Origin of the sequence: Acidisoma silvae (assembly GCF_020618775.1) — a bacterium.
In the GTDB taxonomy this organism is placed as follows: domain Bacteria; phylum Pseudomonadota; class Alphaproteobacteria; order Acetobacterales; family Acetobacteraceae; genus Acidisoma; species Acidisoma silvae.
In genome coordinates this window covers 230,687-343,082 of the sequence record NZ_JAESVB010000002.1, presented here as the reverse complement: position 1 = coordinate 343,082, position 112,396 = coordinate 230,687, and the positions used below count along the sequence as shown (strand labels likewise).

The 112,396-nt window shown below is 64.0% G+C and carries 101 protein-coding genes, 3 tRNA genes, 1 pseudogene and 1 riboswitch (1 of these 106 only partly in view); of the genes and pseudogenes, 58 read left to right on the top strand and 47 right to left on the bottom strand.

Annotated elements, in window-relative coordinates; translation table 11 throughout:
* Window positions 1-9 precede the first annotated feature (9 nt).
* Window positions 10-1,023, top strand: a complete 1,014-nt coding sequence (gene pstC / locus ASILVAE211_RS06140) for a phosphate ABC transporter permease subunit PstC (RefSeq protein ID WP_227320415.1) — start codon at window positions 10-12, stop codon at window positions 1,021-1,023.
* 68 nt (window positions 1,024-1,091) lie between these two features.
* On the top strand, window positions 1,092-1,976 hold the full coding sequence (gene pstA, locus ASILVAE211_RS06135) for a phosphate ABC transporter permease PstA (protein ID WP_227320414.1): 885 nt from the start codon (window positions 1,092-1,094) through the stop codon (window positions 1,974-1,976).
* Window positions 1,977-2,049: 73 nt separating this feature from the next.
* On the opposite strand, the gene ASILVAE211_RS06130 is transcribed toward pstA, so the two are convergent.
* Both ASILVAE211_RS06130 and ASILVAE211_RS06125 read right to left on the bottom strand, forming a co-directional pair.
* On the bottom strand, window positions 2,050-3,207 hold the full coding sequence (locus ASILVAE211_RS06130; RefSeq protein WP_227320413.1) for a pyridoxal phosphate-dependent aminotransferase: 1,158 nt from the start codon (window positions 3,205-3,207) through the stop codon (window positions 2,050-2,052).
* An 18-nt stretch (window positions 3,208-3,225) separates the two neighbouring features.
* Window positions 3,226-4,722 (bottom strand): gamma-glutamyltransferase, encoded by a 1,497-nt coding sequence (locus tag ASILVAE211_RS06125; RefSeq protein ID WP_227320412.1) that lies wholly within the window; start codon window positions 4,720-4,722, stop codon window positions 3,226-3,228.
* Between the two features lie 158 nt (window positions 4,723-4,880).
* Between ASILVAE211_RS06125 and ASILVAE211_RS06120 the strand changes: the two genes are divergently transcribed.
* Window positions 4,881-5,648, top strand: a complete 768-nt coding sequence (locus tag ASILVAE211_RS06120; RefSeq protein WP_227320411.1) for a DsbA family protein — start codon at window positions 4,881-4,883, stop codon at window positions 5,646-5,648.
* On the opposite strand, the gene ASILVAE211_RS06115 is transcribed toward ASILVAE211_RS06120, so the two are convergent.
* Entirely contained in the window at window positions 5,649-6,338 is a 690-nt protein-coding gene (locus tag ASILVAE211_RS06115) for a DUF1045 domain-containing protein (RefSeq protein WP_227320410.1), read from the bottom strand.
* Window positions 6,335-7,474, bottom strand: coding sequence for an alpha-D-ribose 1-methylphosphonate 5-triphosphate diphosphatase (locus ASILVAE211_RS06110; protein ID WP_227320409.1), 1,140 nt, complete (start codon window positions 7,472-7,474; stop codon window positions 6,335-6,337). Before ASILVAE211_RS06110 ends, ASILVAE211_RS06115 begins: the two co-directional genes overlap by 4 nt.
* Window positions 7,475-7,874: 400 nt before the next feature.
* On the opposite strand from ASILVAE211_RS06110, the pseudogene ASILVAE211_RS26450 reads away from it, so the two are divergent.
* Together ASILVAE211_RS26450 and ASILVAE211_RS06100 are read left to right on the top strand one after the other, a co-directional pair.
* Window positions 7,875-8,057: pseudogene (locus ASILVAE211_RS26450) on the top strand (hypothetical protein); the annotation flags it as partial.
* A gap of 78 nt (window positions 8,058-8,135) precedes the next feature.
* Window positions 8,136-8,294: a hypothetical protein gene (locus ASILVAE211_RS06100; protein WP_227320408.1), complete on the top strand. Its 159-nt coding sequence runs from the start codon at window positions 8,136-8,138 to the stop codon at window positions 8,292-8,294.
* Window position 8,295: 1 nt separating this feature from the next.
* Here ASILVAE211_RS06100 and ASILVAE211_RS06095 read toward each other — a convergent pair whose 3' ends face one another.
* Complete coding sequence (locus ASILVAE211_RS06095; protein ID WP_227320407.1) at window positions 8,296-8,982, bottom strand: lipid-binding SYLF domain-containing protein; 687 nt, start codon at window positions 8,980-8,982, stop codon at window positions 8,296-8,298.
* Window positions 8,983-9,226: 244 nt separating this feature from the next.
* Between ASILVAE211_RS06095 and ASILVAE211_RS06090 the strand changes: the two genes are divergently transcribed.
* Window positions 9,227-10,087, top strand: a complete 861-nt coding sequence (locus ASILVAE211_RS06090; RefSeq protein WP_227320756.1) for a lysophospholipid acyltransferase family protein — start codon at window positions 9,227-9,229, stop codon at window positions 10,085-10,087.
* A gap of 11 nt (window positions 10,088-10,098) precedes the next feature.
* Here the strand turns inward: ASILVAE211_RS06090 and ASILVAE211_RS06085 are convergent, their stop codons facing one another.
* The 3 genes from ASILVAE211_RS06085 to ASILVAE211_RS06075 all read right to left on the bottom strand — a co-directional run bounded on the left by ASILVAE211_RS06085 (window position 10,099) and on the right by ASILVAE211_RS06075 (window position 11,963).
* The gene (locus ASILVAE211_RS06085) at window positions 10,099-10,248 is read right to left on the bottom strand and encodes a hypothetical protein (RefSeq protein WP_227320406.1); all 150 of its coding nucleotides are present in this window, start codon (window positions 10,246-10,248) and stop codon (window positions 10,099-10,101) included.
* Between the two features lie 83 nt (window positions 10,249-10,331).
* Window positions 10,332-11,702 carry a phosphatase PAP2 family protein gene (locus ASILVAE211_RS06080; protein WP_227320405.1) on the bottom strand — a complete coding sequence of 457 codons (1,371 nt, stop codon included), beginning with the start codon at window positions 11,700-11,702 and terminating at the stop codon, window positions 10,332-10,334.
* A 185-nt stretch (window positions 11,703-11,887) separates the two neighbouring features.
* Window positions 11,888-11,963: transfer RNA gene (locus ASILVAE211_RS06075), tRNA-Asn, on the bottom strand.
* 144 nt (window positions 11,964-12,107) lie between these two features.
* On the opposite strand from ASILVAE211_RS06075, the gene ASILVAE211_RS06070 reads away from it, so the two are divergent.
* Window positions 12,108-12,191: transfer RNA gene (locus ASILVAE211_RS06070), tRNA-Leu, on the top strand.
* 122 nt (window positions 12,192-12,313) lie between these two features.
* Window positions 12,314-13,387 carry a zinc-binding metallopeptidase family protein gene (locus tag ASILVAE211_RS06065; protein ID WP_227320755.1) on the top strand — a complete coding sequence of 358 codons (1,074 nt, stop codon included), beginning with the start codon at window positions 12,314-12,316 and terminating at the stop codon, window positions 13,385-13,387.
* 63 nt (window positions 13,388-13,450) lie between these two features.
* Here the strand turns inward: ASILVAE211_RS06065 and ASILVAE211_RS06060 are convergent, their stop codons facing one another.
* The 4 genes from ASILVAE211_RS06060 to ASILVAE211_RS06045 form a co-directional block, all read right to left on the bottom strand.
* Window positions 13,451-13,636, bottom strand: a complete 186-nt coding sequence (locus ASILVAE211_RS06060) for a CsbD family protein (RefSeq protein ID WP_227320404.1) — start codon at window positions 13,634-13,636, stop codon at window positions 13,451-13,453.
* Window positions 13,637-13,829: 193 nt separating this feature from the next.
* A complete protein-coding gene (locus tag ASILVAE211_RS06055) occupies window positions 13,830-14,087 on the bottom strand; it encodes a GlsB/YeaQ/YmgE family stress response membrane protein (RefSeq protein ID WP_227320403.1) in 258 nt (85 codons plus the stop codon).
* A gap of 146 nt (window positions 14,088-14,233) precedes the next feature.
* Entirely contained in the window at window positions 14,234-15,700 is a 1,467-nt protein-coding gene (gene xylB, locus ASILVAE211_RS06050; RefSeq protein WP_227320402.1) for a xylulokinase, read from the bottom strand.
* 432 nt (window positions 15,701-16,132) lie between these two features.
* Window positions 16,133-16,396: a hypothetical protein gene (locus ASILVAE211_RS06045; RefSeq protein WP_227320401.1), complete on the bottom strand. Its 264-nt coding sequence runs from the start codon at window positions 16,394-16,396 to the stop codon at window positions 16,133-16,135.
* On the opposite strand from ASILVAE211_RS06045, the gene ASILVAE211_RS06040 reads away from it, so the two are divergent.
* From ASILVAE211_RS06040 to nagA, 3 genes are all read left to right on the top strand, one after another.
* Complete coding sequence (locus ASILVAE211_RS06040; RefSeq protein WP_227320400.1) at window positions 16,395-16,916, top strand: hypothetical protein; 522 nt, start codon at window positions 16,395-16,397, stop codon at window positions 16,914-16,916. The two genes, ASILVAE211_RS06045 and ASILVAE211_RS06040, sit on opposite strands and share 2 nt — an antisense overlap.
* 206 nt (window positions 16,917-17,122) lie before the next feature.
* Window positions 17,123-18,418 (top strand): NAD(P)/FAD-dependent oxidoreductase, encoded by a 1,296-nt coding sequence (locus tag ASILVAE211_RS06035; RefSeq protein ID WP_227320399.1) that lies wholly within the window; start codon window positions 17,123-17,125, stop codon window positions 18,416-18,418.
* Window positions 18,415-19,560, top strand: a complete 1,146-nt coding sequence (nagA, locus tag ASILVAE211_RS06030) for an N-acetylglucosamine-6-phosphate deacetylase (RefSeq protein ID WP_227320398.1) — start codon at window positions 18,415-18,417, stop codon at window positions 19,558-19,560. The genes ASILVAE211_RS06035 and nagA overlap by 4 nt, the downstream gene beginning before the upstream one ends.
* Before the next feature lie 16 nt (window positions 19,561-19,576).
* Here the strand turns inward: nagA and ASILVAE211_RS06025 are convergent, their stop codons facing one another.
* Both ASILVAE211_RS06025 and arfB read right to left on the bottom strand, forming a co-directional pair.
* Window positions 19,577-20,920: a GntT/GntP/DsdX family permease gene (locus tag ASILVAE211_RS06025; RefSeq protein WP_227320397.1), complete on the bottom strand. Its 1,344-nt coding sequence runs from the start codon at window positions 20,918-20,920 to the stop codon at window positions 19,577-19,579.
* Between the two features lie 71 nt (window positions 20,921-20,991).
* Window positions 20,992-21,417, bottom strand: a complete 426-nt coding sequence (gene arfB / locus ASILVAE211_RS06020) for an alternative ribosome rescue aminoacyl-tRNA hydrolase ArfB (RefSeq protein WP_227320396.1) — start codon at window positions 21,415-21,417, stop codon at window positions 20,992-20,994.
* A gap of 30 nt (window positions 21,418-21,447) precedes the next feature.
* Between arfB and ASILVAE211_RS06015 the strand changes: the two genes are divergently transcribed.
* Window positions 21,448-21,636 (top strand): hypothetical protein, encoded by a 189-nt coding sequence (locus tag ASILVAE211_RS06015; protein ID WP_227320395.1) that lies wholly within the window; start codon window positions 21,448-21,450, stop codon window positions 21,634-21,636.
* A gap of 246 nt (window positions 21,637-21,882) precedes the next feature.
* Here the strand turns inward: ASILVAE211_RS06015 and ASILVAE211_RS06010 are convergent, their stop codons facing one another.
* Complete coding sequence (locus ASILVAE211_RS06010; RefSeq protein WP_227320394.1) at window positions 21,883-22,935, bottom strand: glycosyltransferase family 4 protein; 1,053 nt, start codon at window positions 22,933-22,935, stop codon at window positions 21,883-21,885.
* 353 nt (window positions 22,936-23,288) lie between these two features.
* Here ASILVAE211_RS06010 and ASILVAE211_RS06005 point away from each other — a divergent pair, with 353 nt between their 5' ends.
* From ASILVAE211_RS06005 to ASILVAE211_RS05995, 3 genes are all read left to right on the top strand, one after another.
* The gene (locus ASILVAE211_RS06005) at window positions 23,289-25,154 is read left to right on the top strand and encodes an ABC transporter ATP-binding protein (RefSeq protein ID WP_227320393.1); all 1,866 of its coding nucleotides are present in this window, start codon (window positions 23,289-23,291) and stop codon (window positions 25,152-25,154) included.
* A 52-nt stretch (window positions 25,155-25,206) separates the two neighbouring features.
* Entirely contained in the window at window positions 25,207-26,655 is a 1,449-nt protein-coding gene (locus ASILVAE211_RS06000; protein ID WP_227320392.1) for an alpha,alpha-trehalose-phosphate synthase (UDP-forming), read from the top strand.
* 112 nt (window positions 26,656-26,767) lie between these two features.
* Window positions 26,768-28,471, top strand: a complete 1,704-nt coding sequence (locus ASILVAE211_RS05995; RefSeq protein ID WP_227320391.1) for a glycosyltransferase family 39 protein — start codon at window positions 26,768-26,770, stop codon at window positions 28,469-28,471.
* Between the two features lie 75 nt (window positions 28,472-28,546).
* On the opposite strand, the gene ASILVAE211_RS05990 is transcribed toward ASILVAE211_RS05995, so the two are convergent.
* The 4 genes from ASILVAE211_RS05990 to ASILVAE211_RS05975 all read right to left on the bottom strand — a co-directional run bounded on the left by ASILVAE211_RS05990 (window position 28,547) and on the right by ASILVAE211_RS05975 (window position 32,332).
* On the bottom strand, window positions 28,547-29,107 hold the full coding sequence (locus ASILVAE211_RS05990; protein WP_227320390.1) for a NifU family protein: 561 nt from the start codon (window positions 29,105-29,107) through the stop codon (window positions 28,547-28,549).
* Between the two features lie 211 nt (window positions 29,108-29,318).
* Window positions 29,319-30,131 (bottom strand): ATP-binding cassette domain-containing protein, encoded by an 813-nt coding sequence (locus ASILVAE211_RS05985; protein ID WP_227320389.1) that lies wholly within the window; start codon window positions 30,129-30,131, stop codon window positions 29,319-29,321.
* Window positions 30,128-31,147 (bottom strand): ABC transporter permease, encoded by a 1,020-nt coding sequence (locus ASILVAE211_RS05980; RefSeq protein WP_227320388.1) that lies wholly within the window; start codon window positions 31,145-31,147, stop codon window positions 30,128-30,130. The genes ASILVAE211_RS05985 and ASILVAE211_RS05980 overlap by 4 nt, the downstream gene beginning before the upstream one ends.
* 81 nt (window positions 31,148-31,228) lie before the next feature.
* On the bottom strand, window positions 31,229-32,332 hold the full coding sequence (locus tag ASILVAE211_RS05975; RefSeq protein ID WP_227320387.1) for a sugar ABC transporter substrate-binding protein: 1,104 nt from the start codon (window positions 32,330-32,332) through the stop codon (window positions 31,229-31,231).
* Window positions 32,333-32,569: 237 nt separating this feature from the next.
* Here ASILVAE211_RS05975 and uraD point away from each other — a divergent pair, with 237 nt between their 5' ends.
* From uraD to ASILVAE211_RS05945, 6 genes are all read left to right on the top strand, one after another.
* On the top strand, window positions 32,570-33,469 hold the full coding sequence (gene uraD / locus ASILVAE211_RS05970; RefSeq protein WP_227320386.1) for a 2-oxo-4-hydroxy-4-carboxy-5-ureidoimidazoline decarboxylase: 900 nt from the start codon (window positions 32,570-32,572) through the stop codon (window positions 33,467-33,469).
* Between the two features lie 172 nt (window positions 33,470-33,641).
* Window positions 33,642-33,947 (top strand): AtpZ/AtpI family protein, encoded by a 306-nt coding sequence (locus ASILVAE211_RS05965; RefSeq protein ID WP_227320385.1) that lies wholly within the window; start codon window positions 33,642-33,644, stop codon window positions 33,945-33,947.
* Window positions 33,948-33,968: 21 nt separating this feature from the next.
* Complete coding sequence (locus tag ASILVAE211_RS05960) at window positions 33,969-34,721, top strand: F0F1 ATP synthase subunit A (RefSeq protein ID WP_227320384.1); 753 nt, start codon at window positions 33,969-33,971, stop codon at window positions 34,719-34,721.
* A 27-nt stretch (window positions 34,722-34,748) separates the two neighbouring features.
* Window positions 34,749-34,982 carry an ATP synthase subunit C family protein gene (locus tag ASILVAE211_RS05955; protein ID WP_227307008.1) on the top strand — a complete coding sequence of 78 codons (234 nt, stop codon included), beginning with the start codon at window positions 34,749-34,751 and terminating at the stop codon, window positions 34,980-34,982.
* 22 nt (window positions 34,983-35,004) lie between these two features.
* Entirely contained in the window at window positions 35,005-35,598 is a 594-nt protein-coding gene (locus ASILVAE211_RS05950) for a F0F1 ATP synthase subunit B family protein (protein ID WP_227320383.1), read from the top strand.
* Between the two features lie 15 nt (window positions 35,599-35,613).
* Window positions 35,614-36,135 carry a F0F1 ATP synthase subunit B family protein gene (locus tag ASILVAE211_RS05945; RefSeq protein ID WP_227320382.1) on the top strand — a complete coding sequence of 174 codons (522 nt, stop codon included), beginning with the start codon at window positions 35,614-35,616 and terminating at the stop codon, window positions 36,133-36,135.
* Window positions 36,136-36,213: 78 nt separating this feature from the next.
* On the opposite strand, the gene cls is transcribed toward ASILVAE211_RS05945, so the two are convergent.
* Both cls and ASILVAE211_RS05935 read right to left on the bottom strand, forming a co-directional pair.
* The gene (gene cls / locus ASILVAE211_RS05940) at window positions 36,214-37,644 is read right to left on the bottom strand and encodes a cardiolipin synthase (RefSeq protein ID WP_227320381.1); all 1,431 of its coding nucleotides are present in this window, start codon (window positions 37,642-37,644) and stop codon (window positions 36,214-36,216) included.
* A gap of 43 nt (window positions 37,645-37,687) precedes the next feature.
* Window positions 37,688-38,428 (bottom strand): DUF4410 domain-containing protein, encoded by a 741-nt coding sequence (locus ASILVAE211_RS05935; RefSeq protein WP_227320380.1) that lies wholly within the window; start codon window positions 38,426-38,428, stop codon window positions 37,688-37,690.
* 178 nt (window positions 38,429-38,606) lie between these two features.
* Between ASILVAE211_RS05935 and ASILVAE211_RS05930 the strand changes: the two genes are divergently transcribed.
* Window positions 38,607-40,079 carry an AMP nucleosidase gene (locus ASILVAE211_RS05930; protein WP_227320379.1) on the top strand — a complete coding sequence of 491 codons (1,473 nt, stop codon included), beginning with the start codon at window positions 38,607-38,609 and terminating at the stop codon, window positions 40,077-40,079.
* A 136-nt stretch (window positions 40,080-40,215) separates the two neighbouring features.
* Here ASILVAE211_RS05930 and ASILVAE211_RS05925 read toward each other — a convergent pair whose 3' ends face one another.
* The 3 genes from ASILVAE211_RS05925 to ASILVAE211_RS05915 form a co-directional block, all read right to left on the bottom strand.
* Entirely contained in the window at window positions 40,216-40,365 is a 150-nt protein-coding gene (locus tag ASILVAE211_RS05925; RefSeq protein WP_227320378.1) for a hypothetical protein, read from the bottom strand.
* An 87-nt stretch (window positions 40,366-40,452) separates the two neighbouring features.
* Window positions 40,453-41,391, bottom strand: a complete 939-nt coding sequence (locus tag ASILVAE211_RS05920) for a bifunctional riboflavin kinase/FAD synthetase (RefSeq protein WP_227320377.1) — start codon at window positions 41,389-41,391, stop codon at window positions 40,453-40,455.
* A 51-nt stretch (window positions 41,392-41,442) separates the two neighbouring features.
* Window positions 41,443-42,354, bottom strand: a complete 912-nt coding sequence (locus tag ASILVAE211_RS05915) for a tyrosine recombinase XerC (protein WP_227320376.1) — start codon at window positions 42,352-42,354, stop codon at window positions 41,443-41,445.
* A 72-nt stretch (window positions 42,355-42,426) separates the two neighbouring features.
* On the opposite strand from ASILVAE211_RS05915, the gene ASILVAE211_RS05910 reads away from it, so the two are divergent.
* From ASILVAE211_RS05910 to atpC, 6 genes are all read left to right on the top strand, one after another.
* Complete coding sequence (locus ASILVAE211_RS05910; protein ID WP_227320375.1) at window positions 42,427-44,652, top strand: primosomal protein N'; 2,226 nt, start codon at window positions 42,427-42,429, stop codon at window positions 44,650-44,652.
* A gap of 196 nt (window positions 44,653-44,848) precedes the next feature.
* Window positions 44,849-45,418, top strand: a complete 570-nt coding sequence (locus tag ASILVAE211_RS05905) for a F0F1 ATP synthase subunit delta (protein WP_227320374.1) — start codon at window positions 44,849-44,851, stop codon at window positions 45,416-45,418.
* A gap of 1 nt (window position 45,419) precedes the next feature.
* The gene (gene atpA / locus ASILVAE211_RS05900; protein WP_227320373.1) at window positions 45,420-46,955 is read left to right on the top strand and encodes a F0F1 ATP synthase subunit alpha; all 1,536 of its coding nucleotides are present in this window, start codon (window positions 45,420-45,422) and stop codon (window positions 46,953-46,955) included.
* 21 nt (window positions 46,956-46,976) lie between these two features.
* Window positions 46,977-47,867 carry a F0F1 ATP synthase subunit gamma gene (locus ASILVAE211_RS05895; protein WP_227320372.1) on the top strand — a complete coding sequence of 297 codons (891 nt, stop codon included), beginning with the start codon at window positions 46,977-46,979 and terminating at the stop codon, window positions 47,865-47,867.
* Window positions 47,868-47,892: 25 nt separating this feature from the next.
* Complete coding sequence (gene atpD, locus ASILVAE211_RS05890; protein WP_227320371.1) at window positions 47,893-49,314, top strand: F0F1 ATP synthase subunit beta; 1,422 nt, start codon at window positions 47,893-47,895, stop codon at window positions 49,312-49,314.
* Window positions 49,315-49,340: 26 nt separating this feature from the next.
* Complete coding sequence (atpC, locus tag ASILVAE211_RS05885; RefSeq protein WP_227320370.1) at window positions 49,341-49,754, top strand: ATP synthase F1 subunit epsilon; 414 nt, start codon at window positions 49,341-49,343, stop codon at window positions 49,752-49,754.
* A gap of 76 nt (window positions 49,755-49,830) precedes the next feature.
* Here the strand turns inward: atpC and ASILVAE211_RS05880 are convergent, their stop codons facing one another.
* The 3 genes from ASILVAE211_RS05880 to ASILVAE211_RS05870 are packed head-to-tail and all read right to left on the bottom strand — an operon-like array spanning window position 49,831 to window position 53,073.
* A complete protein-coding gene (locus ASILVAE211_RS05880; RefSeq protein ID WP_227320369.1) occupies window positions 49,831-50,943 on the bottom strand; it encodes a glycosyltransferase in 1,113 nt (370 codons plus the stop codon).
* Window positions 50,944-50,947: 4 nt separating this feature from the next.
* On the bottom strand, window positions 50,948-52,351 hold the full coding sequence (locus ASILVAE211_RS05875) for an ATP-binding protein (protein WP_227320368.1): 1,404 nt from the start codon (window positions 52,349-52,351) through the stop codon (window positions 50,948-50,950).
* Window positions 52,348-53,073, bottom strand: coding sequence for a response regulator (locus tag ASILVAE211_RS05870; protein ID WP_227320367.1), 726 nt, complete (start codon window positions 53,071-53,073; stop codon window positions 52,348-52,350). The genes ASILVAE211_RS05875 and ASILVAE211_RS05870 overlap by 4 nt, the downstream gene beginning before the upstream one ends.
* Before the next feature lie 133 nt (window positions 53,074-53,206).
* On the opposite strand from ASILVAE211_RS05870, the gene ASILVAE211_RS05865 reads away from it, so the two are divergent.
* Both ASILVAE211_RS05865 and ASILVAE211_RS05860 read left to right on the top strand, forming a co-directional pair.
* Window positions 53,207-53,758, top strand: coding sequence for a hypothetical protein (locus tag ASILVAE211_RS05865; protein WP_227320366.1), 552 nt, complete (start codon window positions 53,207-53,209; stop codon window positions 53,756-53,758).
* A gap of 149 nt (window positions 53,759-53,907) precedes the next feature.
* Complete coding sequence (locus ASILVAE211_RS05860; RefSeq protein ID WP_227320365.1) at window positions 53,908-56,913, top strand: glycosyltransferase; 3,006 nt, start codon at window positions 53,908-53,910, stop codon at window positions 56,911-56,913.
* Here the strand turns inward: ASILVAE211_RS05860 and ASILVAE211_RS05855 are convergent.
* From ASILVAE211_RS05855 to ASILVAE211_RS05845, 3 genes are all read right to left on the bottom strand, one after another.
* On the bottom strand, window positions 56,881-57,882 hold the full coding sequence (locus ASILVAE211_RS05855; protein ID WP_227320364.1) for a YihY/virulence factor BrkB family protein: 1,002 nt from the start codon (window positions 57,880-57,882) through the stop codon (window positions 56,881-56,883). The genes ASILVAE211_RS05860 and ASILVAE211_RS05855 overlap by 33 nt on opposite strands.
* A gap of 108 nt (window positions 57,883-57,990) precedes the next feature.
* Window positions 57,991-60,516: a sensor histidine kinase gene (locus ASILVAE211_RS05850; RefSeq protein WP_227320363.1), complete on the bottom strand. Its 2,526-nt coding sequence runs from the start codon at window positions 60,514-60,516 to the stop codon at window positions 57,991-57,993.
* A 152-nt stretch (window positions 60,517-60,668) separates the two neighbouring features.
* Window positions 60,669-62,804: an EAL domain-containing response regulator gene (locus ASILVAE211_RS05845; protein ID WP_227320362.1), complete on the bottom strand. Its 2,136-nt coding sequence runs from the start codon at window positions 62,802-62,804 to the stop codon at window positions 60,669-60,671.
* Between the two features lie 253 nt (window positions 62,805-63,057).
* On the opposite strand from ASILVAE211_RS05845, the gene ASILVAE211_RS05840 reads away from it, so the two are divergent.
* From ASILVAE211_RS05840 to mctP, 5 genes are all read left to right on the top strand, one after another.
* Window positions 63,058-63,993, top strand: a complete 936-nt coding sequence (locus tag ASILVAE211_RS05840; protein WP_227320361.1) for a crotonase/enoyl-CoA hydratase family protein — start codon at window positions 63,058-63,060, stop codon at window positions 63,991-63,993.
* 131 nt (window positions 63,994-64,124) lie between these two features.
* Window positions 64,125-65,954 (top strand): M3 family oligoendopeptidase, encoded by a 1,830-nt coding sequence (locus ASILVAE211_RS05835; RefSeq protein ID WP_227320360.1) that lies wholly within the window; start codon window positions 64,125-64,127, stop codon window positions 65,952-65,954.
* 5 nt (window positions 65,955-65,959) lie between these two features.
* A complete protein-coding gene (locus ASILVAE211_RS05830; protein ID WP_227320359.1) occupies window positions 65,960-67,318 on the top strand; it encodes an ABC1 kinase family protein in 1,359 nt (452 codons plus the stop codon).
* Between the two features lie 87 nt (window positions 67,319-67,405).
* The gene (locus ASILVAE211_RS05825) at window positions 67,406-67,630 is read left to right on the top strand and encodes a DUF3311 domain-containing protein (RefSeq protein WP_227320358.1); all 225 of its coding nucleotides are present in this window, start codon (window positions 67,406-67,408) and stop codon (window positions 67,628-67,630) included.
* Window positions 67,630-69,186 carry a monocarboxylate uptake permease MctP gene (gene mctP / locus ASILVAE211_RS05820; protein WP_227320357.1) on the top strand — a complete coding sequence of 519 codons (1,557 nt, stop codon included), beginning with the start codon at window positions 67,630-67,632 and terminating at the stop codon, window positions 69,184-69,186. The genes ASILVAE211_RS05825 and mctP overlap by 1 nt, the downstream gene beginning before the upstream one ends.
* A gap of 6 nt (window positions 69,187-69,192) precedes the next feature.
* Here the strand turns inward: mctP and ASILVAE211_RS05815 are convergent, their stop codons facing one another.
* Entirely contained in the window at window positions 69,193-69,417 is a 225-nt protein-coding gene (locus tag ASILVAE211_RS05815) for a YajG family lipoprotein (RefSeq protein WP_227320356.1), read from the bottom strand.
* Window positions 69,418-69,559: 142 nt separating this feature from the next.
* On the opposite strand from ASILVAE211_RS05815, the gene ASILVAE211_RS05810 reads away from it, so the two are divergent.
* Window positions 69,560-70,420 carry a TIGR01459 family HAD-type hydrolase gene (locus ASILVAE211_RS05810; protein WP_227320355.1) on the top strand — a complete coding sequence of 287 codons (861 nt, stop codon included), beginning with the start codon at window positions 69,560-69,562 and terminating at the stop codon, window positions 70,418-70,420.
* Between the two features lie 6 nt (window positions 70,421-70,426).
* On the opposite strand, the gene ASILVAE211_RS05805 is transcribed toward ASILVAE211_RS05810, so the two are convergent.
* The 6 genes from ASILVAE211_RS05805 to miaA all read right to left on the bottom strand — a co-directional run bounded on the left by ASILVAE211_RS05805 (window position 70,427) and on the right by miaA (window position 77,452).
* A complete protein-coding gene (locus ASILVAE211_RS05805; RefSeq protein WP_227320354.1) occupies window positions 70,427-71,752 on the bottom strand; it encodes a hypothetical protein in 1,326 nt (441 codons plus the stop codon).
* 174 nt (window positions 71,753-71,926) lie between these two features.
* Window positions 71,927-72,850, bottom strand: a complete 924-nt coding sequence (gene ppk2 / locus ASILVAE211_RS05800; RefSeq protein ID WP_227320353.1) for a polyphosphate kinase 2 — start codon at window positions 72,848-72,850, stop codon at window positions 71,927-71,929.
* Between the two features lie 148 nt (window positions 72,851-72,998).
* Window positions 72,999-74,018: a ketol-acid reductoisomerase gene (gene ilvC / locus ASILVAE211_RS05795; protein ID WP_227320352.1), complete on the bottom strand. Its 1,020-nt coding sequence runs from the start codon at window positions 74,016-74,018 to the stop codon at window positions 72,999-73,001.
* A gap of 60 nt (window positions 74,019-74,078) precedes the next feature.
* Entirely contained in the window at window positions 74,079-74,597 is a 519-nt protein-coding gene (ilvN, locus tag ASILVAE211_RS05790; protein WP_227320351.1) for an acetolactate synthase small subunit, read from the bottom strand.
* Entirely contained in the window at window positions 74,597-76,393 is a 1,797-nt protein-coding gene (locus ASILVAE211_RS05785; protein ID WP_227320350.1) for an acetolactate synthase 3 large subunit, read from the bottom strand. The genes ilvN and ASILVAE211_RS05785 overlap by 1 nt, the downstream gene beginning before the upstream one ends.
* A gap of 63 nt (window positions 76,394-76,456) precedes the next feature.
* Complete coding sequence (gene miaA, locus ASILVAE211_RS05780) at window positions 76,457-77,452, bottom strand: tRNA (adenosine(37)-N6)-dimethylallyltransferase MiaA (protein WP_227320349.1); 996 nt, start codon at window positions 77,450-77,452, stop codon at window positions 76,457-76,459.
* A 92-nt stretch (window positions 77,453-77,544) separates the two neighbouring features.
* On the opposite strand from miaA, the gene serB reads away from it, so the two are divergent.
* From serB to ASILVAE211_RS05765, 3 genes are read left to right on the top strand one after another with little or no spacing between them, the layout of a single operon-like run.
* Window positions 77,545-78,420 carry a phosphoserine phosphatase SerB gene (serB, locus tag ASILVAE211_RS05775; RefSeq protein ID WP_227320348.1) on the top strand — a complete coding sequence of 292 codons (876 nt, stop codon included), beginning with the start codon at window positions 77,545-77,547 and terminating at the stop codon, window positions 78,418-78,420.
* Between the two features lie 23 nt (window positions 78,421-78,443).
* The gene (locus tag ASILVAE211_RS05770) at window positions 78,444-78,719 is read left to right on the top strand and encodes a hypothetical protein (RefSeq protein WP_227320347.1); all 276 of its coding nucleotides are present in this window, start codon (window positions 78,444-78,446) and stop codon (window positions 78,717-78,719) included.
* Between the two features lie 32 nt (window positions 78,720-78,751).
* Window positions 78,752-79,870, top strand: a complete 1,119-nt coding sequence (locus ASILVAE211_RS05765) for a transporter substrate-binding domain-containing protein (RefSeq protein WP_227320346.1) — start codon at window positions 78,752-78,754, stop codon at window positions 79,868-79,870.
* A gap of 19 nt (window positions 79,871-79,889) precedes the next feature.
* Here the strand turns inward: ASILVAE211_RS05765 and truA are convergent, their stop codons facing one another.
* From truA to def, 3 genes are read right to left on the bottom strand one after another with little or no spacing between them, the layout of a single operon-like run.
* On the bottom strand, window positions 79,890-80,645 hold the full coding sequence (gene truA, locus ASILVAE211_RS05760; RefSeq protein ID WP_227320345.1) for a tRNA pseudouridine(38-40) synthase TruA: 756 nt from the start codon (window positions 80,643-80,645) through the stop codon (window positions 79,890-79,892).
* Window positions 80,642-81,550: a methionyl-tRNA formyltransferase gene (gene fmt / locus ASILVAE211_RS05755; RefSeq protein ID WP_227320344.1), complete on the bottom strand. Its 909-nt coding sequence runs from the start codon at window positions 81,548-81,550 to the stop codon at window positions 80,642-80,644. The genes truA and fmt overlap by 4 nt, the downstream gene beginning before the upstream one ends.
* 13 nt (window positions 81,551-81,563) lie before the next feature.
* Window positions 81,564-82,106, bottom strand: a complete 543-nt coding sequence (def, locus tag ASILVAE211_RS05750) for a peptide deformylase (protein WP_227320343.1) — start codon at window positions 82,104-82,106, stop codon at window positions 81,564-81,566.
* 154 nt (window positions 82,107-82,260) lie between these two features.
* On the opposite strand from def, the gene ASILVAE211_RS05745 reads away from it, so the two are divergent.
* The 9 genes from ASILVAE211_RS05745 (at window position 82,261) to ASILVAE211_RS05705 (ending at window position 93,159) form a co-directional block, all read left to right on the top strand.
* Window positions 82,261-82,782 (top strand): Hsp20 family protein, encoded by a 522-nt coding sequence (locus tag ASILVAE211_RS05745; RefSeq protein WP_227320342.1) that lies wholly within the window; start codon window positions 82,261-82,263, stop codon window positions 82,780-82,782.
* A gap of 54 nt (window positions 82,783-82,836) precedes the next feature.
* Complete coding sequence (locus ASILVAE211_RS05740) at window positions 82,837-83,091, top strand: DUF1150 family protein (RefSeq protein ID WP_227320341.1); 255 nt, start codon at window positions 82,837-82,839, stop codon at window positions 83,089-83,091.
* A gap of 476 nt (window positions 83,092-83,567) precedes the next feature.
* A complete protein-coding gene (radA, locus tag ASILVAE211_RS05735; protein WP_227320340.1) occupies window positions 83,568-85,028 on the top strand; it encodes a DNA repair protein RadA in 1,461 nt (486 codons plus the stop codon).
* The gene (locus ASILVAE211_RS05730; protein ID WP_227320339.1) at window positions 85,025-85,618 is read left to right on the top strand and encodes a CvpA family protein; all 594 of its coding nucleotides are present in this window, start codon (window positions 85,025-85,027) and stop codon (window positions 85,616-85,618) included. Before radA ends, ASILVAE211_RS05730 begins: the two co-directional genes overlap by 4 nt.
* Before the next feature lie 45 nt (window positions 85,619-85,663).
* Window positions 85,664-87,142 carry an amidophosphoribosyltransferase gene (purF, locus tag ASILVAE211_RS05725; protein WP_227320338.1) on the top strand — a complete coding sequence of 493 codons (1,479 nt, stop codon included), beginning with the start codon at window positions 85,664-85,666 and terminating at the stop codon, window positions 87,140-87,142.
* Window positions 87,143-87,335: 193 nt separating this feature from the next.
* Window positions 87,336-88,265: a GGDEF domain-containing protein gene (locus ASILVAE211_RS05720; protein ID WP_227320337.1), complete on the top strand. Its 930-nt coding sequence runs from the start codon at window positions 87,336-87,338 to the stop codon at window positions 88,263-88,265.
* A gap of 276 nt (window positions 88,266-88,541) precedes the next feature.
* The gene (locus ASILVAE211_RS05715) at window positions 88,542-89,372 is read left to right on the top strand and encodes a CHAP domain-containing protein (protein WP_227320336.1); all 831 of its coding nucleotides are present in this window, start codon (window positions 88,542-88,544) and stop codon (window positions 89,370-89,372) included.
* 206 nt (window positions 89,373-89,578) lie between these two features.
* Window positions 89,579-91,606, top strand: a complete 2,028-nt coding sequence (locus ASILVAE211_RS05710; protein ID WP_227320335.1) for an FUSC family protein — start codon at window positions 89,579-89,581, stop codon at window positions 91,604-91,606.
* A 68-nt stretch (window positions 91,607-91,674) separates the two neighbouring features.
* Window positions 91,675-93,159, top strand: coding sequence for a multicopper oxidase family protein (locus tag ASILVAE211_RS05705; protein WP_227320334.1), 1,485 nt, complete (start codon window positions 91,675-91,677; stop codon window positions 93,157-93,159).
* 174 nt (window positions 93,160-93,333) lie between these two features.
* Here the strand turns inward: ASILVAE211_RS05705 and ASILVAE211_RS05700 are convergent, their stop codons facing one another.
* Window positions 93,334-95,139 (bottom strand): ATP-binding cassette domain-containing protein, encoded by a 1,806-nt coding sequence (locus tag ASILVAE211_RS05700; protein ID WP_227320333.1) that lies wholly within the window; start codon window positions 95,137-95,139, stop codon window positions 93,334-93,336.
* 186 nt (window positions 95,140-95,325) lie between these two features.
* On the opposite strand from ASILVAE211_RS05700, the gene lepB reads away from it, so the two are divergent.
* The 7 genes from lepB (at window position 95,326) to ASILVAE211_RS05665 (ending at window position 101,149) form a co-directional block, all read left to right on the top strand.
* Window positions 95,326-96,069 carry a signal peptidase I gene (gene lepB / locus ASILVAE211_RS05695; protein WP_227320332.1) on the top strand — a complete coding sequence of 248 codons (744 nt, stop codon included), beginning with the start codon at window positions 95,326-95,328 and terminating at the stop codon, window positions 96,067-96,069.
* Window positions 96,070-96,116: 47 nt separating this feature from the next.
* Window positions 96,117-96,830: a ribonuclease III gene (gene rnc, locus ASILVAE211_RS05690; RefSeq protein ID WP_227320754.1), complete on the top strand. Its 714-nt coding sequence runs from the start codon at window positions 96,117-96,119 to the stop codon at window positions 96,828-96,830.
* Window positions 96,827-97,732, top strand: coding sequence for a GTPase Era (era, locus tag ASILVAE211_RS05685; RefSeq protein WP_227320331.1), 906 nt, complete (start codon window positions 96,827-96,829; stop codon window positions 97,730-97,732). The genes rnc and era overlap by 4 nt, the downstream gene beginning before the upstream one ends.
* 210 nt (window positions 97,733-97,942) lie before the next feature.
* Window positions 97,943-98,815, top strand: coding sequence for a D-amino-acid transaminase (locus ASILVAE211_RS05680; RefSeq protein WP_227320330.1), 873 nt, complete (start codon window positions 97,943-97,945; stop codon window positions 98,813-98,815).
* An 84-nt stretch (window positions 98,816-98,899) separates the two neighbouring features.
* Window positions 98,900-99,919 carry an NADP-dependent oxidoreductase gene (locus ASILVAE211_RS05675; protein WP_227320329.1) on the top strand — a complete coding sequence of 340 codons (1,020 nt, stop codon included), beginning with the start codon at window positions 98,900-98,902 and terminating at the stop codon, window positions 99,917-99,919.
* 3 nt (window positions 99,920-99,922) lie between these two features.
* Window positions 99,923-100,657 (top strand): ribose-5-phosphate isomerase RpiA, encoded by a 735-nt coding sequence (rpiA, locus tag ASILVAE211_RS05670; RefSeq protein ID WP_227320328.1) that lies wholly within the window; start codon window positions 99,923-99,925, stop codon window positions 100,655-100,657.
* Between the two features lie 57 nt (window positions 100,658-100,714).
* Window positions 100,715-101,149, top strand: coding sequence for a DUF1810 domain-containing protein (locus tag ASILVAE211_RS05665; protein ID WP_227320327.1), 435 nt, complete (start codon window positions 100,715-100,717; stop codon window positions 101,147-101,149).
* Window positions 101,150-101,292: 143 nt separating this feature from the next.
* Here ASILVAE211_RS05665 and ASILVAE211_RS05660 read toward each other — a convergent pair whose 3' ends face one another.
* Together ASILVAE211_RS05660 and hrpB are read right to left on the bottom strand one after the other, a co-directional pair.
* The gene (locus ASILVAE211_RS05660) at window positions 101,293-101,682 is read right to left on the bottom strand and encodes a RidA family protein (protein ID WP_227320326.1); all 390 of its coding nucleotides are present in this window, start codon (window positions 101,680-101,682) and stop codon (window positions 101,293-101,295) included.
* Between the two features lie 37 nt (window positions 101,683-101,719).
* Window positions 101,720-104,161, bottom strand: a complete 2,442-nt coding sequence (gene hrpB, locus ASILVAE211_RS05655; RefSeq protein ID WP_227320325.1) for an ATP-dependent helicase HrpB — start codon at window positions 104,159-104,161, stop codon at window positions 101,720-101,722.
* A gap of 119 nt (window positions 104,162-104,280) precedes the next feature.
* On the opposite strand from hrpB, the gene ASILVAE211_RS05650 reads away from it, so the two are divergent.
* On the top strand, window positions 104,281-106,368 hold the full coding sequence (locus ASILVAE211_RS05650; RefSeq protein WP_227320324.1) for a protein-disulfide reductase DsbD family protein: 2,088 nt from the start codon (window positions 104,281-104,283) through the stop codon (window positions 106,366-106,368).
* Between the two features lie 37 nt (window positions 106,369-106,405).
* Here ASILVAE211_RS05650 and ASILVAE211_RS05645 read toward each other — a convergent pair whose 3' ends face one another.
* From ASILVAE211_RS05645 to ASILVAE211_RS05635, 3 genes are all read right to left on the bottom strand, one after another.
* Window positions 106,406-106,870 carry a DUF2147 domain-containing protein gene (locus tag ASILVAE211_RS05645; RefSeq protein ID WP_227320323.1) on the bottom strand — a complete coding sequence of 155 codons (465 nt, stop codon included), beginning with the start codon at window positions 106,868-106,870 and terminating at the stop codon, window positions 106,406-106,408.
* Between the two features lie 108 nt (window positions 106,871-106,978).
* The gene (glpD, locus tag ASILVAE211_RS05640) at window positions 106,979-108,523 is read right to left on the bottom strand and encodes a glycerol-3-phosphate dehydrogenase (RefSeq protein WP_227320322.1); all 1,545 of its coding nucleotides are present in this window, start codon (window positions 108,521-108,523) and stop codon (window positions 106,979-106,981) included.
* Window positions 108,524-108,682: 159 nt separating this feature from the next.
* Entirely contained in the window at window positions 108,683-109,585 is a 903-nt protein-coding gene (locus tag ASILVAE211_RS05635) for a hypothetical protein (protein ID WP_227320321.1), read from the bottom strand.
* Between the two features lie 173 nt (window positions 109,586-109,758).
* Here ASILVAE211_RS05635 and ASILVAE211_RS05630 point away from each other — a divergent pair, with 173 nt between their 5' ends.
* The gene (locus ASILVAE211_RS05630) at window positions 109,759-111,348 is read left to right on the top strand and encodes a glycosyltransferase family 39 protein (RefSeq protein ID WP_227320320.1); all 1,590 of its coding nucleotides are present in this window, start codon (window positions 109,759-109,761) and stop codon (window positions 111,346-111,348) included.
* A 26-nt stretch (window positions 111,349-111,374) separates the two neighbouring features.
* On the opposite strand, the gene ASILVAE211_RS05625 is transcribed toward ASILVAE211_RS05630, so the two are convergent.
* Window positions 111,375-111,448 (bottom strand) — tRNA-Gly (locus ASILVAE211_RS05625).
* 115 nt (window positions 111,449-111,563) lie between these two features.
* A riboswitch (SAM riboswitch) is annotated at window positions 111,564-111,643 on the top strand.
* Window positions 111,644-111,690: 47 nt separating this feature from the next.
* On the opposite strand from ASILVAE211_RS05625, the gene metZ reads away from it, so the two are divergent.
* Window positions 111,691-112,396, top strand: the 5' portion of a protein-coding gene (gene metZ / locus ASILVAE211_RS05620) for an O-succinylhomoserine sulfhydrylase (RefSeq protein ID WP_227320319.1). 497 nt of this gene lie beyond the right edge of the window; 706 of the gene's 1,203 nt are visible here — the first part of the coding sequence; it begins with the start codon at window positions 111,691-111,693; its stop codon lies beyond the right edge, outside the window.

The following is a 112,396-nucleotide window of genomic DNA, read 5'->3' as shown; positions in this document are numbered from 1 at the left end:
CAGGCTCAGATGGATTCCACGTCGGCCGGGCTTGCCCGGTCGGCCGTGAAGGCAAAAGGTCGGCGGGGGCCCACAAACCCCTTCCGCATGGCTTTGATCGGTCTGGCCGGGGTTATCCCGGTCGTCATCGCTGCCGTTCTCCTTTTCCTTGTCGTCTATGCCTGGCCGGCGATCCGGTTCAACGGCATCGACTTCCTGCTCACCAAGACATGGGATCTCGGCAATCTCTATGCCGATCCGGTTCCGCGTCATGGTGTGCTGGCCCCGATCGGTGCGACTTACGGTTGCCTTGTCTTCGTGGCCGGGACACTCGCCAGCTCCTTCCTTGCCTTGCTGGTGGCGGTTCCGGTCAGCCTCGGGATCGCGGTCTTCCTGGCGGAAGGTGTAAAGCGCCAGCTGCGCACCCCCTTCGCCATCGTGGTGGAATTGCTGGCCGTGGTGCCGAGCGTCGTCTACGGCCTCTGGGGCATCATCGTCCTGGTGCCGATCGCGGCCCATATCATCGCGCCGGTCCTTGCCGCGGTTTTCCCCTTCATCCCCTTTCTGGCGCAGGCCGGCGGCAGCGGCTTCGGCCTGCTCTCCTCCTCCCTCGTGCTCGCTTTGATGGTCATTCCGGTCATCACCATCACGGTCTTCGACGCGCTCACCCGCATCCCCAAGGAAGCGAAGGAAGCTGCCTACGCGCTTGGCACGACCAAGTTCGAGATGGTCTTCTTCACTATGCTGCCGATGATCCGCCCAGCCGTCATCGGTGCGGTCATCCTGGGCCTGGGCCGTGCGCTGGGTGAGACCATGGCCGTTCTCATGGTCTCCGGCGGTGCGCTGAACTATATGCCGACGACGCTGATGAGCCCGATCAGCACCATGGCCTCCTTCATTCTGTCGCAGCTCGACAGCGCCGAGCAGGACGAATCGGGTCTTGCCGTGCAGTCGCTGGCCGAAATTGCCATCGTGTTGTTCGTCATCACCGTTGTCGTCAATATCGTGGCCCGTCTCCTGGTCCGCAAAGGCGCCAGTCGCTAACCTTTTTGATCAGGGCAGGCGGCAATCCGCCGCCGGCCCTCTCGCTTCTCGATTTTGGGATAGAGACAATGACTGAGGCGGCCTTTGCCCCCAGCTTCAACCGCGCCGCCACGAAGCCGCGCGCGGTTGCCGGCCGCAAGCTGCGCAGCAGCATCGGCTGGGCCTTCTGCGCCTTCAGCTTTCTGCTGGTCGCAGCGCCGCTGATCGACATTATTCTTCTGGTCCTGGTCCGCGGCTTTTCCGCCTTGTCTGTGCAGCTTTTGACGCAGGTGACGCAGGGCGTCAGCGGCGGTCTGCTCAATGCCATCGAAGGCACGGTCGTGCTGTCCATCGGCGCGTTGCTGTTCGGCGTGCCCATCGGGGTTGGCGCCGGCATCTATCTGGCGGAATTCGGCAACGGCCGCTTCGGTCAGATCGTCCGCTTCATGGCCGATGTGCTGACGGGCGTGCCGTCCATCGTGCTCGGCTATTTCTCCTACGTGACAATGGTGAACTGGCTGGGCTGGAAGTTTTCGGTTCTGGCCGCCTCCATCACTCTCGCGATCATGGTCCTGCCCTATATGGCCAAGATGACGGAACTGGTGCTGCGCCAGATCCCCATCCCCATGCGCGAAGCGGCCTATGCGCTCGGTGCCGGGGACAGCAAGGTCGTCATGCGCGTGCTGCTGCCCGTTGCTTTGCCGGGCATCCTGACCGCCATTCTGCTGTCGCTGGCCATTTCGGTCGGTGAGACGGCGCCGCTGATCTACACCGCCGGCTGGTCCAACTATCTCTGGAACGGCCAGGTCGTGCATCAGCCGATCGGCTATCTGACCTATGTCATCTGGAGCTTCATCAACCAGCCCTTCGCCTCGGCCCATGCGCTGGCCTTCGCCGCCGCCCTGCTGGTGATGATGACAGTTCTGGCCATCAACCTCGCCGCCCGCGCCATCCTGCGCGTCCGTGGTGCCTGACAGGGTCTGACAGCAGAAACAAAAACGGCGGCCCTCGCAGGGGCCGCCGTTTTTGTTTGGGTCAGGGTGACGGCTACCAGCGCAGAAGGCGCTCGGCCGCTTCCGCCATCTCGGCCTCGCCGCCGCAATAGCTGAAGCGGACGAAATGCGCGCCATGCCGGTGGTCGAAATCGACTCCTGGTGTCGCGGCGATGCTCAGTTCCCGCAGCATGCGTGCGCAGAAATCCGTGCTTGCCTCGCCACGGTCACTGATATCGGCATAGAGGTAGAACGCGCCTTCGGCAGCGCTCAGCCGCGTGAAACCGGCGCGCGGCAGAGCCTCCAGCAGCAGGTCGCGCGACCGCCGGTAGCCCTCCCGCCGCGCGTCGAGTTCCGCTCCGCAGTCGAAAGCGGCCTCGGCCGTCACTTGCGCGATATGCGGCGCGCTGATGAACATATTCTGCGCCAGCCGTTCCACCGCGCGGCAGAGATCTTCCGGCAGCACCATCCAGCCGACGCGCCAGCCGGTCATGGAAAAGTATTTCGAGAAACTGTTGATCACGATGGCGGACGGGCTGAAGGCGGCGGCGGTCGCGATCGGGCTGTCGTAATGTAGCCCGTGATAGATTTCGTCGCTGACCAGCCGCACGCCATTGGCGTCGCACCATTGCGCGATGGCGGCGAGTTCGTCCCGGTGCAGCATGGTTCCGGCCGGGTTGCAGGGGCTGGCCAAAATCAGCCCTGCCGGGCGTGGCTCCAGCCGCTCCAGCATCGCGACGGTCGGCTGAAAGCGGGTCTCGGCATCCGTTTCCAGAATGACGGGCTTCATGCCGAGCGCGGTCAGGATATTCACGTAAGGCGGATAATAGGGGGCGGCCAGGGCGATGCTGTCGCCCGGGTCGAAGGCCGACAGGAAAGCGAGCGGAAAGGCGCCCGAAGCGCCCGTCGTGACCGCGATGCGGGCCGGGTCGAGGCTCGTCCCATACCAGTCCTGGTAATGCCGGGCGATGCGATGGCGCAGGCTTGTCAGCCCGAAGGCCTCCGTATAGCCCAGTGGATGGCCGCGCCCGAGCGCGGCCATTGCGGCCTCAACGGCCTGAAGCGGCGCACCCAGCGCGGGCTGGCCGACTTCCATGCGAATGACGCGCGGGTCATGCGGCCCCGCTTTCGCGGCATGGGCATTGGCGGCGGCGATGACATCCATCACCCGAAAGGGCGGGATATCGGCGCCCCGCCCGATTTTCAGGGCCATGCCGCGACGCCCTGCCGGTTAGTTCGACTTCTTGCCGATATGGCCGATGGCGATGCCGGTACCGCGCGGATCGGTCACCCAGACGCAGCTCTTGAAGTCGCCCGGCACGCGATCCGGGCAGTTCACGCCATTGATACGGCCCGGCTCGGGCACCGTCATGCCGAAGGCGCGGCCACGGTCATGCAAGGCGTTATAGGCGGCAATGCCGGCTGCCAGCGGCGCGCCTTCCTGGCCTGTGGCACCAATGGCGGCCCGGAAGGAATTCGTAGGCTTGTTCCAGATCAGCACAGGGGCGAGCAGCGGCGCGCGGCCATGGTCGGGCGCGGCGGCCAGCAGAATGCCGGTGCCGGGCGCGATGCGGCCGGTGCCGAACAGATTGTTCATGGTGAGTGAGCAGGCGACGGCCGCACCCGACCCGTCCAGCGTCACGAAGCTGGTCGAGGCCGCCAGCGGCGGCAGACTGCCGGCCGGCAGATTGGCGTCCTTCAGCAAAGCCTGCGGATCGGCCTGATCGGTGCCGTTGCGATAGGCGGTGGCGACGGCCAGCGCCGCATTATTGGCGCCGGCGGGGTTGGTCGGGTCCTTGCGCATCTGCTGGTAAGCGGCGGCAGCCGCGACACCGCCGTCGGTCGGCAGGAAGTTCAGCACATTGCGGTCGTCATGCAGCGTAAGGGGTGTTTCTTCCAGCGGCACGGCATGGTCCAGATCGGCCTGGCTGATCGGACCGCCGGCCTGGGCCGATGCCTGGGAGAAGCTTTGCGCGAACGGGCCCTGATAAAGATTGGCGACGCCCTGGGCGCGCAAGACATCCAGCGTGTTGGCCAGATCCGGCTGCACCATCGTCTCGCCGGCCTGCAAGGGCTGGCCGGCGGCATTGGCGAAGACGGCGCGGGCCGAAGGGTCCGCCAGAAGCGGGCCGGCCACGACGGACAGGTCATTCGCCAGCGTCTTGGATACCGGCACGCCGAGAGCGGCCATGCGCTGGGCCGGCGCTATCAGCTGCTGGATCGGCGTATAGCCGTAGATCGCCTGCATCAGCAGCAGGCCGCGTGCCGTCATCGGCACGGCTGCCGGACGGCTGCCGGCGGTCGCGGCGGATGGCGATGTGAAGACGAAGGCCTCGGGCTGGGCGACGCCATTCGTCTTCACGAAGGGTGAGTAGGCGACGCAGCCGCCGCCACCGCCCAGCGAGGCGCGGGAAGGCAGGGTGACCATCAGCGCGAAGGCGACGGCCGTTGCCGCATCGGCGGCCGTGCCGCCATTGGCCAGGATGGTGCGGCCGGCTTCGGCGGCCAGGGGCTCGTCGGCAATGACGACGCCGGACCAATCGGCCTTCGTCACACCCGGAACCGGCGCGTCATTCGGGTTCGGCCCGGCGCCCGGCAGGCGACGATGGGCCAGGTTGCCCAAGCCGCAGGCACTGAGACCGACGGCAAGCGCCGCCATGGCCGCCGTGGACCGGAAGAGGGATTTCGTCTTCGAAAACCGAATGGGCGAGGCCGGAAAAATTGCCATCATCATCTTCGCGCGAAAAGCGCGCCACTCCAGTTGGGGTCGGGGGCCGGATTGGCCCAAGCTATGGAAGGGTGCCATAAACGGCTTCATATGCGGCGGCAACCGCATGGGTGCGCTTCCGGCGCGCTTATTGAGTGTTCCTGGGGAAAGTGACCGCCATGTCCTATCGCTCTGTTTTCCTGGCCGCCGGCCTGATTTTCACGTCAGTGGCTGGTGTCGGCCCGGTTTTCGCCCAGCAAAGCACGTCGGCGGCGGACGGCTCGGCGCTGACACCGGCGCAGCGCGCGGCCGTCAACGCCCTCATCCGGCAGGAACTGGTGGAAGACCCGTCCATCCTGCGCGCCGCCATCGGCGCATTGCAGGCACAGGATCAGGCGTCCCAGGCGAACGCCCAGGGCAAGGCCATTGCTGCGGCGCAGCCCGAACTGGTGAGCAATGCGGCCGATCCCTCGATAGGCAATCCCCATGCGCCGATTACGGTTGTGGAATTCTACGACACGCGCTGCCCTTATTGCCGGGTCATGCGGCCGGAATTTTCGGCGCTGGTGAAACAGAATCCCAATGTCCGCGTCGTCTTCAAAGATATCCCGATTCTGGGCGATAACAGCGTCGTGGAAGCCCATGCCCTGCTCGCGGCGCAGCGCCAGGGCGGCTACGAAAAGATGCAGGCGGCCTTGATGACCGAGCCGGCGCCGCCAACCGAAAGCCATCTGCGCAATCTGGCCGATCAGCTTGGCCTGAACGGCAATCAGCTCATCCATGACATGAGTGACCCGGCCATCACCCAGCGCCTGACCGCCAATACGACGCTCGCGCAGCAACTCGGCATCACTGGCACACCGGGCATCATCGTCGGCACCCAACTAGTGCCGGGTGCCATCAGCCTCGATGATCTCCAGAAGCTTGTTGCCGCCCAGGCGAGCTAACTAACCACCCAGCGGGACGCGCGCCGTCAAGGTGAAGGGCGCGCCGCTTTCGGCCTGGGTATAGACCGCGAGACTGTCGCAAACGCGCGGCTGAGTCAGGCTCGACGCGAAAAAAGCCTCGGCGGCCGGCAGCAGTCTGGCCATCTCGGCCGCGTCCAGCCGGCGGGTCAGCGTCAGGTGAAAGCGCCATAGCTGGAAGACGTAAGGGTAGCCCCAGCGCGCCAGCATGGCCTCTTCGGGGGCAGAAAGGCCGGCTTTTCGCCGCCGTGCCAATTCCGCCTCGCTCGGTCGCGCCCGGCAATCGTCGAGGCTGGCGACCGTCACATCGGCCAAGGCCTGCAGATCGGGGCTGGGCTCGGCTTCCCGCACCGCCAGAAAGCCGTGCAGGTTCTGTACGGAAAGACGGGGCATCGCGAAAGGCCGCAGCCCCTGCGCCAAAGCCTGTACCGCTTCAAGGAAAGCTTCGTAGCTGACGCCATCGGCAAGGCGCATCGGCGGTTTCAGCGTGCCGTGAAAGCCATAGCCGGACGGGTCGCGGGTCAGGTCAGGGTCGGTCACGGCTTCGGACGGCTGAAATTCCTCGCCACTTTCCGGATCGCGGCCGAGCCATTGGCAGCCGGCCGTCCAGAGCGGATCATCCTTGGCCGGCGCGTAATAGACGGCGACACGAAACCCTGCTGCGCTGCTCATGCCACGCGCTCCCCCTGCCGCCAGACGCCGCGCACGATCGGCACGCCGTCATAGAGGCGCACGCGCACCAGATCGGCCTGCAATCCGGGTGCGATCCGGCCGCGATCGGCGAGATTCGCCATCCGCGCGGGATGATCGGTGACCAGCGCAATCGCCTGCGGCAGCGACAAGCCCGCCACCGTCGTTGCCATGATCGCGGCTTCCAGCATGGCCGCCGGCACATAGTCGGAGGCGAAGGCATCCACCGCGCCGGCCCGCAGCAGGTCGGCTGCCGCCACATTGCCGGAATGGGATCCGCCGCGCACCACATTGGGCGCGCCGGCAATGGTCGTCATCCCGTAGCTTTGGGCGGCTTGGGCGGCTAGCATCGTCACAGGGAATTCGGCGATGCGGATGCCGTCCGCCACATTCTCGGCAACGTCTTCCAGCGTGCGGTCGTCATGGCTGGCCAATGCGATGGCGCGGCCCTGCATTTTATCCAGCACGACCTTCCGGTTATGCGCCCGCCATTGGGCGCGGGACGCGCGCTGCTGGGCGAGTTTGGTTTCGACTTCCTCTTCCGTCAGCCCGTCGCGGCGCAAAAGGTCGCGGTATTTTTCGACATCGCCCCATTGGCCGACGCCGGGGGAGTGGTCCATCAGACTGACCAGCGCCAGCCGCGCGTGATCGGCATAGGGCAGAAACAGCGCTTCCATGTCGGGCGCCGGCAATTCGCAACGCAAATGCAGCAGATGCTCGGATTTGAGCAGACCGGCGGCGCTCAACTCATCCATATCGGCCACGCCATCGACGAAGGTGCGGGTCCGCTCCTCCTGAAAGCCCAGGTCGCCGACGCAGAAACTGTCGAAGACGGTGGTGACGCCGGCGACCGCACATTGTGCGTCATGCGCGATCATGGCTGAGCGCGAAGGCCAGCGCGCGGTCGCCCGTGGCAGCACCTGGCGTTCCAGATTGTCGGTATGGAGATCGATCAGGCCGGGGATCAGCAGATCGCCGTCGAGGTCGATGGCGGCGGAAAGGGCGCTGGCGCCGGCATCGATCGCTGCAATCCGCGTGCCCGCGACCGCCAGGCTGCCGTTCAGGACGTCATCGTCAAGGACGATGCGGCCGCCGGTGAAGACGGTTTCAACGCCCATGGGTCGGGCCGGCGGACGAAGGCAGAGCGAAAGGCAAGGTCATGATCGCTTCACGGAAAATGCGGGTTTCCGAGGTTAGCCGGTCTCGCAAGGCAGGGTAACCCCGGCTTCGCTCGGCGAATATCGCTGGCAAATTGCCACGCAGTTTGTTAGTTTTACTAACGTAACGATGCGAAAGCCCAGGCACCATGCTGAGCAACGCCATCCTGAATGCGCTCTGGCCGCAGGGAGACAGAAAAATCCCCGGCCTTAGGGCTGCGCTCGTCGCCGCGGCCCCCGGCGTTTTCATAAAATACGGTCTGACGCGCGATCTGCTGGTGGCCCATGCCATGGCGCAGTTCAGCCATGAATGCGGTGGCGGGACGGAGATTGAGGAAAATCTGAACTATTCGGCGGCAGGATTGGTCGCGACCTGGCCAAACCGGTTACGGCTGCGACGGCTGGCGCTTTTGCCTATTCGCCTGAGAAAATTGCGAATGCGGTCTATGACGGCCGGCTCGGCAATCTGCCCGGCAGCGATGACGGCTGGACTTTCCGCGGTCGCGGTGGATCGCAGATCACTGGCCGCGCGAACTACCAGAAACTCAGCACGACGATAGGCCTGGACCTGATCGCCGACCCTGATCTGGTCAATAGCCCGGCCCACTTTCTGGAATGCGCGGTGGCGGATTTCGTTCAATGCGGCTGCCTGCCCTTCGCGGCGGCAGACGATAGTCCCCATGTCACGCTGCGCCTGAACGGTGGCCTGATCGGACTGGCTCAGCGCCGGGCCTGGCTCGTTCGATGGAAAGCGGCCTTGCGGCCGCCTTCCATCGCATAGGTCAAAGCCGGTCGATGCTATGCACCAAAGGCAGGGCGCCCGGGTTGTGGCCCATGCGGCCGAGGACGATTTCGCGGCTCGTCAGCGGCCGGCCGTAATAGGTGAGGTCGGCATCGCTCTGCGGCTGCACCAGGGTGCCGTCCAGGCTGATGCCGGCATAAGCGCCGGACGACGACGCCCAGACCACGATATCGGGCCCGGCATTGGTGGTAGTGGCACCCGCAACCGTGGAGCCCAGGGTTGCCACCGCAAGCCCGGCATTGGCACCGAACTGAAATTTGTTGCGCATCAGGGCGTCCAGGGCGCGGCCGCTCATGACGAACATGATCATCTCGGATTCCTGAGCGCCGATCTGTAAGCCGAAGCTTGCCGAGGCAATCGTGTAGAAGGCTGGGTGGCTCCAGCTGCCGTCTACGCCCCGCGCCATCATCACCGCGCGTCCGCCCTCGCCGCCGACGAAGAAGCCGGCTTTGAAGATGCGCGGGGCGATCAGCACGGCGCGCGCGCGGTGCATCAGTTGCAGCGCATTGCCGAATTCCTTGTCGCCGCGCAGATCCTGTAGAGTCCCGAGGGCGTGGTTGACGGTGTCCTGCGGTCCGCTATCGGCATGCGCTGCCGTGCTGATGCCGGCTGTCGCCAGCAATCCGGCCGCCGCCGCTGTCGGGAAAAGCATTCTGCGTGTCAGCATCGCAATGGCTCCTGATGGTCTTCTGTTGACGCGCAGATATGGCCGCTTCGCTCCGTTGCAAGCGAAAGGGCCCCATGCGTTGAGCTCCTATCCTGGCTGGCTTGACGTTTGCCGGACTTGTTCCAGCGTCACCGAATTCACACATTCGACGTTGAAAAATGGCAGGTCAGAGAAGGCGGATTTGGCTCAAGCGCGACGTTTCGAAGGTTTTACTCGCACGCTGGAACGCGGCGCTTTCCTTGGCATGTGCTCCGTATTGCGGAGCCTGTCACCCGCCCGTGCGTCCAATATCGGCGGTGCGATCGCCAGGGCGATTGGCACTAGGCTTCCGGTGGTCAAGGTGGCGGACGCCAATCTGCGCTACGCCATGCCGGAACTGGATGCGGCCGAGCGCAAGCAGGTGATACGCGGCGTTTGGGAGAATATCGGCCGCACCACGGGTGAACTGCCGCATATGCGCGCTCTCGCGCGTACGGCGTCAGGCCCGGGTTGGGACATCAGCGGGGAAGAGATCCTGCAAGCCCAGATCAGCAAGGGTGGGCCGGCAATTTTCTTCTCCGGGCATATCGGCAACTGGGAAATGCTGCCGCCAATTCTGGCCCATATCGGCATTCCGATGGCGAGTTTCTATCGGGCGCTCGCCAATCCGGCAGTGGACGCCGCCGTCAATGGCCTGCGTCATCAGGCGGCAGGTATGGCGCTGCCAATGTTCCCGAAAGGTGCCATGGGCGCGCGCGGGGCTTTTGCGCATCTCCGCCAGGGCGGCTATCTCGGCATGCTGGTCGATCAGAAGATGAATGACGGCATCGCCGTCGATCTGTTCGGACGTCCGGCGATGACCGCGCCGGCTCTGGCTGCGCTGGCACTCCGCTTTCGTTGTCCTGTCATCCCAGGCCGCATCCGCCGTCTAGGCCCGGCGCGGTTGCGGCTGGAGGTTGAAGCACCGCTGGCGCTGCCGGATTCGGGGGATCGGCACGCCGATATCGCTGCTCTTATGCGGCAGGTGAACGACGTGCTGGAGCGATGGATCAGGGACGATCCCGGATCCTGGCTTTGGCTGCATCGGCGCTGGCCGAAGCAGGACGTTCGCGCGGCACTCGCCTGACGCGCGTCGCCTCAATGACTGCTGCCGACACCCGCGAAGAAATCGGCGGAACCGTCGATATGGGCGGTCGCGGTGCCCGGCGTGCCGGGCGCACCTTCGGCGCAGGCCGAGAGCAGCAGGACGGCCAAGAGCCAGATCGGGAGCGTGGCGAGATGCTTCATATGCCTAAAATATGTGGGAAAATTTCCCACGTCAATCGACCTGGAGGCTGAGCCGGCCGAAGCCGGCTCAGCCTGCGAGGCGCTCAGGGTTTCGCGGCGGCTTTCGTCGCGGCCAAAGCAGCGGCCTGGCCGCCGGCTGCATAGAGGTTGAGGCGCGAATAGACGCCGAAGGCGGATCCGTTATCCAGAAACCCGCCGCCAGGGCCTTCCGTCACGGTCAGGATCTGATCGGCTTCGGCCAGGGTCAGGCTGGGGAAAGCCGTGGTCAGCAGATAGCCCGCTTCCGGCGCCAGCGTGGCGACGTCTTCCAGCTTGCCGGCGTTTTTCGGGAAGACCACCGGCAGGCCGTAAGTTTGGGTCGAGGCATAGAAGGCGGCATCATTGGCGGCATCGCTGAAGCGGCCGGTATCTTCCGCCGCGCAGACCGCGACCGTATCGCCGCAGCCGGCTTCCAGGGCCTTGACCATATCGGCGCGGGCCGTCTTCACGGCGGCCTGATAGTCGGAAATGACCGTGGCATGCTTCACCGTCTGCCCGACATAGGCAGCGTCATTGGCCAGCAGATGCGCCATGTCATAGGTCGCCAGCGTGCGGCCGCCCAGCACGTCCATGGCATAATGCGCACCGACGATGATGCGGTCGTTACCGTATTCCGCACCGCGCACGATCATCTGCTGAAAGCGCTCGGGCACAAGCTCGGCCAGCAGGATGGAGCCGGTATAGCCGTAGGTCGTATGGCCGCTGGGAAAGGACGGGCTGTTCGTCAGGTTCATCATCGGCCCGCGATTATAGACGGTATTGTCGGCGGGCGCGTTGAAGTAGTCGGGACCGACAATCGGGCGCATCGGCTTGATGGTCTGGAAGGGGCGCGAATCGCCGTATTTGTCGCCGTCCGGACTGCCGGCCGGAAGGTTATAGGCCTTGCCGAAAATATCGGTCGTGCCGTCGATATCCTTGAAGATCGCGGCGGCATCGGCCGAAACGGCTGTCTTTCCATCCGTCGTGCCATTGGCGAAGAAGAACTTGCCTGACCCGGCGTCGGATGAGGTGAGGCCGCCGCTATAGGCGATCAGCTGTTCCACGGCGGGCGACAGGCTGGTGAAGGTCTTACGGTCGATATAATGCGCGCGCGCCAGATAGGCGCTGCCGAGCGTCGTACCCAGCCCGTCGGACAGTTCGGCCAGATCGCCGTCGGTGATGAAGACGTCCCGCAGCGCCTGCTGCGACTGCATGCCGAAGGGCAGCAGCGTTGGTTGGCGGATGGCGCCGCTCTGGATGCCGGCCGTCACCGTATAGTCGGAGGCGAGGGCCGCTAGCCCGGCAGGCTTGTTCATCAGGGCAGATACGGGGGCCAGTCCCTTGAGGACGGCGAGATTATCAGCTGTCTGCGCTTCCGCCGTCAGCGGAGCCAGCAGGCCGAAGGCGGCGGCGCCCAGAAGCAATGTGCGTTTCACGGTCTCTTCCTTCAGTACAACTTGACCGCTTGGGCTTAACACCATGGCGGGCTGACTTGGAGACCAGCGCCGTCCGGGGCAGCGATTGCAACAAAAAGGTCGCAAATGCGCGGCGGTAGTCCGCGCTCGCCCGCCAGCGATGGCTGCCTAGGAAGACTTTGTCATGTATGGAGGAAAAGGGCCCGTGGCTCCCGAAGTAGGACTCGAACCTACGACCGAGCGATTAACAGTCGCTTGCTCTACCAACTGAGCTATTCGGGAACAGCGGGCGGGGCACCCTATAGCGGAGGTGTCACGGCAGTGCAACGCCACCAGGGGCAGGTTTTTCTGTGCAAAAAGCAGACCTCCCTCCCGCATCTGTGCGGCCTTCACCTCTGACGGGGAGCATGCTAGAGCGCTTGCATCGCGAGAGTGGCGGAACGGTAGACGCAGTCGACTCAAAATCGACCGACGAAAGTCATGGGGGTTCGAATCCCCCCTCTCGCACCAATCCGCAAGGCGGATTCCCCACAAATTAATCCAAAATTGTCTGCGGCCACGGCCTTTTATGCGCCGGTCCCAGGCCCAAGTCTTGGCCGTTTCGGTCGACGCATGATTTGGGGATGGACGCGGTGCAGCTCTTTCAATGTCAGGTTTGCAGCCAGCTACTCTTTTTCGAGAATACGCTTTGCGAAAGCTGCGGCTCGCGGTTGGGCTACGACGCTCTGGCCTCTCAGCTTGAGGCGGTAAGCCAGGACGGTGACCTCTGGCGGCCTGCGGCGGGTGGCGAGGCGCAATATCGGTTTTGCGACAATGCCCAGCATAATGCCTGCAACTGGCTGCTGCCGGCCGAATCCGAGGATATTTTTTGCATCGCCTGCCGGCACAATCGCACCATTCCGGCGCTCGGCGAAGCCGATCATCTTGGCCAGTGGCAGAGGCTGGAAATGGCGAAGCACCGTCTTTTCTACCAGCTCATCAAGCTCAATCTGCCGCTGCCGACATTGGCGGACGACCCGGACCACGGGCTTGCCTTCGATTTTCTGGCCGATCCGCCGGGCGTCGGCGCCCCGCGCGTGCTGACCGGCCATGACGACGGGCTGATCACGCTCAATCTGGCGGAAGCGGACGACGCGGCGCGGGAAAAGCTGCGCACCGAAATGGGCGAGCCCTACCGCACCCTGCTTGGGCATTTTCGCCACGAGATCGGGCATTTCTACTGGGATGTCCTGGTCCGCGACGGTCATAAGCTTGAGCAGTGCCGGGCGGTTTTCGGGGATGACAGCCAGGATTACGGCCAGGCCCTACAGCGCCATTATCAGGATGGCCCGCCGCCGGGCTGGCAGAACGACTTTATTTCCCATTACGCGACATCCCACCCCTGGGAGGATTTCGCGGAAACCTGGGCGCATTACCTGCACATCGTCGATACGCTGGAAACGGCCAAGGCTTTCGGCGTGCGCATTCACCCCATGAACGCGGTCGATCTGCAGGCCGATATCACGCTCAATCCCTATGGGGCGGGAGCGGTGGAAGGACTGATCGAGGCCTGGCTGCCGCTGACCTTCGCGGTCAATAGCCTCAACCGCAGCATGGGGGTGGGTGATCTGTACCCCTTCATCCTCACGCCTGCCGTCATTCACAAAATGGATTTCATCCACCAACTGGTGCAGCGAACGCTGCCGGATGATCAGCCAGCTGCATGAACCGTAAAAAGCCGGCCGGGGTTTCCCCCGGCCGGCGCGTACCTGTCGCCAGGTAAAATCAGATCAGTGCTTGCGTGCGGCGTCGCGGACGCTGTCCTTGGCGCTGCCATAGGCGTTCTGTACCTTGCCGCCGGCCTTTTCGAGCTTGCCTTCGGCTTCGAGCTTGTGATCGCCGGTCACTTTGCCGGCTGCTTCCTTGACGCTGCCCTTGATCTGGTGGCCGATACCAGCCGAACGATCCTTGTCCATTGTCATTTTCCTTTCCGGTTAAGAACGCCCGATTGAACGTCCCTATGCATCCGGAAATGGGATCGAGGCGCGTCGGGTTGAAGCCCTTTTAAGACGCCGCAGCGTCACGTCCCCGTGTGGGCCAAGGCATGCAAACAGGCATAAAAAAGCCGCCCATCCCAAGCGGGAGGGCGGCTTTTCTGAAGCGCTTGCTTCAGTAGCTGCGGCGGTTGAACAGCGCGTGATACAGAACCAGCAACACGATGGAACCGATGACGGCGACGATCAGGCTATAAAGATTGAAGCCGGTGACGCCGTGGGCGCCGAAAGCGTTGAAGATAAAGCCGCCGACCAGCGCACCGACGACCCCGAGCACGATATCCATGAAGAAGCCTTCACCGGAGCGATTGACGATCTTGCTCGCGATGAAGCCGGCGATGAGGCCGAGAATGATCCAGCCGATAATTGACATAATGGTCCCCTGTTCAAGGCCAAGTCACCGTTCGCCGGGCTTGGCTGTCTGAGGGTGAAGAAGGGAGCGACCGGCGCAGCTTCAAGAGACAGGACCGGTCAGGGAAGAAAACCAAGGGCAGCGGGCGCGCTACTGTGGCGCAGATGTCACAGTTTTGCGCGCTGCGCCTGCTTGATGGCGGGATAGAGCGCCCGATACAGCGGCAGCCTTGCTTCATAGGCCGCTTGCAAAGCCGGGTCCGGCATGATCGCGGCCAGCCGCCGTGGTGGCGTGCAAAGTCCCACCGGGTCTTCCCCGGTCGCGGCCAGCCGGCCGAGCCGCGCCGCGCCAAAAGCGCCGCCATGTTCGCCGTCGGCCAGCCGATGCAGCGTGATGCCCAGAACGGAGGCCAGGATCTTGATCCAGGTCGTGCTGCGGGATCCGCCGCCGATGACATCGGCTTCCGTCACCACGGTGCCGGCGGCGCGCAATGCGTCCAGACAATCCCGGAAGGAAAAGGCGACGCCTTCCAACACGGCCTGGGTGAGGGCGGCGCGGCTGGTATCCGCGGACAGGCCGACGAAAGCTCCGCGAATGCTGCCGTCATTATGCGGTGTCCGCTCGCCGGACAGATAGGGAAGAAAGGTGACGTCGGACGGCGCTGTCGGCGTCTCGGGCAAGGCCTGCAATAGCGCCGCTTCTTTTTCGCCGGCGACGCCGCTCCACCACGCAAGGCAGGCGGCGGCCGACAAGGTGACGCCCATCTGGTGCCACAGGCCGGGAAGGGCATGGCAGAAGGCATGGACGGTGGCTTCCGGGTTGGGCCGGAACCGGTCGGTGGTGGCCCAAAGCACGCCGGAAGTGCCGAGCGACACGAAGGCGCTGCCGGGGCGAATGGCGCCGAGACCGACGGCACCAGCCGCATTGTCTCCGGCACCGCCGGCCAGAACCGGCGCTGTTTCCATGCCCCAGCGCGCGCGCAGCTCTTCGGTCAGTTGTCCGGCGGGAGCGCTGCCTTCGACCAGGCGCGGCATGGCGGAGAGCGGCAATCCGGTGGCGGCGAGGGCGGCTTCCGACCAGGCGCGAGCCCCGGTATCCAGCCACAAAGTGCCGGCGGCGTCGGACATTTCCTCGATCATCTCGCCTGTCAGGCGATAGCGGAGATAGGCTTTCGGCAGCAATACGGTGTGCAGCCGGGCGAAGATCGCGGGCTCATGCTTGCGCACCCATAGCAGTTTCGGCGCCGTGAAACCCGGCATCGCCGGATTGCCGGTAACCTGTCTCAGCGCGGGAAAGGATTGTTCGAGCTCGGCACATTCCGCCTCGCAGCGCGTGTCGTTCCACAGGATAGCGGGCCGTAAAGGCTCTCCCGCCGCATCCAGCAGGACCGCACCATGCATCTGGCCCGAGAGGCCGATTCCGCGGACAGCGGCCATATCTGCCGCATGGCTTCGTGCCAGGACGTCGAGGGCCCGCAAGGTCGCTTGCCACCAGTCTTCGGGGTTCTGCTCGCTCCATCCCGGGTGCGGTCGCGAGACATCAAGCTGTTCGGTATGGCTTGCGCGGACGGTTTCGGTCTCATCGACCAGAACCACCTTGATGCCGGACGTGCCGAGGTCGATCCCAAGATACATGCCGTTCCCTCTTTAATCTTATATTTAGCTGTTCTGCCGATAACAGAAGAGCGCCAAGCGGGGGAGGCGAATTCTCTGTACTGTTCGGTTTTTCGGAATTGCCTTGCTGAATTGTTAAATTTCGATGCGATGCAGCAAAGTTTCAGATTTGCGTCTAGTCCACGGCACAGATGTGTGGCACGTCGATCACAGATATGAGAGCCTGCGACTTCGTTAAAAAAATCTTCAAAGTGTTGTTGCTGCGCAGCATGCGAGGCTTTAAAGATTTCAGCCGGTTAATGTCCAGTTTAGAGTTCTACGGCACTGTGTGTGCAACCCGGTTCAGGTCGGGTCATTTATTGCGGGGGTGACGACTATGAGCGGCTCTACATCAACAGTGAACGGCGGAACAGTTCCGAATAACTATACGAATTCGGCTGCTGCTTTCGCGAACTACTTCAATTCGACGACCAGCATTACGGTTCTTCCCGACACGACGTCCGGCGCGGCGACCGTGAGCGGCTCGGCAGTTCTGACGAGCACGAATTCGGCGATGACGATCTCAGGCGCTGACGCCGTGGCCGATACCACGACGGGCAGCAACGCCATCACCACCACCAGCAGCACGGCCATCTTCACGGCCCCGAACGACACGGTCACGGCTGCTGGCAACTCCAGCACGGTCGTTGGCGCCGATTCCGGCACGACCACGTTCATGTCGACCGGCTCGAACTCGTCCGTCGTCGGCGGCGCTGGCTCGATCTCGGGCGCCGTTTCCGGCAGCAACACCACCCTGATCGGTGGCACGTCCAGCAGCGCCTTCTCGGTCGCTGGTGCGGGCAACCTCGCTGTCGCCGGTTCCACCGGTTCGACCACCATCAACCTGACGCAGACGGGCACGGCTGGTAACATCATTGCCACCAACCCGAATGGCGGCAATGCAACCCTGCAAGCGACGCTCAGCGCGAACGGTGCCGACTCGGTCATCGGTGGCGGCGGCGCTTCCACCATTACGGCTGGCGCCGGCCATGACGTCTTCGGCTTCGTGAACGGTCACGCTGGCGGCAGTGAAGTCATCATCGGCTTCAACTCCAGCGATAACCTGGCGTTTGGTGGCTACGGCTATTCGATCACCAACACGCCGAGCGAGACCCTGACCGCCGCTGGCGATGTCATTAAGCTCAGCGACGGCACGACGATCACGCTGCAGGGCTACGACCACAAGCTCTGGTCGTAATTCGGCCTTCTGCCGGCGCCGTCTATCGCGCCGGCTTCCTAGCTTGCTACCCGAAATGCCCGCGACGTTGTCGCGGGCATTTTGCTTTGAAGCATCAGGGATGGCGGATTTACGGCCGAAACCGCCAGAAGATGGGATCGCGGCCCTATCGCGGGTGCGGAGCCGGGCGTTAGGGTGGCGCTTCAATCGCTGATCCGATAGGCCCGATGTCTGCACATTCCGAAAAGCCTCTCCCGCCCAGTCTTTATGCGGAGACGGCCATTCCGCCGCTCGATCTGCCCCGGCTCGAAGTGCAGGCACGGGCATCAGTCACCGTTATCGGCGGCGGCATTACAGGATTGTCATCTGCGCTGCATCTGGCGGAGCGCGGCATTGATGTTCTGCTTCTGGAAGCGCAGCAGCCGGGCTTCGGCGCCTCCGGCCGTAATGGCGGGCAGGTCAATCCCGGCCTGAAGCCCGATCCGAATGATGTCGAAGGTGATTTCGGTGACCTCGGGCAGCGCATGGTGCGGTTTTCCTATGCCGCGCCCGAAGCCTTGTTCCGTCTGGTTGAGCGTCACCAGATCCGCTGCGAGGCGCAGCAGGGCGGCACCCTGCGGGCAGCGACCACCGCCAAAACCCTCGTTGGCCTGAAGCATCTGGCGACGCAATACCAGTCCCGTGGCCTGCCCGCCGCATTGCTGGACCGGAGCGACTCGGCCGCCGCCACTGGTACCAATCGCTATCACGGCATCCTGCGTGACCCGACGGGCGGATCGGTGAACCCGCTCGGCTATGCACGCGGTCTGGCCCAGGCCGCTATCGCGGCGGGTGCGCGCATCCATGCCAATAGCCCGGCCACGAAGCTTGAGCGTCAGCCGGCCGGCGGAGGTTGGCGAGTCTCTACGCCCCAAGGCTCAGTCCTGACGGACCGTATCGTCATCGGTACCAACGGTTATACGGATGATCTCTGGCCGGGCTTGCGGAAATCCATCGTGCCTGTCTGGTCCGGCATCACGGCGAGCGAGCCGCTCTCCGACGCGCAGTTGCAGCAGGTCATGCCGGGTGGCGGCGTGTTGTACGAACTCGGCTCCATCACCGTTTATTACCGTGTCGATGCGACCAACCGGCTGCTTATGGGCGGCCGCAGCAAGCTCAGTGAAATGCGCGGTCCTGCGGTCTTCGGCTTTTTGCAGACATATGCCGAAAAACTTTGGCCCTCCCTGCGCGGCATCCGCTGGACCCATGGCTGGAACGGCCAGTTGGGCATGACGCCCGATCACTACCCGCATCTGCACGAGCCGGAGCCTGATGTGCTGATCGCCCTCGGCTATAACGGTCGTGGCGTCGCCATGGCGACCGCCATGGGCGGTATCGTCGCCCGCCGCATCGGCGGCGAACCGACCGAGGGGCTCGATATGCCGGTGACCGCCCTCAAGCCGATCCCCTTCCACGCCTTCTGGCCGCTGGCAGTGCAAGGCCGGCTCGCCTGGGGCCGCTTGAAGGACAGTCTGGGCCTATGACGGCACGGCAATTCCTCGTCGGCAGTCGCATTCTGACTGATGATGGGCTTCGGTCCGATTTCGGCTTGCTGATCGATGGCGGGGTGATCCTCGACCTGTTGCCTGACACCGCCAATCCGGCGCCGGAGCGGCGTCTGCCCGGCGGCAGCATTCTGGCGCCGGGCTTCATCGACATTCAGGTGAATGGCGGCGGCGGGGTTCTGTTCAATGAGACCCCGACGGCGGACGGTGCCATTGCCATCGCGGCAGCCCATCGCCGATTTGGTACGACCGCGATATTGCCGACGGTCATCACCGACAAGGCCGAGGTGATGCAAGCCGGTGCCGAGGCCGCCCGTCAAGCCATGCGCCGCCCCAAAAGCGGCATCGCCGGCGTGCATCTTGAAGGCCCTTTCATCAGTCTCCGCCGGCCAGGCGTGCATGACCCGGCGCTGATCCGCCCCATGAATCAGGTGGATGCCGACTGGCTGGCTCGTCAGGCTGGTGACCTGCCTCTGCTTTTGACCGTCGCGCCGGAAGACGTCGCCGATGATCATCTTCGCCAGCTGGCCGCCGCTGGTGTTGTGCTGAGTGCCGGTCATACGGCGGCGTCCGCCGCGCGCATTGCCGAGGCGATCGGCCTGGGGCTGCGGGCCTTTACCCATCTCTTCAATGCCATGCCACCCTTGGCAGGCCGAGAGCCGGGACCGGTCGGTGGGGCGCTGCTTGATCAGACAGCCTGGTGCGGCTTGATCGTGGACGGGGTGCATGTCCATCCCGTATCGCTGGGCGCCGCCCTTGCCGCACGGCCGCAGGATCGGATGCTGCTGGTGACGGATGCCATGACCGTCCTTGGCACGGATGCCGATGGTTTTGATCTCTACGGCCAGCGCATCCTGCGCCGCAACGGTCGGCTGGAACGCGAGGACGGCACCTTGGCTGGCGCCGATCTCGATATGGCTATGGCGGTCCGCAATACGGTCGCCATGCTGGGCTGTCCGGTTGAACAGGCGCTGCGCATGGCGTCCACCTATCCCGCCGATCTGATGCGCTTTAAGGATCGCGGGCGGATTGCATCTGGCCTGCGGGCCGATCTGGTATTGCTCAGCGATGACCTGCATCCGCTGGGCACTTGGCTTGCGGGCGAGTGGGCGGCCGCCTGAGGCCGCCCGTTTCGCGTCAGACCCCGACGGCCGCCAGAATCAGCACCATCGCCAGTGCCCCGATGGAGAGAATCGTCTCCAGCACGGACCAGCTTTTCAGCGTCTGCTCCACGCTCATGTTCAGATACTGCTTCACCAGCCAGAAGCCGCCGTCGTTGACATGGCTGAAGATGAGCGAGCCGGCACCGGTCGCAAGAACAAGCAAGGGCGCAGAGGCGCCCGGCGCATGGGCGGCGATCGGCGCCACGATACCGGCCGAGGTGATCATGGCGACGGTGGAGGAACCGACCGCGAGGCGGACCACAGCTGCCAGCAGCCAGGCCAGCAGCAGCAGCGACACATGAGCGCTGAGCGCCATGGTGACGATGGCGTGCGAGACGCCGCTATCGATCAGCACGCGGCCGAAGCCGCCACCGGCACCGATCAGCAAGGTGATCATCGCCGTCGGTGCCAGGCATTCATTGGTAAAGGCCAGGATGGTTTCGCGCGTCATGCCGCGCAGAAGGCCGAGCGTATAGAAGCTGAGGATCACGGCCAGCAGCAGCGAGATATCGGCATTGCCGATGAAGTTCAGGAAGACGTAAAGGCCCGAACCCGCAGGCGTGAGGACGGTCGCGAAACTGCCCAGCAGCATCAGGATCACGGGTAGAAGAATCGTCAGTAAAGTGATGCCGAAACCCGGTAGCTTGTCGTCCGGAATGTGATTGATGAATTGCTCGGCCATCGGATTCTCAGCCGGCAGCGGCGTGCGCGGTCCGATGAACAAGGCATAGACCGGCCCCGCGATAATCGCGGCAGGTATCCCGACGATCAATGCGAGCAGGATTGTTTTGCCGATATCGGCATGGAAGGCCTGAACCGCCAGCATCGCTGCCGGATGCGGCGGCATCAGCCCATGGACGGCGGAAAGGCCGGCGACCAGAGGCAGCGCCACCAGCAGAAGCGGACGCCCGGTGTTTTTCGCGACATTGAAGGCGATCGGGATCAGCAACACGAAGCCGACCTCAAAGAAGACCGGCAGGCCGACGATGATGCCGATGAACAGCATGGCCCAATGCACGTTATTGGGACCGAACCAGCGGATCAGCGTATTGGCGATTTGCGCGGCGCCCCCGGATTCCGCCAGCATTTTACCCAGCATCGTGCCGAGCGCGATGATGATCGCGATATGGCCGAGTGAATTGCCGACACCCGTTTCGAAGGATTTGACAACCTTGTCCGCCGGCATGCCGGCGGCGAGCGCCATGGCGAGCGAGATGACAAAGATCACGATGAAAGGATTGAGTTTAAATCGCGCGATCAGGATGATCAGCGCCAAAACGGCAACGATCGCTAAGCCGACGGCATAGGCGGGGGGCATGGCGTTTCTCCGGGACGTTATCGTTGCCCCGACATTCCACACTCAAGCCCGCCAGCGCAATGGTCCGACCTTCAGCTGTCTATCGGCTTGCCCCGCATGCGCTTGACCCCACTGCGCAGCGCCTTGCCTTCCAGGCGGCGCTTCTGGCTGCCCAGCGTCGGTCTGGTGGGGCGCCGCTTGCGCTGCACTTCGGCCGCTTTGGTCAGCAGTGCCACCAGCCGTTCGATGGCGTCTTCCTTGTTCCGAATCTGGCTGCGATAGGCCTGGGCGAAGATGACGATGACCCCGTCCTGGGTCATGCGCTGCCCGGCTTCCGTGCGCAGCCGGCGCAAGAATCCGGCCGACGGCTCCTCCATCCGCGTCGCGTCGAAACGCAGTTCCACGGCGGTTGACACCTTGTTCACATTCTGCCCGCCCGGTCCCGAGGCAAGGACAAAGCGGAAGGTGAGATCGTCTTCGTCGATCGACAGGGATGCGGTGACGGGAATGCGTGCCATGGCCGGCCGAAGGCTCCTGTCAGGACCATAATGGGATTGCCCGACAAAACGTTACGTCAGAAGATCATTTTGCCGCCAGCGGCGGGATGTTCGCAGCATTCGCCGCAATTGTCGCGGCTGTGGGGGATGATCTTACTGTCAGAAAATACTTACCGCGCCGCCATGGTCGTTCTGACGATCATTCAGATCGCGATCACGATCATTAAGCTGCGCAACTAACCTTGGCTGGGGGCCGTCTTTCCGCGTGAGAGGCGGCCCCTTCCAAAATAAACCCCTCGGCGTTCGCAGCGCCGAGGGGCCGGAAGGCAAGGCGGTTGATCCACTGCCTGAAGAGACTTACCGCCGCCAGATATAGAGCAAGCGCCAAGCCAATTCCAGCGCTAGGAGCGACGCCATCCTTTTGCCGTCTCCCGGCAAGAAAGCCGGGCGTGACGGATTGGAGGGCTGCCCGACTGCGGAGAGGCGTTAGCTGACGGCGCGCAGCTGGGCGCGCGGCCGGTTTGCCATGTCTTCGTAGACAGACACATAGTCCGCAGCCATCCGGCGCGCACTGAAGCGTTCCTCGAAACGCGCACGAACGGCCTTGCGGTCAAGCTCGCCCAGGCGGTTCACGGCGCGCACGGCGTCATTTTCGTCGCGGGTAATGAAGCCGGTCAGCCCGTCCTCGATCACTTCCGGCACGGAGCCGCGTTCATAGGTGATGACCGGCGTGCCGCAGGCCATTGCTTCGATCATCACCAGGCCGAAGGGCTCGGGCCAGTCGATCGGGAAGATCAGGGCATGAGCGGCCGACAGGAAGTCGGGCTTCTGCATTTCGTTGATCTCGCCGATGAACTCGACATGCGGCAGTTTCAGCAGAGGCTTAATCACCGCTTCGAAATATTCCTGGTCAGCGGTATCGACCTTGGCGGCGATCTTCACGCGCAGTCCGGCCTTGCCGGCGATGTGAATTGCCTTGTCTACGCCCTTCTCGGGGGAAACGCGGCCGAGCACCGCCAGATAGTCCTGCTTCACGTCGCGCGGCGTCAGGATATGCGTCGGCAGGCCATGATGCACGGTCCGCACCCAGTTCAGGTTCGGCACCGGCGCGCGCTGGCTGTCGGAAATCGAAACCAGTGGCACCTTCGGGAAGGCGCCGTAGATATCGACGAATTCCGGGAGGTCCAGGCGGCCATGGATAGTCGTCACGAAAGGCGTCGGCTGCCGCGCGAACAGAGAAAAGGGCAGGTAGTCGTTATGAAAATGGATGACGTCGAATTCGTCCACGCGGTCCCGGATGATTTCCATCATCTTCATATGCGGCGCCATGCGGTCGCGGATATTCGGATCAAGGCGCAGCGCTTCCTCGCACATCGGCTCGAGCTTGGCCGCAGTACGGCTGTCGCCGCTGGCGAAGAGCGTCACCTCATGGCCCTGCGCGACCAGCTCTTCCGTCAGGAAGGAGACCACGCGCTCCGTTCCACCATAAAGGCGCGGCGGCACGGCTTCATAGAGAGGGGAGACCTGGGCAATACGCATCGTCGAACTCTCCTGAAGGTCGGCATCAACCATAGGCTGACAGGTAGATGCGACGACAATCGTTAGCTTCTAATAGGATAGCAGCAAAACTTAACGCTCTAGTTCAGGTCCCTGAACTTCAAGCTAAAGCATCGTCACCGAATGTGGCGAAATCTCGGCGCTAAAGCTTTGAAATATAGGCAATCACGCAAAACACGCCCTATTTCCGCGACAATCTGTGTCTAGCTTCACTCTCAACCCGATGTGATGCGCGTCTCACAGCGTTGCTCACCACTTGGGAAAGCGAAGAGCTCCTTACGAGATCACGCGGGCGGATCAACGGATTTTACTACAAAGTTGATCGGTCTGCTGAAATGAGGGTGACGACGATGCAGGGTTTCACGAAGTCTTCGGATCAGGCGGCGCAGGGCAATGCCGATTTCGACATGACGACCGCACCGCGCCAGACGGCGACGCTGCTTGGGCTGCGGGCAAAGCCGATCCGCTTTTTACTGCATTTCGTCATGCGTCATCCTTGGGCCCATGCGGGCGTGCTGGTCTCGGTCCTGATCGCCGTGCTCTGCTCGGTGCTGACTCAGTACGGTCTGAAAAATGTCGTGGATGCCGTCTCTCACGGTCATAGCCCTGCGGCCATGCATGGCGTGTGGATGGCTTTTGGCGTCCTCGCCGTGCTCATCGCGGCCGATAACCTCATGTGGCGCGTCGGCGGCTGGATTGCCGCCAAGCTCTTCGTACAGGTGACAGGCGATGTGCGCCGCGACCTGTTCAGCCATCTGGCTGGCCACTCGCCCAGCTATTTCGCGGATCGTCTGCCCGGCACGCTGGCCGGCCGCGTCACCGCGACCTCCAACGCCATTTTCACGACCGAGAACACCCTGGCCTGGAACATCCTGCCGCCGGTTGTAGCCGTCATCTTTTCGATCGCGCTGGTCACCTCGGTGAATCCGCTCATGGCGCTCGTCATGTTCGGCATCAGCGCCGGTCTGGCTCTGATCATCTTCTTCCTGGCCCGCAAGGGCGGCCCGCTCCATCGCTCCTATGCCGGCTCGGCCGCACGGGTTGACGGCGAACTGGTCGATGTCATCGGCAATATCGCGGTCGTGCGCGCCTTCGGTGCCACCTTCCGCGAAAGCAAGCGGATCGCCGAGACGGTGGGCGAGGAAATGTCCGCGCGCCATAACAGCCTGAAATACCTGGAAAAGCTGCGCCTGCTGCATGCCGTGATCACGGCCATCTTCTCGGCCGGCGTCATGGCCTGGGTCGTGGTTCTGTGGAGCCAGGGTCACGCGACGCCGGGCGACATCGTGCTGGTCGGCTCGCTGTGCTTCACCATCCTGCACGGCACGCGTGACCTTGCGGTCGCGCTGGTCGATCTGACCCAGCATGTCGCCCGTCTGGAAGAAGCGACCGCGACGCTGCTCATCCCGCATGCCCTGCCGGATGCGCCGCAGGCCCGTCCGCTGCTGCTGACGGCCGGTGGTGTCACTTTCGACGATGTCCGCTTCGCCTATCCGGGCCGTCCGGAAGTGCTGAAGGGTGTCGCGCTCAATATCCAGCCGGGTCAGCGCGTCGGTCTGGTCGGCTCTTCGGGCGCCGGCAAGTCCACCATTCTCAGCCTCATGCAGCGCTTTTATGACCCCAGCGAAGGCCGCATCCTGATTGACGGGCAGGATATCAGCCGCGTCACGCAGGAAAGCCTGCGCCAGGGCATGGCCGTGGTGCCGCAGGATATTTCGCTCTTTCACCGCACGGTGCTTGAGAATATCCGCTACGCTCGTCCCAGCGCGACAACGGCCGAGGTGCTGCATGCCGCCGAACTTGCCCGCTGCCGCGATTTCATCGAAGCACTGCCGGAAGGCTTCGAGACGGTCGTCGGCGACCGTGGCACCAAGCTCTCGGGCGGCCAGCGCCAGCGCATCGCCATCGCCCGCGCCATCCTCAAGAACGCGCCGCTGCTACTGCTGGATGAAGCAACCTCGGCGCTCGACACCGAATCCGAGCAGGCGATCCAGGGTGCGCTCGACACGCTGATGGAAGGCCGCACGGTCGTCGCCATCGCGCATCGTCTCTCTACGCTGCGCAATTTCGACCGCATCATCGTCATGGCCAATGGCGAAGTGGTGGATGACGGCTCGCCGACGGAACTCGCCAACCGTGCCGGTCCTTACCGCGATCTGCTGGCGCGGCAGAACGTCATCCCCATGCCGCGCGCCGCCTGAACCTGACTGCCCTTTCTCCGATCCGACCGCTTGATCCAAGGAATTGATGGCGATGGATGAGACAATTTTCGGCCGGGCCCTGACCGAGCTGCGCGATGCCGCAGCCGGGTCGCTCGCCACCGCCGATGCCGGACGGCTTATCGTGGTGTCCAACCGCGTCGCCCCGATCGAGGAAGGTCAGCCCACGGCCGGTGGTCTTGCTGCCGGCGTGCTGGACGCCCTGCAGAATATGGGCGGGCTCTGGATCGGCTGGAGCGGCGAGATTTCGGACGCCGGCAGCCGCATCCTGCCGGAGAAGCAGAAGGGCAAAATCCGGCTCCAAACGGTCGATTTCGCCAAGGCCGATTACGACGAATATTATCGCGGCTTTGCGAATTCGGCGCTCTGGCCGGTCTTGCATTACCGCTCCGCGCTCGCCCGCTTCTCGCGCAGCGACTATGCCGGCTACCGCCGCGTGAACGAATTGTTCGCGTCTGCCGTGGCCGACGCGTTGGCACCCCAGGACGTGGTCTGGGCGCATGACTACCACCTGCTCGGCCTCGCCGCCGCGCTGCGGGAGAAGGGCGTCATCAACCGCCTGGGCATTTTCCTGCACACGCCTTTTCCGGCCGCCGCCGTCTTCATGACCATTCCGGTCCATGCCGATCTGGCCCGCGCGCTCTGCCAATATGACCTGATCGGCTTTCAGACCGAGTCCGACCGCCGCGCCTTCGAGGATTACGTGCTGCGCGAGGCCGATGGCCATCTTTTGCCCGGCCGCGCACTCATGGCCTTCGGCCGCGTCGTGCGCACTGGTGTTTATCCCATCGGCGTCCAGACCGAGGAGATCCGCGAACAGGCCGAGCCGCCGGCGGATTGCCCGCAGATGGCGCGCCTGCATCGCTCCATCGGCGACAGCAAGCTTATCATCAGCGTCGACCGGCTGGATTATTCCAAAGGCCTCAATGAACGCTTCCAGGCCTATGAACGCTTCCTGGAACAGAATGAAACCCGCCGTGGCGACGTCACCTTCCTACAGATCGCGCCGCCCTCCCGCAGCGATGTGGAGGGCTACCGCGAAATCCGGCTTGAGCTCGAGCGCGAGGCCGGGCGCATCAACGGCCGCTTCGCCGAGCTGGACTGGACGCCGCTGCGCTATCTGAACAAAGGCTTCGCGCGGCAGATGCTGATGCCCATGTATGCGCGGGCCGATATCGGCCTCGTCACGCCCATGCGCGACGGTATGAACCTCGTCGCCAAGGAATTCGTGGCCGCCCAAAACCCGATCGATCCCGGCGTGCTGGTTTTGTCGCAATTCGCGGGTGCCGCCTGTGAGCTGAAGGCCGCTTTGTTGGTCAATCCGCATGATCCGGATGAGATCGCGGCGGCCTTGGAACGCGCTTTGTCCATGCCGCTCGCCGAACGCCGGGAACGGCATGCCGAGATGATGGCCGTTCTGCGCCGCAACAGCCTCACCGTCTGGCGGGACCGGTTCCTGGGTGATCTTAACGGACGGGCCTGAGGCGCGCGGGTGGGGCCGTTTCGTTTCTTAATAATCGCGTGACGGGATGCCCCAAAACCGCCGCTATCGGCGCGCTCTATGACAGTTCCACTACGATTGCTGCGGAGAGACCATGTCTGCCGTATCGCCCCGTTCTGATCAGCCGGTTGTGACCCTGCGCACCCGAGCGTCCGCTTGGCTGGCCGCCCAGTCGCGGGCCAGGCTCGCCATCGCGCTGTTCCTGGCTGTCAGCCTGGTCGGCTTCGTCGCCCGCTTCTATGGCATCGACAACATGCCGTTCTGGCTGGACGAGGTGACGACCGTGAACCGGTCGAACCTGCCCTTCTGGCAGATGGTGGTCGATTCCCTGTCCAATCACCATCTGCCTTCCTATTTTGCGCTGGCCGCGGCTTTCGGTCATTACGGCACGACGGAATTCGTCCTGCGCCTGCCCTCGGCCCTGTTCGGCGCCCTCAGCTGCGGTGTACTGTTCCTGGTCGGGCGTGCGCTCGGTGGCTGGAGAGCCGGTCTCGTTGCCGGTCTGCTTTTGGCGCTGTCGCCGCTTCAGGTTCAATACGGCCAGGAAGCGCGGTCCTATACCTTTGTCATCCTGATGATGGCGATCGGCTTGCTGGGCTTCGTGCAATTGGCGCGTGACCCGCGCCGCGCGAGCCTGCCGCTCAATCAGCCCGGCGCAAAACTGGCGCCTTGGGTCATCTATACCCTTGGCACGCTCGGCGCATTGAATGTTCTCAGCACCGCATTTTTCTGGCTGATATCGGCCAATGTCGGGGCTGCCGTCATCCTGCTGCGGGACAAGCAGATGGACCGGCGCCGTTTTCTGATGCGCTGGCTGATCGCCCAGGCCGTTATTCTGGCCGGGACACTGCCCTGGTTCGGCGCCATGGACATTTTCACCCATGGCAAGATGACGAATGCGACCAATTGGGTTCCGCAGATCACGGCTCACAGCTTCTGGTCCGTCTTGGGATCGCTTTATATGTGGCGCACCACGCGGCTGGTGAGCTTTCATGTCTTCCCGGCGGCCGTGCCAGGTTTCGGCATGCTGGTTCTGGCACTCGCGATCCTAGGCTTCCTTTACCTGGGTCGCCGCCGTGTGGCGGAGCCCGCACGGGCAGGCTCGGGTCAGGCCCTTCTTCCCGCCTTGATCGTGCTGGCCATGATTCCGCCGCTGCTGATTTTGGCGATTTCGATCGTCAAGCCGCTCTGGATGCCGCGCTACCTGATCTGGAGCTCGGTCCCCTTTCTTCTGTTCGTGGGGCTCGGCGTCAACCAGTTGCCGCGCCGTTGGCAGAACGGCGCTGTAGCCGCCATCGTGCTGCTCGCGACCGTCAATCTGGTGCCTTATTACCATGTCGAGACCAAGCCGCGCTGGGATCTGGCCGCGACCGAGCTGAAAAAGGACATGAAGCCGGGCGACCTTATCCTCGCGTCCGATGACCTGCCCGTCTATATGATGAACTTCTTCCTGAGCCGAAAGGGCGATGTCATCGCCGAAAACGACTGGACGAATGACGTCTTCCGGGCTGCCAAACAGCTTCAGAGCGGCGGCCGGGTCTGGGTCATGATCGGCCGTGTCGGTCAGGCGGATCGCACGCCCATTCCCAACTTCAAGCGCATCATCGGGCCGCTGGGCCAGCCGGTTGCGGCCGTCCATGTCGGCGATCTCATCACTATGACGCTTTATGACAAGCCACCGGTTCCAGCGCCGAAAATCGCCAAGGCTGAGGATTGCCGCATTGTCGTGAGCGACAAGGGCCATACCCATGTCCATCCGATCACCCCATCAGGCTGTGACAGGCTTGCCCTTCAATAGGGCCGATATCTCAGCCGCAAACAAAAAGGGCGTCCCGCTTGGGACGCCCTTTTTTGTCAGCCGGGGCTGAAAGTCTCAGAATTCGACCTGCTCGACCGCGACGACTTCCGGCACGTAATGCCGCAGCATATTTTCGATCCCGTGCTTGAGCGTGGCGCGCGAGGAGGGGCAGCCGCTGCAAGCACCCTGCATATGCAGCTTCACGACGCCGTCGCGATACCCATGGAAGACGATATCGCCACCGTCGCTGGCCACCGCCGGGCGCACCCGCGTATCCAGCAATTCCTTGATCTGATCGACGATTTCCTGGTCCTCGGGGGACACGTCTTCCTCGGCGATCGCCTCGCCGGCGGATTCGATGATCGGGCGGCCGGCAACGAAATGCTCCATCAGCGTACCCAGAACCTGCGGCTTCAGATCGCCCCAGGCTTCGTCCTCGGACTTGGTGACGGTGATGAAGTCATTGCCCAGGAACACCCGGGACACGCCGGGAAGGTCAAACAGCGCGCTCGCCAGCGGGCTGCGGCCAGCGCTTTCGCTGGAGGCGAAATCGGCTGTCGCATTGCCCATGACTTCACGCCCGGGCAGGAACTTCAGCGTCGCGGGATTCGGGGTGCCTTCGGTTTCGATGAACATGCGCCTGGGCCTGCTTCTGTCTATGTCGCAGCCTTTATACAGGACAAAGGCAGTCCTGTAACTTGCCGCCCCTCCGGGCCTGGGTTGCATTCCCGGTAACGGCGCTGGACCGCGCTCCTAGGCGGACGCCTTCCCCCACTGTCATGCCCGCGCCTGACGCGGGCATGACAGTGTTCAATGAAAACAAGAGCTATCCGTAAGGCCGGGCCGACTACGCCCCGCCGCGCACCACCTTGTAGTTCTGCCGCACGACATCGAGCAGTTCCGGCACCGAGGTCTCGGCCGAGGCGCGCTCGAAAGTGACCTCGCCATGCTGGAACATCATGATGCGGTCGGCGACCTCCAGGGTCTGCGCATAGTTATGCGCGATCATGATCAGCGACAGATCGGCCCGCTTCTTCAGCCGGTCGATGAGGTCCAGGATGAGGCCGGATTCGCGGGCGCCCATGGCCGCCAGCGGTTCGTCCAGCAGAAGGATCTTGGCCTTGGAATAGACCGCGCGGGCAATCGCCACCGCCTGACGCTGACCACCCGACAGCCGCGCCACTTCCTCATTCACGTCGGGAATATTGACGCCGATATCTTCCAGCGCCTCGGCCGCCCGCCTTTTCATTTGGGCATTGTCGAGCAGGCGGAAAGGACCGGCCCGCAGCGGCTCGCGGTTCAGAAACATATTGTGGTAGATCGACAGGCCCGGCACCAGCGCCAGATCCTGATAGACGCATTCGATGCCGAGTTCACGGGCATGATCGACGGATTTCAGCGCAACGTCTTCACCGTTGATGGTGAGCTGGCCGCTTGTTGGCGCCTGGAAGCCGGTCAGGATCTTGATCAGCGTCGATTTGCCGGCGCCGTTATCGCCCAGAATGCCCAGCATCTCGCCTTTTTGCAGACGGAGCGAGACGCCGTTCAAGGCCGTCACCGCGCCGAAACGCTTGACGATATCGCGGGCGCGGAGCGCTTCCTGGCCGCCGGCCACTTGCGGCGGCACTGCGCTGCTTTGCACGTATTGGGACTGGCTCATTTCAGCTTCCCCATATTGCGCAGGCGCGCGAAGTGGATGTTGAAGACCATCGCGATCAGGATCGCGGCCCCGATGATCATGTCGAAGGTGAAGGCGTTGATGCCGTTGATGGTGAAGCCATCCTGCAGCACGCCCAGCATCAGGCCGCCGAACAGGCCGCCGATGATCGTGCCGGACCCGCCCATGAGGGACGTGCCGCCGATGACGGCTGCCGCCACGGCCATGAACATCATGTTGGACCCGCCGGCCAACGGATCGGTCGAGCCGATGCGCGAGGCTTCCAGGATGCCGGCCAGACCTGCCAGCGCACCGGTAATGACGAAATTGCCGATCTTGATCTTGGTGACATTGATGCCGGATTCGGCCGAGCCCAGCAGGTTGCCGCCGACCGCAATGGTATGCAGGCCCCAGCGCGTATTGCGCAGCATGCCATGCATGAACAGCACAAGGATCACGGCCCAGGTGATTTCGGCGTAGCCGCCACCCATCAGGAAGGAAAAGATGCCGTCATTGGGTGTATCGACCGGAAACCCACGGGAGATCGTCAGCGTAAAGCCGTTGATCAGGAACATGGTCCCCAGCGTCACCACGAAGGACGGCACACGCAGCTTGACGGACACGAAACCGTTGAAAAAGCCGATGGCACCGCAACCGATGATGGCCAGGATGAAGGCAATGATCAGCGGCAGGCCGGCATCATGGGCGAAATACATGATGAAGGGCGCGAGCGCGAAGACCATGCCGGCCGAGAGATCGATTTCACCGCAGATCAGCAGCATGATTTCACCGCAGGCGATAACGACCCATGGCGAAATGAACTGCGACAGCGTCTGCAGATTGGCGTCCGTCAGGAAGTTGACGTTCGTACTCTCGAAGTAAATGATAAGCAGAATCGCGACGACCAGAATACTGGCTTCGCGGACACGAAGAAAGCCGTGCAGGCCACGCTTGCCGATATGGGGGCGCGGTTTGGTGCCCAGCTCGGTCTGCGCAGGCTTATGAGTATGTGCGCTCACTGAAGTTCCAGTCACTATCAGGGGCATACGGAATGATGGCGGGCGCCGTTGCGGGCGCCCGCCAGGTGATCCGCCGCCGCGTTAACCGATCGGGCCGTGGGACGGGACGATTTGAGGTGCGCCGGAATTGCCTTCGTAGCGGGTCTTGGTCGCCAGATACGGACCCACGCTTTCCTTCGTCACGAATTTCAGGCCGGTATTGATATCGGCCGGCCCGACAAGACCGCCGGAGGCCTTGAACAGAAAGGCTTCCAGCACGGTATAGAAACCCTGGAGGTAGGGCTGCTGGTCGATGGTGAAGTCACCGAAACCTTCGTTGATCAGCTCGAGCGTCTTGGGCAGGAGGTCGAAACCGCCGCCATGCACGCCCTTCTTGGCCAGGTTGTAGAGCTTGATCGCCATGGCAACGCCCTGGGTGGACCCGCCGTCGACCGCGAAGAGGCCCTTTACGTCCTGATGGCCGAGGTAATAGGCCTGCACCTTGCCGATTTCTTCGTTCAGCGTCGGGCCGGTCGCGATTTCATCGACCGTGATCGACTTGCCGGACTTCGAGATCGCGTCTTTTGCGCCATCGAAACGAGGCTGAATGTTGAGCTGGCCCGGTGTCGCGATGAAGAGTGCGACCTTGCCGCCATCGACGAGGCTCGCGATCTTTTCGCCCAGGGCATAGCCGGCCTTGTAGAGATCCTGGCCGATATAGGCGAGGCGCTTATTGTCCGAACCGGGAGGGGCATCGGCATTATAGGCAAAAACCGGAATACCGGCGGCAAGCGCACGCTCGGTCGGGTCGTTGAAAGCCTTCGGATCGACGAGGCAGGTCGCGATCGCATCGGCCTTGCTCGCAATCGCGGCATTGAAGGCATTGACCATCTGGCCGGCGTCGCTCGTTTCCGAACCCGTCCACTGGTAGCTGCAGCCAAGCAGCTTGCAGGCATCGGCGATGCCGTACTGGGTCGGAACGAAGAACGGGTTCGTCGTCACATGGTTGATGAAGACGAATTTCCAGCGCGGATGATCCGGGAAGGCTGTTTCCGCAGCGCGCGCCTGGGTCGCGAGGCCGGCCAGCATCGTGGCGGCTGCACCGGCGGTCGCACCGGTCAACAGGCCGCGGCGCCGAAGGGCGGCCGTCGAAGGCGATGACGTATCGGTGGACGAGACCGCGGGGCGGTCCTGTTCTTCACTCATGGAAGGCTCCCCAAACATGATCGCCTGAAGTTGGCCCCAGGCGTCCGTTCATCGTTATTGTGGTGTCGCGGCTTGGTCCGCGGCACACTCGCACCGTGCAGGTGCTCGCCCGCCTATGTGAACACGGGCTTTTGTAGTGTCAATGGTCAGACCTATGGGGCTTCTGCGATTGCATCGGTTCGAGCCCAAATTTAAAGACCGGCCGGTCTACAAGACAAAAGTATTGAAAGAGCGCAAATGACGCAGCCGTCTCCGGGGGCAAGATTACAGATAGCCGAGGTCAATCGGCTGTCAGACGCCGGATTTTGCGATCGTTTCGCGGGCGTCTTCGAAAAGACGCCCTGGATTCCGGCCGCCGTCGTCGGCCTGCGCCCTTTCGCGTCCAAAGCGCAATTGCTCGCCGCCATGGCTGATGCCCTGGCTCAGGCCGAGCCGGCGCGCAAACTCGCTCTCCTGCGGGCGCATCCCGTACTGGGCGGGCAAGCCGCCAAGCGAGGGGAGGTCACCGCGCATTCCAAGTCGGAACAGGCCGGACTCGGCCTGGACAGCATGACGGGCCCGGAGGAGGAGAGTTTCGCGCAGCTCAATCAGGCATATCTGGACCGTTTCGACTTCCCCTTCATCATCGCCGTGCGCGGTCAGCGCGACCGTAGGGCCATTCTGGCGGCCATTCAGCAAAGGATCGAGCAGCCTCTGGCGGTCGAGCGGGAGAGGGCGCTGGCTGAGGTGGTCCAGATCGCAGGCTTCCGCCTCGACGGGCTGATCGCGGACGGGGAGGCCGACGGAGCGAAAGCGTCGGCGCTCACGCTCAGTCTCCATGTTCTCGACACGGCGGTCGGGACGGCGGGCGTGGGGCTTGCCTTCACCTTCTCCCGTATCGAGGCCGATGAGGTTCGGTCCCCGCTGGCTGCGGCCCAGACGGATGCCGGCGGCCGCTGGGCCCTGGACCCGCAGACCGTCCTGTCGCCCGGCCTCTATGAACTGGTCTTCGCGGCCGGCGACTATCAGGCAGCGCGCGGGCGGGAAAGTTTTTATGACAGCATCGCGCTCCGGTTCCGGACACAGCCGGCCGGTGGCCACTATCATATTCCGCTCATCCTCTCGCCTTTCGGCTATTCGACCTATCGAGGCGGTTGAGGGTATACGAACATTTGCGCAGTTGGTTTGGGGCCACTGTCGCAAAAGAATAAAAAGAACACGCGTTAATGGGCCGTTGCTTTCTTGACACCAAAGGGGGGCGTCGGTAGCAGACGGGTGCCCTGGGCTGGCAAGCGTTTGCACAGGCCCGTTGACGGTTTGGGGGCAGATAATGAGTGGCGACCACGAAAGAGAGTCTTTCGAGGCCCGTCTGGCGAAAGCGCGTGACAGCGCGGGGCTTGATCGACCGGTCCGCAAGGGTCCGTCCGAAAAAGTGGCCGACAGCAACGCGATCCGCATCGCCATGCGTCTCGGGGTCGAGATGGTCGCGGCGCTCGTTATCGCTGTGGTGATCGGTTGGGGTCTCGACCGGCTTTTCCACACGCGGCCGTGGATTATGATCGCTTTCGTGCCTGTCGGCGCGGCGGCGGGGTTACGTAACGTTTTTCGGGCCATGGGTCCGGGAAGCAACAGCTAGTCTGGCTACTGGGAAACGTTCATGGCTGGTCCTTCGATTGATGCGCTTGGCCAATTCCGGCTGACGAGCGGCCTTGGGCCGATCGGCCACGCTGTCAATTTCACCAATTCGAACGAGATGATGCTGCTCTCGGTCGGCCTCATCGTCGTGGCCTTTGGCCTCGCGCTGCGCACCCGCGCGCTGGTGCCCGGCCGCATGCAGTCCCTGGTTGAGACGCTCTATGAGTTCGTCCACGGGATGTGCGTCGATACGATCGGCGAGGAGGGGCGGAAATTCTTTCCGCTCGTCTTCACGCTGTTCATCTTCATTCTGCTCGGCAATCTGCTCGGGCTGTTTCCCTATTTCTTCGCCTTTACGAGCGGCATCGTCGTGACGCTTGCCATGGCGCTGTTCGTTTTCCTGTTCTCGACCGCGGTCGGCTTTTACATCCACGGCTTCAAGTTTCTGAAGTTCTTCGTGCCGGCCGGCGTGCCGGGCTGGATGCTGCCCATGCTGGTGCCGATCGAGATCATCTCCTATCTCTCTCGTCCCGTGTCGCTGTCCGTTCGACTTTTCGCGAATATGACGGCCGGCCATGTGATGCTGGAAGTGTTTGCGGGCTTCATGATCCTGCTGACGGCGAGCCTTGGCGTGTTCGGCGTCGTCGCCTCCATCATCCCGCTCGGGCTGAACATCGCACTCATGGGCCTGGAACTGCTGGTCGCTTGCCTGCAGGCCTATGTGTTCGCCATCCTCACCTGTTTGTATCTGCACGACGCCGTGCATATGCACTGAACTAAAATCCTGAAAGGATAACGGATTATGGATATCTCTGCTCCGCTGCTCGCGAAGGACATCGGCGCCGGTCTGGCCACCATCGGCGTTGCAGGCGCTGGCGTGGGTATCGGCAATCTGTTCGGTAGCTTCGTCTCCGCCGTTGGCCGCAACCCGGCCGCGCGTGACCGCATGTTCCGCGACGTTCTCCTTGGCTTCGCGCTGACGGAAGCGGTGGCGCTCTATGCGCTGGTTATCGCTCTCGTCATCCTCTTCACCTGATAGACGGACGCCGAAACCGACCATGAACCGCCTATTCACCACGACTTCACTGACCGGCGGAGTAGCGCTTGGGCTTCTGGCCCAGGCGGGTGTCGCTCACGCGGGGTCGAACATGCCCCAGATGGATTTCAGCAATCCGCTGAACGGCAGTCAGGTGGTGTGGCTGGTTATCATCCTGGTCGTCCTCTACCTGATCCTGTCGCGCTGGGCGCTTCCTGGCGTGGGCGCGGTTCTCGCGGACCGCAGCCAGCGCATTCAGCGCGATCTGGACGCGGCGCATGCCGCGAAGGTGGAGGCGGACGCCGCAGTGGCCGAATTGCACGCGGCGATCAAATCCGCCCGTGACGAAGCCAATGCCGAAGTCGCCCGCGCGACCGAAGCGGCGAAAGCCGCGGCGGCGCAGCAGGCGGCAGAGCTGTCCGCCAAGCTCGACGCGCAGCTGGAAAAGGCTGAGGCTGAGATTGCGGCGGCCCGCACCCAGGCACTTACGGCGATCCGCCCGATCGCCGCCGAGACGGCGGGCCTGCTCATGACGCGGCTCACGGGTCAGGCTCTGGACGAGACCAAGCTCCACCAGGGCATTCAGGATGCGCTCGCCGCGCGCGGCCTCGCCTAACCAGGAATCCGCAGGATGGAATACGAATCCCTGATGACGGCCCCTTGGTCCCACGGGACTTTCTGGGTCTTCATTGCCGTCGTCATCTTCGCTGTCCTCTTCGGCCGCAAGATTCTGACGCCTGTCATGGGTGCGCTCGACCAGCGAGCGGTAACCGTTCGCCAGTCGCTTGACGAAGCGTCGCGCCTCAAGGTTGAAGCGGAAGCGATGCTGGCCGATGCCCGCGTCAAGCGGGCGGAAGCCATCGCTGAAGCGAGGGAAATTCTCGAACGCGCCAAGGCCGAGGCCGCCCGCACGGCGGCTGAGCTCAAGGCCGAAGCCGAACAGCGTGCGAAAGCGCGTGAGCGCATGGTGCATGAGCGGATCGCAGCCGCCCAGGCCTCTGCGGTGGCCGAAGTCCGCAACACCGCGATCGAGGTCGCGATTGCCGCGACATCCGCCGCGCTGCGAAGCGGATTGTCCGCCGAGCAGGATGCGGCGCTGGTCGATCACGCGATTGCCGAAGTGCCGACCGCCTTCACGCGTCGCGCCGCCTGATCGGCACAAGACCTATCGAATAAAAAAGGCCGGTCCCTTGCGGGGCCGGCCTTTTTTTATGTTCGAAACCCTAGCGCCTTACAGATAGGGCAGCAGCAACCTGGCCGCCGCATCCCGCATGCGGATCGGGAAGGGCCGGGCATTCAGCTCTTCCAGGGTCAGCGGCAGGCTGTGGTTTTCGGCCACAATCTGGCCCAGGCTGGCAGCGAGCGCCTTGTCATAGGACTCGATGCTCAGCTCGAAATTCAGACGGAAGCTGCGCATGTCCCAGTTACTGCTGCCGATCAGCGACCATTCGCCCTCGATCACCATCAGTTTGGAATGGCGGAAGGGCGGTGGGCAGCGCCAGATGCGCACGCCGGCTTCCAGCAGCGGCCCGACATTGGCCTGCGTCGCCCAATCCATCGTGCGATGCACATTCTTCGACGGAATGACGATATCGACCGCGACTCCGCGCTGGGCGGCCAGCCCCAGCGCGGTGATGACGCGCTGATCGGGCAGGAAATACGGTGTCATCACCTGGATGCTGGTGCGGGAACAGGCAATCGCCTGCAAGATCGTCTGCTCGATCTTTTCCAGATCCTCGTCCGGCCCTGCCGTCACCACGCGGGCGATGGAATGGCCATGGGCGCGCAGTTCCGGATACCAGGCCTCGCCCTCCAATTCTTCCTGCGCGACGAAAGCCCAGTCGCGGATGAAGGCATAGGTCAGTTGGGCGACGATCGGCCCTTCGATACGGAAATGCGTGTCCTGAATCGGCTCCGGCGGATTGTTTGCCAGCAGGTTCTGGTCGGCGACATTGACCCCGCCCGTGAAACCGATGCGCCCGTCGACGACCAGAATCTTTTTATGCGAGCGGAGATTGAGGAAGGACATCCGCCAGGGCAGGGCGGAATGCATGAAGCGCCCGGCGGGAAGGCCGGCCTGCCGCAGAGCCCGATAGGCCGGCGACAGCAGCCAGCCGCTGCCGATGCCGTCGACGATGACGCGCACCGTCACGCCACGTTTCTGCGCTTCCGCCAGGGCTGCGATGAAACGATGCCCGATCTTGTCCGCGCGGAAGATATAGGAAGAAAGGCCGATGCTGTGTTCGGCGCGGGCGATCGCCTCCAGCATGGCCGGATAGGCCCCGTCGCCGTTGTTCAAGATGTCGATCCGGTTGCCGGTCTCGATCGGCCGGCCGGTGATGCGGCTGATGCCGAGTTGCAGCGGCGCCAGCCGGTGATCCGCGTCCGCCGCATCGCCACCTTTGCGGTGACGGCGGGTGCGTGCCGCTGATGGCGCGCGAAGCCGGATCGCCCGGCGCCGCACGCGATTGATTCCGAGCACGAAATAGGTGGCACCGCCGAAAAACGGTGCCAGCCAGGCGAGGCCGATCCAGGCGGTGGCCGAAGCCGTGTCCTTTTTCGTGAGCAGGACATGGACGGTGACCGCGACGGCGATCACCAGACCGATGGAAAGCTCCAATCCCGGCTTGATCCGCGTCACAAACTCGAACCAGTCAATCATCGGCAACTCGCATCCTGAAATCGAAACCTGTCCGCAGATGGCGTCACTGCGGCGCAATCCATCCTTCGGAGGCGAAGAATTGCTTGATATTCGATGCCACCTTGTCGCCGAGATTGGCGGCTTCCGGCTCCAGCCCAGTGCGCGACCGTTGCACGGTGCCGGCGGCCATGCCTGCCACGGCAAGGCCGACATGGCTGGCGGCGCCTGCCGCACCCAAAGCCAAGCCCGGCGTGCGTCCGCTGGTGGCGTCCGCATGGTAGCTTTCCAGCGGCCGCACCATGCCGCCCGGCAGCGCGCGCAGGACGCTGACATCGGCCTCGACCTGACTGGCACCGGCGCCAAAGCCGATCATCGTGCGGCGCGCGGCATTGCCGGCATTGATCTTCGTGATCTGGCCATGAATCAGGATGGCGCCTGGGGGCGCGGCCTCGCCCGGATAGGCAGCGCGGCTGGGCAGGCCCATTTTGGTGACATCCTCGACCAGGGTCTGGGTAATGGTCGCGGTGACAGACTGGGCGATCTCCGCCCGTTTGGCGTCGGGGTTCTGTCCCTTGGACTGGAGCTTGGCCAGCACGCCCGACGCGAGCTGCACCTGGGCCGGGTCGACCGTGAAGGGATAGACCAGCACGATATCGGGCCGCTTTTCGATCACAGCGGGATAGCCGGTCGGTGCCGCGTAATTGGCCGTGTTTTGCACATGGGTCGCGCAGCCCGTCAGGGCCAGAAGGCCGAAGGCAGCGAGCGGCCAGAAGCCAGCCCGACCGAGGTTACTCAAGTAGCTCATTCTAAACCCTTTTGCGTCAAGTGATCGGACCAGACCACGCCCCGGCACGCGCGTCGATGTGTCTTTCTGGTTCGATTTCGCAGCTTGTCGTTGGCAGCCTTCATGTCCGCAGGGTGGCACGCTGCCGCGAGACCCGCTAACGCGTGGTGATGAGATCCGTTCGAGGGAGGCTGATGTGATGGATGATTTTACCTCGATGCAGGAGCTGACGCCGGAACAGGCCGTCGCCCGTTTGGAATTCGCCTATGACCACGCCTGCTTCACCTTGCGGGAGGCCTTGGCGCGCTACGTCAAAACCGGTGTCGCCCCGACGGCCGCCGAACGGCGCCATTTCCGCTATCCCCGGCTGGATATCACCTGGCGCCCGACCGGAGCGCTTCCCTATACAAGCCGTGCCTGGGCCAAATTGCAGGTTCCGGGCGTCTATTCCACGACCGTGACCCAGCCGGCTTTCTTCCGGCCCTATCTGCTGGAGCAGCTGGAACCGCTGGTGGCGGAATTCGGTGCCAGCCTCTCGGTCAGCGTCAGCGACCTCGAAATTCCCTATCCTTACGTGACCGAAGGCGGGGACGAGTTCTCCCACGGCACCGTCCAGGTGGCGGAACTGGCTCGCATCTTCCCGACGCCGCGTCTATCCACGGTAGGGGATGAGGTGGCCGACGGTCTGTGGATTTTCGACCCCGACAAGCCGCGCCCGCTCGCGCTGTTCGACGCCGTGCGCACGGATTTTTCGCTCAAGCGCTTGCAGCACTACACGGGTAGCCACTGGCGCAATATTCAGCCCTGGATTCTGCTGACCAATTACCAGCGCTATGTCGACGGGTTCGTGCGCCATGGGCTGGAGGAGCTGCAGCGGCCGGGTTCGCCCTATGCCGCGCTCTATCTGCCGGGTGGCGCCGTCGTCACACGTGAAACGCCGGTTGAGGAGGCTGACGCCATTGTCGCCCGTGCGCCCTGGCAAAGCTTCCAGATGCCGGCTTACAGCCTGACGCGGCTGGACGGGGAGGGCGGCACCACCATCGTCAATATCGGTGTCGGTCCGTCCAACGCGAAGAACATCACCGATCATCTGGCGGTGCTGCGGCCCAATTGCTGGCTGATGATCGGCCATTGCGGCGGTCTACGGCAAAGCCAGGTGATCGGCGACTATGTCCTCGCCCATGGCTATCTGCGGCGGGACAAGATTCTGGACGAGCTGCTGCCGCCGGAGGTGCCGGTGCCGGCTCTGGCGGAAGTGCAGCTGGCGCTACAGGAAGCGGCCGCGCGCGTGACCGGGGATCGGGGCGAGGCGCTCAAGCGTCGTCTCCGCACCGGCACGGTCGTCACCTATGACGACCGCAACTGGGAACTCCGCTGGAGCCAGGAGCGGCGGCGCATCAATCTCAGCCGTGCCATCGCGGTCGATATGGAAAGCGGCACGTTGGCGGCACAGGGCTACCGGCTGCGCGTACCCTATGGCACGCTTCTTTGCGTCTCGGACAAGCCGCTGCATGGCGAGATCAAGCTGCCGGGGGCCGCGACGGCCTTCTATCAGCGCGCGGTCGGCGAGCATCTGGCGATCGGCCTGCAGACCATCGACCTGCTGCGCGGCCAGTTGCATTCGCTGCATTCCCGCAAGCTGCGCGCCTTCGACGAGCCGGTGTTTCGGTAAAGCCAAGATAACTGTCTTGTCCGGCTTCATGCCGGGCATCTACCCGTTGTGGCGCCCAGACGCTGTAATGGTGCTCGAATGGGTAGGCCCCCGGGCTAGGCGCCCCCGAACAAGTCCGGGGGCGACGTTTCCTCACTCAGCGATAATACCCGTAATGCGGTCCGCCATAGCCGCCGCCCCATCCGCCGCCGTAATAGCCGCCGGGGCCATATGGGTAGTAGCAGCCGCCCAAAGCCAGCGCGATCAGGGCGCCGGCCCCCAGCCGAATCAGTGTAGATTTGGACATGACAAACCCTCCGTTTATCTGAAACGGAGGGTCGGCCCGGCTTGCAGTCCTATCGTGACGGTGGCGTGGCCGAACTAAGGAGGATTGTTACAGACCAAGTCCGCCGAGCAGGCTGGCGGCATTGGCGGCGTCCGTCAGAATCTGCTGGCGCAGCGCGTCGAAGCTCGGGAATTTCTGCTCGGCGCGTAAAAAACTGTGCAAGGACACGCCAATCTCCTGCCCGTACAGATCGCCGTCGAAGTCAAAGATATTGACCTCAAGCCGGCTTTCCACCGTCTCGGCCACCGTCGGGCGCAGGCCGATATTGGCGACGCCGCGCCGCGTTTCACCATTCGGCAGGCTGACGGTCACGGCATAGACGCCGCGTGCCGGCTCCAGATGCCGGCCGAGCGGCAGGTTGGCGGTCGGGAAGCCGATGGTTCGGCCGCGCTTTTCGCCATGGGCAACCTCGGCGCGGATCGCCCAGGCGCGGCCGAGCAGCGCATTCGCCCGTTCGGGATAGCCGTCCTGCAGCAGGCGGCGGATGCGGGTGGAGGAAATCGGTCCCTCCGCGTCGCTCAAAATCTGCGCCGGCGACAGGCCGATGCCTAAGCTCTCCGCGCGGGCAGCCAGGTAAGGCACATTGCCGCCGCGGCGATGGCCGAAGGCGAAATCCGGCCCGCAGACCAGATGGCTGGCGCCGATCCGCTCATGCAGGATGCGGTTCACGAAATGCTCGGCCGGCTGCTGGCTGAAGTTATGGTCGAAGCGCTGCACGAACAGATACTGCACATGGAGCGCCTCAAGGGCGGCCGCCTTTTCCGTCAGCAGCGTGAGGCGGAAGGGCGCGTCGCCGGGCCGAAAGAATTCGCGCGGATGCGGCTCGAATGTCACTACGCCAAGGGGCGCGCCAGGGCGGGCGGCATGGGCCGTCTGCACGACGCTCGCATGGCCCAGATGAACCCCGTCGAAATTGCCGAGTGCGACGGTCGCACCGCGGGCTTCGGCAGGAACGAGACAATCGGCGTCGATGATCTGAATGGTCATGGTGCCGTTTGAGAAGCCAAGGGGCGGGATGCTGTCAAGTGACGGTGCCGATCAGGCGCGGGGATGGGCGCGCCGCCAGGTCGCCATCAGCTGCGCGGTATCGACGGCGGTATAGCGCTGGGTGGTGGAGAGGCTGGCATGGCCCAGCAACTCCTGAATGGCGCGCAGATCGGCGCCCTGGGCCAGAAGATGGGTGGCGAAGGAATGCCGCAGCGCATGCGGTGTGGCATGTTCCGGCAATCCGTTCAGCCGCCGGAAGTCCCTGAGCGCCTTTTGGGCGATGGCCGGGTCCAGCCGCTTGCCGCGCGCCCCCAGAAACAGCGGCGCATCGGGCTCTGCCTGCCAATGCAGGCGCAGCCAGCGCTGGGTCATGTCCCGCGCGATCGCCAGCACCGGCACGATGCGGGTCTTGCCGCCCTTGCCGGTGACGCGCAGCGGCGCGTCCGATCCCGGCAGCGGCGCGTCCGACCGGTTGAGGCCAAGCGCTTCCGAGATACGCAAGCCACAGCCATAGAGAAGCGTGAACAGCGCAGTATCCCGCGCCTGGATCGCAGCATTGTCCGAAATCTCGGCGATCTCACGGGCGACGGTCTGCGCATCCACGACCGTCAAGGCGCGGGGCAGCGGTTTCTTGGCGCGGGGCGTCGCCACCAGCCCGATCGCGGCATTGGCGATGCCCTTCTCCCGCTCGACATAGCGCAGGAAGGACCGCACGGCAGAAAGCTTCTTGGCGCGGGTGGCATTGCCACGGGACTCGGACGCCTCCTCCGCCAGCCAGGCGCGGAAATCCGCGCCCGTCAGCTGGCCGAGTGCCGCGAGATCAGGCTCGCCGCCCAGATGGCGGGTCAGAAAGCCCAGAAAGCCGGCCAAATCACGCCCATAGGTCTCCAGCGTCAATGCGGCGGCGCGCCGCTCCGAGCCGAGCCAGAGCAGCCATTCCTGTCGCATGTTTTCTGCCAGCATCGCCTGTCCGATCGTCTGCCGCGTCTCGCTCTACCTCTAGCGGCGGCGGCCAAGCTGTGCGAGGGGCGAAGCATGGACGGCACCGAACTGGATTTATGGGGGGAGGCGACAGCGCCCGCGCCTGCACGGCGCGTCTCCGTGCTGCTGCCCTTGCCGCTGGGCCGCCCGCTCGATTACCGGTTGCCGCAAGGCGAAAGCGCCGAGCCCGGCACCATCGTGCTGGCACCGGTCCATGGCCGCATGCTGCATGGCGTCGTCTGGGACAGCGATCCCGACCCGGCCTTTCCGCTCTCCCGCCTGAAAACCGCCTCCGTCGTGCCGGGCCTGCCGCGTTTGGCGCCCGCGCTCCGCCGGCTGATCGATTGGGTGGCGAGCTATACGCTGTCCGCACCGGGCGAGGTTCTGGCCATGGCGATTCGCGCGCCGCTGCTCGCACCCTTGCCGGATCGGACGGTCACGTTATTCGGCCTTGGCCAGACTCAGCCGGAAGGGTCGCAGCTGACAGCCGCGCGCCGCCGCGTGCTGGACATTCTGGGGGACGGCGAAGCGCAAAGCCTGCCCGATCTGGTGCAGGAAGCCGGCGTTGGTGCCGGCGTCATTCGCAGCATGGCCGAGCGCGGCTGGCTACAGGCCATCGAAGGCGCCAAGGCACCGGCCTTTGCCCAACCTGACCCGGCACATCTTGGTGCCGCAAGCCTGTCGGGCGATCAGCGGGCCGCCGCCGATGCGTTGGCGGCAAGCGTTGCCGACCGCACCTTTTCCGTGACGCTGCTCGATGGCGTCACCGGGTCCGGCAAGACGGAAACCTATCTGGAGGCGGTCGCGGAGGCGATCCGCCTCGGTCGCCAGAGCCTGATCCTGCTGCCGGAAATCGCCCTTTCGGCGCAGTGGCTGGAGCGATTCGCCCGCCGCTTCGGCGTGCCGCCGGCAGTCTGGCATTCCGACCTGACGCCGGCCACGCGCAGGCGGACCTGGCGGGCGGTGGCGGACGGCACCGCCTCGGTCGTGGTCGGTGCGCGCTCGGCCTTGTTCCTGCCCTTCGCCGATCTCGGCCTCATCATCGTCGATGAGGAACACGAATCGGCCTTCAAGCAGGAGGAAGGCGTCATCTACCACGCCCGCGACATGGCGGTGGTCCGCGCACGGATCGAATCCGTGCCGATCGCGCTGGTCTCCGCGACGCCCAGCCTGGAGACGCTGGCCAATGTCGAAGCCGGGCGCTACCGCCAGCTCTCGCTCGCCTCCCGTCATGGCGGCGCCAGCCTGCCGGAGGTCGCGGCCATCGACCTGCGCGCGACTCCGCCAGAACGCGGTCGCTTCATCGCCCCGCCGATGATCCAGGCGATCACCGATACGCTGGAGCGCGGCGAGCAGGCGATGCTGTTCCTCAACCGCCGGGGCTATGCGCCGCTGACGCTCTGCCGCCATTGCGGCCATCGCTTCGCCTGTCCGCATTGCACTGCCTGGCTGGTGGAGCATCGCCAGCGCCGCATTCTGCAATGCCACCATTGCGGCCATGCCGAGACCATGCCGGATGCCTGTCCGGCCTGCGACGCGACCGATACGCTGACCCCCGTGGGGCCTGGCGTCGAGCGGCTGACGGAAGAGGTGGAGCTTCTGTTTCCCGATGCCCGGCGGCTGGTCATGGCCAGCGACACGATCGGCGGCCCTGAAGGGGCGGCACGTGCTGCCCAGCAGATCACCGATCGCAAGGTCGATCTCATCATCGGCACGCAGATCGTCGCCAAGGGCTGGCATTTTCCGCATCTCACGCTGGTCGGCGTCATCGATGCCGATCTCGGTCTTGCGGGCGGCGATCTGCGGGCCGGAGAGCGCACCTTGCAGCTTCTGCATCAGGTCGCCGGTCGTGCCGGCCGTGCGGAGGCGCCGGGCCACGTGATGCTGCAAAGCTATGCGCCCGAGCATCCGGTCATTCAGGCGCTGATCAGCGGCGATATCGCAGCCTTCATGGAAGCGGAGGCGGAGGGCCGGCGGCCCGGCCATTGGCCACCCTTCGGACGGCTGGCGGCCCTCATCATTTCGGGTGAGGACATGGTCGAGACCGACCGCCTGGCGAGCGAGCTTGGTCGCCGCGCCCCCCATGCGCCGGGCGTCGAGGTTCTGGGCCCGGCGCCGGCCCCCCTCGCCATGCTGCGCGGGCGGCACCGCCGACGCCTGCTGCTGCGCACGCGAAAAGACATCGCCATACAGCCAATTCTCAAAAATTGGCTCGCCGAGGTCGTGATTTCGCGAAATGTTCGCGTTGATATCGATGTCGATCCAGTCAGCTTTCTTTGAAAGCCTCTGCGCGACATGCGAAAAATAAAGGGCTTATGAGGCGATCCCGGACGGAAAGGCGTCTTACCTCCGTTGCTTCGCTGAAACCCCTATGATAGTTCCGCCCCATCGACGACATTACGCGTAGGCGTCTCGGGAACCGTTTCTCGGACAAGCGTCACGAGAGCGTCTCGACAACAGATGACGGGTAGGACAAGTGGCCTCGGGCGCCGGCACTCAATCTTCGAACCAGATCCTCGCGGGACGCTATGCGACCGCGCTTTACGATTATGCAGGGGAGATGGGTTGGCTTGATCGCGTCATCGAAGAGATGGACGCGCTGGGCCGGCTGATCGACGAAAGTGCGGATTTCCGTGCTTTCCTGTCCAATCCCCTGATCGATATTCAGGAAGGGACGAAAGCTGTCCGCGCTGTGCTCCTGGCACAGGGTTTCGGCAGCATCGTTCAGGATTTCGTGGGTGTGGTTTCCAGCAACCGCCGCCTGTTCTTCCTGCGGTCGATCGTGACGGCCTTCGCCGCCCTGGTCGACAAGAAGCGCGGCCTCGTCCGCGCCGAAGTCGTCTCGGCCCATCCGCTGACCGACCTGCAATCTACCCAGCTGCGTGCACGTTTGACGGAACTCGGCTACGGCCGCGTCAATATCGAGCAGACGGTTGATCCCTCGATCCTCGGCGGCCTCGTCGTCAAACTCGGCGCCCGCCTCTATGACACCAGCCTCAAGTCGCGCCTCCAGCGACTGCAATACGCCATGAAGGGAGCAGCCTGATATGGAGATCCGCCCGGCAGAGATCTCGGAGATCCTGAAGAAGCAGATTGCCAGCTTCGACTCCGATGCCAACGTGACCGAGACGGGTCAGGTTCTGAGCGTCGGTGACGGCATTGCCCAGGTTTTCGGGCTGCAGAACGTCATGGCTGGTGAACTGGTCGAATTTCCTGGCGCCGGCCTTAAGGGCATGGCGCTGAACCTGGCCGCCGACAGCGTCGGCATCGTCATTTTCGGTGACGACAGCGGCATTCGCGAAGGCGATACCGTCGTCCGCACCGGCGACATCGTGAACGTGCCCGTCGGCAAGGCCCTTCTGGGCCGTGTGGTCGATGGCCTCGGCAATCCGATCGACGGCAAGGGGCCGGTGGCCACCACCGAGCGTCGCCTCGCCGAAGTGAAGGCCCCCGGCATCATTCCGCGCAAGTCGGTGCATGAGCCGATGCAGACCGGCATCAAGTCGATCGACGCGCTGATCCCGATCGGCCGCGGTCAGCGCGAGCTGATCATCGGTGACCGTCAGACCGGCAAGACTGCCGTCATCGTCGACACCTTCCTGAACCAGAAGACGGTCAACGCGGGTGATGACGAGAGCCGCAAGCTCTATTGCATCTACGTCGCCATCGGCCAGAAGCGCTCCACCGTCGCCCAGCTCGTGCGCACGCTCGAAGAATACGGCGCGATGGAATATTCCATCGTGGTCGTCGCTTCCGCGTCCGATCCGGCGCCGCTACAGTTCCTGGCACCCTATACCGCCTGCGCCATGGGCGAGTATTTCCGCGACAACGGCATGCATGCGCTGATCGCCTATGACGATCTGTCCAAGCAGGCGGTTGCCTATCGCCAGATGTCCCTGCTGCTGCGCCGTCCGCCGGGCCGCGAAGCTTTCCCGGGCGACGTCTTCTATCTGCATTCCCGCCTGCTGGAACGCGCAGCCAAGATGTCCGACGCCATGGGCGCGGGCAGCCTGACGGCGCTTCCCGTCATCGAAACCCAGGCGGGTGACGTCTCGGCCTATATTCCGACGAACGTCATCTCTATCACCGACGGCCAGATCTTCCTGGAAACGGAGCTTTTCTTCAAAGGCATCCGCCCTGCCGTGAATGTCGGCGTCAGCGTCTCCCGCGTCGGCTCCGCCGCGCAGATCAAGGCAATGAAGCAGGTTGCGGGCAAGATTAAGCTGGATCTCGCGCAGTATCGCGAAATGCAGGCCTTCGCCCAGTTCGCGTCCGACCTCGACCCCACCACCCAGCAGCTGCTGGCCCGTGGCGCGCGTCTGACCGAGCTCCTGAAGCAGCCGCAGTTCCACCCGCTCGCGGTGGAAGAGCAGGCGGTTGTGATCTTCGCTGGCGTCCGTGGCCTTCTGGACCGCGTGCCGGTGAACAAGATCGTGGACTTCGAGCGTCACTATGTGAACGACCTGAAGACCAGCAAGCCCGAGATTCTGGAGTCGATCCGCACCAATCGCGAGATCAAGAAGGACGTCGACGAAAGTCTGACGGCCTTCATCAAGAAGCTCGTTGACGAATACGTGGCCTAAAGTCGGCGGAAGACAGAACCCATGCCGAGCCTGAAGCCACTTCGCAACCGGATCAACAGCGTCAAGTCGACGCAGAAGATCACCAGCGCCATGAAAATGGTCGCGGCGTCCAAGCTGCGCCGCGCCCAGGCGCAGGCCGAAGCGGCGCAGCCCTATGCCGAACGGATGGAGCGCATGCTCCGTGCGCTGGCCACCGCCATGGCGGACCAGCCGGCAGGTGCCGCGCCCGCGCTTCTGGCCGGCACGGGCCGGGACCAGAAGCATCTCGTCGTCTCCGTGACGGGGGATCGCGGTCTCGCTGGCGGGTTCAACGTCAATTCCGCACGCACCGCGCGCAACCTCGTCCGTAAGCTGACGGCCGAGGGCAAGCAGGTGAAGATTCTCGCCGTCGGCCGCAAGGGACGTGACTATCTGCGTCGTGAATTCGCGAGCCAGATGGTGACCAATCCGATGCCGGGCGGTCGCAAGCGGCCCGAATTCGGCGATGCCGAGCTGATCTCCGGCGTGATCCAGGACATGGTGGCGAAGGGCGAGGTCGATGTCGTGACCTTGGTCTACAACCACTTCCGCAGTGTCATGGCGCAAGTGCCGACTGAGCTGCGTCTGGTGCCGATGACGCCGGAAAAGCTTGATGAAACGCCCAAGGATGCGGATCAGGCGTCCTACGAATTCGAGCCGGAAGAGGATGAGATCCTCGCGCGCCTGCTGCCGCGGGCGCTCAGCATTCAGCTCTACCGGGCGATGCTCGATAATGAGGCCGGCTTCTTCGCGGCACAGATGACCGCGATGGATGGCGCGACCCGTAATGCGGGCGATATGATCAAGCGCCTGACTTTGACCTATAACCGCGCCCGCCAGGCGAATATCACGTCTGAGCTGGTCGAAATTATCTCCGGCGCGGAAGCCGTTTAAGAAGCGCACAGAGCAGGATACGAAAATGGCAAACAATTCTGTCGGTCGCGTCACTCAGGTTCTGGGCGCTGTCGTTGACGTGCAGTTCGAAGGCGAACTGCCTTTTATCTATAGCGCGCTGACCACCAAGGTCGGCGAGCGCGAGCTCGTTCTTGAAGTGGCGCAGGAACTGGGCGAGCACACCGTCCGCACCATCGCCATGGACAGCACGGACGGCGTCGTTCGCGGCCAGGAAGTCACGGATAGCGGCAAGCCGATCTCGGTGCCCGTCGGTCCCGGCGCTCTGGGCCGCATCCTCAACGTCATCGGCCAGCCGATCGACGAGCGCGGCGAAGTCCCGGCCGTCCGCTACATGCCGATCCATCGCGAAGCTCCGGGCTTCGAGGAACAGGCGGCCAATGCCGAAATCCTCGTCACCGGCATTAAGGTGGTCGACCTGCTGGCGCCTTACCTGAAGGGCGGCAAGATCGGCCTCTTCGGCGGCGCCGGCGTGGGCAAGACCGTGCTGATCCAGGAGCTGATCAACAACATCGCGAAAGAGCACGGCGGCGTGTCGGTCTTCGCGGGCGTTGGCGAGCGCACCCGTGAAGGCAACGATCTGTATTACGAAATGATCGATGCCGGCGTTATCAAGACCGAAGGCGAAGGCTCCAAGGTCGCCCTGGTTTATGGCCAGATGAACGAGCCGCCGGGCGCGCGCATGCGCGTCGCCCTGTCCGGCCTGACCATGGCGGAATATTTCCGCGATGACGAAGGCCAGGACGTTCTGTTCTTCGTCGACAACATCTTCCGCTTCACGCAGGCGGGCGCGGAAGTGTCGGCCCTTCTCGGCCGTATTCCGTCGGCGGTGGGCTATCAGCCGACGCTGGCCACCGACATGGGCGCGCTTCAGGAACGCATCACCTCCACGAAGAAGGGCTCCATCACCTCGGTGCAGGCCATCTACGTGCCGGCCGATGACTTGACCGATCCGGCGCCCGCGACCTCCTTCGCCCATCTTGACGCGACGACGGTGCTGAACCGCGCCATCGCCGAGCAGGGCATCTACCCGGCGGTCGATCCGCTGGACTCCACCTCGCGTTCGCTCGACCCCCGCATCGTCGGTGACGAGCATTATCAGGTTGCCCGTGACGTCCAGAAGATCCTGCAGACCTACAAGTCGCTGCAGGACATCATCGCCATCCTGGGCATGGACGAGCTTTCGGAAGACGACAAGCTGGTCGTGGCGCGCGCGCGCAAGATCCAGCGCTTCCTCAGCCAGCCCTTCCATGTGGCGGAAGTCTTCACCGGCTCCCCGGGCGTCTTCGTGCAGGTTGCCGACACCATCAAGGGCTTCAAGGATCTCGTTGCCGGCAAGTATGACGATCTGCCGGAAGCCGCCTTCTACATGGTCGGCACCATCGAGGATGTCATCAAGAAGGCCGAAGCGCTGCGCGCCAAGGCCTGAGCGGCAGATTAGGTAAGGATAAGCTGGTGCCTATCTCAATCGAGATCGTGAGCCCCGAGAAGCTGCTCGTCTCCCAGTCCGTGGATATGGTTGTGATCCCGGGCTCGGAAGGCGACCTTGGCGTGCTGCCCGAACATAGCCCGATGATCACCCTGCTGCGCGGCGGTGAGGTCATTCTCTATGAAGGCGAGCGGGTGACGTCGCGCTATTTCGTGACCGGCGGTTTTGCCGAAATCACGGGCGAGCGTGTCACCGTTCTGGCCGATACGGCCGAGCTCTCCTCGGCGCTGAATCATGCAGACGGCGAACGTCAGTTGCAGGAAGCGAATAAGGCGCTGTCGGAGGCCGAAAAGGTCGGCCAGACAGATCGTCTGGTCGCGCTGATGGAAAATGTCCAGGTCGCGCAGGCCGTGGTCGATGTGACCGCTGCCGCTCACTGAACCTGAGCCGTTATCATTTAAAAAAAGGCCGCCCGGGTGATCGGGCGGCCTTTTTTGTGTCCGGGGCCGGTGGCCGTCAGCCCGTCAGCGACAGCAGCAGGGATTCCAGCCGGCGGGATTGCCGTTCGGCATTGAACTCGCCCTGCACCAGGCCGCGCCCGGCCGTGCCTAGGCCCATGCGCATCTCAGGCGTGGCGAGCAGGCTGGCTATGGCGCGGGCCAGAGCCTCGGGGTCTCGCGCAGGCACGATCACGCCCGTGCGTCCGGGCAAAATGACGCCGTCCAGACCAGCCTGATCGGTGCCGATAACAGGCAGTGACAGGGCCATGGCCTCTATCGCGACACTTGGCAGACCTTCGGCGTCACCGTCCTTCGCCCGTTCGCTCGGCACGACCAGCATGGATGCCTGGCGCATGGCCTGCGCGACCTCGCCCGGCGTCTGCCAGCCCAGGAAGCGGAGCTGCGAGAGACCTTCCGCCTGCGCGCGAATATCAGCACCCAAAGGGCCATCACCGATGATCGTCACGGCGGGTTCCCGGTTCTGCCGGCGCAGGATCTGCAATGCTTCGATCAGCACCGGCAGGCCTTTTTTAGGCACGAATCGGCCAACGAAGAGGATCGGCCCATTGGCACGCGGCGCAGGCGAATCGGCGGGGATATCCGTGCCGATGGGATGCACGATCAGCTTGCCAGCCGGAAATCCGCGCTGGAGCAGCTTCTGCCGCACGCTTTCCGAGACGCAGATGAACAGTTTCGCTTCCGCCAGCAAAGCGGGCAGGCGGCGGGCGTAAAGGCTTTTGGTGAGACCGCCGCGATAGTGCTTGTCCTTATGCGCGTCGCCGCCATGGAAGGTAACGGCAAGCGGCAGGCCCAGCCGCTGCGCAATCGGCAGAGCCAGGGCGCCCCCGCGCCCGAACTGCGCGTGAATGACGGCCGGATTGAGGGCGCGCAGCGCAGGAAGGTCCGGCACGAGGCCAAAGTCCTTAAAGGCTTCGCGCTGGATATCGCCGATCAACCCATCCCGGCCCAGACGCCGGGTGGCAAAGCCGTTTTCCGCGGCAACAGGCGTGATCCGTCGACCGAGCCAGACCGGATCGAGCTGGGAAAAGCCGGAATACTGCCGGCGCATGAAGGAGGCTTCGGACGGGGGCAGAATCACGTCCCGGTAGATCAGCGCTGTGCGGCCCATAATATCAGATCGGCAGCGTGATGGTGATGCGCGCCCCGCCCTCGGGCCGGTTGGCCAGCGTCAGATCGCCGCCATGGGCGCGGGTGATATCCCGCGCAATCGGCAGGCCAAGCCCAACGCCCCCCGTTTCTCGGTTGCGGCTGGTCTCCAGCCGCTGGAACGGCTGCATGACGCGCTCCATATGCTCGGGCGGAATGCCGGGGCCGACATCCAGCACCTCGATCTTGATCTGCCTTGCGTCGCGCGCCGGCGGCGTCAGTTTCGCATGGGCCGAGCCGCCATATTTGACGGCATTGCCGATTATATTGGTCAGGGCGCGTTTGAAGGCCTGTGGGCGCAGGCGGGCCGTCAGATGGCTCGGTCCTTCGTAGCGCAATTGGTCGGCAATATCGGGGGCGGCGTCACCGGCCTCATCCAGAACCGTGCGCAGCAATTCGGCGAGGTCGATGGGGGAGACCGGCTCATTCGGGCTGGCAATACGGCCGAAGGCGATGGTGGCGGAAACCATCGCCTCCATCTCGTCCAGATCGCTCAGCATTTTGCCGCGCTGCTCGTCGTCTTCCATGAATTCGGCGCGCAGGCGCATCCGCGTGATCGGCGTGCGCAGGTCATGGCCGATGGCCGTCAGCAATAGGGTGCGGTCTTCCACAAAGCGGCGAATGCGGCCAGCCATGGTATTGAAGGCCTTGGCGGCGGCGGCGGTTTCGGAAGGGCCGTCTTCCGGCAGTGGCGGCGCATTGACGTCGCGGCCCAGCGCTTCGGCGGCGGCCGCCAATGTCCGCACCGGTGCGGTCAGGCGGCGCACCGCCCAGATCGTCATCGCCGCGGCCAGAGCGGTCATGACGATGAAAGCGATCAGAAACTCGATGCCCTGAAACGAATCGGGGCGCGGCACGCGGCTTGAAATCACCAGCCAGCGGTTATTGGGCAGTTCAAGCGCCGTATATTCGTGGCGGGTTTCCGGGTCGAAGCCGAACTGGACGCGCTGCGGCCGCAATTCGGGCGGGATCGGAAATCCGTCCATATTGAACAGGATCGCATGCCGAATCGGCGGGGGTGTCGGCAGCAGGTTGTTGAACTGGGCGTCAACGGTATCGGCCAGGCGCGCGGAGAAGTTCTTCGGCACGGGAATGATCTTGAGCCGCGCATCCTGCTGGGCCGCCGGAACTTCCACCAGATCGCGATAGATGCTCATGATGCGGAAGCTGTAGACGCGCAGCCCGGCGACCCGCACCAGGTCGTTGCGGTCCAGCGTATGGATACCGAGACCCAGGGTCTGGACGACGACCAGCCCGACGATCAGCACCAGCGCCGTGCGAGCCGCCAGGCTTCCCGGCCAGAGCCGGATGCGAAGCCGCCTCGGGGCGGCGGACTGCGCCTCAGGCGTCGCGCGGCCGGATGCGCTCACGCGCGTTCGACAGTCGCGGCCAGCACATAGCCGCCGCCGCGGACGGTCTTGATCAGCTGGGCGCCACGGCCCTGGTCGTCCAGCTTGCGCCGCAGCCGGCTGACGGCGACGTCAATCGCGCGATCAAAGGGGCCGGCCTGACGGCCACGGAGAAGGTCGAGAAGCATATCGCGCGTCAAAACCCGGTTGGCGCGCTCCAGCAGCGCGAAAAGAAGATCGTATTCGCCGCCCGTCAGCGGCACTTCAACCCCATCGGGGTTCACCAGCCGCCGACGCGCCGGCTCCAGCGTCCAGCCGGCAAATCGCAGGGGCCGCGCCGTCCGGTCATTGGTCCCGGCCGTCTCCTGGGTGTCATTGGCGCGGCGCATGATAGCACGGATGCGGGCCAGAAGCTCACGCGGGTTGAACGGCTTGGCGATATAGTCGTCCGCGCCAAGCTCCAGCCCGATGATGCGGTCGGTATCCTCGCCCATGGCGCTCAGCATCACGATCGGCACATCCTCCTGGTCGCGCAGCCAGCGTGCCAGATCCAGCCCGCTTTCCCCGGGCAGCATGAGGTCGAGGATGACGAGCTGAAAGGCGCCCCGGGTCCAGGCGCGCCGCGCTTCGCGCGCGTCCCGCACGGCGGTGATCCGAAAGCCGTTCTTTTCCATAAACCGCGTCAGCAGGTCACGGATCTCGTGATCGTCGTCGATGACGAGAAGGTGAGGGCGTATATCCATGAACAAAACATAAGAGAGTCTGCGCCAAAGGTGCAGACCCTTCCTGCCTCTGTTGCATTTTGTCGCGTTTCAGTCCGAAGCCCGTCACAGAAGGCGGTCATCCTGCGCTTCTCGACAGACAAGGGATCGTTCCATGGGACGCCTCGCAACGGCCGCTATCATCACCATCGCCCTGGCCGGGGCCACCGTTCAAAGCTTTGCCGGCACGCTACCGTCTGACAATAAGGCCGATATCGCGGCACAGGCATCCGTGCCGGTGGACGCGCTGCTGGCCGATGCTGCGGCGCCCGCGCCGATGTCGGCTTCCGCCACGCCGGACGCAGACCAGCCGCCGCCGCCGCCGCCCGGCGGCTTTCCGCAGGGTGGACCGGATGGTCACATGCCGCCCGGCCCGATGGGATTTGGGCCGCATCCAGGCATGCATGGGCCTTGGGACCGGATGCGCCATCTCGCCCAGACCTGGGGCCTGTTCTTCAACCAGAAGGACAAAAATCTGAGCGACAGCGACGTCCAGACGCTGGCCACGGCTGTCTTGCTGATGCACGGCAACCATAGCTGGAAGGTCGCCGACATCGCCGATGCGGCAGACGGCACCGTCACCTTCGCCTATGCGACAGCCGATGGCTCCGTCATCGCCCGCTTCTCGATGGACCGCCATTCCGGACGCCTGACGCGCATCGGCTGACCGGGCAGTTGACGCTCACCTGTGGGACGGAGGCGACATGGTCTCCGTCCCACAGGAATGTGTTCCGGCATTAAAACCAGTCTTGCATGCGTTGAAGGGTTGATCGTTTGCCTGCCGACCAGCGATACATTGGTCAGAGCAGGGGCGACATGATGGTGAAAAAGTCTGGAACGTCTCGCGCGGGCGTACCGCAGCAATCCGGCGTCGTTACGGTTTTGGTCGATCGTCAGGCGGTTCAGCTGCACCGGACGAACGGAATGCCGTTCAACGCCGGCGTTTTGAACGTGCTGCTGGACGGAAATCCCCTGGCGCAGGTGTCACTTGCCCGCCCGACGCCTACCCTGTCCTTCACATTGCCACCTCAGTTGCTGCCGCGCGTGGTCGATATCGTCGATCAGGCAACCAATGTCAGCGTCCTGGATAGCCCGCTTTCGCTTGACGATGCGCTGGCACCGCGATTCGAGCGGGCTGAATTCGACAGAGGCGAATGCCTTCTGGAAGCCAGCATGTCCGGGTACCCGGTCGAATCCCTCGCCGCCGTTCTGGTCGATGAGCACGGGCTTGTCGTGGTCGCCGGCATGCTGGAGGCAGACAGACGATCCGACAATGCGCGCATGCGCTACACGGCCAAGCTGCCGCTGCTGCGTCTGGTGCCGCATGGTCCGGCGCTGTCTGTGGCGCTTTATATCGGCGGTCGCCGCATGCCCAACAGCGTGCCGATTTCGGCCATCGCGACCGGCTATGCCGGTGCGATCAACCAGAGTAATCCCGACCAGATCAAGGGATGGGCACTTGACTTTGCAAAGCCCGAGCAGCCCGTCAGCCTCGATATTCTGATCGGCGAGCGCCGGGTCGCGACCATTGTCGCTGACGAAGCCCGACCGAACCCGGCAGCGCAGGGCGACGGCCAGGAACAAGGCTTCACGGTTGATAAGGCCGTGCTGGGCGCTTTGGAGAATGGCGATGTCATTTCGGTTCTGCTGGCCGGCAAGCCGACGCATCTGGTCGATAGCCCGCAACGGGTGCAACAGGCGGCGACCATTCGCGGTATCTTCGACAATATCAACGGCAATCACGCCTGCGGCTGGGTTCTCGATACCACCCAGCCCGACCAGCCACGCACCGTGGAGGCCGTGTGCGATGGCCGCGTGATCGGCACGGCCATCGCCAACGGCCTGCGTCGCGACGTGCTGGAAGCGGGACTGCCGACCGACCGCTGCGGCTATCGGATTCTTCTAGAGGCGCCGATCCATACCTTGTTCGGCCGCAATATCATCGTGCGCATCAAGGAAAGCGGCGTCATTCTGAATGGCAGCCCCCGGCAGCCAGAGATCAATCCCAATATCAAGACCTACCTGACACCGGATCGTGGCATTTCGCCGCGCATCCTGGAACGGCTGCGTCAGCGCATGAACGCGGCGGCGGACGGCATGGGTTTGTCGATTGTCATGCCGATCCACAATACGCGCCGCGATTGGCTGACGGAGGCGCTGCGCTCCGTCTGCATGCAATGGTGCGGCGCCTGGGAACTCATCTGCGTCGATGATGCGTCCACCGCGCCGCACATCGCGGGCATGTTGGACTGGTTCGCGCAGACGGACAAACGCATCCGCGTCATCCGCTCGCCCGCCAATGAGGGCATTGCCGGCGCAACGACGCGCGGCATTCAGGCCGCCCGCTATCCTTACGTCACGTTGATGGACCATGACGATGTTCTGGAACCTGACGCCGTCCATCATCTTCTGGCGACAGTGCGCAGGACAGGCGCTGACTTCATCTATAGCGATGAGGTCCTGACGGCGGAGGACAGTTCGGTCGTGCTGGATGTGCGTGCGCGCCCGGCCTTTTCACACGACTACTACCTGTCGCATCCCTATTTCGTTCACATGGTCGCGGTGCGGACGGAGATCGCGCAACGCATCGGCGGATTCGATGCGGCGCTTCCCATTTCTGCCGATGTGGACTTCATTCTTCGCGTCATAGAGGAAAGCGGCTCTGTCGCACATATTCCGCGCGTGCTCTATCGCTGGCGCACGCACACCACCAGCACCGGCCATGACAAGCAGGGCCAGGTGATGGCCGCGACCACGGCCGCCATCCAGCGCCACCTTGACCGGCTGAAGACCGGGGCGGTTGCGAAGCCCGCGGCTGAGTTCAACCAGTTCGAGATCGCCTGGCCCGATCCGGGCGGCAGGGTTCTGATCATCATCCCGACCAAGGACGGGACGGATCTGCTGCGTCAATGCATCGCGTCGATCGAGGCGACGGTGCCGCCGGAGGATTATCGCCTCATCGTCATCGACCATGAATCGAAGGAAGCGGCGTCAAAGAAATATCTGGCGCAGATCGCCAAACGCCATACCGTCATGCCCTATAAGGGTAGTTTCAACTATGCGGCGATGAACAATCAGGCCATTCGCCTGCATGCCGAGGATGAGCCTTTCATCCTGTTCATGAACAATGACATCGAGGCGGTCGAGGCCGGCTGGCTTCAGCGCATGCGCTCGCTGGCCGGACGGTCGGGTGTCGGCGCGGTCGGCACGGCCCTGATGTATAGCGACAGGCGCATCCAGCATGGCGGCGTCATCGTCGGTGTCAACGGCATGGCCGATCACGCGCTGCGCTTCGAACCGGTCTGGAACCAGGATGGCAGCCGTAATCTCGGCTATAACGCCTCGCTGCCCGCCGTGCGGGATTTTTCGGCCGTGACGGCGGCCTGCATGATGATGCCGCGCGCGGTATTCGACGAAGTCGGCGGCTTCAATGACGGCTACGCCGTCGGTTTCAACGATACCGATCTCTGCCTGCGCATCGGTCAGGCCGGCTACAAGCTCCTCTATGACGGCCGCACGCTGCTGTTTCATCATGAGTCGGTGACGCGCATCGCAAAGGCCCAGCTCAAGCATCCCGAGGATGATGCCCATTTCCAGCGGGACTGGGAGGCCGTTCTGTCCGCGGGCGATCCCTTCTACAGCCCGCTGCTGGAACTCTATGGCGCCGACCATAAGCTGCGGCTCGGGCCCTGCGCGTCATTGGCACCACGGGTCGTGGCCGTCACCATGGGCAGGACCGCCTTGCCGACCCAGGCTTCGGGCAAAAAGCCCCGGCCGGCGAGGCGGACGTCAGGCGTGCGGGCGCGCGCGACCGCCGGCTGAGGCGTCGCTCTCCACAGCTAGGGTCTCATCCGCCACGGTCAGGTTTTCAGGCGCGAACAGCTCGTCCGCGACCGGTCCCCGCACACTATTGCCGTGGTGGCGGTGCGGCTTCCGCACCCGGTCGATCTGCGCATTCAGCTCGGCGCCGAACAGGACCGCATAGGCGCTGACCCAGAACCACATCATCACGCCGACCGCCGCGCCCAGCGCGCCATAGGCGGCGCTGTAGCTGGCGATATTGCTGACATAGAATGAAAACAGCACGGAGATCAGCAGCCATAGGATAGCGGCGGCCAAGGCGCCCGGCAGCACCGGCCCGACGCCGTCCGGATGCGGGGCCGGCCCGATCTTGTAGAACAGCGACAGCATGCCGAGAACGAAAGCGAATAGCCCGGCGATGCCGGACAGATGCGCCAATTGCGCCGTATAGCGGGACAGGCCGAGCGCCGAAAAGGCCGTCGGCAGACCGACCAGCACGCCGATGCCCAGAACGGCGGCCAGGATCGCGCCGAAGGTCATCACCATCGCCAGGGCCTGGAACTGGAAGACGCTGCGGGTCTCCTTGCGGCGATAGGCGAAATTCAGCGCCCAGATCAGGGATTTGGTGCCGGATGCCGCCGACCAGAAGGCAATCATGAGGCTGACGGCCAGGCTGATGGTGAGCGTGCCGCTATGGTTGCTGACCAGTTCATGCACCCGGTCGGACAGCAGCTGGTAGGCCGCACTGGGCATGATCTGGCGCAGATAGGCCAGCTGCGGCTCGACCGTCACCGGGTCGAAGGCCATGCCGTAGATGGAAATCAGCATGGTCATGGCCGGGAACAAGGCCAGCGTCGCATAGAAGGCGCAGCCGGCTGCGTTCAGCGACATATAGTCGGAGACCATGGCGAGCGCGGTGGCACGGAGTACGCGACCAGGGGGCGTCCGCATTTTCTCCTGGATTTCGCGTTGCAGCTTTTCCGTGACCATCCGTCGAGGCTTCCTTGCTGGTCCGGTGTGCGGCCGAACCGGCGCAGTTTCAACTGCAAACATATCGTCTTGTATCACCAAGGCGATAGCCATGCGCCCCCGCTGCCGTCAGCCCGTCGGCACCTCGTATTTCGCCCGCAGCGCCTCTGCCACGCGACCAACCTCCTGCGTCAGGACCATGACCTCGCGGTGACATTCCATCTGATCGGCAAGATCCAGCCGCCGGAACCGCCGGCAAGTCGCATTGACCGCTTCGGCACCGATATTGGCCGCCGCGCTGCTGAGCGCATGGGCTTCCGCCTGGAACAGAACGCTGTCGCCGGCGCGGGCAGCCACGCGCAGCGACAGCAGCAGGGATTCGGCATCGGCGATGAATTCCTGGGCCAGTTCGGCTGCGAAGGCAGTGCCGCCCAGCTGCTCCAACTCCTTCAGCATGCGCGTACTTAAGGTGTCCGGCGGACGGTCCCCCTTGGCCGCAGGCGTGCTCTGCTCGGCCTCATGATGCTCGGGCGCGGCATCGGTGCCCGTGAAATCGGCGATGATATCCAGCAGCCTGCCGGCCTCGACCGGCTTGACGATGCACAGATCCATGCCGGCCTCGATGCAGCGTTCGGCCATTTCCGGCGAGGCATCGGCGGTCAGCGCCAGGATCGGCAATCGCTTCTCGCCCACCGCGCCGAAGCGCTGCAGCTGCGTTGCCTCCAGCCCGTTCATGACCGGCATGTTCACATCCATCAGGACGAGAGCGAAATCCTCTCGTTCCATCGCATCCAGCGCTTCCTCGCCATTGCCCACGATCGTGAAGCTATGGCCGCCGCGCTCCAGGATCTTCGCGACAACCGATTGATTGATGCGGTTGTCATCGGCGATCAGGATATGGAGCGAATGCCCGCGCGAACGGGTGGCGAGCGGTTTGGCTGTGTCGTGCTCCAGCCGGGCCGCGATCGTATGCAGGACCGTCTCTATCTCGGCGTCGTCAGGCTGGGCCTTAAGATAGGACACGCAGAAGCGGCGAAGGTCGCGGCCGAAATGGCTGGCGACCGGCCTTTCGGTGTTCAGCAGGACGACAGGCGGCCGATCCTCGGTGAGCCCATGCGGCAAATCGCGGATAACACCGCTGGCGCCGGGCAGGCTGGCCGTATCCAGCAGAACGGCATGAGCGCCGCGGGTCTCGCGTATGGCGGCGGCCAAAGCAGCCGTATCATCGGGCGGAACCAGACCAAGGGTCAGGGTCGCGCCCAAAGCCTCCAGGCGCGGCGCCAGGTCGGCCACCGCCTGCGGTGTCGCGCTCAACAGGGTCAGGCGCAGCGGCGGCAGTGCTGGCGGTGCCGCCGGTGCCAATCCCAGCGGCAGTTCGAGGCGGAAATGACTGCCCTCGCCAAGACGGCTGTCCACGGTGATCTCGCCGCCGTGCAGCCTGGCGAGGCTGCGCGCGATGGCAAGGCCAAGGCCGCTGCCGCCAAACCGGTCGATGATCGTCGCATCCGCCTGGGAGAAACTGTCGAAAATCTTGGATTGCGCCTCGGGGGCGATGCCAATGCCGGTATCGACCACCTCGAAGACCAGGGTGATCGTCGTCTCGCTCCGCGCCAATACGCTGACCGCGATCAGCACGCCGCCGCGTTCGGTGAACTTGACGGCGTTGCTGGCCAGATTGCGCAGCATATCCATCACCTGGCGGGGATCGCCGATGAGATGGGCCGGCGTGGCCGGATCGACATAGGTGGCGAGGGCGATTGCCTTGCTGGCAGCCGGAACCGCCACAAGCCGCTCGATCTCATACAGAAGCGCCGGCAGGTCGAAGGTTTGATCCTCGCCACGGAGCTGGCCGGCCTCGATGCGCGAAAAATCCAGAATGCCGTCGATCAGCGCCAGCAGGGACCGTGCCGCCGCACCGGTCGTGCCCACCATTTCGCGCTGCTCGCGGTCCAGCTTCGTTTCGGTCAGCAGGTCGCTCATGCCGATGACGGCGTTCAGCGGCGTCCGCAGCTCGTGGCTGACACTGGCCAGGAACTGGCTTTTGGCCTGGCTTGCCTGTTCGGCCTGTTGTTTGGCGACCGACAGGCTGCGGATAAGGGAGCCTGCGTAAAGCGGTATCGCGACCAGGCCGGCCACCAGCCCCGCCGAGAGATAGGGATCATGGCGCCAATAGCCCGTCGTCACCACGCAAAGTGTGAAGCCGAGCGCGGCGCAGGTCATGGCTGCCCGCAAATAGGCCAGGCCGAAGCGGAAGCCGTAGCCCAGAACCGCCCAGAGATAGATCGGATAAAGCGGTGCCGCGATCTGGCCGCCGATATGCATGCCGAAGGACAGCGTGCCCGTATCGACTACCAGTTGCAGGATGATGCGCGTGCGGGACGGCCGGCCGCGGATGACCAGATCAAGGAAGAACAGCACACCAACGGCGGCATAGAAGCCGCTCGTCAGCAGGGGCATGCGGGGCTGGTCTAAAGCACCGCGCAGCCAGAGCACGACCAGATAGAAAAAGACCCCGCAGCCAATGACCAGCCGGTTGAGGATGATCTGGTGTTCGGTGCCCATGCCCGTGCGAAGACGCCGCCGCAAGGCGGCGAGCGTATCGCGGATGCGGGAGGGGGCTGCCCGCGCGTCTTCGGTCGCAGGAATCAGTTGCACGGGTTCCGATGGTTTTGCCGGTACTGGGGATGATCGGCCGGCTAGGCGCGACCTTAGGAACTGGATCATTGGTGTGGCATTCATGCCCGTGTTCGGGCCAGGGTAGCCTTATTGTCTCGCTATAGCCGGACTGGTCCAGCCGCCGGCTGCCCTTATCCGGTAGTACCGTCGTCAGTTGCCACTGCCTTGGCGGAGTGTGAAGCAAAAAATCTCTCAAGTTCCAACGGTGGCAAGGCCCGGCTGAACAAATAGCCCTGCACCTCGTCACAGCCCTCGTCTCGAACCACCGCGAGCTGCTCCGGCGTTTCCACGCCCTCGGCAATGATTCGGAGGCCAAGGCCGCGACCAAGACCGATGATTGCGCGGATGATGGCAATGCCTTCGGACCGCGCCGGAATACTATGAATGAAGCCTTGGTCGATTTTGAGGCCGTCGACACGCAGACGTTCGATATAATCGAAAGACGCGTATCCGGTACCAAAATCATCGACGCAAAAGGAAACGCCTTGCTGCTGTAGGCTCATGATCTGCCGGCGCGCGGCATCGTGATCCTCAAGCACCGTGGTTTCCGTCAGCTCCAAATCGATCAGATGCGGCGACACGCCCGATCGTGCGATGGCGTCGCGGACGAGCAGGGCGACATCGTTGTTGCGAAACAATGAGGCGGAAAGATTTATGCCGACCCTGATCGGCATGCCGCGTCTTTCCCATTCGCCCGCCTGTCGGCAGGCGGCATTCAGCACCCAAAGATTGATTTCCGTCATCAATCCGGATTCTTCAGCGATCGGCAGAAAATGGTTCGGATAGATCAGCTTTTGGGCATCAGGCGCCCAGCGCAGAAGCGCTTCAACGCCGACAATACGTTCGCTGCGCGCGTCAAGCTGCGGCTGATAATGCATCACCAGCTCGTCCCGCCGAAGGCCGGCACGGAGATCAATTTCAAGCTGCGCGGATTTCCGAACGGCCGACTGCAAAGTCGGCTCGAACCGGTAAATCCGGTTTCGCCCCAGGGATTTCGCACGATACATGGCGAGGTCGGCGTGTTGCATCAGGGTTCCGGGCGCGGATCCGTCTTCCGGGAAGATCGCGGTGCCGACACTGGCGCTGAGATGGATGCTGTGCCCCGCAATGGGGAAATGGGCCTCAAAACTGCGGCGGATCGTCTCGGCGATCGTGAAGGCGCGCCTGGACGCATCCTCGGCCGTCAGGCCGGTTTGCAGGACGGCGAATTCATCGGCCCCGATACGGGCCAGCGTTGACCCATCGCTTAGGGTGGCCAGCATGCGCTTGGCCACGGCTTTCAGCAGCAGATCGCCGCTGTCATAACCAAAAGCATGGCTCACGCTTCTGAACCGATCGAGATTCAGAAAATGCAGCGCGAAGATCAGCCCATCGCTGCTGCGGTCGATGGCTTCGTCCAATTGCAATGTCAGGGCGTGGCGGTTTGGCAATTCCGTCAGCGGGTCATGGTGGGCCACGTAATGCAGGTGGTCTTCCGCCCGTTTGCGCTCGGTGATGTCCAGTGACGTGGTCAAAACACCGGTCACGTCGGCGTCGCCCGATTTGAGCGGTGCCTTCGTCGTCAGGAAAACGCGCTGGACACCAGCGGCATCCGTTATCGCTTCCTCGAATGCCGGCAAAGCGAGGCCGCTGTCGAAGACCCGTCTGTCCAATAGGCGCGAGCGTGTTGTGACGCTTTGGCTGGCGTCTCTATCACCAAAAAATTTTATGTGTTCAGCGTTGGAAAAAATGCAGTCACCCTGGTCGTCGTAAGCGCTGATCATCGCCGGGACGGTGTCGATCACCTGCGCAAGCCGGTCGCGGCTATTGCGGAGCAGCGCCTGCCGCTCCTGCTCGATGCCGGCCAATTCCTCAGCCAATGCATTGGCGCGAATACGGATTTGCTTCTGGCGCGAGCCGATCTTCAGCAGGTTCCGGGCGCGGGTGATGAATTCCTGATGGTCGATCGGCGTCTGCACGAAATCGGTGGCGCCGGCTTCCAGGGCTTCGAGGCGAAATGCGCGGTCATCATAGGCTGTAATAACAATAATAGGGACATCGACCCCGTTCGGCAGGGATCTGATCTGCTGCGTGAAGGCTGCCCCGGTCATTTGCGGCATTTTGTAATCTGTGATGACCAGGTCAGGCATCTTGCCGCCGATCGCCTTCAGGGCAGGATCGGGCGTGGCAAAAGCTTCGACTTCAATATGGTCGTCTAAAAAGCCCGCAAGCCGAGAGAAGATGCTGCGGTTTGTAGCGCGATCATCGACGATGACGACAAAGGCCATGAGGTCCCCGATAGCCGCAGCAGGTTAAAAGGGCGGAATGGCCCCACCTGGAGGTAAGGCTTAAGCCTATCGTGTAAGCGCCGTTTTTCCAAGCAGGCAGCGTAATCACGGATATTTAGCAAGGCAATTGTGCTGTGGTGCAGGAAACTTGCTGCTCGTTTCTTCAAACCTGTGAACAATAGCGTGTCCGATGACAGCGGGGATCGTCCCGTCCGTCGGAGCAAGCCGGATATCGCACTCACAGGAGATCACGATGACCTTTGTCAACCCATCCATTGGCTTTGTTACGAACCCGACTGAAATGTCAGAGGTGGTTGCCGCGAGAGCGCTCTACACGCTGACGCACAACTACTATCCGACCATCCGGCCGCAGCTTGATTCCTCAGCCAAGGCGCTTTTTTGCTACATGCGCCCCGAAGGGCGGCCGAGCTACACGCCCGAACTCTTGCGGGATATGAGCCTGGTCCAGAAGGAAATTTACCGGGCCACGACCGGCGCCGAGCCGTTCCGTTATGTTGTGGTGGGCTCGCGCGTGCCGGGAACGTTCAATCTGGGCGGCGATTTGGATCTGTTCGGTGCCAAGATCCGCAGCCGGGATAGCGAATCGCTGCGCGCCTACGCCCATGCCTGCGTCGATATCGTCTATCATAACGCCTCAGGCTATGGGCAGCGGGTGACGACAGTGGCCCTGGTTCAGGGCGCGGCCCTGGGCGGCGGCTTCGAAGCGGCGCTCTCCTGCCATCATATCGTTGCCGAACGCAGTGCGACCTTCGGTCTGCCCGAGGTTCTGTTCAATCTTTTCCCCGGCATGGGCGCCTATTCCCTTCTGTCCCGCCGGCTGGACGCCGTCCGCGCCGAGCGGATCATCCTCAGCGGCAAGATCTATTCCGCGGCCGAATTGTACGAGATGGGCCTTGTCGATATGCTGGTGGAAGACGGCGAGGGCGAGGTCGCGGTTCGTGAATACCTCAGCCGCATCGACCGCCGCTTCAACACCCACCAGGCCGTGCTGCGGGCGCGCCAGTGCGTCCATGCCCTGACCCGCCAGGAATTGATCGACGTGGTCGATGTCTGGGTCGACGCGGCGATGCGACTCGATGACGCGGACCTGCGCAGAATGGACCGTCTCGTGCGGGCGCAGACCCGGCGGCATGGCAGCGGCGCGGAGACACGCCTTGCCGCCGAGTGAAAGGACGGGACGATAGAGACGGCGCAGCGGATGAGGTCGGGGCTTTGAATTTTGTGGCGCCCAAGCCTTGCCCTACACTGCCGCCGATAGACGGGAGAGCGATCGCTATGGTTCGAAGTGAGATGGTCTGCATGACGGACGGCCCTGCTTCTGGCGGAGCCTCAGGTCAGGCAGAGCTTCTGCCGTCCTGGGACCTGGCGGATCTGTACGACGGCGTAGACAGTCCTGCTCTCCTCCATGATCTTGAGACGAGCAAAACCCGCGCTGCGGCCTTTCGGTCCGACTATGCGGGAAAGCTTGACGGTCTCGCAGCGGGGGCCCTTGCGGGGGCCTTGCGCGAGTATGAAGCGATCGAGGAGACGCTGGGCCGCGTCATGTCCTATGCCCAGCTTCTGTTCAGCGGTGACAGCTCGGACGCGAAAATAAGCCGCTTCTATCAGTCGATGAGCGAGAAGGTTACGGAGATCTCGACCGATCTCCTTTTCTTCACTCTGGAGCTCAATTGCCTGGACGAGCAGGCCCTTGCCGCCAAAATGGCGGACCCGGCGCTTGGCGCCTGGAAATCCTGGCTCGATGACCTGCGCATCTTCAAGCCGCATCAGCTCTCCGATGATATGGAGCAGCTTTTGCATGAAAAGGAGGTCACGGGCGCCAGCGCCTGGAGCCGCCTCTTCGATGAGACCATGGCCGGACTGCGCGTCTCGGTCGCCGATGAAAGCCTGACGGTCAGCGATGCCCTGAACCGGCTGTCCGACCGTAACCGCGAAACCCGGCAGGCAGCGGCCGGTGGTATCAGCCAGACCTTTGCCGAAAATATCCGGCTTTTCTCGCTCATCACCAATACCTTGGCCAAGGACAAGGAAACGATCGACCGCTGGCGCCATTACCCGACCCCGGCCAGCTACCGCAATCGCTCCAATATGGTGGAGGACGAGGTGGTCGACGCGCTGGTTTCGGCCGTGACCAGCAATTATGGCCGCCTCTCACACCGCTATTACAGCCTGAAGGCCCAGTGGCTCGGCCTGCCCAAATTGCAGCATTGGGACCGCAATGCGCCCCTGCCTGCCGATACTGACCAGAAGATCAGCTGGGCCGATGCACGCGCCCGTGTCCTGTCGGCCTATGGCGCGTTCAGCCCTGTTCTGGCGGAGATCGGCCAGCGCTTCTTCGACCGGCCCTGGATCGACGCCGGCCTGCGCCCCGGCAAATCGGGCGGTGCCTTCGCGCACCCCACCGTGCCGTCGGCCCATCCCTATATTCTCATGAACTATCACGGCCGCACGCGGGACGTGATGACGCTCGCCCATGAACTCGGCCATGGCGTGCATCAGGTTCTGGCCGGCGAGGCTCAGGGCTATCTCCGTTCCGGCACGCCGCTGACCCTGGCCGAGACCGCGAGCGTCTTCGGGGAAATGCTGACCTTCCGCGCCATTCTGGACGCGGAGACCGACCCCGCCCGCCGCCGTATCATGCTGGCCTCCAAGGTTGAGGACATGCTCAACACGGTCGTCCGCCAGATCGCCTTCTTCCAGTTCGAAACCAAGGTCCATGCCGAGCGCCGCAGCGGTGAGCTGCTGCCGGAACGCCTGGGTGAGATCTGGATGGATGTGCAGACCGCGAGCCTTGGCGACGCCTTCGAATTCACGCCGGATTACGCAGCCTATTGGGCCTATATCCCGCATTTCATCCACTCGCCCTTCTATGTCTATGCCTATGCCTTCGGGGATTGCCTGGTGAATGCGCTTTATGCGGAATTCGCTGGCGGCCATCCGCGCTTCCAGGAAAAGTATCTGGATATGCTGCGGGCCGGCGGCACCAAGCGCCATAAGGAATTACTGGCGCCCTTCGGCCTGAACGCGGCCGACCCTGCTTTCTGGACATGCGGCCTCGATGTCCTTGCCGGCTTCATCGATGAGCTGGAGGCGGCAGGCACGCCCGCCGCTGCCGGCAAAGGGGCCTGAGCGGCATGGCTGAAAAAGGGCGCGACGAAGCCAGTTTCTTCGGCAGCGTGCGGCGGTTCGCCCGCACCTCCGGTGCGGTCGGCGGCATTGCCGCTCGCGTCGCGGGGGAACGTGTCTTCGGCATCAAGACCGATCGCGCCGCCCATGCCGAGGATCTGCGGCAGGTGCTGGGTGGGCTGAAAGGCCCGCTGATGAAGGTCGCCCAGATCCTGACGACGATCCCGGACGCCTTGCCGCCGGAATATGCGGCGGAACTGTCGGAATTGCAGGCCAATGCGCCCTCCATGGGCTGGCCCTTCGTCCGTCGCCGCATGGCCGGCGAACTCGGCCCCGATTGGCAATCCCGCTTTCAGACCTTCGCTCAGGAAGCTGCCGCCGCGGCCAGTCTGGGGCAGGTGCATAAGGCCGTCCTGCCGGACGGGCAGGTGGTTGCCTGCAAGCTGCAATATCCGGACATGCCGAGCACGGTGGAAGCCGATCTGCGGCAGCTCAAGATCGCCATGGCCATCTATCATCGCATGGACAATGCCATCCAGCATGATGAGATCTACAAGGAATTGTCCGAGCGTCTGCGGGAGGAGCTGGATTACGAGCGCGAAGCCGCACAGATGCGGCTGTATCAGGCGATGCTGGCCGAGGTCGCGGACGTGCATGTGCCGACGCCGATCGCGGACCTGACGACCAACCGCCTGCTGACCATGACCTGGCTCGACGGTGGTTCCCTACAGCGCTGGCTGGATACCGAGCCCTCGCTGGAAGCGCGCAATCGGGTGGCCGAGGCGCTGTTCCGGGCCTGGTATGTGCCCTTTTACCGGTATGGCGTCATCCATGGTGACCCTCATCTCGGCAATTATCAGGTGCGGCCGGACGGCAGTGTCAATCTGCTCGATTTCGGTGCCATCCGCGTCTTTCCGCCCAGCTTCGTGCGCGGCGTCATCGATCTTTTCGAGGCGGTGCGCGATGGTGATGACGGTCGTGCGGCCGAGGCCTACCGCAATTGGGGCTTCGCCGATGTCACGCCGGAAATGGCCAATGTCCTGAACGGTTGGGCGCGCTTCCTGTACGAGCCGCTGCTGGATGACCGCGTGCGGCGTATTCAAGAAACGCCGGACGGCCAGTTCGGCCGGTCGGTGGCGGAAGAAGTGCATTCCGGCCTCAAAAGCATCGGTGGCGTTCGCCCGCCGCGCGAATTCGTGCTGATGGACCGTTCCGCAGTCGGTCTCGGCAGCGTCTTCCTGCGTCTCAAGGCCGAGCTCAACTGGAGCAAGCTCTACCGGGAAGTGACGGAAGGCTTCGATATTGACGTCTTGGCCGAGCGTCAGGCCGCGGCTTTGGCGGCCGCCGGGGTGCCGCCGACCAAGTAACCCGGCAGTATCCAGGCAATTGCCCGTCGAATGACAGGTTGGTAGGGAAGGGGCAGCGCCCGAGACAGGGCGTCACCGGAGGACGTCATGCCCCAGCCCACCCGCCGACGCGCCAGTTTCTGGCGTGTCCTTCTGATTCTACCCATTCTGGCGGTGATCGCGGTCGGCTGTTTCAACAGTACCGGCCCCAGCCTGTGGGGATTCCCCTTCTTCTATTGGTATCAGATGCTCTGGGTGCTGCTGTGCTCGGCCATCGTCGGCCTCGTCTTCTTCATCGAGGGGCCGTCGGCCGATGCGGGGGATGACGCATAATGGCGCCGCTCGCTCTGCAACCTGTCGCACTCGTCGTCTTCCTGATCCTTTTCGTGCTCGTGACCGTGCTGGGCTTCCTGGGCGCCAAATGGCGGCGTGGCGACCTGGACACCCTGCATGAATGGGGATTGGGCGGCCGGCGCTTCGGCACCTGGATTTCATGGTTCCTGCTCGGCGGCGATCTTTATACCGCCTATACCTTCGTCGCAGTGCCGGCCTTGGTCTTTGGCGCGGGCGCGGTCGGCTTCTTCGCTGTCCCTTACACGATCATCATCTATCCGATCCTCTTCGCCTTCTTTCCGCGCCTGTGGTGGGTGTGCAAACGCCACGGCTATCTGACGGCGCCGGAATTCGTCCTTGGCCGTTTCGACAGCCGCGCGCTGTCGGTGGCGCTGGCGCTGACCGGCATTCTGGCGACCATGCCCTATATCGCGCTGCAGCTTGTCGGCATGCAGGTGGTGCTGGCGGCTTTGGGCCTGCAGGGCACCGGCATCTGGTCCGATGTGCCGCTGTTCATCGCCTTCATCGTCCTGGCAGCCTTTACCTATACCAGCGGCCTGCGGGCACCCGCGATCATTGCGGTCGTCAAGGACATCCTGATCTATGCGACCGTGATTGCGGCGGCGATCGTCATCCCCCTGCATCTCGGCGGCTGGGGCAAAATTTTCGCCTCCGTGCCGGCCGCGAAACTGACACTGCCGGTGCCGGCCGCGCATAGCCTGGGCAGCTACGGCGCCTATGCGACGCTGGCTTTGGGATCGGCGCTGGCGCTGTTCCTCTATCCGCATTCCATGACCGGTATTCTGGCGGCCAGCAGTGGGCGGGTGATCAAGCGCAACGCGGCGCTGCTACCGGCCTATTCGCTGGTGCTCGGCTTTCTTGCCCTGCTCGGTTTCATGGCCATTGCCTATGGTGTCGCGAAAAATCCGGCCTATGCCGCCGGCTTCGCGCAATATAAGGGCAATTTCGCGGTACCGGCGCTGATCCTGTCGGCCTTCCCGTCCTGGTTCGCAGGCGTCGCTTTCGCGGCGATTGCCATCGGCGCGCTGGTGCCGGCGTCCATCATGTCGATCGCGACGGCCAATATCTTTACACGCGATATCTACAAAGCCTTTCTTAAGCCGCATGCGACGGACAAGCAGGAATCCGGCATGGCGAAGCTTGTCTCGCTGATCGTGAAACTGGGCGCGCTGGCTTTCATCGTGCTTCTGCCGGCAACGACCGCGATCCAGTTCCAGCTGCTCGGCGGCATCTGGATCATTCAAACCCTGCCGGCCGTCATGCTCGGCCTGTCGCGCCTGCGCCTGCGGCCGGAAGCGCTGCTGACTGGTTGGGCGGTCGGCATGGTGATCGGCACGGCGATGGCGGCGTCGACCAGCTTCAAGTCGGCGATTTTTCCATTGCACCTGCCCGGTGGCTTTTTGGCCCCTGGCTATGCCGCGCTTTATGCGCTGATCGCCAATCTCGCTATCGGCTTCGTGCTGTCGTGGATTTTGAACGCCTTCCGCTCCGAACAGGCGGCAAGAAACGACCCTGCCGCCCGCTTCGAGTTCTGAGTAGCTTTAGCCGCTTGAGCCACCGCCACCGCCCGGGGCGGTGGGGGACGCGCCGGTGCTATTGGTGCCCGGAACGGTGCCGGTCACCGGGTTAGTCGGCGCCGATGTGGCGGGCGAATCGACGGGTGAGGTAATGGCCGGTTCCTTGGCGGTCGTGCCCGGCTCGGCACAGCCTGCCAAGGCGAACAGCGCGCCGGCCACAGGAAGAACCAGGGATAATTTTCTGATCATGCGAACCTCGCCTCGGATTGTTTCAAGCTTGGCAGGTGAGGTTTAATCGTATCGGGTTCAACGCAGGCGCTGGGCACGATGCTGTGACGCCGCACTGCCGCATCGCTTGCCACAGGGCGCGCGACATTGGACAAGCGGCATCATGACCGTGCCAATCTCCCTGTCGTCTTTCGATGCCGTTTTCCCCGATGCCGATGCCTTTCTGCTCGATCAGTTCGGCACCATTCATGACGGCGAAAGGCCCTATCCCGGCGCATTGGCGGCGATGATGCGCGCGCGGGCGGCCGGCAAGCGCATATTCATTCTCTCGAATTCGGGCAAGCGGGCGGCGCCGAATAGGACGCGGCTGGAAAAGCTGGGCTTTCCGGCAGAGAGCTATGATGGTTTTCTGACCTCGGGCGAGGTTGTCTGGCAGATGCTGGCCGATCGCCGCCTGCCCGGATTGAGCGCCGCGCGCCGTGTCCTGGTGTTGTCCCGGGGCGCGGACAAGGACACCTTGGCCGGGCTTGATCTGGAGCGGACGGAAGACCCGGCCACGGCCGATCTTATTGTCCTGCTCGGTAGCGAGGCTGACCGTATCGGTCTCGACGCCTATCGCGCGCGACTGGAAGGCCCGGCCAGTCGCGGCATTCCCTGCCTATGCGGCAACCCGGATCGGTTGATGGTTTTGAGCGATGGCGGGGTCGGTCCGGCACCAGGCAAGATCGCGGAAATCTATGCCGCGATGGGCGGCCCGGTCATCTGGATCGGCAAACCCCATGCGGCGATCTATGAGGCGGCTTTCGTCGCCTTGCGGGGCATGGTTGGGCATGACATTGCCCGCAACCGCATCTGGGCTGTGGGCGACAGTCTGGACCATGATGTCGCCGGTGCGGCGGCGCAGGGGTGCCGCTCCATCCTCGTCACCACGGGTATTCTGGCCGGCAGCACGCCGGCCGATATCGCGGCCGAGATGACGCGCCATGCTGTCACGCCGAATGCGATTCTGCCGCGCTTCGCCTGAACGCACTCAGTGCTGAAAGGCAGCAATCAATGCGGCGCGCGCAGAAAGCGGCAGAAGCGGGCCGAGCGGTGCCGGGTCAACCGGCTGCGGCCCGCTGCCGGTTGGGTTGAGCAGAATGCTACGCACCTCGCCCTCAGGGGCCAGCAACAGGCTCATGATCGGTGAAGACCAGGGCCAGCTGTCGCGTCCCAGGATAGTGGTGCGGCCAGCGGCCGGAAAGGCGATCAGCCCGTCCGACTGTCGCAAGACGGTGTGCAGGGCCGTGCGGTAGCGCATCCAATCCAGGTCGGCGCGGATATTGCCGATGGTGACGGTGACGGCCAGCAGCGTCGCCGTCATGACGGCGAAACGCGGCTTGGTTCCGGCTTGCCAGCTCCTGTTGCGCGTTGCCAGAACAAACCCAAAGAGGCCGGCCGCGACCAGGCAGGCATTGCCGCGCCCGGCAAAGGCGCTGATGGGGGCTGCCGGCAGCGCGACTGCGGCCATCGCCAGAGCGGCAAACAGCACGATGACGCCAATGCGCGAATGGATTTGATAACGCGCCGGTAGCATGCCCAGCCGCAGGCAGGCGAATGCCAGCATTCCCGCGATTGCCGGGATGTGCGCGGCCCCCGCCGTCCATAGCCAATGCAGATTCGCCAGATCGCGCATGAAACTCGCCCGATTGGCCGGCACGCGCGGATGCAGGATGTCGTATGCCGCGTGCAGGCTGCCGATGGCGAGGCAGAGCGCGGCAATGCAGAGAATCCAGCGCGCGCATCCCGTGGTCTTTCGTGCTCGCGATACGCAGGCCAGGATCAGCAGAGGGCCGATGACGACCGTCGATTCATAAAGCCGCAGGCAACCGGCGGATAAAAACAGAATCAGGCTCAGCCGGGCGGGGGTGAGGGGCGCTATCGCCACCAGCAGAAACAGCAGGCAGCAATAGGCGGCAGCACAAGGGCCGTCCGCCACGCTCGCGAAGGCTGTCGCCATCGCGCCGGTCAGAAAAACGAAGACGGGGACAAGCGCATAGGCAAGCCGGTCGCGCGGCAAGGCCAGAACCGCCAATCCCGTCAGCAGGGCCGGCGTCAGATTGGTGGAAAGGCTGAACAGCAGTGCCACGGCCTGCGGGCTGGTGGCCCCCAGCCGCATCCCGAGAACGACAGGGGCCTGCACCAAAATCTGCGCCGTCAGACGCGAGGGTTCGATGACAACAAAACCCTGTTGCAGCCACAGGCGTGCGGCGTAATAGCAGCCGTCCGCGAAAAGACCCCGCAGAATACATCCCGCCCAGACCTGGGTCAGGACCAGCAGCGCAAGCGCAGTCAGGAGGGGCGCCTTGTCATCCACTTAAATACGATAATGGAATGATTTTGGGTGCGCTAGAGTTTGTTTAGTTTACGCAGAAGCCCCAACCGTCATGCCCGCGTAAGCGGGCATCTTCTTGTCCTGTGTAGCAGCGAAGAAGATTCCCGCTTACGCGGGAATGACGTTGGGGGTGATCCCAACTAACTCTGGCAGACTTTAATAAGTACCCGGCACGTACATGTCGCGCGGCACCGGGCCACGGATGTAATCCGGGTTCCGCACGCGCTCGGGCAGGACCACCGGCGTATGCTCGACCTCGCCATAGGGAATCTGGTTCAGCAGGTGATGGATGAGATTGAGACGGGCGCGCTTCTTGTCCACGCCTTCCACCACCCACCAGGGCGCTTCCGGGATATGCGTATGCTCCAGCATCGATTCCTTGGCTTTGGTATACTGTTCCCAGCGCACGCGGGATTGCAGGTCCATCGGGCTCAGCTTCCACTGCTTCAGCGGATCATTGATGCGCATCTGGAAGCGCATATGCTGTTCCTCGTCGGTGATCGAGAACCAGTATTTGATCAGGATGATGCCGGAACGCACCAGCATGCGCTCGAATTCCGGCGCGTCCACGAAGAAGCGGTCGACATCTTCCTCGGTGCAGAAGCCCATGACGCGCTCGACACCGGCGCGGTTGTACCAGCTGCGGTCGAACAGCACGATCTCACCCGCCGCCGGCAGATGCGAGACATAGCGCTGGAAATACCATTGGGTGCGCTCGCGCTCGTTCGGCGCGGGCAGGGCGGCGACACGGCAGACGCGCGGATTGAGGCGCTGGGTGATGCGCTTGATGGCGCCGCCCTTGCCGGCTGAGTCGCGGCCCTCGAACAGAACCACGACCTTCAGGCCCTTCTGCTGCACCCAGCTTTGCAGCTTCACCAGCTCGCCTTGCAGGCGGAACAGTTCATGGAAATAGAAGCGGCGGTCGATGCTGCCGTCCGGCGTCTCGTCGCCGCCTTCGGACACCAGGCGGTGCAGACGGCCGTCGTCGAGCTCCATTTCCAGCTCTTCGTCGAAACTGTCGAGGAATTCGGAGCGGACGCTCTCGAAAAGGGCCTTGTGGTCGGCTTCGTCTATGCTCATCGCGCTCTCACCCTATCCGTCATGCGGTCCAGATCAGCATAAATGCAGGTTCACACGAAGAATAATGACGATCAGGCGGCAAATGAAAAACGGCCACCCGCCCCAGGGGGCGGATGGCCGTTTCGATCAGCTCCCGGTTAGGGGCAGATTAGTTCTTGGTCTTGTCGACCAGGGCGTTCTTGGAGATCCAGGGCATCATGCCGCGCAGCTTGGCACCCACTTCCTCGATCGGGTGCTCGGCCAGACGGCGGCGGGTCGCCTTGAAGCTCGACTGGTTGACCTTGTTCTCCAGCATCCAGTCGCGGGCGAAGCGGCCGGACTGGATGTCGTTCAGAACGCGCTTCATCTCTGCCTTGGTTTCGGCGGTGATGATGCGCGGGCCGGTGACGTATTCGCCATATTCGGCCGTGTTGCTGATCGAGTAGTTCATGTTGGCGATGCCGCCTTCATAAATCAGGTCGACGATCAGCTTCACTTCGTGAAGGCACTCGAAATAGGCCATTTCCGGAGCGTAGCCGGCTTCCACCAGGGTCTCGAAGCCAGCCTTGATCAGCTCGACCAGACCGCCGCAGAGCACAACCTGCTCGCCGAACAGATCGGTCTCGCATTCTTCCTTGAAGGTCGTCTCGATGATGCCCGCACGGCCACCGCCGACGGCTGACGCATAGGACAGCGCGATGTCCATGGCATTGCCGGACTTGTCCTGTGCCACGGCGACGAGGCAGGGAACGCCGCCGCCTTTCTGGTATTCGCCGCGCACCGTGTGGCCGGGGCCCTTCGGCGCGATCATGAAGACGTCGATGTCAGCGCGCGGGTCGAGCAGGTTGAAATGCACGTTCAGGCCATGCGCGAAGGCCAGAGCGGCGCCTTCCTTCATATTGGCGTGCAGCTTCTCGCGGTACAGGTCGCCCTGGCCCTCGTCCGGGGTCAGCACCATCACGACATCGGCCCATTTGGCCGCGTCCGCCGGGTCCATGACCTGGAAGCCCGCGGCTTCGGCCTTGGCGACGCCGGTGGAGCCGGCGCGCAGGCCGATCGCCATTTCGCGCACGCCGCTGTCCTTAAGGTTCAGCGCATGGGCATGGCCCTGGCTGCCGAAGCCGATGATCGCGACCTTCTTGCCTTTGATCAGGTTCACGTCGGCGTCGCGATCGTAATAAACGCGCATCTTCACTCGTCTCCCATTGAAAACAGTCTCGTCCGCGGCCTGACGGCCAAGGCCGGGGTCTTAGATAATCGTCCGCGTCCCGCGTGCGATGGCGGCCACGCCGCTGCGGGAAATCTCGGTCGTCCCAAGCGGCCGCATCAGATCGATGAAGGCATCGATCTTTTCGCTGGCGCCGGTCAGCTCGAACACAAAGCTTTCGATCGTCGTATCGACGATCTTCGCCCGGAATGCATCGGCAATCCGCAGCGCCTCCACGCGCTGCTCGCCGCGCGCGATGACCTTGATCAGCCCCAGTTCGCGGGCGACATGCGGCCCGTCCGCGCTGAGATCGGCCACTTTATGGATCGGCACCAGTCGGCCCAGCTGCGCCTTGATCTGCTCGATCACCGCATTGGTGCCGCGGGTCACCACCGTGATGCGGCTGCGCGACAGGTCGGCATCCACCGGCGCCACGGTCAGGCTGTCGATATTATAGCCACGGCCGGAAAACAGGCCAATGACGCGGGCCAACACGCCGGCTTCGTTATCCACCAGAACGGAAATGGTCGCGATACGCTGACCGTTCGTCACGTCACTCATTACACAAGCACCATTCCGGCATTGGTCACTTCGGCATTGTCGCGATTCTTGTCCGGCCCCAGCAGCATCTCGTTATGCGCCGCGCCCGAGGGGATCATGGGATAGACATTCTCGCCCTGATCGACCGCGATATCCGCGATCACGGCGCGGTCGCATTTGATCATTTCCAGGATGACGCGGTCCAGATCGTCGACCGAGGTCGCGCGCATGCCCACACCGTGGAAGCTCTCGGCGAGCTTGACGAAATCGGGCAGCGCCTCGCTGTAGCTTTCCGAGTAGCGGCTGCCATGCAGCAGTTCCTGCCACTGGCGCACCATGCCCATATACTGGTTGTTGAGGATGAAGACCTTCACCGGCAGGCGATACTGCGCCAGCGTCCCCATTTCCTGAATATTCATCAGGATCGAGGCTTCGCCCGCGATATCGATGACCAGGGCGTCGGGTTTCGCCACCTGCACGCCCATCGCGGCCGGCAGGCCATAGCCCATGGTGCCGAGCCCACCGCTGGTCATCCAGTGGTTGGGGCGCTCGAAACCGAAATGCTGGGCGGCCCACATCTGGTGCTGACCGACCTCGGTCGTGATGAAGGTCTCGCGCCCGCTCTGGCGCGTCAGCTCGAACAGGCGGCGGACAGCGTGCTGCGGCTTGATGATGGAACCCGGCGCATCCGGCTGCACGAAGGCAAGCGACCGCTTTTCGCGCCAGCTGTCGATCTGGCGCCACCAGGCGGTGATGGCGGCGCGATCCGGCTGGGCATTCAGGCTGCGGATGCGCTCCAGCAGAGCGCGCAGGATTTTCCCGGCATCGCCCAGGATGGGCACATCGACGGTGACAACCTTATTGATGTTGGAGGCGTCGATATCGGCGTGAATCTTCTTGGAATTGGGGCTGAAGGCATCCAGGCGCCCGGTCACGCGGTCGTCGAACCGCGCGCCGATATTGATCATCACGTCGCAGCCGTGCATCGCCATATTGGCTTCGTACGTGCCGTGCATGCCCAGCATGCCCAGGAAATGCGGGTCGCTGGCGGGCAGGCTGCCCAGGCCCATCAGCGTATTGGTGCAGGGAATGCCGGTCTCGGCCACCAGTTCGCGCAGCAGGGCCGAGGCTTCCGGTCCGGCATTGATGATGCCGCCGCCGGTATAAAGGATCGGGCGGCGCGCATTCTTGATCAGCGCCACGGCCTTATCGATCTGCCCCGCGTCCGGCTCGGTCTGCGGGCGATAGCTGCGATGGGGTTCGCGCGTCGGCTCCACATAAGGCGCCGGCTTGATCAGGATATCCTTGGGCAGGTCGATCACCACCGGGCCGGGCCGGCCGCTGCGGGCGACATAGAAGGCCTCATGCACGACGCGGGCGAGGTCTTCCGAACGCTTCACCAGATAATTGTGCTTGGTCGCCGGCCGGGTGATGCCGACGGTATCGGCTTCCTGGAAGGCGTCATTGCCGATCAGATGCGTGGGCACCTGGCCTGTCAGGCAGACGAGGGGGATGGAATCCATCAGCGCATCCACCAGGCCGGTCACGGCATTGGTGGCACCCGGGCCGCTGGTCACCAGAACGCAGCCGACTTTGCCCGTGCTGCGGGCATAGCCTTCGGCCGCATGCACCGCCGCCTGCTCATGGCGGACCAGGATGTGGCGAATGGCATTCTGCTGGAACAGCGCATCGTAAATCGGCAATACTGCGCCGCCGGGATAGCCGAAAATAACCTCTACGCCCTGCTCCTTAAGCGCGCGGAGAAGCACCTGGGCGCCCGCGGCAGGAGTTTCGGCGTGGTTCATTTCGGCATTCATGGCGGTTCCCCGACTGCAGCCTGATTGCTGGGTGCCGGTAATGAACCCCTGGGCAGCGCGGCGTCAACCGACTTCGCGAATAAAACGAGTCAGATCAGCTATTCCGCTTTCCGAAAGTTGCGCGGGATCGGCGATTTGCGCATGGATCGTATGCAGGTGCCCCTCATCGGCCAGTTCGTGGTGCCTGAACCAGGTCGCCTGCCGCTTGATATAGTGATGCGTATTCGCCACCGCCTGATTACGAGCGGCGTCCAAAGCCATCTCGCCGCGCAGATGGGCGGCAAGTTCCGGCACGCCATGGGCGCGCATGGCGGGCAAGGCCGGGTCCAGCGCCTGTTCCGCCAGCAGACGCACCTCGTCCTCGGCACCGGCTTCCAGCATACGGTCGAAGCGCAATGCCGCGACCGCCTGCAATTCGGCGCGGGGCGGATCCAGCTGGATGGCGCGGAAGCGCCAGGGCGGCGGCGGCAAAGTGACATGGCGGCGCCAGGACGCGAGGCCCCGGCCTGTGCTCAGCAGCACTTCATAGGCGCGGGCGATGCGCTGGCTGTCGCTCGGATGCAGCCGGGCTGCGGTTTCCGGGTCGCGCACGGTAAGTTCGGCATGAAGCGCATGCGGGCCCAGTGTCGCCAAAGCGGCGCGGGCTTCGGCTCTGGCGCTTGGGTCGATGGCCGGGATTTCCGACAGGCCGTTGCGCAGCGCGGAGAAATAGAGGCCTGTGCCGCCGCATAGAATGGGCAGCAGGCCGCGCGCATGGGCGTCGCTCATCTCGCCGAGCGCGGCTTCCCGCCACCAGGCGACATTGCCGGGCTCGGCGGCCGCCCGCGCGCCGTACAGCGCATGCGGCACTTGGGCTTCGTCCGCCTCGCTCGGCCGCGCCGTCAATATACGGAGTTCGCGATAGATCTGCATCGAGTCGGCATTGATGACGACACCGCCCAGGCGCTCGGCCAGGAGCATCGCCAGCGCGGATTTGCCGCTACAGGTGGGGCCCGCCACAAAAATCGCCAGCGGAAGGCGGCCGCTGAGCCCATCGAGACCAAAGAAATCCTGCGCCATCACCGGTTGTTCGGCGGCAGAGCAAAAAGAACTCTCCCATTCCCGCAACAGAGCTTGCGTGATGCCCAGGGGCCGGTCAGTTTGCGCCCGTTATGCGCCATATCCTCACGCTCATTGCTGATCGCCAATCCACAAGCCTCTCTGCTGCCATGATCCGTCGGGTAGGGGAAGCCATCAATGGTGGGGATCCCACCATCCTCTCCGAAGGCGAGGCAGCCGATATTCCGATCGAGGATGCGCCGGACGCAATCGCGTTGCAGGAAGCGCTCGACAATGCGCCGGTCGACTGGATCGTCACCAAGACGCGCGGGCGCCGCAAGGGCCTGCTGGTCGCCGACATGGACAGCACCATCGTCACCAGCGAGACCTTGGACGAGCTGGCCGCCTATGCCGGCGTCCAGGCCGAAATCACGGCCATCACCAAGCTGAGCATGAACGGCGAGCTTGATTTCTCCGAGGCCCTGCGCCGGCGTGTTGCCATGCTGCGTGGCCTGTCGCTCGATGCCTTGCAGCAGACCTGGGACAAGACCGAGCTGATGCCGGGTGCCAAGGAACTCATCGCGACGATGCGCAAGCATAATGCGCTGACGGCCCTGGTTTCCGGCGGCTTCACCTTCTTTACGGGCAAGGTCGCCGAGCTGGTTGGTTTCGATCGCCACCATGCCAATGTGCTTATCGACGACGGTCAGGCGCTGACGGGCGAGGTGGGCGAGCCTATTCTCGATCGTGACGCCAAAAAAGCCGCGTTGCTGCGGATGGCGGAGGAGCGGGGGCTTAAATTGGCCGCTACCCTGGCAGTAGGGGACGGCGCCAATGACTTGGCAATGCTAGCCGTCGCCGGATTGGGCGTGGCCTATCACGCCAAGCCGATTGTGGCGCGTGAGGCCCGCGCCCGTATAGACCACGGCAATCTCCGCGCTCTACTCTTCGCCCAAGGCTATCCGGACTCCGCTTTCGTCACTGCGTAACCCTGGCTGAAGGATATTCGCCCATGTCGACGCCTGTTCATGACTGGGTGAAGCCAAGGCTGGATGCGCTGGTCGCGGAAGCGATCAGCAACGGCATGGACCGTGATGTCATTGTCGCCGTGCTGACTGATATCGTCGAAGGCCCCAGCTATAACCGGGCGGTCACCACGGAAGCCGATCAACTGCAACCGGACGGCCTGACCGATCCACGGCAGGAACCGGTGCCGACACCCACGCTGCCGATGACGCGTGAAGGCTGGTTTCCCTATTCCGTATCGACCCTTCCCGATTCAGAATAATGCGCAGGGCGGATTTCGGCGTCTTAGCGCGTGTGCGGATCCTATGCGCTTGTCTGCTGGTATTGGGGCTGGGTCTGGCAAGCATCTGCGGCGGAGCCCGGGCGGATTCGCCGCCGGCTGAGACCGCCGGACCGGTCGCCGGCTTCACCGGCAAACCGATCACGGTCGGGGTCACGTCCCTGCCGCCTTTCGTCATCAGCAAGGATGGCCACTGGTCCGGCATGGCGATTGATCTCTGGCAGGAGGCTGCCGGAAAACTCGGCCTGACCTATCACTATGTCGCCTATCCGGACATCACCGCCCTTCTGGGGGCCGTGATGAATGGCAAGGTCGATGTCGTCCCGGCCAATATTACCATCACCACCGGACGCCTGCAGCGGATGGACATGACCCAGCCCTGGATGGATGCGGGGCTGCGCGTGATGATCGATCAAAACGCGCATCGCAGTTTCGGTGCGCTGGTCCACGGACTTTGGGTCAGCGGCCATGTCCGCGTCTATCTCTGGATCTTCGCCATCATCCTGCTGGCGACGCTTGGCCTCACTTTCATCGACCGGCGCTTAGATGAAGAGTTTCCCAATCAATGGGGCGCCGGGCTTTCCCATAGTTTCTATCATGTGATGTCAATCGTGACCTCCGGCAAGGCGACGTCCCACAAGCTGCTTTTCGGCTCCTGGGGGCGGTGCATCGCGGCCATCTGGATGGTCTTCGGCACCGCGACCGTCGCCTATGTCACGTCATCCGTGACCAGCGTCATGACAGCGACAACACTGCTTGGGCAAATTCACAGCGTCGCCGATCTCGGCGGCAAGACGGTCGGTGTCGTCGCGGGCACGGTGGGTGAGGATTATGCTGTGGACGCGGGTCTCTCGCTGCAAAGCTTTCCGACGTTGGAAGACGCGGCAACGGCCCTGGTGAAGCATCGCATCAATGCCGTGATCGATGACGCGGCTCTGCTCGAATACTATGACAATAACCATCCGGAACTGCCGATCACCGAGGTCGGCGCGATTTTCCGTGAGGCGAAATACGGTTTCGCGCTGCCACGCAACAGCGCGCTGACCTGGCCGCTGAGCTTGGAAATCGTGGCCGACGGCGAGACCGATTTCATCCAGCAGTTGCAGGCGCGCTATCTGGGGGTCGAACCCTGATCGTCTTGCCGTCCGAGGGTCAGAAGACGGGCGGTTCGTAATCGACGCTGATGAAGGTCAGCCCGTCCGGTGGGGCGGTCGGGCCGGCGGCGGCGCGATCGCAGGCGGCCAGCGCTTCCGCCATGCGTGCCGGTGCCCAGGCGCCTTCGCCGACGAGTTTGAGCGTACCCACCATGTTGCGCACCTGATGGTGCAGGAAGCTCCGCGCTTCGGCTTCGATGATGACGTGATAGCCGTCGCGGCGGACATCCAGCCGGTCCAGCGTGCGCAGCGGCGATTTCGCCTGGCAGCTCGACGCCCGGAATGACGTGAAATCGTGCCGGCCAAGCAGGAAACGGGCGCCCTCCGCCATGGCACCGGCTTCCAGCGGATGCGGCATATGCCAGACATGGCCCATTTCCAGCGCCGGGCGAGCACTGCGATTGAGGATGATGTAGCGGTAGCGGCGGCGCTTGGCGTCAAAACGCGGATGCCAGCCTTCCGGCGCCAGACGGGCTTCCTGCACCACGACGGCATGGGGTTTCATGTGAAAATTCAGCGCCTCGCGCAGACGCTGGGGCGGCAGGTCACGCTCCAGAGTGATCATGGCGACCTGACCGATGGCGTGTACCCCGGCATCGGTGCGACCGGCGATGGCGGCGGCGACAGGCGCGCCACCGGCGAGTTTGCTGGCGGCCTCCTCCAGCACCTGCTGGACGGACAAACCATTGGGCTGCGTTTGCCAGCCGACGAAGCCGCGCCCGTCATATTCCAGTAGAAGCGCGTAAGCCGTCATGCGCCGAGCTTGCTGCCGGGGAGCACCGCCAGGCCGCGCAGGAAATCGGCGGCGGCGGCCGGTGCGCGGCCGGCCCGCTGTAGCCGGGTGATGCGCAGCGCGCCCTCGCCGCAGGCGACGGTCAAGGCATTGTCGAGAACTTCTCCTGGTTCGCCTTCGCCATCCGCCAAGGCGACGTCCAGCACTTTCAGCGGGTCTGTGCCGAGTGTGGTGAAGGTGCCGGGCCAGGGATCGAAGGCACGGACCTGCCGCTCGATCGCGACGGCTGTCTTGCTCCAGTCGATCCGCGCATCGGCGCGGGACAGTTTCGGCGCGTAAGTGGCCCCTTCCGCGGGCTGCGGCACGGCCGGCGGATTATCGGCCAGAACGGTTAGCACGAGATCGGCACCGATCGCCGCCAGCGCGTCATGCACGTCCGGCAGGCGGATGCGCGGGCCGAGGGTGATGCGGCCTTCCATCAGCATGGGCCCGGTATCCAGCCCTTCGTCCATCTGCATGATGGTGACGCCGGTCTCGGCGTCGCCGGCCAGGATGGCGGCATGGATCGGCGCCGCACCACGCCAGCGCGGCAGCAGGCTGGCGTGAATATTGATGCAGCCGCGCTTCGGCGCGTCCAGCCAGGCGCGCGGCAGGATCAGGCCATAGGCCGCGACCACGGCGGCATCCAGATCCAGGGCCGCGAACTCAGCCAGGGCCTCGGTATTGCCGCGCAGCTTGGCGGGATAGCGCACGGCCAGGCCCAGCGCCTCTGCCGCCCGGTGCACGGGGCAAGGCTGCAAGTTTTGCCCGCGCCCGGCAGGGCGGGGCGGCTGGCAATAGGCGGCGACGACCTCGTGCCCGGCCGCAACCAGGGCGCGCAGCGCAGGCACTGCGAAGTCCGGCGATCCCATGAAAGCGAGGCGCATGGCGGGCTATCCCTCAGCTGCTCTTCTTGAGCCGCTTTTCCTTGACCATTTTACGCAGGATCATGTTGCGCTTCAGCGCCGACAGATGATCGACGAACAAGACGCCGTCCAGATGATCGATTTCATGCTGCAGGCAGGTGGCCAGCAAGCCATCCGCTTCGATCGTCTGCGGCTTGCCGTCCATATCCTCATAGGCGACCGTCACGCGGGCCGGGCGCGTGACATCAGCATATTGTCCGGGAATCGACAGGCAGCCTTCCTCGCGGATGGCTTGTTCGTCACTCACCTTGGTGATGCGGGGATTGATCAGCGTGATCGGCGCGGGCTTGTCCTCCGGCTGCAGGTCGATCACGGCCAGCCGCAGGTCCAGCCCGATCTGTGGCGCAGCAAGGCCAATGCCGGGGGCGGCATACATGGTGGAGAACATGCGCGGCACTATATCGCGCAGCATCTCGCGGTCGGCTTCGGTCACCAGGCGCGTCCTGGCCTTCAGCTTGGGGTCTGGGGCAATGACGATGGGCAGGAGATCGGCGGAATCGGGCGTTTCGGAGGTCATTGCGGGGATTTACCTGTCAGTGCCGCATGGATCAACGGAGAGGCTTGCATTCCGGGTCTTGCAAGGGCGCGCAGTTCTACCCACTATATGTTGAACGCGGGCGCCAATTTTGGGCTCGCGAGTGCTTCGCTCTACGAAGAGGAGGCTCACGCCGATGAGTACCCGTGTCTTTACCTCGCCGCTTTTTCTCGGCTTCGACCATTTGGAGCAGATGCTGGAACGAGCATCCAAAACCCAGTCTGAAGGCTATCCGCCTTATAATATCGAGCAAACCGGTCCGTCCGGGCTCCGTATTACCTTGGCGGTCGCCGGCTTCAGCATGGAAGAACTGCAGATCACCCAGGAAGACAATCAGCTGGTGATCCGTGGCCGCCAAAGCGAGGACAGCCAGAACCGCGTCTTCGTCTATCGGGGAATCGCGTCCCGTCAGTTCCAGCGCGCCTTCGTGCTGGCCGAAGGGATCGAGATCAAGGGCGCATGGCTGCACAATGGATTGCTGCATGTCGACCTGATCCGGCCGCAGCCGGAAACCCGCGTGCGGACGATCCCGATCGACACGATGTCCAAGTCGTCGCCTGTGCCGTCTCGTCCGCGTCGCGACATCCGAGAGGTGACCGAGGTGCGTAATGAGATTGGATCCCAGATCGGGGTCTCCCGCATCGTCGGGGAAGATTAAGCCTTGCGCTTGGCAGGATGGGCTTCCGAGCCATCCTAGGAAAGGAATGAACCGATGCGCATTCAGAATGCCGTGGACACTGGAGATCAGGTCGTCGGCCAGATTCTCGATATCCGTCAGATCACGACAGCCCAGCTGGCCCAGCTTGGCGTGTCGCAGCTTGCCTATATCAAGCAGATCGTGGTCGGCGGAGAATCCGTCTTTGCGATTCATGGCGCGGATGGCACGCCGATGGCAGTCGCGCCGAATCGCGAACTCGCCTGGGAGGCGATCGTCGAGCACGAGATGATGCCGACGCTGGTTCACTGACCCGGATTGCGTGAAAAACTGGCTTTGCCGCAGGGTTTGAGATAAGGTGACGGTGGTAGGTTTCATCAGGCAGTGCCTCACATCCCAGCCTGAACTTAGTGCCTTTCCCTGACAGGCAGCAGGAAATGGCATCTCGCTAAAGGGGCCGCCCTGCGTCCACAGGACGGCCCCCCTCGCTCAATGCAGCTTGATGACCGTGGTCACGATTTGAATGATCGTGAGCGCCACCATGACCGCATGGTAAGTTTCGTCAGACAAATACCTCACCTCCCACAGCCGCCGTCGGACTGCGCGGATCAGGCCAGGCGCCGCGCTGGGCGGCGACGGCATCCTCCGTGGAGACTGGTTTCGTGCGCAATCATTATATTTCGATTCCGAACTGAATCGGTGCGAATGATCCCTGCGCGGGCCGCCATGCGTGCCGGGAAAGCGATTTTTGCTTTCGCCCGGTGCCGATCCTCGGGCATGTGTCGCTGATGGCGAAATCGACTGCCCGCTATATCTGCCAAAGCTGCGGCGCGGTGTCCCCCAAATGGGGCGGCCGCTGCGAGGCCTGCGGTGCCTGGAATACGATCACGGAAGAGGTCCAGCCGGCGGGGCAGGCGAAAGCCTTAGCCTCCGGCCGCCGCATCACACTGGTCGGCCTGGAAGGGGAAGCGGCACCGCCGCCCCGGATGGAACTGGGGCTGACGGAGCTTGATCGTGTGCTGGGCGGCGGCCTTGTGCCGGCCTCGGCCATTCTGGTCGGTGGCGATCCCGGCATCGGCAAATCGACCCTCATGCTGCAGGCCGCTGCCAGTCTGGCGCGCGCCGGCCGTCGCGTCGTCTATATATCGGGCGAAGAATCGGTCGATCAGCTGCGCATGCGGGCGCGGCGGCTGGGGCTGTCCAGCGCCCCGGTAGAGCTCGCATCCGCGACCGGTGTGCAGGATATCGCGGCCACCTTGAGTGGCGCAGGCCGGGGTAAGGAACAGCCGGTCTCCCTGCTGGTCATCGACTCGATCCAGACCATGGCGCATGAGGCGCTGGATTCCGCGCCCGGCACGGTGTCTCAGGTGCGTGCTTCGGCGCTGGAACTGATCCGCCTTGCCAAGCAGGAAGGCTTCGCCCTCGTCCTCGTTGGCCATGTCACCAAGGACGGCGCACTCGCCGGGCCTCGGGTCATGGAGCATATGGTCGATGCCGTGCTCTATTTCGAAGGCGAGCGCGGGCATCAGTTCCGCATCCTGCGCGGCGTCAAAAACCGCTTCGGGGCCACCGATGAAATCGGCGTCTTCGAGATGACGGAAGAGGGGCTGGGCGAGGTGGTGAACCCGTCGGCCCTGTTCCTGGCCGAGCGGCGCGGCAATATCGCGGGCTCAGCGGTCTTTGCCGGTCTTGAAGGCACGCGGCCGGTGCTGATGGAAATCCAGGCGCTGCTGTCACCCAACCCTGGCGGGTCGCCCCGCCGCTCCGTCGTCGGCTGGGATTCGGGGCGGCTCGGCATGCTGCTCGCCGTGCTGGAAAGCCGGGGTGGCCTCAGGCTCGCCCAACAGGACGTCTATCTCAATGTCGCCGGAGGCCTGCGCATTACCGAGCCGGCGGCCGATCTGGCGGTCGCGGCGGCCATCGCCTCCGCCGCCGCTGGCCAGCCGACGGATCCGAGCCTCGCCTTTTTCGGGGAAATCGGCCTGTCCGGCGAGGTGCGTCAGGTCGCCCAGGCCGAGGCGCGACTGAAGGAAATGGCCAAGCTTGGCTTTACCTCGGCCGCCATGCCGCGCCGGCTCGGCGGCGGCACGCGTCGCCCTATCGCCGCACCTTCCGGACTGGGCCTGATCGAGATCGGACATGTGAGCGATCTTCTCGGCCGGTTTCGTGATAAGCCGCCGGGGGCTGCTGCCATGCCGACGACCGACAAGACTCCAGAGCCGGAGCCTGCCTTGGAAGATTCTGAATGACGTGGTTCGACCTCGCCATGCTAGCGGTGCTCGCCATTTCGGCGCTGCTTGCCTTTTATCGCGGCTTCGTGCGGGAAGTGATGGGTGTCGGCGCCTGGGTTGGCGCTATCGCCGTCGGCTTCTGGTTTGCGCCTTTCGTCGAGCCTCGTGTCCAGCATTGGATCACCGATCCGAAGCTCGCTTACCCGGCGGCGATTGCGGCGGTGTTCGTCGTCGCGCTGATCGTCTTTTCGGTCATCAGCGGCTGGATCGGTGCATTGGTACGCGGCTCGGCCTTGGGCGGCGTCGACCGCACGCTGGGCATCGTCTTCGGCCTGGCCCGGGGCGCCGTTCTACTTATTATTTGCTATGTCCTGGCCGGATTGGTGACATCACCGCAGGACTGGCCCGAGCCGATACGTGATGCACGACTCCTTCCCTATGTGTATGAGGGGGCGCAACAGGCGGTGGCATTTATGCCGGACGGTTACCATCCCCATCTGATGGCGCCCCCGGTCTCGCAACCGCCAACCTTGAATGACTTGCTGCAGCCTGCTCCCAAGGGTTCGGCTTTGTCTCCGGCCCAGGGACAGACCGGGCAGGCCCAATGAGACCGCATCATGGCGCGGAATCGCGGCTTAAAGGAAGTTGAGTCGATGATGGACGTTTACGGTGCTTTCCGGGCTGAAGAACCCGGCGACGACGATAAGATGCACGAGGAATGCGGCGTCTTTGGCGTCTGGCACGCGCAGGATGCGGCCGCCATGACGGCGCTCGGGCTGCATGCCCTTCAGCATCGCGGCCAGGAAGCCACCGGCATCGCGACCTATGACGGCGATCGCTTCCATATCCATAAGGGCCTCGGCCTCGTCGGCGACAATTATAGCGACGCCAAGACCATGGCGGGACTGCCCGGCGGTCACGCGATCGGCCATAACCGCTATGCCACGACCGGTGAAACGGTTCTCCGCAACGTCCAGCCGCTGTATGCCGACTTCGCCTTCGGTGGCTTCGCCGTCGGCCATAACGGCAATCTCACTAATGCCGCCGCCATCCGGCGTGATCTGGTGCGGCGTGGCTGTCTGTTCCAGTCCAGCATGGATTCGGAAGTCTTCATTCATCTCATCGCCATCAGCCTCTATTCCACCGTTCTTGACCGGCTGATCGACGCGCTGAAGCAGGTGGTGGGCGCCTATTCGCTCGTCGCGCTCAGCCAGGACGGGCTGATCGGCGTGCGCGACCCGCAGGGCGTGCGTCCGCTGATCCTCGGCCGTCTGCCGCATCCCGACGGCAAGGACGGCTGGGTTCTGGCCAGCGAGACCTGCGCGCTGGAAATCGTGGGCGCCGAATTCGTCCGTGATATCGAGCCGGGCGAGGTCGTGGTCATCAACGACCAGGGCGTGCGCAGCGTGAAGCCCTTCCATCGCACCACCTCGCGCTTCTGCATCTTTGAATATGTCTATTTCGCGCGGCCTGATTCCGTCATGGAAGGCAAGCCGGTCTATGCGGCACGCAAGGAAATTGGCGCCATGCTGGCGCGCGAATCCGGGGTCGACGCCGATGTCATCGTGCCGGTGCCCGATTCCGGCGTGCCCTCGGCCATGGGCTATGCGGCGGAAAGCGGCATCCCCTACGAACTGGGCATCATCCGCAACCACTATGTCGGCCGCACCTTCATCGAGCCGACCGATCAGATCCGCAATTTGGGCGTCCGGCTGAAGCATTCCGGCAATCGCGCGGTGCTGGAAGGCAAGCGCGTCATTCTGGTCGATGATTCGATCGTGCGCGGCACCACCAGCCGCAAGATCGTGGAAATGGTCCGTGCCGCTGGCGCGACCGAGGTGCATATGCGCATCTCCTCGCCGCCGACCACCCATTCCTGCTTCTACGGCATCGATACGCCGGAACGCGGCAAGTTGCTGGCTGCCCGTCATGACGTGCAGGAAATGGCGGAGCTGATCGGCGCCGATAGTCTCGCCTTCGTCTCGATCGATGGTCTGTATCAGGCTCTCGGTGCGGCCCGACGCAACGCGGCCGATCCGCAGTTCTGCGATGCCTGCTTCACGGGTGACTACCCGATCGCGCTCCATGATCTGGCCGACCCGCCGCTGACCCTCGTCACCAAGGCCAGCTGAGGCAGCTGATTGATCGCGCGGCCCGGCTGCCCAAGCCGGGTCGTTTCGATAAGAAAGGCGTGAGCACGGCCCGGGGACGCTTTGTCCGGGGCGATAGTGCTGGACGCAGTGTCCATTTTCTCAGCATCATATCGGAATGATACCGATCGGCCGGCTCGGTGCCGCGCCGGGGGCTGCGATTTGAGGCTGCGCTATGCCTTCAGCGGACGATGCTTTTGCCAGTCTGACGCAGCTCGGCCTTCTGCATGATCTTTCCGGATTCGTCCCGAAAGTTCTCGATCTTCTGCCGATCGGCCTGCAGATCGACAATCTCGATCATCAGACCCTTTACGTAAATCGCAGCTTCACGGCCCTCTTCGGCTATGGCCTGAAGGATATCGAATATAACGATCTGTGGTTTGACCTCGTCTATCCGGACCCGGTCTATCGCGCCTTCGTCAAGGCGCGGTGGCTGGAGAACGTCCAGGCCGCGACAGAGCAGGATACGTCGATCGACGGCTATGAGCGCCTGGTACGCTGCAAAAGCGGCGTCGATAAAGTGGTGGAGTTCTATATCCGCCGCGTCGGCGACTTTTTCGTCTACCTTTATATTGACGTCTCCCCCCGCCACGCGATGGCGGCGGAACTGCGGCGCCTGGCCCATACCGACGAATTGACGGGCCTGCCCAATCGTCGCTTCTTTTTTGAAATGGGCGCGGAGCTTTTTGCCGCCCGGCGCCGCCCCCTATCCCTGCTGACCTTCGATATCGACCACTTCAAATCCGTCAATGACGGGCGCGGGCATGCCGCCGGCGATCAGGTTCTGGTCGAGGTCGCGGCGCGTTGCCGCGCCGTGCTGGAGGATGGGCAGACGCTGGCCCGGCTGGGCGGGGAAGAATTCGGCGTTCTTCTGCCCGGCTGCGGCGCGGGCCAGGCTCAGGCGGTCGCCGAACGGATCCGGCTGGCGGTCGCGGAACAGCCCATTGCGCTGCCGCCCGAGCCTGTCCAGGTCACCGTCAGCGTCGGCGGTGCCTGCGATGCGACGGAGGCGGGTGACCTTGGCAGCCTGCTGCTGCGTGCCGATCATGCGCTCTACGCCGCCAAGCGCGGCGGGCGGAACAAGACCCGTTTCACGACACGCTGACAGCGCCTTGGCGGCAATCCCCAAAAGACAAAATAGGATTTTTATCCTAAATAGTGGACGCCTATGCGTCGGTTTTGAACGATTAATCATATTGACACGAAGATATCGCGAAGTGGTGTTGCACGCGCCTGCGTCCTTGCACTACCGATGCTCGGCGATCACGCGATCAGCATTTTGGCTTCGAATAGGATGCAGAACAAACATGCATCCGATTTATTGTCATGTCATTACGTGATTGTTCTGTTTGATAATCGCTAGATAAAGACTGCGGACTTCATGATGCGAGTGACAGGCAGATTGCGGCTTAACCTTGTGGCAGCATCAGCGCTTTTTGTGGGGTTGTTTGGGATTAGCCTTCATGCCGAGGCTGCCACCAAGCATGAGGCGCATAAAAGCAGCAGCCGCGCGACGCATCATCAGCCGTCCCACACGCAGCACGCCAGCCGCAGCCACGCCCATTCGACGCATCATGTCGCATGGGCGCCCGGGCATCACGCCAGCTTTCGGCATAAGTCTTGGGTGCATCATGTCGCCTGGCATAGCCGGCAAACGAGCGCCTGGTTGGAATGCGTGCCCTATGCCCGCCGGGTGTCCGGCATCGAATTGCGCGGCAATGCCAATACATGGTGGCGGGAAGCCGATGGCCGTTATGAGCGCGGTCAGACCCCGCAGGCCGGCGCGGTGCTCAGCTTCCAGTCCAGCCGCCATATGGAACTCGGTCATGTCGCGGTCGTGACGCAGACCGTCAATCCGCGCGAAGTCCTCATCAGCCAGGCCAATTGGCCGATGCCGGGTCAGCGCAACGGCAATGTCTCGAAGGCCATTTCCGTTATCGACGTTTCGCCCGACAATGACTGGACGGCTGTTCGTGTCGAACGCGGCCATTCCGGCGATTACGGCTCGGTCTATGCGACCAATGGTTTCATCTATGGCCATTCCACGGCTGACACCCTGATGGCGGATGAACTGCCGGCGAAATCCTCGCCTGCGGCGGCCCCCGCCGGCATTTCGGCCGGCTGGTCGCAGACGGTTCAGTTGGCCTCGGCGCCGAGCTACGGCAACGGCCCGGCCATCGCCGATTCCGCACCGGATCGCAATCTGCGTTAAAGTCTAAGATGGCGGAAGCGTTGCTTTCGCAACTTTCTGGTGCCGGTGATGCGGTCTGCCCCCCCCCCGGCATTGCATAGAATTCGACAGGAAATCGCACCTTCGCCGTGGACTGAGACTGGTCCCGAGGTCATCCTCCCAGCGGGGTGACGCGAGCGCCGCGAGCGGCGCCCGGCAGTTGCAGGCAGCGAATTCCAGGGTCGGGCATGAGTGACATCCAGCATACAAGTCTGACCTATCGTCTGGCGCGGCGGCTGGAATCCTATTCCTTTGCGGCAGCCCCCGAGCAGATCGGCGTGCTGGAAGGGGTCAGGGCCGCACTCGCCGTCGCCAGCCTGGTCGCGCTTGCGGTCTGGCTCGGGCGACCCGAACTATCCTGGGCGGCCTTCGGCGCCTTCTGGGCCTGCCTGTCGGACCCCGGCGGCCGGGACAGCCTGCGCCTGCGCGTGCTGGGCATTTTTGCCATCGGCGGCACGGTTACCGCCTTCCTGGCGGCGGCGGCGGCGGGCATCAGCCCCGTCGTCGCGGGTCTGGCGTTGCTCCCGCTTGTTTTCCTGCCGGGCCTGGGCGGCACCTATGGCCCGGCCGTCAGCCAGGCCGGCACGCTGATCGCGGTGGTCGCGGTGGTTGCCGTCGATTTTCCGCGCGCGCCGGCCGACGCCCTGGCGCTGGCGGGCATCTTTCTCTGCGGTTGCCTCTGGGCGATCGTTCTTTGCATCTTCGTCTGGCGCATTCCACGCTACGCGCCGGCCAGGCGCGCCATCGGCTCGGTCATTGCCCGCCTTGGCGACATGGCGGCCGAACTGCTGAACGGTGAACGGCATCACCGGCAGGGGCGGGCGGTGTGGGATGCGATGAATGCCGAACATCGCCGGGCCGTCCGCGCGGCCATAGAACGCGCGCGTGGCATCGTGCTCGGTGTCGAAAATGGCAGCGCCTATTTTATGGCGGAAATCGATGCGGCCGACCGCATCTTCGCCGGCCTGATCGCGGCCGGCCACCATATCGCGGATCGCGACACGCCATTGGATGACGGGCCGGAGCGCAGCCTGCTGTCCCGCCTGCCGCTGCTGCTGGCCGAAGCGCATCGTCAGGTCATGCGGCGTGACCCGGCCTCGGCTTCGCTGGCCGCCGGCGCCGATGCTCTGTTGCGGGATTGCCGCGCGACCAATAGCGCGATGACGCGGGCGATCGGCGCCACTGTCCAGGCTTTGGCCGATATCGCCCAGCTCTGGCGGCAGCGGGCAACCGCTAGTGATGTTCTGCCGGCCGCGACGCCCGGGGGTGGGCTGGGCCTGCGGCGCGCAGTGCCACCGCCAGTTCTGCATCACGCCATACGCCTCGCGATTGCCGTCATCCTGGCCTATGCCCTGGCCCGCTGGCTTGACCTCGCCTTTTCCTATTGGGCGACCATGGCGACGGTCGTTGTCTTGCAGCCGATGGCCGCGACGACATGGCCGCGCACGGTCGAACGCATGCTGGGTAGTATCGCCGGCGGCATTCTGGCGGCACTGATCCTGACCGTCCTGCCGGTCAAGCTGGCGCTGCTTCTGGTCATTCTGCCGGTCGCGGCGGCAGCGATTGCCTTCCGCCTCGTCAATTACACGATCTTCGTCATCTTCCTGACCGCGCTCTTCGTGCTGGTGACGGCGCTGTTGCAGCCGGTCCACGGCATTCCCTGGGCGCGGGTCGTCAACAATATCCTGGGTAGCCTCATCGGCCTGTCCGCGACCCTGCTGCTATGGCGGCGTCAGGGGCCGACGCCGCGCGTGCTTCTGGCTGCCGCCGTCGAAGCCAATCTGGCCTATGCCGCCGCTGTCGTCGCCAGTGTGGGCACGTCGCCCGCGCTCGATGCCTTTCGTCGCGCGGCCGGCATCGGCAGCAATGCGGCAGAGATGCTGCAGCATCGCATGGCGCTCGAAGGGCAGCGCCGGCGCGCCCGTCTGGTCGAGATGGAAGCCGTCCTCTACGCCTTGCGCGGCGTGGCGGGCGCCTCGACAGCGCTGGCACTGTCCGACCGCGAAAAAAGCACCGAGGACGCCGAAAGCATCCAGCGGCAATCGGCCGTTCTGGTGCAGGCTTTCCGCCAGGGCGGGCCTCTCCCCGATCCGCAGATCGCCTGCGCGGCCAGCGAGGACATCGTTCATACCATCGTCAGCGTGACACTGGCCGCACGGAGCTATTTGGAACCGGTTTCGGCTGTGACGGCGGATCGGCACGGCTCCGCCATTTGACCTTGCCACGGGGGAAGCCGGTAGCAGGCTGGCCTACCCGACCCACTGACCGTTTTGCAGGAATGCCCATGTTTGACAGGATGACGCGGCGACGGGTTCTGGCTGGCGCCGGTGCCACTTTGGCGCTGCCTCGCATCGGCGCGGCGCATGCGGCCGCGCCGATGCGGCTGACCGCCGGCACCCGAATGCTGGAGGTGAATGGCCGCGCCGCGCGCGTTTACAGTCTGGTCGATGATGGCGGGAGACCCGGCCTGACGCTCGATCCGGGTGACCGCTTCAACGTGACGTTGCAGAATGCTCTGGCGGAGCCGACCATCATCCATTGGCACGGACAATTGCCGGATTGGAAGCAGGACGGTTTTCCCTGGCCGCAAACGCCGCCGCTGCCGGCCGGCTCGTATAAGGCCTATGACTTCGTGGCCGTTCCAGGAACCTTCTGGATGCATTCGCATCAAGGCCTGCAAGAGCAGGGTTTGATGGCCGCGCCATTGATCGTGCGGGATGCGGCGACGGTCGCCGAGGATCGGCAGGAGGTCGTGCTTACGCTGCACGATTTCAGTTTTCGCGCCCCCGATGAACTGCTCGCAGGCCTCACCAAATCGGGCGGCATGGCCGGCATGGCGATGGGGTCCATGAATTCCATGCAGATGACATCAGGATCGATGTCGGACTCAAGCATGAGCAAGATGCCTATGAGCGGTATGTCCACGACCGACATGCCGCCGTCCGGCAGCGTCGACCTGAATGACATCGGTTACGATGCCTTTCTGGCCAATGACCGCACCCTGGCGGACCCTGACATCGTGCGCGTGGAAGCATCCGGTCGCATCCGTCTGCGCGTCATCAACGGTGCCTCGTCCAGCCAGTTCTGGCTCGATCTTGGCGGGCTGACCGGTCAGGTGGTGGCGGTTGACGGTCACGCGGTGCGTCCGGTCGGTGGCCGCCGCTTTCCCCTCGCGACCGCGCAGCGGCTCGACATTCTGCTCGACCTGCCGGCGGCCGGCAGCTTTCCGATTGTGGCAGTACTCGAAGGCTCCGACCGTCAGACCGGTTTTATACTCGCGACACCCGGCGCGTCTGTTGGCAAAGTAGCCGATAAGGCCAGCAAAATGACGCCACCGGTTGACCTGTCACTAGAGCGGCGTCTGTCCGCTGTCACGCCGCTGGCCGCACGGGCTGCGGACAGCAGGCAGACCATCGTCCTGTCGGGCGCCATGCAGCCCTATGCCTGGTCCCTAAACATGGCGGCCTGGCCGAAGGTGCCGCCGCTTATGCTGACGGAAGGGCAGCGCGTGGAAATCGACCTGATCAATGCCTCGACCATGGCCCATCCCATGCACCTGCATGGTCATGCCTTCCAGGTCGTGGGGATCGGCGGCAAGCCTGTGCAGGGGGCGGTGCGGGACACCGTGCTGGTGCCGCCGCTCGGCGGCCAGGTCCGCATCGCCTTCGATGCCGGCAACCCCGGCCGCTGGGCCTTCCACTGCCACAACCTCTATCACATGATGACGGGTATGATGATGGAGTTCCGCTACCGGGGTATTGAAGTGTGATAGATCAGATTTGGAGAGGGGTTATTTGATTCGTCACCCCCGGCCTTGTGCCGGGGGTCCAGTCGGTGCGGCGCCCAAACGCTGGGATGCCCGGCTCGGGGGCCGGGCGGGGCCGCCCGCGGCATGACGATATTATGCGCCGATTTCAGGTAAAGATGGCCGGTTCCTGACTGGTCAGGAACCGGCCATCTCTTCCCGCATCACTTCCAGTTCCAGCCAGCGTTCCTCGGCGCTCGCCAGATCGGCCTCCGTCTGGGACAGCTTCTCGGTATAGGCGGCGAATTTCTTCGGATCCTTGGCGTAGAGCCCGGGGTCGGCCATCAGCCTTTGCAGCTTGGCGATCTCCGCCTGCATCGTGGCGATCTGCCCGGGCAGCTTCTTCAAGGCATCGACATCCTTGAAGCTCATCTTTTTCGCGGACGGCGGGACGCCGGCGGGCTTGGCCGCGGACGAGGATTTCGCCATCGCCTGGGCGGCAGCCCGGCTCGGCAGATCGGATTTGCGCTGCACGATCATATCCGAATAGCCGCCGGCATATTCCGTCCAGCGCCCGTCGCCTTCGGCCGCCAGGGTCGAGGTTACCACGCGGTCGAGGAAGTCGCGGTCATGGCTCACAAGCAGCACGGTGCCGGCGTAATCGGCCAGCATGTCCTGCAACAGATCCAATGTCTCGAAATCCAGATCGTTGGTCGGTTCGTCGAGGATCAGCAGATTGGACGGACGGGCCAGCGCGCAGGCCAGCAGCACGCGCCCGCGCTCCCCGCCCGACAGCGTGCCGACAGGCGTGCGCGCCTGTTCGGGCTTGAACATGAAGTCCTTCATATAGCCGATGACGTGCCGCTTCTCGTCACCCACCTGCACCATGTCGCCCAATCCGCCGGTCAGCGTATCGGACAGCGTCTTTGTCGGGTCCAGCGTCGCGCGCTGCTGGTCCAGCGTCACCGTTTCCAGATTGGTGCCGATGCGGATGCCGCCCTGGTCGGGATCGACCTGACCGGTCAGCAGTTTCAGCAGCGTCGACTTGCCGGCGCCGTTCGGCCCGACGATGCCGAGCCGGTCACCGCGAATGACCCGCAGATCGAGATCCTTCACGATCGGCCGGTCATAGGTTTTCGACACGCCTTCTGCGACGAAAACGAGTTTGCCCGAGCCTTCGGCCTCGCTCGCCGCCATCTTCGCGCCGGTCGCGACGGTATTGCGGTCGCGGTATTTGGCGCGCAGATCGGCCAGTTCGCCGACGCGCCGCACATTGCGCTTGCGCCGGGCGGTGACACCGTAGCGCATCCAGTCTTCCTCGCGGGCGATTTGCCGGGACAGCTTGTGATGCTCGGCCTCCTCCTGCGCCATCAGCTCCTCGCGCCAGTCGTCATAGGCGGCGAAGCCCCGATCGACGCGGCGCGTGGTGCCGCGGTCGAGCCAGACGAGCGAGCGGGACAGGTTGGTCAGCAACCGGCGGTCATGGCTGATCAGAACCAGGCCGGTGCGCATCCGGCCGAGCTCGCTTTCCAGCCATTCGATGGCCGGAAGGTCCAGATGGTTGGTCGGTTCGTCCAGCAGCAGCAGATCGGGCTCGGGCGCCAGCGCGCGGGCGAGGGCGGCGCGGCGCGCCTCACCGCCCGACAGATGGGCCGGGCTTTCCTCGCCGGTCATGCCCAGCGAATAGAGCAGGCTGACGGCGCGATAGGGATCGTCTCCCGGTCCCATCCCGGCCTCGACATAGGCGAGGGTGGTCGCATAGCCTGACAGGTCGGGCTCCTGCGGCAGGTAGCGGATGGTCGCACCCGGCTGGATGAAGCGCGTGCCCTGGTCCACGGGCAGCAGACCTGCGGCAATCTTCAGCAGCGTCGACTTGCCGGACCCATTGCGGCCGATGAGGCAGATGCGGTCGCCGGCGCCCACCGCCAGCTCCGCCCCCCGCAGCAGCGGCACGGAGCCGAGATTGATGTGGATATCCTGCAGCATGAGAAGAGGGGGTGCCATGGGCGGCTTGTCGCCGATCCTTAGCCTGCCGCGCAAGCGGGGTCAGGGCACCGCAGCCAAGCCTCGGCTCCAATGCGCTTCAAATGGGGGCAAGATGACGCTTCCTTAAGATACACCGGCCCTTGCTTGACAGGCCTACCTCTTTCCGCGACATGCGCAGAGCGTGTTCAGAGGTCAAAGACTCCTATGTCTCAGCGTAAACCAGGCGGCTGGGGCGACAGCCTCAAGACCATCATCTATGCCGCACTGATCGCAATCTTCATCAGAACGTTCCTCTACGAACCGTTCAATATCCCATCCGGCAGCATGATTCCGACCCTGCTGGTGGGCGACTACCTGTTCGTCTCCAAATTCAGCTACGGCTATTCCAACTATTCCTTCCCGCTGTCGCCGAACCTCTTCCAGGGGCGGATCTTCGGCAGCCTGCCGAAGCGCGGCGATGTCGCGGTCTTCCGTCTGCCGCGCGATCCGAGCATCGATTACATCAAGCGCATCGTCGGCCTGCCCGGCGATACCATCCAGATGAAGCAGGGCCATCTCTATATCAACGGGACCGAACTGCCGCGTGACCCGGATGGCGGCTATACGACGGAAGGCGACGGCGACGGTCCGCCGATGGCGCTGAAGCAGTATATCGAGACCATGCCGGATGGGTTGAAGCACCCGATCCTGAAGGCCTCCGATGACGGCCCGCTCGACAATACCGACGTCTATCACGTGCCGCCGGGCTATGTTTTCGGCATGGGCGACAATCGCGACGACAGCCTGGACAGTCGCGTGCTTGACGCCGTCGGCTATATTCCGGTCGCCAATCTGGTCGGACGTGCCAATATCATCTTCTTCTCGATCGACGCCAAATATCCCTGGTGGGAAATCTGGCAGTGGCCCTTCGAGATCCGCTGGAACCGCATCTTCCAATCCATTCATTGACCGACACGCAATCGCCAAAAGCCAAGTCCGCGGCCTCCTCCGAGCTTCTGGCGGAAGAGGCCCGCGCGGCCGTGGAGCAGATCCTCGGCTACCGCTTCGCCAATCCCCGGCTGCTGCAGGAAGCGCTGACGCACCGCTCCGCCGCCGGTGCCGGCCAGGGCTCCAACGAGCGCCTGGAATTCCTCGGCGACCGCGTGCTGGGCCTGACCATTTCCGTCTGGCTGACCGAACATTACCCGCGTGAGCAGGAAGGCGCGCTTGGCCGCCGGCTGGCGCAGCTCGTCTCCCAGCCTGTCCTCGCGGAAGTCGCCGAGCGCCTGGGCCTGCCGGCCTTGCTGTCGGTGGCCCCCGGCGAGGCAAGGGCAGGCGTGCGCCGCCGCGCCTCGGTTCTGGCGGATGCGGTCGAAGCCCTGCTCGGCGCCATGTTCCTCGATGGCGGGCTCGACCCCGTGCAGCATTTCGTGCGCGCCAATTTCGCGTCCGCCATGCTGGCTGCGGCCGAACCACCCAAGGACGCCAAGACCGGCCTCCAGGAATGGGGGCAGGCGCGCGGCCTCGGCCTGCCGGCCTATGACATCGTCTCCCGCGACGGCCCCTCGCACGAGCCGCATTTCGTCATCAGCGTTCGGCTGGGCGAAACGGAAGCGCGCGGGGAGGCCGGTTCACGCAGGGCTGCCGAGCAGGAGGCCGCTCAAGCATTGCTGGACCAGCTCAGGCGCGCTACGGACGGGAAAGCCAAGCCAGGACCGAACAATAAATGACCGATCAGCGAACCGCGCCGACGCGCTGCGGCTTCGTCGCCATCATCGGCGCACCGAATGCGGGCAAGTCGACCTTGCTCAACCGGATTGCCGGAGCGAAGCTCTCCATCGTCAGCCCCAAGGCGCAGACCACGCGCTTCCGCATCATGGGCATCCTGATGCACGGGGTGGCGCAAATTCTGCTCGTCGACACGCCCGGCATCTTCCAGCCGCGCCGCCGGCTGGACCGCGCCATGGTCAATGCCGCCTGGACGGGCATGCAGGATGCCGACCTGACCGTGCTGATGGTCGACGCCAAGGCCGGCATTTCCGACCTTACCGATGGCATTCTGAAGCGCCTGGAAAATTCGGAGCGCGAAGTCTGGCTGGTGCTGAACAAGGTCGATCTGGTCGAGCCGCAGCGGCTGCTGCCGCTGATCGCCGAGATCAACGCCCGGGTGAAATGCGTTGAGACCTTCATGGTCAGCGCCGTCACCGGTGAAGGCGTGGCCGAACTGCGCGATGCGCTGGCCGCCGCTGTGCCGGAAGGCCCGCATCTCTACCCCGACGAGGAACTGACCGACCTGCCGGACCGCTTGCTGGCGGCCGAGATCGTGCGCGAGCAGATCCTGCTGCAGACGCATCAGGAAGTGCCGCATGAAACGACGGTCGAGACCGAAAGCTTCAAGGAACGGCGCGACGGGTCCGTGCGGATCGATGCCAATATCACCGTCTCCCGCTCCGGCCATAAAGCCATCCTGATCGGCGCCGGCGGCGCCCGCATCAAGGAAATCGGCGCGCGCGCGCGGCTTGAGCTGACGAAGCTGTTCGACCGCAAGGTCCATCTCTTCCTCACCGTCAAGGAACGCGCCGGCTGGGACGAGAAGACGCAGCATATCCGCGCGCTGGGCCTGGACGACTGAAGGAGCGCCTGGAGCGTTTCAGATTTTGATTGAAACGCACCTTTTACTGTCGCCCGCGGCTTCATGCCGCGGGTCTACCCGCTGCGGCGCCCAAAGGCCGTCATGGCGCCCAACCGGGTAGATGCGCGGCATGAAGCCGCGCATGACGCAATGAATAATGTTTCCGCCTCATCCTGAAACGCTCCAACCTTCGACAAACAGGACGCCTTCATGAGCCGCATCGCCTATGTCAATGGCCGCTATGTGCCGCTGGCCACAGCCCAGGTCCGGGCAGAGGATCGCGGCTTTCTGTTCGGGGACGGCGTTTATGAAGTGGTGCATCTGCATCGCGGCCGCTTCGTGGATGAGGAGAAGCATCTCAACCGGCTGACCCGGTCGCTGGGCGAGCTGCGCCTGGCCTGGCCCGTCGGCCGGCGCGCGCTGGAAGGCATCATCCGTGAGGTGGTGGAGCGGAACCGGCTGCATGACAATGCGCTGGTCTATATCCAGGTCACGCGCGGTGCCGGCAAGCGGGAGCATTATTTCCCCAAGGCCGGAACCCGGTCCACGCTGGTCGTCTTCGCCCGTGCCTTGCCGGCCTTCCCCAGGGATGTCGATGCCTGGGCCACCAGCATCATCACCGGCCCCGACCAGCGCTGGGATCGCTGCGACATCAAGACCGTCAATCTGCTGCCCAATATCCTCGCCAAGCAGGCGGCCAAGGAAGCGGGGGCATTCGAGATGGCGCAGGTGGATGCCGACGGCATGGTCACCGAATGCGCTTCCTCCAATATCTGGATCGTCGATGCGGCCGGCCAGTTGCGCACGCGGGCGCTGGGCCATGAAATCCTGCCCGGCTGCACGCGCGCCGCGCTGTCTGAGCTTCTCTCGGCGGAAAACCTGACCTTGTCCGAAACGGCCTTCAGTCTGGAGGAGTTGCGCGCCGCTCGTGAAGTTTTCATCACGAGTGCAACGAGTTTCGTGCGGCCGATCACCAGGGTTGACGACGATTCCGTCCAGGACGGAACGGTCGGTCCGGTCACGCGCAAGCTTTTCGCGGCTTTTACCAGACATGTGCAGGGCGGCTTGCCGAACGCCGCCTGAGGCGCGAAGGATAGCGCAAACGCGCCGCCTCGCGCCCTGGCCGTGAGCGGCGTGGAGGGCGGCTAACGATAGGGACGATCTCGCATGAGCAACCTTCGCCGCTCCGTCACCCTCGCCAGCCGCCCGAAAGGCGCGCCGACGCTCGATAATTTCGAGATGCGGGAAGAGGTCATGCCCAAGCCCGGCGAAGCCGAGGTACTGACCCGCACGCTGTGGCTGTCGCTGGACCCCTATATGCGCGGCCGGATGAGCGACAAGGCATCTTATGCGGCGCCGATCGCGATCGGCGCGCCGATGACCGGCGAGACGGTGGGCGAGGTGGTCGAATCCCGTGATCCGCGTTTCACTGCCGGTGATATCGTGGTCGGCGCCTTCGGCTGGCAGTCCCATATCGTGTCATCGGGTGATCGCCTCACCATCGTGCCCACGGGCGTGCCCTATTCCGCCTATCTCGGCGTGCTCGGCATGCCGGGCGCCACCGCCTATGCCGGCATGACGGAGATCGGCCAGGTGAAGCCAGGCGAGACGGTCGTCATTTCGGCGGCCTCCGGCGCGGTCGGTGCCGTCGCCGGCCAGCTCGCCAAGCGGGCCGGCGCGCGTGTCGTCGGCGTCGCAGGCAACCCGGACAAATGCCTCTATATCCAGGACACGCTCGGCTTCGACGAGTGTATCGACCATCGCGCGGTCATGGATCTGGGATCCGCCCTGCGTGACGCCTGCCCCAAGGGCATCGACGTTTATTTCGAGAATGTCGGCGGCGACCTGCAGGACGCCGTCTATCCGCTGATGAATGATTACGGCCGCATGATCATGTGCGGGATGGTCGCCGAATATAACGACACCAAACCGCGCCCCGGCCCCAATCTGATGGATGTCGTCAAAAAGCGCCTGCGCATCGAAGGCTTCATCGTCACCGACAAACTACAGCGCTTCGTCGACTGGCGGGCCATGGCCACCCCTTGGGTCGCCGACGGCAGCCTGCATTTCCGCGAGCATGTCGTCGATGGGCTTGAGAATGCGCCCGAGGCCTTCATTGACCTTCTGCGTGGCCATAACTTCGGCAAACTCGTCATCCGCGTGGCTGAACCCTCCAAAGGAGTCTGATCCATGGCCGAGCAATTGAGCCCGCAGGACGCCGCCAAACAGGCGGCGGCCGACGCGGCGGCGGCGATGATCGAGGACGGCATGCTGGTCGGCCTCGGGTCCGGCACCACGCTGCGGCGCTTCGTCCGCAGCCTCGGCGCCCGTTGCCAGGCCGGACTGAAAGTGACCGGCGTGCCGACGTCGGAAACGACCCGCGCGCTGGCCATCGAGGTCGGCGTGCCGGTGGCCGATCTCAACGATGTCGGCGAACTCGACATCGTTTTCGATGGCGCGGATGAGATCGACCCGCAGGGGCAGATGATCAAGGGCGGCGGCGGCAATCTGCTGTGGGAGAAGATCGTCGCGACGGCAGGCAAGCGTTTCGTCGCCGTCATCGACGGCAGCAAAACCAAGGACCAGCTTGGCCAGTTTCCGCTGCCGGTGGAGGTTATCCGCTTCGGCTGGCACGCGACGGAACGGCTGATCCGCGAATTGCTGATCGAAAGCGGCTATCTGGAACCCAAAATTGTGCTGCGCGGCGGCCTGGATACCCCCTTCGTTACGGATTCCGGCCATTACATCCTGGACTGCGCGCTGGGCGTGATCACCCATCCCGAAGCGCTGTCGGTCGCGCTGAACCGGATTCCAGGCGTGGTCGAGAACGGGCTTTTCATCGATATCGCCCGCTCCGCGATCATCGGGGAGCCGGACGGCGCGCTGAAGACGATCGACTATCCGGATCGGCTGGCCGGCAGCTAAGGATTTTTCCACCCTCGCCTGTCTATCCTGCGGCAAAGGGCGAGGGGGGCAGGCCGCATGCCGAACAGTTTCGATCTCGAGCAATTCGTCAGGGCGCAGGAGCAGGTCATGCCGCAGGTTCTGCGGGAATTGCGGGCGGGCCATAAGCGAAGCCACTGGATGTGGTTTGTGTTTCCGCAACTGCTGAGCCTGGGACACAGCATGATGTCCCGGCAATACGGCATTCCGTCACTGGCGGCGGCGCAGGCCTATCTGGCGCATCCGCTGCTGGGAAAGCGGCTGATGGAATGCACGCGGCTCACGCTTCAGGCCGATCAATGGTCGGCCTTGGCGTTTTTCGGTAGCCCGGACGACATGAAGTTTCATTCCTCCATGACGCTGTTTGACCGTGCCCGTCCGGACGCCTGCTTTCGCGAGGCGCTGGACAGGTTTTTTCACGGCAAGGGTGATCCGCGCACGCTGGAAATTCTGCGCATGGCGCGCGGATCCTGACAGAGTAAAGTTTGCTAGGTTTTCACTGAAACAGCATTCCCGCGAATGCGGGAATCGTCTGGGGCAGACGCTGCAAGCGGGAGAAGATGCCCGCTTTCGCGGGCATGACGATTGAGGGCGATTCAAACCAAGCCTGACAGACTCTAAGCCTTGGCGCGGCGTTTGCGGGCGGTGACTTCGATTTCGATCTTCATGCGTGGATCGGCAAGGCCTGCGACGATCATCATCGAAGCCGGACGCACGTCGCCGAAATATTTGCGCAGCACCGGCCAGCAGGCTGGGAAATCATCTCCGTTGGGCAGAACGTAATTGGCGCGAACGACTTCGGCGAAGCTGGCGCCTGCTTCCTCCAGCGCCCAGCCGATATTCTTCAGAGTCTGCTCTGTCTGCTCGGCCACATCCTCGGAAATGGTTTTCGCCGCGTAATCGAAACCCGTGGTGCCGGAAACGAAAACCCATTCCTCATCTACCACCGCACGCGAATAGCCGATCTCGGTCTCGAATTGCGATCCGGAGGAAATGAGGCGGCGCATGACGGCTCCTGATTGGTTGAGGGGCGGCAGCTTGGCGCTACCGGCCCTCGGCGACAAGCGGGTTCTCGGGCCAGTTATGCCTGGGGTAGCGGCCGCGCATGTCCCGCCGCGCGTCGGCCCAGGCCCCTTGCCAGAAGCTGGCGATATCGGCGGTGATGGCAATCGGCCGCCCGGCGGGGGAGAGCAGGGACAGGCGCAAGGGAATGCGCCCGCCGGCCAGTTTCGGCGTCTCGGCGAGCCCATAGAAATGCTGGGCGCGGGCAGCGGCCATCGGCACCGGCTCGCTGTAATCGACCGCCGCCCGCCCGCCGGGCAGGGACAGATGCGTCGGCAGATCGCGGTCGAGGCGGCTACGCAGCGACCAGTCCAGCCGGTCCAGCAGCAGGGATCCGATATCGAGCCTGGCGAGGTCGCTCAGCCGGGTCAGCCCGTGCAGATGCGGTGCCAGCCAGTCCTCCATACTTGCCGTCAGGCTTGCGTCGTCGCTCGCGGGCCAAAGATCGGGTTCGACGCCGTTCATCAGCGTCAGCCGCGCCTGCACGCCGCGTGCGAATTCGGTCCAGGGCAGGCGCGACGGGTCGCGCCGCATCGCATCCAGCAGGGCGGCGGCGGCTTCCGCCGCATCCGGCGGGCCGGAGCGGTCTTCCAGGATCAACGCGCCCAGGCGCCGCCGCCGGCGCGCCAGGATGCTGCCGGTGACAGGGTCGAGCGTGGTTTCCACCGTCTCCGTCACGCGCCGGGCGAGGTTCGGCGGCAGGGCTGCCGGGTCCAGGGGGGCGGCCATGCGGATGCGGGCGGAGGTCTTCATTTCCAGGGATGCGACGGCCAGCAGGGAGGCGCGGGCCAGCGGATCGCTCAGCGGCACTTTGGCGCCGCCGCCGCCCGAGAGGCGAAAACTGCCGGGCTCACCCCTTCGCTGGGCCAGCCGGTCCGGAAAGGCGGCCGCGATCAGCGGGGCCGGGTCTCCGGCCGCCGTCACGTCGCCGCGCAGGCCCAGCCGCCCGCGATAGCTTTTTGCCGCCTGCCTGATGCGCTGCACGGCGCCGCGATCGGCCTGCGCACTGCCATGTCCGGCCAGGGCATCCAGCCTGAGCATGATATCGGCCGGCCCATCCGGCCCCGTGCGGAGTGGGTCGCGTTCCTCCAGCAGCGCCGCCAAATCGGCGGCCAGCGCCTTCTGGCCAAGCGTTTCCGCCGTCAGCATCATCGCGGCCAGACGCGGATGCGCGCCGACCGCGCTCATGCGCTGGCCGAGCGGCGTGATGCCGGCTTCCGGCGTCATCGCGTCCAGATCGACCAGCAAAGCCAGCGCTGCCGCCAGCGCGCCTTCGGGCGGCGCATCGGGGAAGGGGAGTGCCGCCGGTAGCGTCCCCCATTGCGCGCAATCCAGCAGCAGGCCCGAAAGTTCAGCCTCCAGGATTTCCGGCCGGTCATAGGGCCGCAATCCGCGCTGAAGCGCGCTGGTCCAGAGCCGGATGGCAATGCCGGGCGCTTCGCGTCCCGCACGACCTGACCGCTGGTCGGCGGCGGCCCGGCTGATGCGTTCGGTCACCAGCCGGGTCAGGCCGCTATTGCTGTCCATGCGCGGCGTGCGGCGGAAACCGCCGTCGATGACGATGCGCACGCCCGGCACGGTCAGCGAGGTTTCGGCGATGGAGGTGGCCAGCACCACCCGCCGCTGGGTGGCCGGGCGCAGCGCCAGATCCTGGGCGGCGGGCGGCAGGTCGCCGTGCAGCGGCAATACCAGCGCATCGACGCCCTGCAAGGCCGTCTCCGTGCGGCGGATTTCCCCCATGCCGGGCAGGAAGGCCAGGATATCGCCGTCAGCTTCGGCCAAGGCGCCCCGAATGCTGCGGGCCATCGCCTCCGGCAGGTCGCGCAGCTCCGTCACGTCGCGGGCGCTATGCCGGATATCGACCGGGAACATGCGTCCGGCACTTTCGATGATCGGGGCCTGCATCAGCGCCGAAAGGCGCGCGCCGTCCAGCGTTGCGGACATGGCGATCAGCCGCAGGTCCGGGCGCAGCAGGCGCTGCGCGTCCAGGCACAGCGCCAGCGCCAGATCGGCTTCCAGCGAGCGCTCATGAATTTCATCGAGGATGACAGCGGAAATGCCGTCCAGCCCAGGGTCGGACAGCAGTCGGCGCACCAGCAGCCCGGTCGTCACCACCTCGATCCGCGTGGCCGCCGACACCGCGCTGTCGATGCGGGTGCGAAAGCCCACTGTCTGGCCAACGCTTTCGCCGATCAGGCTGGCCATGCGGGTCGCGGCCGCGCGGGCAGCCAGGCGGCGCGGTTCCAGCATCACGATACGGCCCTCCGCCCAGGGGGCGTCGCGCAGCAAAGCCAGCGGCACCGTCGTCGTCTTGCCTGCGCCGGGCGGCGCCACCAGGACGGCATTGGGCTGCCTGGCCAGGGAGTCCAGCAGCGACGGCAGTGCCTCGGCCACGGGCAGATCGGTCAGAAAGTCTTCAAGCACAAGGTAAAGTCCCGCATTTCGCTGGTCAGGTTACACCAGCATCACTGGAGATGCAGCGCATCGGCCTGTAAAAGGTCGGCATGATATATTGTGCCCGCAGGCTGAAGCTCGTCCCGCGCATGACCGTCGTGGCCATCGTCGCCTTCGTCACGGGTTTCTGGCTCGTGGCGGGCAGGCCGGCGCAAGCGGCGCAGAGCCTCTTTGCCTCAACGCTGAATAACGAGGTCAGCGTCGTCTCGGACGTCGACAGCGTGGCACCGGGCACGCCGTTTCATATCGGCCTGCTCTTCGGGCTCGGCCAGCATTGGCATATCTACTGGACCAATCCGGGCGATGCCGGCGCCGCGCCCACGGCGGCGGTAACGCTGCCGGAAGGGGGCAAGGCCGGTGATATCCAATGGCCTATTCCGAAGGTCATCAATGACGGGCCGGTGACGAGCTACGGCTATAGCCGCAAGCTGGCGCCCGTTCTCCTGCCGCTGACGATCACGCCGCCGAAGAGCATCGATGGCGCGCATTACACCGTGAAGGTCGCGGCCACCTGGCTCGTTTGCAACGACATCTGCGTGCCGGGCCAGGCGGATTTCTCTCTGGCCCTGCCGGTCGAGGCCAAGCCGCGTCCCTCGCATGAGTCGGCCCTCTTCGCCGGGGCAGCGGCCGATATGCCGCATGAGACGGATTGGCGCGGCTGGATCGAGCCGGACGGCACGCTGACGGTCGATGGCGCCGGCGCGTCGCGCGACCGGGTGGCCAGCGCCTATTTCTTTCCGACGAGCCAGGGCACGATTGACCAGGACTATTTCCAGCCGGTGAAGATGAGCCGGGGGCGCCTCGTGCTCGGCCTGAAACTGGCGGCTGATTACAAGGCGGATCAGCCGCTGGAAGGGCTGCTGGTGCTGACGGCGGCCGATGGCAGCGAAAGGGCGGCGATGATCAGCGCCACACCTGGCCTGCCGCCGGTGCAGATGCCGGGCAAGGCCGCCTGGATGGTGCCTTTGGATGTCCTGGCCTCCGCCCGCTATCTCAGCCTGATCGGCGCGGCGCTGCTGGGCGGGCTGATCCTCAATCTGATGCCCTGCGTCTTTCCGGTCCTCGCCATGAAGGCGGCGCATCTGGCTCATCTGGGTGATGCGACGCGTGGCCGGGCGCGGCGGGACGGCTTCGTCTACGGCCTCGGCATCCTGGTCAGCTTTCTGGCTCTGGCGGGCGTGCTCTTCGGTCTGCGTGAAGGCGGCAGTGTCGTCGGCTGGGGCTTCCAGTTCCAGTCGCCGGATTTCGTCCTGGCCATCACCTGGCTGCTCTTCGCGGTCGGGCTGAGTTTTTCCGGCATATTGACCGTCGGCATGCGCTGGATCGGCCTTGGGCAAGGCCTCACGGAAACCGGTGGCGCCTTGGGCAGCTTTTTCAGCGGCGTGCTTGCGGCCGTGGTCGCCACACCCTGCACTGCGCCTTTCATGGGTGCGGCCATGGCGGCGGCCCTGTCAGGGCCACCTCTGCCGGGGCTGCTGATTTTCGTGGCACTCGGTATCGGTCTCGCTCTGCCGATGGTCGTGCTGAGCTGTATCCCCGGTATCGGGCGAATTTTTCCGCGCCCCGGCCGCTGGATGGTCATCCTGCATCAGGCGCTGGCCTTTCCGGTCTATGCCAGCGTGCTGTGGCTGGTCTGGGTCGCGAGCGAGGAGGGCGGATCGTCCTTGCTGATCTATTCAGGCCTGGGCCTGTTGCTGATCGCCTTCGCGGCCTGGGCCGGGCGCCTGGGCGGCCGGGTCGCGCCGGTCATCGCGAGCTTGGCCGTGGCGGTTCTGATTCCGGTCTTGTGGGAAGCGCGAATTGCGCCAGCGGCGCAAGCCGCGCCATCCGCCTCCGTCGCGGAAGCCTTCACGACCGATAAGCTGAATACGCTCCGCGCCGCCGGCAAGCCCGTTTTCGTCAATCTGACGGCCGCTTGGTGCGTCACTTGTCTTGTGAATGACCGTCTGGCGCTGGGCCGCGCCGTCGTGCAGCAGGGCTTCCGGCAGACCGGCGTGACCTATCTGGTCGGTGACTGGACGAAAGCCGATCCCGCAATCACCGCCTATCTCAAGGAATATGGGCGCAGCGGCGTGCCGCTTTATGTTTTCTACCCGCCGGGGCATCACCAGCCGATTCTGCTGCCCCAGATCCTCACGCCCAATCTTGTCCTGACGACCATCGGCGCGGCCGGCTAGGCGCGGCCGGCTAGGCGCCGCCGCCGGTTAACGCCGGTTATTCCAAAGAATTCGGCGGCATCCGGCAATCGGCGGGCGGCGTCGGCCCGGTATAGCGGGTCCAGAAGCGAGTTGCGCCCAGCATGGGCAGCAGGAAATAGCCGCGCAGGCGCAGTTGATCGGCGGACATCACCCGCACTTTGGCGCTGTAGTGATGGCCGCTTTGCGGATCGACGATGGAGCCCATCCAGGCCCGTTTGCGCGGGTGCAGGTCACGAATGAACACGAAGCGGCATTGAGAGGCGTGATTCCAGGTCTGCGGCGTCGGGTCTGTCGGGTGATCGATCTGAAAGCCGACCAGCGCGCCGCAGCGTAGGCCCTCGCCGCAGGGATAGATCTGCACCACGCCTTCGCCCTTGCCCGTCACCCAATAGCCGCTGGGGTCAGGGGGCGCGGCAGAGGCTGGCCCGTAACCGGCGGCCAGCAGCAGAAGACCGAAGACGGCAGCCAGGATGATGCGCATGGCTGCTTTCTATCATCATTGTTCCGGCAGACGTCCAGCCTGCTCGCAGACAGGCAGGCTTTCGCCCGGCGCCCATCAGATCCCGGCGCTCATCAGATCAAGGGGATGTCAGGCCAGGACGGGAAGGCGGTCCGTCAGGGCCGCGATCACCGTCTCAATTCGCTGCGCCTCGTCCTTGCTGATCCGCAAACCGAGTTTGGAACGGCGCCAGAGGATATCCTGGCTGGTGCGGACCCATTCGTATTGAACGAGGTAGCGGAGTTCGGCTTCGGTGATATCGGCGCCGAAGGTTTCGCCCAGATCGGCCTGCGAGCGGGCGTCACCCAGCAGGATCGTGACGCGCGTGCCATAGGCGCGCAGCAGGCGATGCAGATGACGGTCGGACAGGAAAGGGTAGCGCCGTGCCATCTCCGCCTTGAGGGCCGGAAAACCCTGCATGGGGAAATCCCCACCCGGCAGGTTTTCTTTGCCCGTCCAGCCTGCGGCCTTGCCCGTCGCGGGCGGCAGATGCGGCGCCAATTGCGCCAGCGCCGATTCCGCCAGCCGGCGAAAGGTCGTGATCTTGCCGCCATAGACGGACAATAAAGCGGGCGCACCGTCAGGCGCGTCCAGCTTCAGCACATAATCCCGCGTCGCCGCCTGGGCCGCCGTGTCGCTGTCCTCGTTATACAGCGGCCGCACGCCGGAATAGGTCCAGACCACCATGTCGGGCGTAATCGCCTTGGCCAGATAATCGCTTGCCGAGCGGCAGAGATAGGCAATCTCTTCGTCGCTTGCCCGCACATCGGCCGGGTCGCCCTTGTAGTCCTGGTCGGTCGTGCCGATGAGCGTGAAATCCTGCTCATAGGGAATGACGAAGAAGATGCGACGGTCGTCATTCTGGAAAATGTAGCAGCCGGGATGATCGTACAGCTTGGGCACCACGATATGGCTGCCCTGGACAAGGCGGACGGGCGCACGGGTATTGTTGTGCAACACGCTCTGCCCGACATCGCCGACCCAGGGGCCGGCGGCATTGACCAGCGCGCGGGCGCGGATGGCGTAGGTCTGGCCGGTCGCCTCGTCCTGCAAGGTCACGCGCCACAGCCCATCCTCCCGCACGGCCTCCAGGCAGCGCGTGCGGGTGCGAATGGTGGCGCCCCGCGCGGCGGCATCCATGGCGTTGAGCACGACGAGGCGGGAATCCTCGACCCAGCAATCGGAATATTCGAAGGCATGGACATAGTCGGGCTTCAGCGGCTGGCCGGTGACGTCCCGTCGCAGATTGACCGAGCGGGTCGGCGGCAGCTTCTTCCGGCCGCCGATATAGTCATAGAGAAACAGGCCCAGACGCAGCAGCCAGCGCGGGCGCAGCTTTTTGTGATAGGGCAGGACGAAGCGCAGTGGCCAGACGATATGGGGTGCTACGCCCCACAGCACCTCGCGCTCCATCAGCGCTTCGCGCACCAAGCGGAACTCGTAATATTCCAGATAGCGCAGCCCGCCATGGATCAGCTTGGTGGAGGCCGAGGAGGTGCCGGAGGCGAGATCGTTCTTCTCGGCCAGGAACACCCGCCAGCCGCGCCCCACCGCGTCGCGCGCAATGCCGCAGCCATTGATCCCACCGCCGATCACGGCAAGGTCGTAAATTTCGGCGGCTGCGTCGCTGGTCATGGTTCGGGCCTTATGCGCGGAACGGGTCGCGAGCGCTCATAAAACCGAACTATACGAAAAAGCAAGCGAGCATATCACGCGCCACTCAACCGTGATTAAAGGCAAGGCTATAGCGCGATATGTTCGTTTCAGGCCATCTATGGCCATGGTTGCGCAACCTTATGCGCGTGCTGATGCGCGCTCCGCATGCCGGCTGAGCGCATGGCGAACCGCTTCCGCCTGGATCTGGAACAGGGCCAGGAAGAAGGGCCGCAGCGTCTCCACCAATTTCTGCGTGCCCATATGCGGGCCGCCCGGCCCGTTTTGCACGACCAGGCCGAATTCCATGCAGGTGCGCATGATGCCGAGCGCATGGGTCCGCGATATCGCGAAATGCCGCGCAAGATCGGACACGCGATAGGAGCGGCCTTCGGGAATGCCGGTCAGCAGCAGAAACAAAATGGTGAAGGCGGCATCGCGCTCGATCAGGGCTTCCAGGGCGGGATCGGCGCCCGTGGCGCGCAATCCGGCTCGCCAGAAAGCGAGATAACTGCGGGCAATATCGCCCAGAATTTCGCTATCGCTCAGCAGCGGCAATACCGTGGCAAGATCGGGGTTGATCAAGCTATTGGCGCGGAGCACGCCAGCCAGCCTTTCGCGATGCAGCGTCAGCAAAGTCTCGGTCGGCGCCAGCTTCCGCTTGCGGGAGTCTTCGGCGGGTACGGCCTGGAGGAAGCCGCCGACCCGCAGAAGCGCCGCCAAAGCCGTCATCCGGTTGGGACTGCTGAGGCGGTAGCGATTGGCCTCATCGCGCAATTGGGCGACCGTGAAGCCGGTCTGGCCGCTGCTGAAATGCAGGTCCAGCATGATGAAGCTGGCGATGACGCGCCCACGATCATTGGCGATGCGATTGAGCAGCCAGCTGCCTCGATAGAAGCTGACGAAGGATATGGCGGCGGCGAGCATGGCCTCGTCGAAGCGGGAATGTCCGGACAGGGGCGTGTCCAGGCCGTCGCTGGACCGCTGATCGCCAGGCGTCTTGGGGTCATAGACGGAAAAGGCGGGGGTTATCTCAGGCGGCATCGAACAATCGGTTTGTTCCACGAGGGGTAAGTCCAAAAGCTTAAATAAGGGACTAAGCCTTGGCAATCGTATGATGAATGACCTCTTGGCACAGTGCGGCTGCAAACTTGCCTTACTCTCCGTCTAATCTGCCTCAAGACCGCGAAGGGCGACACGGTCGCTGGAGACAAAGCATGGGCGGAACAGGCCTATTTCAAACCCTTGGCCGCATTGCCGCCACCCGCCGCAACAGCCTCCTCTGTGCGGTTGTCCTGGCATTGGGCTGCGCCACGCGCCTCTATCACATCGGGTCGATGCCCTATTGGCTGGATGAGGTGACGACCGTCCATCGTTCCAGCCTGTCTTTCGGGGCGATGGTGCATGATTCTCTCGTCGCGCATCATCTGCCGTCCTATTTCTGGATCGCCTCGCTGTCCGGTGCTTATGGCCTTGGCGAAAGTGTGCTGCGGCTGCCATCCGCGATTTTCGGCGGCGCGACGGCGGCCATGCTCTATATCATCGGCATGCGTGCCGGCGGCTGGAAGGCCGGGTTGGTGGCAGGGTTGCTGATGGCGCTGTCGCCACTCCAAGTGCAATACGGCCAGGAAGCGCGGTCCTATACTTTCGTCATGCTGATGATGGCGATGGGCCTATGGGGCCTGGTTGAAATCGCCCGCGATCCCCGCGCCGCGACGCTGCCTTTCCGCAGTCCGGGCGCGCGCCTCTTTCCGTGGGTAATTTATACGCTGGGCACGCTGGGTGCCCTGCAGGTTCTCAGCACAGCCTTTTTCTGGCTGATTTCCGCCAATGTCGCGGCTATCGCCGTCGGCCTGGACCCCGCCGTCGACCGGCGCCGCTTCTGGTGGCGATGGGGGATCGCCCAGGCGATCATCCTGGGCCTGACCTTGCCCTGGTTCATGGCCATGGCAGTCGCGACGCGCGGCAATATGGGCAGCGGCACGGATTGGGTGCCGGCGATGACGCTGCACAGCTTCACGTCCACGCTGGGCTCGCTCTATTTCATGCGTATTTCGCGGCTCATCAGCTTTCACCTGTTTCCGGTCGTGGTGCCGGGTTTCGGCGCCCTGCTTCTGGCGTTTGGCCTGCTGGGCGTTGTTTATCTTCGCCGTGCGGGCGGGCAGCGCCGCCTGGCCAGTGTGGCGCCGACGATGCTCTATGCCCTGCTGGCCGTCGCCATCGTGCCGCCGCTGTTGATCCTGCTGATCTCCATCGGCAAGCCGCTCTGGATGCCGCGCTATCTATTGTGGAGCGCGGTGCCCTTTTTCGTTTTCGTCGGTCTCGGTGTTGCTGTCCTGCCGGGCCGGTGGTTGCCGCTCTCTACCGTTACGGCGATAGCACTGCTCGCTTCGGTCAATCTGGTGCCGTATTACCAGTCCGAGACCAAGCCGCGCTGGGATCTCGCGTCCCGCGACCTCGTTAATATCCTTGAGCCCGGGGACATGATCCTGGTGCCGGATCGCGGCCCCATCACCATCATGAATTTCTTCCTGGCGCGCGATGGGCAGTCGATTCCGGATGATCTCTGGACGCGCGACATCTTCAAGGCGGCGGTCCATGTGCAGGATGGCGGCCGAGTCTGGGTGGTGGAGGGCAAGGTGGGACAAGCGGATCACACGCCGCCGAAAAGCTATAACGCCATTCTGGCGCCCCTGGGATCGCCCATCGCGGTCCTGCCGGAAGGCGATCTCATCACCTTCAAGCTCTTTGACCGTTCTCCGGACGAGAGTCTGATCGCGCAGGGCGACGCCGCGCCGCGACTCTAAGCCTGAATGGGAAGGGAAGACTTCGGTGGAGCGGGTAGCGGGAATCGAACCCGCGCATTCAGCTTGGGAAGCTGACGAGCTACCATTACACCATACCCGCGTATGCGCCCGATGACGTGCTTCTAGCGGTCCTTGCGTGGTTTGAAAAGCTCCCCCAAGCCCCACGCCGTTGACGGGGCTGCAAAGCCGGTCCTATGCATGGGACCAGGGCATGGGTTTGCCCTCCTCGTGATTTGTCCGGCCGGATTGCGGCGAGGCTAAAGAAGCGCGCTAAAGAGGCCAGTGAGGGCTCGTGCCTTTGCTGCATCCACGGCCGGGTTTCTCTCAGAGAGGCCCATTGCCATGACGAAACTGCCCAAGACCCTCCGCCCCGCCAGCCTGCTGGTGCATGGCGGCACCATGCGCAGCAATTTCGGCGAGACGACCGAGGCGCTCTTCCTGACCTCCGGCTTCGTCTATGACAGCGCCGAGCAGGCCGAGCAGACCTTCCTCGGTGAGGTCGAGCATTTCCAGTATTCCCGCTTCGGCAATCCGACCGTGCAGATGCTGGAAAGCCGCCTTTGTCTGCTGGAAGGCGCTGAAGCCTGTCGCGCCACGGCCACCGGCATGGCGGCGGTCAATGCCGCGCTGCTCAGCCATTTGAAGACCGGTGACCGCGTCGTTGCGTCCCGTGCGCTGTTCGGCTCCTGCTACTGGATCGTCTCCACCCTGCTGCCGCGCTACGGTATCGAGACCGTCTTCGTCGACGGCGCCGATCTGGACGCCTGGGCCGAGGCTTTGAAGACGCCGACCCAGGTTGTGCTGCTGGAAACGCCGTCCAATCCGATGCTTGAAATCGTCGACATGAAGGCGGTCTGCGATCTGGCCCACGCCTCCGGCGCTATCGTCGTCGTCGACAACGTCTTCGCCACGCCCTTGCTGCAAAAGCCGCTGGAATACGGCGCCGATGTCGTCGTCTATTCCTGCACCAAGCATATCGACGGCCAGGGCCGTGTGCTGGGCGGCGCGGTGCTCGGTTCCAAGAAATGGATCGAAGAGGTGCTTCAGC

Excerpts from the sequence above, each read along its gene's own strand:
- pstC (WP_227320415.1), top strand. The coding sequence starts at position 10 with ATGGATTCCACGTCGGCCGGGCTTGCCCGGTCGGCCGTGAAGGCAAAA.
- pstA (WP_227320414.1), top strand. The coding sequence starts at position 1,092 with ATGACTGAGGCGGCCTTTGCCCCCAGCTTCAACCGCGCCGCCACGAAG.
- ASILVAE211_RS06130 (WP_227320413.1), bottom strand. The coding sequence starts at position 3,207 with ATGGCCCTGAAAATCGGGCGGGGCGCCGATATCCCGCCCTTTCGGGTG.
- ASILVAE211_RS06125 (WP_227320412.1), bottom strand. The coding sequence starts at position 4,722 with ATGGCAATTTTTCCGGCCTCGCCCATTCGGTTTTCGAAGACGAAATCC.
- ASILVAE211_RS06120 (WP_227320411.1), top strand. The coding sequence starts at position 4,881 with ATGTCCTATCGCTCTGTTTTCCTGGCCGCCGGCCTGATTTTCACGTCA.
- ASILVAE211_RS06115 (WP_227320410.1), bottom strand. The coding sequence starts at position 6,338 with ATGAGCAGCGCAGCAGGGTTTCGTGTCGCCGTCTATTACGCGCCGGCC.
- ASILVAE211_RS06110 (WP_227320409.1), bottom strand. The coding sequence starts at position 7,474 with ATGGGCGTTGAAACCGTCTTCACCGGCGGCCGCATCGTCCTTGACGAT.
- ASILVAE211_RS06095 (WP_227320407.1), bottom strand. The coding sequence starts at position 8,982 with ATGCTGACACGCAGAATGCTTTTCCCGACAGCGGCGGCGGCCGGATTG.
- ASILVAE211_RS06090 (WP_227320756.1), top strand. The coding sequence starts at position 9,227 with ATGTGCTCCGTATTGCGGAGCCTGTCACCCGCCCGTGCGTCCAATATC.
- ASILVAE211_RS06085 (WP_227320406.1), bottom strand. The coding sequence starts at position 10,248 with ATGAAGCATCTCGCCACGCTCCCGATCTGGCTCTTGGCCGTCCTGCTG.
- ASILVAE211_RS06060 (WP_227320404.1), bottom strand. The coding sequence starts at position 13,636 with ATGGACAAGGATCGTTCGGCTGGTATCGGCCACCAGATCAAGGGCAGC.
- ASILVAE211_RS06055 (WP_227320403.1), bottom strand. The coding sequence starts at position 14,087 with ATGTCAATTATCGGCTGGATCATTCTCGGCCTCATCGCCGGCTTCATC.
- xylB (WP_227320402.1), bottom strand. The coding sequence starts at position 15,700 with ATGTATCTTGGGATCGACCTCGGCACGTCCGGCATCAAGGTGGTTCTG.
- ASILVAE211_RS06040 (WP_227320400.1), top strand. The coding sequence starts at position 16,395 with ATGTCGACCGGCTCGAACTCGTCCGTCGTCGGCGGCGCTGGCTCGATC.
- ASILVAE211_RS06045 (WP_227320401.1), bottom strand. The coding sequence starts at position 16,396 with ATGAACGTGGTCGTGCCGGAATCGGCGCCAACGACCGTGCTGGAGTTG.
- ASILVAE211_RS06035 (WP_227320399.1), top strand. The coding sequence starts at position 17,123 with ATGTCTGCACATTCCGAAAAGCCTCTCCCGCCCAGTCTTTATGCGGAG.
- nagA (WP_227320398.1), top strand. The coding sequence starts at position 18,415 with ATGACGGCACGGCAATTCCTCGTCGGCAGTCGCATTCTGACTGATGAT.
- ASILVAE211_RS06025 (WP_227320397.1), bottom strand. The coding sequence starts at position 20,920 with ATGCCCCCCGCCTATGCCGTCGGCTTAGCGATCGTTGCCGTTTTGGCG.
- arfB (WP_227320396.1), bottom strand. The coding sequence starts at position 21,417 with ATGGCACGCATTCCCGTCACCGCATCCCTGTCGATCGACGAAGACGAT.
- ASILVAE211_RS06015 (WP_227320395.1), top strand. The coding sequence starts at position 21,448 with ATGGGATTGCCCGACAAAACGTTACGTCAGAAGATCATTTTGCCGCCA.
- ASILVAE211_RS06010 (WP_227320394.1), bottom strand. The coding sequence starts at position 22,935 with ATGCGTATTGCCCAGGTCTCCCCTCTCTATGAAGCCGTGCCGCCGCGC.
- ASILVAE211_RS06005 (WP_227320393.1), top strand. The coding sequence starts at position 23,289 with ATGAGGGTGACGACGATGCAGGGTTTCACGAAGTCTTCGGATCAGGCG.
- ASILVAE211_RS06000 (WP_227320392.1), top strand. The coding sequence starts at position 25,207 with ATGGATGAGACAATTTTCGGCCGGGCCCTGACCGAGCTGCGCGATGCC.
- ASILVAE211_RS05995 (WP_227320391.1), top strand. The coding sequence starts at position 26,768 with ATGTCTGCCGTATCGCCCCGTTCTGATCAGCCGGTTGTGACCCTGCGC.
- ASILVAE211_RS05990 (WP_227320390.1), bottom strand. The coding sequence starts at position 29,107 with ATGTTCATCGAAACCGAAGGCACCCCGAATCCCGCGACGCTGAAGTTC.
- ASILVAE211_RS05985 (WP_227320389.1), bottom strand. The coding sequence starts at position 30,131 with ATGAGCCAGTCCCAATACGTGCAAAGCAGCGCAGTGCCGCCGCAAGTG.
- ASILVAE211_RS05975 (WP_227320387.1), bottom strand. The coding sequence starts at position 32,332 with ATGAGTGAAGAACAGGACCGCCCCGCGGTCTCGTCCACCGATACGTCA.
- uraD (WP_227320386.1), top strand. The coding sequence starts at position 32,570 with ATGACGCAGCCGTCTCCGGGGGCAAGATTACAGATAGCCGAGGTCAAT.
- ASILVAE211_RS05965 (WP_227320385.1), top strand. The coding sequence starts at position 33,642 with ATGAGTGGCGACCACGAAAGAGAGTCTTTCGAGGCCCGTCTGGCGAAA.
- ASILVAE211_RS05960 (WP_227320384.1), top strand. The coding sequence starts at position 33,969 with ATGGCTGGTCCTTCGATTGATGCGCTTGGCCAATTCCGGCTGACGAGC.
- ASILVAE211_RS05955 (WP_227307008.1), top strand. The coding sequence starts at position 34,749 with ATGGATATCTCTGCTCCGCTGCTCGCGAAGGACATCGGCGCCGGTCTG.
- ASILVAE211_RS05950 (WP_227320383.1), top strand. The coding sequence starts at position 35,005 with ATGAACCGCCTATTCACCACGACTTCACTGACCGGCGGAGTAGCGCTT.
- ASILVAE211_RS05945 (WP_227320382.1), top strand. The coding sequence starts at position 35,614 with ATGGAATACGAATCCCTGATGACGGCCCCTTGGTCCCACGGGACTTTC.
- cls (WP_227320381.1), bottom strand. The coding sequence starts at position 37,644 with ATGATTGACTGGTTCGAGTTTGTGACGCGGATCAAGCCGGGATTGGAG.
- ASILVAE211_RS05935 (WP_227320380.1), bottom strand. The coding sequence starts at position 38,428 with ATGAGCTACTTGAGTAACCTCGGTCGGGCTGGCTTCTGGCCGCTCGCT.
- ASILVAE211_RS05930 (WP_227320379.1), top strand. The coding sequence starts at position 38,607 with ATGGATGATTTTACCTCGATGCAGGAGCTGACGCCGGAACAGGCCGTC.
- ASILVAE211_RS05925 (WP_227320378.1), bottom strand. The coding sequence starts at position 40,365 with ATGTCCAAATCTACACTGATTCGGCTGGGGGCCGGCGCCCTGATCGCG.
- ASILVAE211_RS05920 (WP_227320377.1), bottom strand. The coding sequence starts at position 41,391 with ATGACCATTCAGATCATCGACGCCGATTGTCTCGTTCCTGCCGAAGCC.
- ASILVAE211_RS05915 (WP_227320376.1), bottom strand. The coding sequence starts at position 42,354 with ATGCTGGCAGAAAACATGCGACAGGAATGGCTGCTCTGGCTCGGCTCG.
- ASILVAE211_RS05910 (WP_227320375.1), top strand. The coding sequence starts at position 42,427 with ATGGACGGCACCGAACTGGATTTATGGGGGGAGGCGACAGCGCCCGCG.
- atpA (WP_227320373.1), top strand. The coding sequence starts at position 45,420 with ATGGAGATCCGCCCGGCAGAGATCTCGGAGATCCTGAAGAAGCAGATT.
- ASILVAE211_RS05895 (WP_227320372.1), top strand. The coding sequence starts at position 46,977 with ATGCCGAGCCTGAAGCCACTTCGCAACCGGATCAACAGCGTCAAGTCG.
- atpD (WP_227320371.1), top strand. The coding sequence starts at position 47,893 with ATGGCAAACAATTCTGTCGGTCGCGTCACTCAGGTTCTGGGCGCTGTC.
- ASILVAE211_RS05880 (WP_227320369.1), bottom strand. The coding sequence starts at position 50,943 with ATGGGCCGCACAGCGCTGATCTACCGGGACGTGATTCTGCCCCCGTCC.
- ASILVAE211_RS05870 (WP_227320367.1), bottom strand. The coding sequence starts at position 53,073 with ATGGATATACGCCCTCACCTTCTCGTCATCGACGACGATCACGAGATC.
- ASILVAE211_RS05865 (WP_227320366.1), top strand. The coding sequence starts at position 53,207 with ATGGGACGCCTCGCAACGGCCGCTATCATCACCATCGCCCTGGCCGGG.
- ASILVAE211_RS05860 (WP_227320365.1), top strand. The coding sequence starts at position 53,908 with ATGATGGTGAAAAAGTCTGGAACGTCTCGCGCGGGCGTACCGCAGCAA.
- ASILVAE211_RS05855 (WP_227320364.1), bottom strand. The coding sequence starts at position 57,882 with ATGGTCACGGAAAAGCTGCAACGCGAAATCCAGGAGAAAATGCGGACG.
- ASILVAE211_RS05845 (WP_227320362.1), bottom strand. The coding sequence starts at position 62,804 with ATGGCCTTTGTCGTCATCGTCGATGATCGCGCTACAAACCGCAGCATC.
- ASILVAE211_RS05840 (WP_227320361.1), top strand. The coding sequence starts at position 63,058 with ATGACCTTTGTCAACCCATCCATTGGCTTTGTTACGAACCCGACTGAA.
- ASILVAE211_RS05835 (WP_227320360.1), top strand. The coding sequence starts at position 64,125 with ATGACGGACGGCCCTGCTTCTGGCGGAGCCTCAGGTCAGGCAGAGCTT.
- ASILVAE211_RS05830 (WP_227320359.1), top strand. The coding sequence starts at position 65,960 with ATGGCTGAAAAAGGGCGCGACGAAGCCAGTTTCTTCGGCAGCGTGCGG.
- ASILVAE211_RS05825 (WP_227320358.1), top strand. The coding sequence starts at position 67,406 with ATGCCCCAGCCCACCCGCCGACGCGCCAGTTTCTGGCGTGTCCTTCTG.
- mctP (WP_227320357.1), top strand. The coding sequence starts at position 67,630 with ATGGCGCCGCTCGCTCTGCAACCTGTCGCACTCGTCGTCTTCCTGATC.
- ASILVAE211_RS05815 (WP_227320356.1), bottom strand. The coding sequence starts at position 69,417 with ATGATCAGAAAATTATCCCTGGTTCTTCCTGTGGCCGGCGCGCTGTTC.
- ASILVAE211_RS05810 (WP_227320355.1), top strand. The coding sequence starts at position 69,560 with ATGACCGTGCCAATCTCCCTGTCGTCTTTCGATGCCGTTTTCCCCGAT.
- ppk2 (WP_227320353.1), bottom strand. The coding sequence starts at position 72,850 with ATGAGCATAGACGAAGCCGACCACAAGGCCCTTTTCGAGAGCGTCCGC.
- ilvC (WP_227320352.1), bottom strand. The coding sequence starts at position 74,018 with ATGCGCGTTTATTACGATCGCGACGCCGACGTGAACCTGATCAAAGGC.
- ilvN (WP_227320351.1), bottom strand. The coding sequence starts at position 74,597 with ATGAGTGACGTGACGAACGGTCAGCGTATCGCGACCATTTCCGTTCTG.
- ASILVAE211_RS05785 (WP_227320350.1), bottom strand. The coding sequence starts at position 76,393 with ATGAATGCCGAAATGAACCACGCCGAAACTCCTGCCGCGGGCGCCCAG.
- miaA (WP_227320349.1), bottom strand. The coding sequence starts at position 77,452 with ATGGCGCAGGATTTCTTTGGTCTCGATGGGCTCAGCGGCCGCCTTCCG.
- serB (WP_227320348.1), top strand. The coding sequence starts at position 77,545 with ATGCGCCATATCCTCACGCTCATTGCTGATCGCCAATCCACAAGCCTC.
- ASILVAE211_RS05770 (WP_227320347.1), top strand. The coding sequence starts at position 78,444 with ATGTCGACGCCTGTTCATGACTGGGTGAAGCCAAGGCTGGATGCGCTG.
- truA (WP_227320345.1), bottom strand. The coding sequence starts at position 80,645 with ATGACGGCTTACGCGCTTCTACTGGAATATGACGGGCGCGGCTTCGTC.
- fmt (WP_227320344.1), bottom strand. The coding sequence starts at position 81,550 with ATGCGCCTCGCTTTCATGGGATCGCCGGACTTCGCAGTGCCTGCGCTG.
- def (WP_227320343.1), bottom strand. The coding sequence starts at position 82,106 with ATGACCTCCGAAACGCCCGATTCCGCCGATCTCCTGCCCATCGTCATT.
- ASILVAE211_RS05745 (WP_227320342.1), top strand. The coding sequence starts at position 82,261 with ATGAGTACCCGTGTCTTTACCTCGCCGCTTTTTCTCGGCTTCGACCAT.
- ASILVAE211_RS05740 (WP_227320341.1), top strand. The coding sequence starts at position 82,837 with ATGCGCATTCAGAATGCCGTGGACACTGGAGATCAGGTCGTCGGCCAG.
- radA (WP_227320340.1), top strand. The coding sequence starts at position 83,568 with ATGGCGAAATCGACTGCCCGCTATATCTGCCAAAGCTGCGGCGCGGTG.
- ASILVAE211_RS05730 (WP_227320339.1), top strand. The coding sequence starts at position 85,025 with ATGACGTGGTTCGACCTCGCCATGCTAGCGGTGCTCGCCATTTCGGCG.
- purF (WP_227320338.1), top strand. The coding sequence starts at position 85,664 with ATGATGGACGTTTACGGTGCTTTCCGGGCTGAAGAACCCGGCGACGAC.
- ASILVAE211_RS05720 (WP_227320337.1), top strand. The coding sequence starts at position 87,336 with ATGCCTTCAGCGGACGATGCTTTTGCCAGTCTGACGCAGCTCGGCCTT.
- ASILVAE211_RS05715 (WP_227320336.1), top strand. The coding sequence starts at position 88,542 with ATGATGCGAGTGACAGGCAGATTGCGGCTTAACCTTGTGGCAGCATCA.
- ASILVAE211_RS05710 (WP_227320335.1), top strand. The coding sequence starts at position 89,579 with ATGAGTGACATCCAGCATACAAGTCTGACCTATCGTCTGGCGCGGCGG.
- ASILVAE211_RS05705 (WP_227320334.1), top strand. The coding sequence starts at position 91,675 with ATGTTTGACAGGATGACGCGGCGACGGGTTCTGGCTGGCGCCGGTGCC.
- ASILVAE211_RS05700 (WP_227320333.1), bottom strand. The coding sequence starts at position 95,139 with ATGGCACCCCCTCTTCTCATGCTGCAGGATATCCACATCAATCTCGGC.
- lepB (WP_227320332.1), top strand. The coding sequence starts at position 95,326 with ATGTCTCAGCGTAAACCAGGCGGCTGGGGCGACAGCCTCAAGACCATC.
- era (WP_227320331.1), top strand. The coding sequence starts at position 96,827 with ATGACCGATCAGCGAACCGCGCCGACGCGCTGCGGCTTCGTCGCCATC.
- ASILVAE211_RS05680 (WP_227320330.1), top strand. The coding sequence starts at position 97,943 with ATGAGCCGCATCGCCTATGTCAATGGCCGCTATGTGCCGCTGGCCACA.
- ASILVAE211_RS05675 (WP_227320329.1), top strand. The coding sequence starts at position 98,900 with ATGAGCAACCTTCGCCGCTCCGTCACCCTCGCCAGCCGCCCGAAAGGC.
- rpiA (WP_227320328.1), top strand. The coding sequence starts at position 99,923 with ATGGCCGAGCAATTGAGCCCGCAGGACGCCGCCAAACAGGCGGCGGCC.
- ASILVAE211_RS05665 (WP_227320327.1), top strand. The coding sequence starts at position 100,715 with ATGCCGAACAGTTTCGATCTCGAGCAATTCGTCAGGGCGCAGGAGCAG.
- ASILVAE211_RS05660 (WP_227320326.1), bottom strand. The coding sequence starts at position 101,682 with ATGCGCCGCCTCATTTCCTCCGGATCGCAATTCGAGACCGAGATCGGC.
- ASILVAE211_RS05650 (WP_227320324.1), top strand. The coding sequence starts at position 104,281 with ATGACCGTCGTGGCCATCGTCGCCTTCGTCACGGGTTTCTGGCTCGTG.
- ASILVAE211_RS05645 (WP_227320323.1), bottom strand. The coding sequence starts at position 106,870 with ATGCGCATCATCCTGGCTGCCGTCTTCGGTCTTCTGCTGCTGGCCGCC.
- glpD (WP_227320322.1), bottom strand. The coding sequence starts at position 108,523 with ATGACCAGCGACGCAGCCGCCGAAATTTACGACCTTGCCGTGATCGGC.
- ASILVAE211_RS05635 (WP_227320321.1), bottom strand. The coding sequence starts at position 109,585 with ATGCCGCCTGAGATAACCCCCGCCTTTTCCGTCTATGACCCCAAGACG.
- ASILVAE211_RS05630 (WP_227320320.1), top strand. The coding sequence starts at position 109,759 with ATGGGCGGAACAGGCCTATTTCAAACCCTTGGCCGCATTGCCGCCACC.